Origin of the sequence: Trinickia dabaoshanensis (assembly GCF_002879885.1) — a bacterium.
GTDB classification, from domain to species: Bacteria; Pseudomonadota; Gammaproteobacteria; order Burkholderiales; family Burkholderiaceae; genus Trinickia; species Trinickia dabaoshanensis.
Map to the genome: position 1 here is coordinate 114725 of NZ_PNYA01000011.1, position 92579 is coordinate 207303.

Consider the following 92579-nt stretch of genomic DNA (forward strand, 5'->3'; position numbering starts at 1 on the left):
CGATTCGCTGCGCGCCGACGAGGCGAACGGTTCGGGCGGACGGCGGCTCAATGGCGGCAGCGTCCAGGTAACGGTCGGCACACCGTTGTCCGATGTCGAAGACTTGCTGATCCGGGCGACGCTCGACGCCGTCGGCGGCACGCGGCATCGCGCCGCCACGCTGCTCGGCATCAGCCCGAAAACGCTCTACAACAAGCTGCAGCGCATGAAGATGGCGTAGCGCCCCGCGTTAAGCGAAAGCGCTGGCCAGCAGCGCTTTCGCGTCGCGATACGCCGGGCGTTCCGCGAGCTTGCGCCAGTTCGGCGCTTTGCCGCGCGGGCGCAACTGCTTCAGACGCTGCACGCTTGCCTTCGAGGGCGTGTACGCCAATTCGTTGAGCACACACTCGGCAGCCTCGGGCTGGTTGCATACGAGCACCATGTCGCAGCCCGCCTCCAGCGCCGCCTGCGCGGCTTGCGTCAGCGTGCCGCCCGCGCGCGCCGCCTCCATGGATAGATCGTCGCTGAAAATCGCGCCGTTGAACCCCAGCCGCTCACGCAAGATGTCTTGCAGCCAGATCCGCGAGAAGCCCGCGGGCTTCTCGTCCACTTTCGAATAGATCACGTGCGCCGGAATGACGGAGGCGAGCGCCATGCCGAGCCATTCGTAGGGCGCGGCGTCGTCCGCCAAGATCTGCTCGAGCGGACGGTCGTCCACGGGCAGCGCGACATGCGAGTCGGCGCTCGCGTATCCGTGACCCGGAAAATGCTTGCCGCAGTTGGCCATGCCGGCCAGCGCGAGCCCATGGTTCAAGCTCTTCGCAAGCAGCGTCACCACGCGCGGGTCGCGATGAAACGCGCGATCGCCGATGACGGCCGATAACCCGTAATCGAGATCGAGCACCGGCGTGAAGCTCATGTCGATCCCGCATGCGCGCAGCTCGGCGGCTAGGACATAACCGGTGGCCGTTGCGACCTTGGTGGCGTAGAGCACGTCGCGGTCCCACAGCTCGCCGAGGCGCCGCATCGCGGGCAGGACGGTAAAGCCGTCGGTGCGAAAGCGTTGCACGCGCCCGCCCTCGTGATCGACGGCGATCAAAAGATCGTCGCGCACGTCGCGAATGGCGTCGGTCAGCGCGATCAGTTGACCGCGGTTTTCGTAATGGCGGCCGAACAAAATGACGCCACCCGTCATCGGGTGCGACAGGCGCCGCACGTCGTCGTCGGTGAGCACGGGCCCCTTGACGTCGAGCATCACCGGGCCGGGAGGGTTTTTCATCGATTCGAGGAGCATGTCGGAAAATAAAGACGAGAGAGATCTGGCGAACGATGCCCTCGTTCAAGCCGAAGGCGACGGTGAATTCGATTCGGCGATCACGAACGACACCGCGTAATCGCGCTCGTCGCTGATCGTCACCTGCGCCGTGATGCCGCGCGCGGCCAGCCAATCGGCAAGCTCGCCCGACGCCTTGACGAACGGTTTGCCGCTTGCTTCGTTCAGCGTTTGCAGCGCGCGCCAGGTCATCGGCCAATGCATGCCGAGCCCGATCGCTTTCGAAAACGCTTCTTTCGCGGAAAAGCGGGTGGCGAGGAATGCGAGTCCCCTCGCCTCCGAGCGTGCTTTGCGCGCGTGATAGACGCGCAACTCGTCGGGGCCGAGCACCTTCTCGGCGAAACGCCCCTTCGTGCGCGCCATCACGGCCGCGATGCGGCTCACTTGGATGAGGTCGGTACCGACGCCGTAGATCGCCATCTGCGCGCCCGCGCGACGTTCAGCGCTTGGCGGCAAGACGCGCGGCCACCATGATGGCCTTCATCTCGCGCACCGCGTTGTCCCAGCCCGCGAAAATCGCGTGCGCCACGATCGCATGGCCGATGTTCAATTCGACGATGCCCTCGATCGCGGCGATCTGCTGCACGTTCGTATAGTGCAAGCCGTGCCCCGCGTTGACTTTCAACCCCAGCGAGACGCCCAGTTCGACGCCGCGTACGATGCGCTCGTATTCGCGCTGTTGTTCGGTTTCGTCGTGGGCATCGGCATAGCGGCCGGTGTGCAATTCGACGACGGGCGCCCCTGCCTCGTGCGCCGCGCGAATTTGCGCGTCGTCGGCATCGATGAACAGCGAGACGCGCGAGCCCGCATCGGCCAATTGCAGGCAGGCGGCGCGCACCGCCTCGAAATGGCCCGCCACGTCGAGACCGCCTTCGGTCGTCAGTTCCTCGCGCTTCTCGGGCACCAGGCAGACATCGTGCGGACGCACGTCGCACGCGATGTCGAGCATCTCTTGCGTCACCGCGCATTCGAGGTTCATCCGCGTGGCGAGTTGCGGACGCAACGCGCGCACGTCGGCATCGACGATATGGCGGCGATCCTCGCGCAAGTGCAGCGTGATCGCGTCGGCCCCGGCGGCTTCGGCTTGCAGCGCGGCGCGGATCGGATCGGGATAGCGCGTACCGCGCACGTTGCGCAGCGTGGCGACGTGATCGATGTTGACGCCGAGGTCGATAACGTTCGGCGACGTCAGAAAAAAGCTCATAGGTTCTGCAGATCGAGAAGAATCTGGCGAGTCGCGAGCGGCGTGCCGCCAAGATAGGTGTTGAGCAAAAAGCGCATCAGCGTCTTGCTTTGCGCGACGGTCTGGGCACGATGGTAATCGTCGCGCTCCATATCGAGCAACGTTTGGCCCGATACGACCGGCCAGTGGGCGGGCAACTCGCTCACCGCCTCGCGCACGCCACGCTCGGGATCGAAGACATAGCGCCCCTCGGCGACGACGGCCCTGCGCGCCACCGTGCGATCGAGCGCCATCGCGTAGCCCGTCTCGCGCAACAGCACCCGTTCGAACGAACGCAGCACCTGCACGGCAGGCTCGTCGTGCGCGAGCCGGGTCAGCGTCACGACGTAGTGATGGAACAGTTGGGGATGCGGGTCTTCGCGAGCGCAAAACTTGACGAGCAGCTCGTTCACGTAAAAGCCGCACAGCAACGCGTCGCCGCGTAAAGGCAACATGCCGCCCACCCACTCGGCACCCGTCAGCGTGCGCATCTCGGACTTGCCGGACCAGGACATCGAAAGCGGCTGGAACGTCTGCAGCACGCCGCGCAACGCCGAATGCGGACGCTTGGCGCCTTTCGCCACGAGGGCGAGACGGCCATGGTCGCGCGAGAAGACGTCGATGATGAGGCTAGTTTCGCGGTACGGATAGCTGTGCAAAACGAACGCCGGCTGCTCTGCGATGCGGTGCGACGATTCGCGCGGCGCACGGCGCGCGGGTGCGCTCCGGCCTTCGCCGCCGGTGTGCGCCTCGTCCTCGCCGTCGGCTTCGGCGCGCCGCGTCTGACGCGGCTCCTTGGCGCCGGAGGGCGTCACCGCGCGCGCGCGCTTCTCGACGATGCGCGCCGGAATCGCCTCGCCTTGCTCGGCGTCGCCGGACGCGGGAAGCGTTACGGGCGCGTCGTGGATCCCGTCATTCGTACCCATAGGCACGCAGCCCGGCTTCGTTGTCGGCCCAACCGCTCTTCACCTTGATGAACGTCTCGAGATAAACGGGCCCATCGAACAGCTTTTCCATGTCGAGCCGCGCTTCGGTGCTGATCTGTTTGAGCTTGGCGCCCTTGTGGCCGATGATCATCGCCTTATGGGCGTCGCGTTCGACGAGAATCGTCGCGAACACGCGGCGCAGGCGGCCTTCGGTCTCGAACTTGTCGATGAGGACCGTGCTCGTGTACGGCAACTCGTCGCCGGTCCACCGGAACACCTTCTCGCGCAAGATCTCCGCCGCGAGAAATCGCTCGCTGCGATCGGTCAGGTCGTCTTCGCCATAGATCGGCGTGCCTTCGGGCAGATAAGGTTTGACCGTATCGAGCAGATGCTTGACGTCGTCCACGTGCTTAGCCGACAGCGGCACGATTTCCTTGAATTCGCGCAGCGCGCTTATTTTTTGGAAGAACGGATAGAGCGTCTTTTTGTCGCTCACGCGATCGAGCTTATTGGCGACGAGTAGCGTGGGCGCCGACGGCGGAATCAGATCGAGCACCTTCTGATCGTCGGGCCCGAAGCGTCCCGCCTCGATCACGAACAGCACCGCGTCGACGGAACTCAGCGTCGAGGTCACGGCGCGATTGAGCGAACGGTTCAGCGCGGTGCTGTGCTGCGTCTGGAAACCCGGCGTATCGACGAAGATGAATTGCGCGTCCTCGAACGTGTTGATACCCGTGATGCGATGACGCGTGGTCTGCGCCTTGCGCGAGGTAATGCTGATCTTCTGTCCGACGAGCGCGTTCATCAACGTCGATTTGCCGACGTTCGGCCGGCCGACGATGGCGACCATGCCGCAGCGAAAGCCGGAGGGGTTGGGGGTATCGATCATGCGAGGCAGGTGATTCGGAAAGTAACGGCGCGGCGTGCGATGCACGCCGCGAACGCGAATGAGGTCATGAATGGCCGGGTTCGGGCGCGCGCGGACGCGTCGCGCCCGCAATGTCCGATACGAGTTCGGCTTCGCCGCCGGACGCGGCGGCGGCAGCGGCAGCGCTCGGCGGGCCGGGCTCCGGCTTGGCCGGCGCGGAAGCCGCATCTTGCTTGGCCGCGATGGCCGCCTCGGGCTTGCCCGGGGCTTCGCCCTTCGAGCCTGGCTCCTGGCCACGTCCGGGCGCCTTGTGCTCGACATGCGCGGCGCGGATCATGGCCGGCGGCACGCTCGCCGCGCGTTCGCCGCCTTCGGCCGCGGCAGATGCCTTCGCGGCTTCGCCGCGTGCGCCCTTCTCCGCGCGCCGTTCGGGCGCCCTCAGATCGAGCGCCGCTTGGATGCCTTTGACGCCGGGCACCACTTCGGGCTCGCCGTGCTTGCTCGCTCTCGCACCGCGCGAGCGCTTCGGCTTGACTTCGAGCGCAGGCTGCACCGCCATGACTTCGTCGAGCGCCTTTTTGGCCGCGGCCTGCTCGGCCGCGCGCCGGCTCGCGCCCGAACCCGATACCTTCACATCGAGCTTGGGCACCGAGCATTCCACTTCGAACTGCTGGTTATGCGCCGCACCGTGCGTCGCGACGACCGTGTAGGTGGGTAACGCGATCTTGTGACCCTGCAGATATTCTTGCAGCAGCGTCTTCGCATCCTTGCCGAGCGTGCGCGGATCGATGTGATCGAGGATCGGGATATAAAGCCGCTTGATGACGGTCTGCGCCGCATCGAAGCCGCCGTCCAGGAAGATCGCGCCGAGGATGGCCTCGAAGGCGTCGGCCAGAATCGAAGGACGTCGGAAGCCACCGCTGCGCAGCTCGCCCTCGCCGAGCCGCAAGCCGTCGGAGATATTAAGGGCCTGAGCAATTTCGTAGAGCGACTGCTGTTTGACGAGGTTGGCGCGCACGCGCGACAGATCGCCTTCGTCCAATTTGCCGAATCGCTGATACAAAAGCGCGGCCACCGCGCAATTTAGAACGGAATCGCCCAAAAATTCGAGCCGTTCATTGTGCGAGGCACTGTGACTGCGGTGGGTTAACGCCTGGCGCAACAATTCCGCATTGCGAAATTCGTAGCGCAACCGGCTTTCGAGCGGAGATAGCGGCATGTGCAGAGTATAACGCGCGCGCCCCGCCCTACGGTCCGACGGGGCGAGGCGCTAAAAACGTGGCAATCCGAGTGGACCAGGAACACGCGGCCCGCCGGCAGCGCGATCGCGACACCGGCGCGGCGAGTGACGCGTTCAGTTGAACGTGCCGATGCGCTTCAGGTTACTGAAGTTCATCCAAACGAAGAACGCGCGACCCACGATGTTGCGATCGGGCACGAAGCCCCAGTAGCGGCTGTCCGCACTGTTGTCGCGATTGTCGCCCATCATGAAGTAGTGTCCCGCCGGCACCTTGCACACCACGCCTTCGCTGTTATACGAACAGTTGTCGCGATACGGATAGTCTTCGGCACCGATCACGAACGGCGGCACGGCGGGGTTGTTCAAGATCGCATGCTTACGCCCGGGCAGATCTTCCTCGAACTGCTTCGCATAGCCGATCCGCTCTTCGTCGAAATAATCGGCCAACGGAGTTTCGGCTACCGGCTTGCCGTTGATCGTCAGATGCTTGTTCTCATAGGCGATCGTATCGCCGGGCAGGCCGATCACGCGCTTGATGTAATCGACCGATTCGTCCTTCGGATAACGGAACACGACGACATCGCCGCGCTGCAGCGGCGAGCCATGCGTGATCTTCGTGTTGACGATCGGCAGACGCAAGCCGTACTCGAACTTGTTCACGAGGATGAAATCGCCGACGAGCAGCGTGGGCACCATCGAGCCCGACGGGATCTTGAACGGTTCGACCACGAACGAGCGCACGAGGAACACGACGAGAATGACGGGAAAAAAGCTGGCCGTGTACTCGAGCCACCAAGGTTGACGCAGCTTTTCGTCGCGCAGACGCGCGCGCGTTTGCGGTGCGTTTTCATCGGCGAAGCGCTCGCCGATACGCGCCTGCTGGCGATCGAATTCGGCAATGGCGGCTTCCGCGGCACGGCGGCGACGCGGCAAAAACACCAACTTATCGGCAATCCACGCGATGCCCGTCAAAATGACGAGCACAAAAAGAATCAGCGCAAAGTCCATGTAAGAGAGGTCCTGTTATTTGTCTTCGACGCGCAAGATCGCGAGGAAAGCTTCTTGCGGAATCTCGACGGACCCGACTTGCTTCATTCGCTTCTTGCCTTCTTTTTGCTTTTCCAACAGCTTCTTTTTACGCGTGATGTCGCCCCCGTAGCACTTCGCCAACACGTTCTTGCGCAGCGCCTTGATGTTTTCGCGCGCGATGATGTGCGCGCCGATCGCCGCTTGAATCGCGACGTCGTACATTTGACGCGGAATGATTTCGCGCATCTTGGCCGCGACTTCGCGTCCACGGTATTGGGACTGCGAGCGGTGCACGATGACCGAGAGCGCATCCACCTTGTCGCCGTTGATGAGCATGTCGACCTTGACGACGTCGGACGCGCGGTATTCCTTGAACTCGTAATCCATCGACGCATAACCGCGCGAAACGGACTTCAGTCGGTCGAAGAAGTCGAGGACGATTTCCGCCATCGGGATCTCGTACGTGAGCTGCACCTGGCGGCCGTGGTACTGCATGTTGATCTGGTTGCCGCGCTTTTGCGTGCACAGCGTGATGACCGAGCCCACGTAATCCTGCGGCATATACAGATTCACGGTGACGATCGGCTCGCGAATCTCTTCGATTTTCGAAGGATCGGGCATCTTGGCCGGATTCTCGACCAAGATCGTCGTGCCGTCGCCCTGCACCACCTCGTATACCACGGTGGGGGCCGTGGTAATGAGGTCCATGTCGAATTCGCGCTCGAGCCGCTCCTGCACGATCTCCATATGCAGCAGACCGAGGAAGCCGCAACGGAAACCGAAGCCGAGCGCCTGCGACACTTCCGGCTCGTATTGCAGCGAAGCGTCGTTCAGCTTGAGCTTTTCGAGCGACTCGCGCAGCGCGTCGTACTGGTTCGCCTCGACCGGATACAAGCCGGCGAACACCTGCGGCTTCACTTCCTTGAAGCCCGGCAGCGGCTCTTGCGCGGGCCGCGTGGCCAGCGTGACCGTGTCGCCCACCTTCGCCGCCGTCAGCTCCTTGATGCCCGCGATGATGAAGCCCACCTGCCCGGCCGACAGCGTTTCGAGATTCTTCGACTTCGGCGTGAACACGCCGATGTGCTCGACGGGATACTGGGCGCCCGTGGCCATCAGCTTGATCTTGTCCTTCGGGCGCAGGGTACCGTTCACGATGCGCACGAGCATGACGACGCCGACGTAATTGTCGAACCACGAATCGATGATCAGCGCCTGCAGCGGCGCTTCCGGATCGCCCTTGGGCGGCGGCACCTTCGCGATCAGCGATTCGAGCACGTCCTCGACGCCGAGCCCCGTCTTCGCGCTGCAGCGCACGGCGTCGGTGGCGTCGATCCCGATCACGTCTTCGATTTCTTCGATCGCGTTTTCGGGATTGGCTGCAGGCAGATCGATCTTGTTGAGCACGGGCACCACTTCGACGCCGAGTTCGATCGCCGTGTAGCAGTTCGCGACCGTCTGCGCTTCGACGCCCTGGCTCGCATCGACGACGAGCAACGCGCCTTCGCAAGCCGACAGCGAACGGCTCACCTCGTAGGAGAAGTCGACGTGGCCCGGAGTGTCGATCAGGTTCAGGTTATAGACCTGGCCGTCACGCGCCCGGTAGTGCAGCGCGGCCGTTTGCGCCTTGATCGTGATGCCGCGCTCGCGCTCGAGATCCATCGAGTCGAGCACCTGCGATTCCATTTCGCGGTCGGACAGGCCACCGCACAGTTGGATGATGCGATCGGCAAGCGTCGACTTGCCATGGTCGATGTGAGCAATGATCGAAAAGTTGCGTATGTGATCCATTCAGGGCCGATCAAGCGAAAAAGGCGCGCTCGGACGACTGCGGAGCACGCCTTGTAAGTATGTGAAAAAACGACCTATTTTAGCCGAAATGGCCTGCTCACGGCGGATTTCGCGGCGGCGGCCGCTCGCCTGCGCGCTCGAGCTCATGCCGGCGTCATGCGCAGATCACGCGCGAGGCCGTACCAGCGCCGCCCGCACGCGCTCCGCGTCGAGCCGATAGTGGCAGAGCTCCACGCCCTCGCAGACCAGCACCGGTACGAGTTCGTCGTAGAGGGCGACAAGGGCGGGATCGGCATCGACGTCGATCACCTCGAGCGTGGCCCCGAATTCGCGCATGAGCGGCTCGAGCGCGTCGCGCATCTGCTCGCACAAGTGACACCATGCGCGCGAGTACAGCGTCAAATGCCGGCCGGGCAACGCCGTCATTTCCCTTGGGCGCGCGGCTTGATCGGCACGAACTGCGTGTTCTCGCCGCGGCGCACGAGCACCGCCACCATCTTGTGCGGGTCGAGATGGGCCGTGAGCTGCTCGAACTGCTTCGCGCTCGAGATGTCCGTATCGCCGACACGCAAGATGATGTCGCCCTTTTGCAGCCCGACGCGAGCAGCCGGGCCATCGACCGCCTCGACCTGGACGCCGCCCGTGCGCAGCTTCAGCGACTTCAATTGGCTGGCGGGCAAATCCGACACCGTGACGCCAAGCGAATTCGACGGCCGCGGTTTCGGCGCGGGGCTTTGCTGGGCATCGGCCTTGGCGGTTTTTTCGGGCTGCGTCTGGACGACCGTGATGGGCACGTCGTGCGACTGCCCCTTGCGCCAGTACGTGACCGTCGCACGCGAGCCCGGCTTCGTGTCGCCGACCATGCGCGGCAAATCCGTATCCGTCTCGACCGCGGCACCGTTGAATTTCAAGATGATGTCGCCGGGCTGCAGTCCGGCCTTGTCGGCCGGGCCGCCTGCTTCGACGCTGCTCACGAGAGCGCCTTGGGCGCGCGGCAAACCGAGCGACTCGGCCACGTCCTTCGTGACTTCGCCGATCGACACCGCAATGCGCCCGCGCACGACCTTGCCAGTCGTCTCGAGCTGATCCGCCACGCGCATCGCTTCATCGATCGGAATCGCAAACGCGATGCCCATGAACCCGCCCGTGCGGCTATAGATCTGCGAGTTGATGCCGATCACCTCGCCTTGCATGTTGATGAGCGGGCCGCCCGAATTGCCCGGATTCACAGCCGCGTCCGTTTGGATGAACGGCAGATAGTCGCCCGTCTCGCGGCCCTTCGCGCTGACGATGCCGGCCGTCACCGTATTGTCGAGACCGAACGGCGAGCCGATCGCCACGACCCATTCGCCCACGCGCACCTTGTTCGAATCGCCGATGGTCACCGTCGGCAGATTCGTCGCGTCGATTTTCACCACGGCGATGTCGGTGCGGTCGTCCACCCCGATCAGCTTGGCCTTGAATTCGCGCTTGTCGGTCAACGTCACGTAGATGTTGTCGGCATCGTCCACCACGTGGGCGTTGGTCATCACGTAGCCGTCGGCGGAGACGATGAAGCCCGAGCCGACGCCCGCGCTCTTCTCCTCGTCATTGTTGTCCGATTGGTCCGGACTGCCGCCGCGGTCACCGCGGTCGCCGCGGTCGCCTTGATCGCCGCCGCGCGGGGTCTGCGGCAACGGAATGCCGAAAAAGCGCCGGAAGAACTCCGACATGTCCCCGTCGCCCATACCGGGAGGCGCGGAGCGCTGGCCGCTCGAACTCGGCGCAAGCGTCGTCGTGGTGCGGATATTGACCACGGCCGGCCCAACCTTGTCGACGAGGTCGGTGAAATCGGGCAGGTTCGCGGCCGGCACAGCCGAGTGCGCATACGGCGCAAACGAGAGGCAAGCCATAGCCGCCGCGGCCGCGAGGAAGTTGCGCACCGAAAGATTCGTCATAACAAAGGGAAGCCGAAGCGTTACTTGGTAGCTTTGTATTCTATGGCAGACGCGAACCGCTGCAGTGTTGCTTGCGGCACTTCGCCGAGCACGGTTATCCAATAATCGCGATAACGTGTGACGAGCACATGCGTTGCGCCCGTGCTGCCCGCGCCCTCTTTGCGGGAATTACCCTCGGCCGGCTCGACGAAGACGGAGATCGTCGAAAGTCCGTCGGAGAACACCGCTTGATCGACCGGGATTGGCGCTGCGTTGGGATCGCGGGCGGCCATCAGCCGCCGCAACTCACGGATTTGGTGGAAACCCGGGACATCGGGAGCCATCCGCCAGCCTTGCGCTTGCATATCGACCGGCGAAACGGGCGGGCGCACGAGCGTCCAACCGCTCGAGGCGCGCATCCCCGCGGCGATGCCGGCTTTTTGCGCCGGTACGCCCACGCGCACTTGCGTGAACGCGACTTGCGCCAGCACCTGCCCCGAAGTGTCTAGCGTCTGCACACGGAGCAGCAATCCCGACTTCGCATCGGCCCAAAGCTTGTACGCGAAGCGGAAGGCATCCTTCGGATCGAGTTCGATCACCTGAGCGTCGAGCCCCGCGACACGATCGGCGCCGAGCAGTTTCGGGTCGTAGACGGAAAGGACCTGCGCCCCGCTTTCGCTGATCAACGCGGGGAACGAATCCTTGTTCAGGCGCTTTTCAACGACGCAGATATGCCGGTCGGGCACGAAAGTGTAGAGATCGTCGTCGTGACGCAAAAGCTTGCGCGGCTGACCGTCGAGGCTTTCGACCGACTCGAACTCACCGTCGGTGTGCGTCGAATAATGGGCGATCCGCGAGGATTGAACGAAGTTGCCGTGCTGAAAGACGAACACGCCTTCGTAGTTTTCATGCCGCGCAGCGGCCTGGATGCGGTCGAGCAAAAGCCCCGCCTGCTGGCGCTCCGACGCTTCGGTCTCGGCGCGAACGGGTTGCGGTGACAGTGAAAACATGGCCGCCGCGAAAAGCAGCCACGCCGCCCACTGCCGCGGGGCAGCGGCGCGCATCGAGCGCAATGTCGGCATCGGCTTAATGGCCTTGCGACGTCTGAACTGCCGCGCGAATGAGCGGCATCGAGCCCACCGCCATCGGCTGCTGAGCGAATTGTTGATGCGCTTCCAAATATTGATCCAACTGCGCGTCGCGGATGATGTTGCCCTCCGGAGCGCCCGGCACGTTCGTCATCGCGACCGATTGCATGCCGTCGCCGTTCGCGTTCGTCGCGGCCGTTTGCACCGTGGCTTGCGTGCCGAAGCCGTGCCACTGGGGAATGACGGCCCAGCTCAGCATCGCCGCCGCCGCGGCCACGGCCAGCACCGGCGCGACCCGCCGCCGGAGTACGGCGGACGCGCCGCGGCGCGAGGCGCCCGCATGGGGAACGAGGATGTGCGGCTCGGCTTCGAGCCGCGCGGCAAAACCGGCGAGAAACGTATCGCTCTTGGCCGGATGAACGGCCAGATCGTCGGAGCGCAAGGCGTCGCCGATCAAATGATAAGCGGACCAAGTAGTGCGATCGACGTGATCGAACTCGGCCAACAATTCATCGAATGACGGGGCATCGAGCCCTTCCCCGTCGACGAATGCCGACAAATGCTCGCCTCGCGAGCTTCCTTGCGACTGCATCGAGACCGACCCCATGACGCTCCCCATCTTACACACACCCCGTAGTAATCCGACCGTACCCAGTTATAGCTGCTATCCGCCGCCCGCGAGGCACTACCAGCGTTTGCCTTCCGGCGTGCCCAGTAGCGGACGCAATTTTGCCGCAATCGCCTCGCGAGCGCGAAAAATACGCGATCGAACCGTGCCGATGGGACAGTCCATCATCTCGGCGATCTCTTCGTAGCTCAAGCCCTCGATTTCACGAAGGGTGATGGCCACCCGGAGTTCTTCCGGCAACAGCGCCATCGCGGCATTGACCGTCTGCGCGATCTGCTTGCTCATCAACAACGACTCAGGCGTGTTGATATCCCTTAGTTGATCTGCGTCCGAGAAAGTTTCCGCCTCTTCGGCGTTTGCTTCCGTCGAAGTGGGCGCGCGCCGGCTCTGCGTGGCGAGATAGTTCTTGGCCGTGTTCACGGCGATGCGATACAGCCAGGTGTAGAACGCCGACTCGCCGCGGAACTGGGGCAATGCCCGGTAAGCCTTGATGAATGCGTCTTGCGCGACGTCCTCCACCTCGGCGGGGTCGCGCACGAGCCGCGAGATCAGCCGGATGATCTTGCGATGGTATTTCGAGACCAGGAGTTCGAACGCGGCCTTATCGCCCTGCTGCACGCGCTCGACCAGAACCTGGTCGATTTCTTTTTCGCTCACCTGTTGGGGTCCGTTTACTTGGAGGGATGCGTCGCGGACGGCTATTGTAGCGTCCCTATCTCCGCTCCATGCTCAGTGTGTAACGGCTGTTACCGGCGTTACAGATCGGGACCGGCCGCCGAGTGAACTTCGCGCCGGCGCCTCGCCTCAATAGGCGGCATGGCGCCCGCGTACGGCCAACGCCCGGAACGCCGCCGCATCGACGGCATCGGCCGCTACGACGAACGCGTCGCTACGACGCGCTTCGGGGCCCGCTACAGCGAAGACGAGCAGCCGCTCGGCCCATTGCGAAAAACCGACGATACGCCCTTGAAAGAGGCGCTGCCCGCCGCGGCCGAATCCGGCGATGCCCTCGGGCGTCAACTCAAGCAGTACCGGCTGACGGCGTTCGTAACGCGCGAACGAGGCGCACAGCGCGGCCACGACGGCGCCGGCGAGCCAAAGCGCATCGATCGCGCCCAGATGCGCGGACGCGGTGCCATGGACGGCAGCCGCGCACACGCACCCGAACCCGAGCGCCGCGAGGCGCACCGTGCGCGAGCGCCGCAGCCTAAGCCGCCGCGGCGCTCCCGAGTCGACTTCCGGATCGAAGTCAGTCAACGCAGCGCTGCGCTCAAACCCGCTTGAACACGAGCGTGCCGTTCGTGCCGCCGAAGCCGAACGAATTCTTCAGCGCCACGTCGATCTTCATCTCCCGCGCTTCGTTCGCGCAGTAGTCGAGATCGCATTGCGGGTCTTGGTTGAAGATGTTGATCGTCGGAGGCGACACTTGGTGATGGATCGCCAACACCGTGAACACCGATTCCAACCCGCCCGAGCCGCCCAGCAAGTGGCCGGTCATCGACTTCGTGGAATTGACGACGACCTTCTTCGCGTGGTCGCCGAGCGCGCGCTTGATACCCGTCGTTTCGGCCAGGTCGCCCAGCGGCGTCGACGTGCCGTGCGCGTTGACGTAGTGGACCTCGTCCGCATTGACGCCCGCATTGCGCAACGCCGCGCTCATGCAACGGCGGGCACCGTCGCCGTCTTCGAGCGGCGCGGTCATGTGGTAAGCATCGGCGCTCATCCCATAACCGCCGACTTCGGCGTAAATCTTCGCGCCGCGCGCCTTCGCATGCTCGTACTCTTCGAGCACCATGACGCCCGCGCCCTCGCCGAGCACGAAGCCGTCACGATCGGCGTCCCACGGACGGCTGGCCGTAGCCGGATCGTCATTGCGCTGCGACAACGCACGCGCAGCGGCAAAACCGCCGATCCCGAGGGGCGACACCGTCGCCTCCGCACCGCCGGCGAGCATCACGTCCGCGTCGCCGTACTCGATCAGACGCGCCGCTTCGCCGATGCAGTGCAAGCCCGTGGTACAGGCCGTCACGATCGCGAGGTTCGGGCCCTTCATGCCGAATTGCATCGACAGGTGACCCGAAATCATGTTGATGATCGATGCGGGCACGAAGAACGGCGAAATCCGGCGCGGACCGCGATTGAGCAGTTCCGTCTGCGTCACTTCGATCATCGGCAGACCGCCGATACCCGAGCCCACGACGACACCGGCGCGCTCGGCATTGGCCTCGGTGATTTCGAGTCCGCTGTCTTTCATCGCCTGCATGCCGGCCGCCATGCCGTAATGGATAAAGGTATCCATATGGCGGGCTTCCTTGGCGGACATGTAGTCTTCGACGTTGAAGTTCTTCACTTCACCGGCGAAGCGCGTCGAGAAGTTCGTTGCATCGAACTTCGTGATGGTCGCGATGCCGGACTTGCCGGCGACCAGATTGGCCCAGCCGTCGGCAACACTATTGCCGACAGGCGATACCAGACCCAGGCCTGTTACAACAACACGGCGACGGCTCACGGTAACCCCTTTTCCATAAATGACAAAAGCAAAAGCCACAGCGGCCACAGGAAACCGCCCCTGTGAGCCCTGTGGCTATAAATTCGGCACTAGCATCGGAATCCGACGTCAGAACGCGTCAACCCGCAGCCAGCGTACAGCGCGAGGCGTGTCCGACCTTAGGCCTTGACGTTTGCGCGCGCGTAGTCGATCGCTTGTTGGACCGTCGTGATCTTCTCGGCTTCCTCGTCCGGAATTTCCATGCCGAACTCGTCTTCCAGCGCCATCACGAGTTCGACCGTGTCGAGCGAGTCGGCACCGAGGTCGTTCACGAACGAAGCTTCGTTCTTGATTTCAGCTTCGGCGACGCCCAGTTGTTCCGCGACGATCTTCTTGACGCGCTGTTCGATGTTGTCCATTACCCCTCCGAGGGAAAAAGTTCAAAAATCCAAGTGCGCGCATTTTATCAGGTTTGCCAGGTCAAAAAAGCGCGCGCTAGGCATAGCCCCACGCCCCGTAGAAAGCGATACGCTTTCAGCGTCGGCGCGGATGTTAAACGAAATTCGTTACGACATGAACATGCCGCCGTTCACATGCAGCGTCGTGCCGGTGATATAACCGGCTTGCGGCGAAGCAAGGAAGGCGACGGCATGGCCGATATCCTCCGGACTGCCCAGCCGGCCGAGCGGAATCTGCGTCTTGAGCGCGGCCTGCTGCTCTTCTGGCAGCACCTTCGTCATATCGGTATCGATAAAACCCGGTGCGACACAGTTCACCGTAATGCCGCGGCTGCCGATTTCGCGCGCGAGCGCACGCGTCATGCCGGCCACACCGGCCTTCGCCGCCGCGTAGTTCATCTGCCCCGGATTGCCAGTAGAACCGACCACCGAGGTGATATTGATGATGCGGCCGCCGCGCGCCTTCATCATCGGGCGCAACACGGCACGCGACAAACGGAACACAGCCTTCAAGTTCGTATCGATGACGGCGTCCCACTCGTCGTCCTTCATGCGCATCGCGAGTTGGTCGCGCGTAATGCCCGCATTGTTGACGAGCACGTTCAGCGCGCCGAATTCCTTCACGAGGGAATCGATCGTTGCGTCGACCGCGGCGGCGTCGTTGACTTCGAGGACGATACCGCGTCCCGCCAGGCCCTCGGCCGCGAGCGATTCGGTGATGCCGGCCGCGCCTGCCTCGCTCGTCGCGGTGCCGATGACGGTCGCGCCTTGCCGTGCCAGCACGAGCGCGATCGCGCGGCCGATGCCGCGGGACGCGCCAGTCACGAGTGCCACTTGTTTATCGAGAGCTTTTTCCATGATTCGCGTGATCCGTTAAACGGGCAATGCATTCCATACGCGTACCGCTGCCAGATTTCCAGCGGCCCGCTTGCGCTTCATGCGCCGAGTAGCTTCAGCGCTTCGTCGAGCGAAGCCGGATCGGTGATCGCCGCGCCCGCGAGATTACCGTCGATTCGTTTGGTCAAGCCGGCGAGCACTTTACCCGGCCCGCATTCGACCACGTGGGTCACGCCGTCCTTGGCCATGGCTTGCACGCATTCGACCCAACGCACCGCGCCGGCCGCTTGCCGCACGAGCGCATCCTTGATCGCGGCGGGCTCGGACACGATGGCGACATCGACATTGTTGACGACCGGAATGTGCGGCACCTTGATTTCGACGCTCGCAAGATACTCGCGCAGTTGATCCGAGGCGCTCTTGAGCAGCGACGAATGAAACGGCGCGGACACCGGCAACGGCAGCGCGCGCTTGGCGCCCTTGGCCTTGGCGATCTCGCATGCCTTCTCGACGGCCGCCTTGTGGCCCGCGATCACCACTTGGGCGGGCGCGTTGAAGTTGACCGCTTCGACGACCGCGCCGCTTTCGCGCGCTGCTTCGCCGCACACCGCGCGCACGGTATCGTCGTCCAAACCGAGGATCGCAGCCATGCCGCCGACGCCGACGGGCACGGCCGTTTGCATCGCTTGCGCGCGAAAGCGCACGAGCGGCACCGCGTCGCGAAAGGCCAACGCGCCGGCGGCGACGAGCGCCGTGTATTCGCCCAGGCTGTGGCCCGCGACGATCGCGGGCTCGGCACCGCCCGCTTCGCGAAACGCGCGGTAGATCGCGTAAGCGGCCGTCAGCATGACGGGCTGCGTGTTCGTCGTGAGATTCAATTCTTCGGCGGGACCTTCGGCAATCAGCTTGCCCAGGTCCTGGCCCAGCGCGTCGGACGCTTCCTGGAGCGTTTCGCGCACGACCGCGCGATCGGCGAACGCGTTAAGCATGCCGACCGATTGCGAGCCCTGCCCAGGAAAAACGAACGCAAATTTCATATCGCCCCCAAATGTGAAGCTTGATGCGTACTGCACGCGCGCGCGATGACCGGCCGGCACTCGGCCGGCCGAACGGTTATGCGCTGCCGATCAATAACGGATGACGGATGCACCCCAGGTGAAACCGCCGCCGACGCCTTCGATGAGCACGTTCTGGCCGCGCTTGATGCGACCGTCGCGAACCGCGAAATCGAGCGCGAGCGGAATCGATGCCGCCGACGTATTGCCGTGCTCGCCGACCGTCACGATCATGCGCTCTTGCGGCAAGCCGAGCTTGCGGCACGTGTGCGACATGATACGGATATTGGCTTGGTGCGGAATTAGCCAATCGACCTGGTCGGGCGACATATTGGCCTTCTCGAGCGCTTCGAGTGCGACTTTCTCGAGCACGTTGACGGCCAGTTTGAAAACAGCCTGTCCATCCATATGAAGGAAGGCGCTGCCGGCAACGATGCCGCCGTTGACGTGCCCCGGCGTGCAGAGAATGTTCGTGTAGCTGCCGTCGGCGTGAAGCGCGCTCGCCACGACGCCCGGTTCATCCGACGCTTGCAGAATCACCGCGCCGGCGCCGTCGCCGAACAGCACGCAAGTCGTGCGATCGTTGAAATCGAGGATACGCGAGAAGGTTTCCGCGCCGACGATGAGCGCCGTGCGATGCTGCCCGCTGCGGATCAACGCATCGACCGTCGCGACCGCATAGGCGAAGCCCGAGCAGACCGCCTGAATATCGAAAGCGGCGCCGCCGTTCTTGATCTGCAATTTGTCTTGCAGCAGGCAGGCCACGCTCGGAAACACGAAGTCGGGCGTGGACGTGGCAACGACGATGAGGTCGATCGTCTGCGGGTCGATATCGGCCGATTCGATCGCTCGCTGAGCGGCGATGAGCGCGAGATCGCTCGTCGTCACGTCGGGATCGGCGAAGTGACGCGCGTGGATGCCCGTGCGAGCGACGATCCATTCGTCACTCGTCTCGATCCCCTGCTTGGCAAGGCGATCCGCGAGGTCTTGATTCGTGACGCGGTTGGGCGGCAGATAACTGCCCGTGCCCAGCACGCGGGAGTAGAGATTCGATTGAGCCATTTATGCTTTCGAAGATACCGCGGCGTCAGGCTCGGCCGGACGGCCGGCGAGATTTGCGTGACCGGCGCCTGCGCCGTCGCGCGCTGCTTGCGCGAGCGGATATGCGTTTTCTTCCATCGCTCGCGCCAGGCGTTCGAGGACGCCATTTTTGACCGCATCATACCCGCGTTTGATAGCCCACTCAAACGCATAGGCATCGGCGGACCCATGGCTCTTGATCACGAGCCCGCGCAGACCGAGCAGCGCGGCACCGTTGTATTGCCGATGATCGACGCGCTTCTTGAACCGCATCAGCACCGGCAACGCCAAGAACGCCATCAGCTTCGTCAGCAGCGAACGCCCGAACTCCTCGCGGATGATCTCGGAGAGCATCTGCGCCAATCCTTCCGACGTTTTGAGCGCGACGTTGCCGACGAAACCGTCGCAGACGATGACATCGGCCGTGCCCTTATAGATGTCGTTGCCTTCGACGTTGCCGCGAAAGTTCAGGGTGCTCGCGCGCAGCAATTCGCCCGCGCGCTTGATCGTGTCGTTGCCCTTGATGACCTCTTCGCCGATGTTCAGCAAGCCGATCGTGGGACGCTCCTTACCTTCGAGCGCCGACACGAGTGCGTGCCCCATCTCCGCGAACTGCAGCAAGTGCTGCGGCTCGCAATCGACGTTCGCGCCGAGGTCGAGCATCATCGTGTAGCCGTGCGAATTCGGCAGCGCCGAGGCGATGGCGGGACGCTCGATACCGGCGAGCGTCTTGAGCACGTAGCGCGAAACCGCCATCAATGCGCCCGTATTGCCTGCGGAAATGCAAGCCTGCGCCACCTCGTCCTTGACGAGATTGAGCGCCACGCGCATCGACGAATCTTTTTTCTTGCGCAACGCGACTTCGACGGGATCGTCCATGGCGACGACTTCCGACGCCGGCACGACCGTTAGCGCCGGATTATCGAGCGCCTTGCATTTCTTCAGTTGAGCACGAATCGGCGCTTCGAGGCCGACGAGCATCAACTGCGCATCGGCGTGTGCGCGAACGAAGCTGACGGCAGCGGGAACGGTCACGGACGGGCCGTGGTCGCCGCCCATGCAATCTATCGTGAGCTTTATAGTCATGGACTGCGACGAATTTCAGGCGCTATGCATGGGACCGCGGCGCGCGCAGACACCTTGGCCGCGGCCGGCCGCGAAGCATGAGACCAGAGTAAGTGCTCCGCTTGAAGAGGAAGCGAGTGCCGAAGCACGGGCGCTATCCGTTCGCTGAAGCGCTAACGCTGATCGACTGCGAAGCATGGGGCCGCAGCGACGGCTCTCATTGGAGTCCAAGTAGGCGCAATAGCGCCGCCTCGGCCCAACAGCCGAATCGTCAACTCCGGCTGACCGCAAAGGACGAGACCGCAACGAGCGCTGAAGCGCCGGCTGCGATCGACACAAAAAAACGGCAGTTGAATGCCGCCTTTTGTTCGAACCGGAGCGTTTCACGCGAGTCACTCGCCGCGCAAAAGGGCCGCCAATTAGGCGAACGCCGCGCGCCGACGCGATTAGTCGTTCTTCGTCTTAACGACTTTCTTGCCGCGATAGTAGCCGTTCGGGCTGATGTGGTGACGCATATGCACTTCACCCGTGCTCGGCTCGACGGCGAGGGGGGTCGTCGTCAGGAAATCGTGCGAGCGGTGCATGCCGCGCTTCGACGGCGACTTCTTGTTTTGCTGGACTGCCATGGTAACTCCTAAAAATTTTTGGGATTCTAACACAGCCCGATCGGCGTAACGCCACTGGCCGAACGGCCGGCGCGCCCCATCGTGCTACTCGTGCAACGGTTCAATGCTTCTTGCCGCCCTCATCCTCGCCACCGCCGCGCTTGAGCGCTTCGAGTGCGGCAAAAGGATTGGGCTTGCCCGCGTCGCCTTCGCCCGCAACCTCGGACGTCGGATCCTCGCTATCGCTTTCGCTTTCGTCTTCGCTCAGATCGCTCGCGTGCTCACCGGCCGCACCCGAGACGAGGCTCTCGTGCACCTGCGGGCAAACGTCGTGTTTCGGCACGAGCGGCAGCGACAGCAACAGCTCTTCCTCGATCAGCGCGACGAGATCGAATTGGCGGGAACCCACGATCACTTCGAGCTCGTCTTCGTCGAGCGGAAACTCCTCGGCCTCTTCCTCGCTGGCCACGAGCCGATACGCCGCCTCGATGTCGAACGACTGCTCGTACGGCGCGAGGCACCGCTGGCATTCGAGCCACGCCGCGCCATGCAGCGCGAGGCGCAAATACGGCTGCGCCGCCTCGGTGCCGTCGTCTTGCAACTCGGGCTGGGTCGCGCCCTCGGCCTGCCACGTGAACAGCGTGTCGCGATCTGGCGCGTCCGCCGGGACTTCGTTTAACATGCGCGGCAACTGCGAGACACGCACGGCGCCGGCAGCCTGACGACCGCTGCGCGCAAATTCGAAGACGTCGAACGCGTGCGGATCGATGAGCCCGCCAGCCTTACCGGAATGTTGGGACATGGTTCGCTCCTCGCTCCGCGCGGCACCGACCCATCGGTACTCGCTTGCAAACTGCTATCTGCTTGACTTCGTGCCCCACGGCGCCCGCTGGATATCCGATAGACACCGATCGGACACCGTGAAAAGCCGAAGAGTATATTTGATTTACCTTTTGCAGTCAATCACTTAAAGACCAACCCAAGCTGCCGCCGCGTCGCGCCGGCGGCTTGCCCCGAACGCGTTCCGCTCAACGAACCATGCACGATTCCAGCGTCCGGCCGCCCCGGCTGATTCTCGCTTCCAGTTCGCCTTACCGACGCGCCCTGCTCGAGCGCCTGCGCATTGCCTTCGACGTATGCGTCCCGGCACTCGACGAAACGCCGCTTGCCGGAGAGACGCCCTCGCAAACCGCGCTGCGGCTCGCGCAAGCCAAGGCACGCGCCGTGGCGGCGCGCGAGACGGATTCCGGGCCCGTGCTCGTCATCGGCTCCGATCAAGTCGCCACGTTCGACGGCCTGCAAATCGGCAAGCCGGGCACGCATGAAAAAGCGCTCGAACAACTGCGCATGATGCGCAATCGCGTCGTGCAATTTCATAGCGCACTGTGCCTGTTCGACAGCGCTCGCGATACGGCCCGCACCGAAGACGTCGTGACTCGGGTGCGCTTTCGCGACTTGCCCGATGCCGAGCTCGAGGCCTACCTGCATGCCGAAACGCCCTACGACGTGGCCGGCAGCGCCAAATCCGAGGGTCTCGGCATCGCGCTGCTCGATTCGATCGAATCGAGCGATCCCACCGCGCTCGTCGGCCTGCCGTTGATCGCCCTCACCCAGATGCTGCGCGAGGCCGGCTACCCCTTGTTCGCAGGTGCGCGATGAGCGGCGTACTCTATTTGATCCCCAATGCGCTCGGCGAAGGCGACGCGGCGGCGCTGGCCACCGTGTTGCCCGCCAGCGTGCTAGCCCGCGCGGCCTCGCTCGGCTACTTCGTCGGCGAGAACGCCAAAAGCACGCGTGCGTTTCTGAAGCGCGTCGGCGTCGATCGCCCGATCCAAGAAATCGAGATTCGCGAATTGAACGTGAACACGCCGGCCGCGGAAGTCGAGCGGCTGCTCGCGCCGATTCTGGCGGGCGCCGACGGCGGGCTCGTCTCGGAAGCGGGTTGCCCCGCCGTGGCCGATCCCGGCGCCTTGCTGGTACGGCGCGCGCACGAGCGCGGCGTCAAGGTCGTGCCGCTCGTGGGCCCGAGCTCGATTCTGCTTGCCCTCATGGCATCGGGGCTCGACGGTCAACGCTTCGCGTTTCACGGCTATTTGCCCGTCGATCCCGGCGAACGGGCGAAAACGCTGCGCGAACTCGAGCAACGCTCGCGCAAGGGGCGCGAAACGCAGATTTTCATCGAAACGCCCTATCGCAATCGCGCTCTACTCGATGCACTCGTCGCGAGTTGCGCGCCTTCGACGTGGATCACCGTGGCCGTCGACCTGACGCTCGAATCCGAACGAATTGCGACGAGGACCGCGAGCGATTGGAAAAAGCAGGCCGGCGCGTTCGATATGCACAAACGGCCGGCCATCTTTCTCATGCTTGCGAATTAAAGGCGAGGCGGCGGCGCGCCGAGCCGGGCGCCGCCCCGTGAGTCAGTGCAGCTTCCAGCCGCCGAGCACCAACGCATGCACCGCGCCCTCGCCGACGGCAGCGCCGAACTTGCGGGCGATGCGGTCGGAGATGCTTTCTTTTTCGGTGTAATCGACGATTTCCGGCGCCTTGATGACGTCGCGCGCCACGTGACCGGTATCGCCGAAGCCGTCGGCAAGACCGAGCTCGACGCTCTTTTGACCGGTCCAGAACAAGCCCGAGAAAATGTCCGGCGTTTCATGCAAGCGCTTGCCGCGCCCCTGCCGGACGGCGTCGATGAATTGCTGATGAATCTGATCGAGCATAGCCTGCGCGTGCTCGTCCATCGCGGGCGTATCGGGCGAGAACGGATCGAAGAAGCCCTTGTTGGCGCCCGACGTATGCAGCCGGCGCTGCACACCGAGCTTATCCATGAGCCCCGTGAAGCCGAAGCCGTCCATCAGCACGCCGATCGAGCCGACGATGCTCGCATGATCCACGTAGATCTTGTCGGCGGCGGCCGCAACGTAGTAGCCGCCGGACGCGCACATATCGCCGACGACCACGTACAGCGGCTTGGCCGGATACTTCGCGCGCAGCCGGCGGATTTCCGAGTTGATGATGCCCGCTTGGACCGGCGAACCACCTGGACTATTGATATAGAGAATGACGCCGGCCGTATCGGCATCGGCGAAGGCCCGGCGCAGCGAACGATTGATGTCCTTCGCATTGGCGTTCTTATCGGCGGCGATCTCGCCCTCGAGCGAGACGAGCGCCGTGTGGCGGCCCGTCGCGACGGGCTTTTCGTGCGATGCGCTAAATATGCCCGCGACGATCAGCAAGAAGACGGCAAGAAACGCGAAACGAAAAAAAATCTTCCAGCGCCGCGCCGACCGTTGCTCATTGATCGCGGCCAGCGCGATCCGCTCGAGCGCGGCGCGCTCCCAGTTCGGCTCGCGCGCGGCGTCGCTCGGCCGGCGCTCCGGCTCCAGGGGGTGCTGCGATTCGGGCGTGTGTTGGTCGGCCATGGTTCTCGGTTCTTCGTTCTATTGGAAAAAATCGCGTGACGTCACGATCGGGCGTCATCCGGGGCGGGCCTCAAGTCGCCGTCGGGCAGCCAGAAGACGGCGCGCCCCTCGGGCGTATCACGCTCCTCGACCTGCACCGGCCTCAGGCGGGCGCCGCGGCACGGACCGCCGACGCAGCGTCCGGAGTCCGGAGCATAAATCGCGCCATGCGTGGCGCACATCAAGTATAAGCCCGACGATTCGAAGAACTGCCCCTCGACCCAATCGAGTTCCATCGGCACGTGCGCGCAGCGGTTCAGATAGCCGTAGACACCACCGTCGTAGCGGATGAAAAAGACGACGGCATCGCCATCGAGATAGCGAGCCGCGCGGCGCACGCCCGCGCCGCCGTCGACCAGATCGGCCGCAGCGCACACGCGCACGGGCGCCGCATCGCCCGCGCTCATGCGTGCTCCCGCAGCCAATCGCCGAGCGCGCCGACGCTCTCGGCGACGAAACGCGGCTCGAGTTTGACGAGCGCGTCGACCGGATGCGCGCCGTAGGTGACCGCCACGCCCGCCGCGCCGGCGTTGGTCGCCATCTGCAGATCGTGCGTGGTATCGCCGATCATGACGGTGCGCGCGAGATCCTGGCCGAGTTCGCGCGTGAGTTCGTGCAGCATCGCCGGATGCGGCTTCGAAAACGTCTCATCGGCGCAGCGCGTGCCGTCGAAAACGCTCGTGAGCCGCACTTCGTCCAGCGCCCGGTTCAGTCCGACCCGGCTCTTGCCGGTCGCGACGGCCAGCAGATAGCCTTGCGCCCGCAATTCGTCGAGCAATTCCCGGACACCCGCGAACAATTCCGTGTGCGCGTCTTTGATCAGGTAATGGAAGCGGTAGCGCTCGGCCAGCCGCGGATAGTCGGCCGGATCGAGCGTCGGCGCCGCGATTTGCAGCGCGTCGCGCAAACCGAGGCCGATCACATAGCGCGCGGCGTCGTCGGCGGGCACCGGCAGTCCAAGGTCGCGGCAGGCGGCCTGAATACTGCGCGCGATGTGCGCCGTCGAATCCATCAGCGTGCCGTCCCAGTCGAAGACGATGAGGTCAAATTGCTGTCGGGGCATCGGGTTGCGTCTCGTTGCGCAGGTCGGTGAGTTGATCGAGGAAACGCCGGAGTTCGTCCGGCAACGGAGCGGCAAGCTCCATGGGCTCGCCCGTGATCGGATGCGTCAGACGCAATCGATACGCGTGCAGGAACATCCGCTTCAGCGAGGGACGCGCGTTCGCCCGCGCCAGCGCCTTGTTCAACGCGAAGTCGCCGTATTTCGCGTCGCCGACGATCGGCAGCCCGAGATGCGCCAAATGGACGCGGATCTGGTGAGTCCGCCCCGTCTTCAATTCGGCCTCGAGCAGGGCGTACTCGGGCCAACGCTCGATAAGGTTGAACACCGTGTGCGACGGGGCGCCGTCCGGCTGCACGCGCACGCGCCGCTCGCCTTCAGGCGTAAGGTACTTGAAAAGCGGTTCCTTGACCGCGCGCCGCCGTCCCCAATCGCTGGCCCACTGCCCGTGCACGCAGGCGTAATAGCGCTTGTCCATACGGTTTTCGCGAATCTGCTCGTGCAATCCGACGAGCGCCGCGCGCTTTTTCGCCAGTAACAGGACGCCGGACGTCTCGCGATCGAGGCGGTGCACGAGTTCCAGGAACTTGCCGAGCGGACGCGCCCCGCGCATTTGCTCGATGACCCCGAAGGCGATCCCGCTGCCGCCGTGGACGGCCACGCCCGCGGGCTTGTTGATCGCCAGCATGTATTCGTCTTCGAACAGGATCTCGAAATTCGCCGGCGGCGGCGCCATCAGCGCTTCATCGAACGTGTCGGTTTGCGCGACGCGCACGGGCGGCACGCGGACGACGTCGCCGGGCTCCAGCCGGTACTTGGCATCGACGCGGCGCTTGTTGACCCGCACTTCCCCGCTGCGCAAGATCCGGTAGATGTGACTTTTCGGCACACCCTTACAGACGCGCAACAAAAAATTGTCGATGCGCTGCCCGGCGACCGCGTCGTCCACCTGTATCATCGAGACCTGGTCGGGTGCGACCGATTTCTGGGATATTTTGCCTAACTCATTCATTCTGAATATAATTTGCCCAGCAATCCGTTGCGTGCCGCGCATTTTTTCGCGGCTCCTCGCCCGGATTGTGCAGGGAGAAGCAAGAACCTGCTATTTTACTTGCTTGGCTGCACCCAAGGGCCGGTTGCTCGCCCTGAATCGAGAAGCAACGAGTTGCACGCACGGCATCCATCGCGGCAGGGACGTCGCCCATAGGCGCGTTCGGTCCGGTCGGCGCCGACGGTAACGGAATTTTGGTAAAAAAGAATTCATCTGGTGAGCCTTGGTTGTCGCGCGCGTGTTTGTCGAGCGAAATCAGGCTCCCGATTGCGAAACCTACGGCGAGCGCCATTATGCGTTCCGCGTGAAGCGGGACGCACGGCGACGTCAAACATTGGCAAGACACGCCCGCGTGGCGGTCGAGTATGCATCGGGCTTCGCGCCGCCACACGCGGCGCAGCTTTCCCCGGTCCGGCACGGGCATCGAACGGTGCGCCGGATTGTTGCGAGGATCGCCCGGGCATTCGGCACACGCCCTCGTGTCGCGCCGTTATTTGAAGCCGTGTTCGCATGCGCCCATGCGGCTCGCAGCCCTCGTCGGCCGAAAGCGAGTCCTCTCAGGCAATTCTCCCCGCCATCGTTCCCGCTCCCGCGTGCTTGTGAAAACACAATAAGGACGCGGCGCGCCTTACCGTGCGTCGCCGGGCCGGCTTTACGCCGGGCCGGCGCGCATGGCGACGCCGCTCTGGAGCCGTTCAATGAAACGCATGTTGTTCAACGCGACGCAGCAGGAAGAGCTGCGCGTCGCCATCGTCGATGGGCAAAAACTCATCGACATCGACATCGAAACCGCCGGCCGCGAACAGCGCAAAGGCAACATCTACAAGGGGATCGTGACGCGCATCGAGCCGTCGCTCGAGGCGTGTTTCGTCAACTACGGCGAAGACCGCCACGGCTTCTTGCCGTTCAAAGAAGTCGCCCGCCAGTACTTCAAGGAAGGCGTCGACATGCGCTCCGCGCGCATTCAAGACGCCTTGCGCGAAGGGCAGGAACTCATCGTTCAGGTTGAAAAGGAAGAGCGCGGCAACAAAGGCGCGGCCCTGACGACGTTCATCTCGCTTGCCGGCCGCTACCTCGTTTTGATGCCGAACAACCCGCGCGGCGGCGGCGTGTCGCGCCGGATCGAAGGCGACGATCGCCAAGAGCTGCGCGAAACGATGTCGCAGCTGCAACTGCCCGACGGCATGAGCATCATCGCGCGCACGGCCGGCATCGGCCGCAGCGCCGAAGAGTTGCAGTGGGATTTGAACTACCTGATGCAACTGTGGCGCGCGATCGAGGCCGCCTCGCAAAGCGGCCAAAGCGGCCAGCCGATGCTGATCTATCTGGAATCGAGCCTCGTGATCCGTGCGATCCGCGACTACTTCCAGCCCGATATCGGTGAAATTCTCATCGACACCACGGAAATCTATGACCAGGCGCGCGCCTTCATGGATATCGTGATGCCCGACAACGTCGGCAAGGTGAAGCGCTACCACGACGACGTGCCCCTCTTTTCGCGCTTCCAGATCGAGCACCAGATCGAGACGGCGTATTCGCGCACGGTGCCGCTGCCTTCGGGCGGCGCGATCGTGATCGATCACACGGAAGCGCTCGTCGCCATCGACGTGAACTCGGCACGCGCCACGAAGGGCGCCGACATCGAGGAAACGGCCACGCGCACGAACCTCGAAGCGGCCGACGAAGTGGCCCGCCAACTGCGCTTGCGCGACCTCGGCGGCCTGATCGTGATCGATTTCATCGACATGGAGTCGGCCAAGAGCCAGCGCGAAGTCGAACAGCGCCTGAAAGACGCGCTCAAGCATGACCGCGCCCGCGTGCAGATGGGCAAGATCTCGCGCTTCGGCCTGATGGAGCTCTCGCGACAGCGCCTGCGCCCCGCCCTGTCCGAAGGCAGCCACGTCACCTGCCCGCGCTGCAACGGCACCGGCCACATTCGCGATACGGAATCGTCCGCTCTGCAAGTGCTGCGGATCATTCAAGAAGAAGCGATGAAGGAAAACACCGCGGCGATCCATTGCCAGGTGCCCGTCGAAGTCACGGCCTTCTTGCTCAACGAAAAGCGCCAGGAAATCAACAAGATCGAGTCGCGCTTCAAAGTGGGCGTCGTCCTCATTCCGAACAAGCATCTCGATACGCCGCACTACAAGCTCGAGCGTCTGCGCCACGACGATGTGCGCCTCGACGAGCCGCGCGCCTCCTGGAAGATGGCCGAGGAAGCAGCTCGCGAACTCGAATCGGAAACGGCCTACAGCAAGCGCAGCGAAGAAGTGAAACCGAAGCAGGAAGCGGCGGTGAAAGGCATCACGCCCGAGCGGCCGGCGCCTAGCGCACCAGTCCGCGTGCAACCGGCGGCCGCGCCGGCCGCGGTCGAAGCGCGCACCGGCGGGTTCTTCGGCTGGATCAAGAGCCTGTTCGGCGGTCAACCGCAAACCCCGGCGCCCGCGCCCGAACCCGCTCAACCGGTACGCCCGGCACGCGGCGAACGCACGGAACGCGGCGGCGATCGCAACAACCGCAACCGCCGCGGTGCAGGTGGCCGCGACGGCGCGGCCCGTACCGAATCGGCCGTCGGCGGCCGTACCGGCCAGCAACCGTCGCAACGTCCGGCGCGCGAACAGCGTGAGCCGCGTGAAGGCCGCGAAGGACGCGGCGAGGCGCGCGAGCGTGGTCAAGAGCGCAACGAGGCGGCCGAAAACGCCCCCCGCGGCGAACGGCGTGAACGCGGCGAGCGCGCGGAGCGTGGCGAACGCGTCGAGCGCGTGGAGCGTGGTGAGCGTCAAGAACGTGCGGAACGCGGCGAGCGCCAAGAGCGCGGCGAGCGTCAGGAACGTGCGGAACGCGGTGAACGCGCCGAGCGTGGTGAGCGCCAAGAGCGCGGCGAACGCCGCAAGCCGCAACCCGAGGTGACCGCGGCGGAAGCCAACGCGCGCGCGGAAGCACAAGCGGCGGAAGGCGCCGTGGCAGTCGGCGTCCCCACGCCGGAACTCGAAGGCGCGGCGCGAGACGGTGAAGAACGCCGCCGTCGCCGCCGTGGCCGTCGCGGCGGCCGTCGCGAGCGCGAGGAAGAAGGCGTGAACGCGACGCTGGCAGCCGATGTGGCCGAAGCCGAGGGCGCCGCGGCCGCCGTGCCGCCGCAAGCGGCGACGAGCGAAGCGCAGCCGCATAGCGCCCAAACCGCCGAAACCGCCGCAGCTGTGCCTACCGAGACTCACTTCGAAGCACGAGTATCGTCGCCGGCCGAGCAAGCGGTGGCGACGCCCGTGCCGACCCGCGAGCCGATCGCCGCACCGCTGCCCGAAACCCCGGTCGTCGAGGCGCCGGTTGTCGAAGCGCCCGTCGTCGCGGCCGCGCCGGCACCGAGCGAGTCCATCGGCGCACCGGCAGAACTGCCGAAGGCTGTCGAAGCGGCGCCCGCTGCACCCGCGCCGGTTGCAGCGGAGCCCGAATCGGCCATCGCCCGGATCGTGGAAGCCGCGCCGGCGCCGGAACCCGTCGTTCAAGCTTCGCCGGACGTCGCAGCCGAGCCGGTGGCGAGTGCGGCGTTCGCGCCCGTCGAGGCCGCCAGCGCCGTAACGGAACTCGTGCAGCGCCCCGCGGCAGTCGAAGCCGTGGCAACGCCGAGCCCGCGCACCAACGGTCTGGCCGCCGCCGACCTGCGTCCGATGCTCGAATCGGCCGGTTTGGTGTGGGTCAATACCGACGCGGCGAAACTGCGCGCGGCACAGGAAGCGGCTGCGCAAGCACCGGCGCCGCAGCGTGTGACTCGCGAACGCAAGGCGCTGCCGCCTGCCGATTCGACCCCGATGCAGCAGGTCGAAACGCGTAAGGACGCCTAAGTCCATACTCGCAGCCAAGGGCGCGCCCGCGCCCGGCCGCGTGACGAGCCCGCCTGACACGGCGGGCTTTTTTTTCGTCAGACCGTTGACGCACATCACATGGTGGGCCGTTATCCGTATCGTCGCGGGGGCCATGACCGCCCCGGGCGCGGCGTTCGGCTAGAATGGGCATCTGCTCGCTTTTCGTCTCATCATGTCCCGTCGCATTATTCCCGTCGCCGACGTCAGCGCGATCCCGAGTGTCGCCGGCGAGCCGCTCGCCGCGCGCGGGATGCTAGCCGACACGCTCTCGCGGCCGCTGCGCGACCTGCGTATTTCCGTCACCGATCGCTGCAACTTCCGGTGCGTCTACTGCATGCCGCGGGCCGTATTCGGCAACGACTATCCGTTCCTACCGCATAGTGCGCTGCTGACGTTCGAGGAAATCGAGCGGCTGGCGCGCGTGTTCGTCGCGCACGGTGTCGATAAGATCCGGCTGACGGGCGGCGAACCGTTGCTTCGCAAGAACATCGAATGGCTCATCGAAAGGCTTGCCGCCTTGACCACGCCCGACGGACGGCCCCTCGATCTCACACTGACCACGAACGGTTCGCTGCTCGCGCGTAAGGCGCGCGCGTTGAAAGAGGCGGGATTGACGCGCGTCACCGTCAGCCTCGACGCGCTCGACGATGCCCTGTTCAAACGCATGAACGACGCCGATTTCGCGCCGAGCGCCGTGCTCGACGGCATCGCGGCCGCGCAAGCCGCCGGGCTCGCGCCGATCAAGGTCAACATGGTCGTCAAGCGCGGGACGAACGACGGCGAGATCTTGCCGATGGCTCGGCACTTCAAGGGCTCCGGCGCGGTGCTGCGCTTCATCGAATACATGGACGTCGGCACCTCGAACGGGTGGAACATGACGGAGGTGCTGCCCTCCGCCGACGTCGTCGCCCGTATCGCGGAACATTTCCCGCTCGTGCCGCTGGAAGCGCATACGCCCTCCGAAACGGCGCAGCGCTGGGGCTACGCGGACGGCAGCGGTGAAATCGGTGTCATCTCCAGCGTCACGCGCGCATTTTGCGGCACGTGCACCCGCGCGCGGCTATCGACGGAAGGCAAGCTCTATCTGTGTCTGTTTGCCTCCGGGGGCCACGACCTGCGCGCGCTCGTGCGAGGCGGCGCAAGCGACGAGGAGATCGGCACCGCGATCGGCCGAATCTGGCAGGCGCGCGACGATCGCTATTCGCAGTTGCGCGGCAACGCCGCCCCGGCGCCCGCTAACCAAGCGCGCGTCGAAATGTCGTATATCGGCGGCTGATACCGAACCGTCAAGATGGATCCCCTCGCTCGCAAGCGCATCACCGGCCTCGTCCTCGCCGGCGGCCGCGGCACCCGAATGGGCGGGCTCGACAAGGGCCTGCAATTGCTCGCGGGCGTTCCGCTGGCGGCGCACGTCGTCGAACGTATCGCTCCACAAGCCGATGCGCTGCTGATCAGCGCGAATCGCCATCTCGACGACTACGCTCGTTTAGGGGCGCCGCACGGTGCCCGCGTCATTACGGACGCATCGGCCGACTTTCCCGGGCCGCTGGCCGGTCTGCTTGCGGGGCTCAGAGCCTGCTCGACCGAGCTGCTGCTTTGCGCGCCCTGCGATACGCCTTGCTTGCCGTCGGATCTCGCCGCGCGGCTACTGGCCGCACTGGACGCCGAGCAGGCCGACGTCGCCGTGGCCGGAACCGCCGACGGCGCGGGGCACATCGAACTGCATCCCGTCATCGCCCTCGTACGCAGAGCGCTTGCCGACGATCTCGCCGCCTACCTGAACGCCGGCGAGCGCAAGGTGCGTACGTGGTACGGACGCCACAAGCAGGTCGAAGTGCCCTTTCGCGACGAGGGCGCGTTTTACAATGCCAACTCTTTGCATGAGCTCGCCGATCTCGCACGAACGATCGAGGCTCGCCCCGGGCACGATAGGCACGACGGGCACCCCGGGCAATAGGCCCACGCGCCGTGCGCGGCCATCGCCCCGCGCCCCCTCTTCGATGACGACTCCCAACGACAAATCCGGCTCATCTTCCTCGGCGACGGCGAACCCGCTGCCGGTCGATACGGCACGCGCCCTCATCCGCGCCGCGGTAACGCCCATCGAAGCGACCGAGCGAGTCGCGCTGCGCGCGGCACTGAACCGGGTGTTGGCTCGAGACATCGTGTCGCCCATCGATGTGCCGGCGCACGATAACGCCGCGATGGACGGCTACGCGTTCGACGGCGCCGCGCTCTCGGCCGGCGCGCCTTTGACGCTCGTCGTCGCCGGCGAAGCGCGTGCCGGCCATCCGTTCGACCGAAGCTGCGGTTCGCGCGAATGCGTCCGGATCATGACGGGGGCGCCGATGCCCCCCGGCTGCGATACGGTCGTACCTCAAGAATTCGTGACCCGAACCGGCTCGAACGTCGTGTTCGACCCGCAAACCCTCGCCCCGGGCGCGAATCGCCGCCGCGCCGGCGAAGATCTCGCACGCGGACGGGCCGCGCTCAAAGCCGGCCGCATCGTGCGCCCCGCCGACCTGGGTCTGCTCGCTTCGCTCGGCGTGGCCGAGGTGGCCGTGCGCCGGCGCGTGCGCGTCGCGTTTTTCTCGACCGGCGACGAACTGCGTTCGGTCGGCGAGCCGCTCGAGACAGGCTGCGTCTACGACAGCAATCGCTATACGCTGCATGCGATGCTTGCGCGCCTGAATATCGATGCGCTCGATCTCGGTGTCGTACGCGACGAGCCCGATGCGATCGAGGCCGCGTTGCACGCCGCGGCCAAGAGCGCCGACGTCGTGTTGACCTCCGGCGGCGTCTCGGTGGGCGATGCCGACTTCACCGCGCGCATGACGGCCACGCTCGGCGACGTCGCATTTTGGCAACTCGCCATGCGGCCCGGCCGGCCGTTCGCCTTCGGCCGGCTGTGGCCCGACGGGCGCGGCGCGGGCGGCAGCAGCGCGCTGTTCTTCGGATTGCCCGGCAACCCGGTGGCCGTGATGGTCTCGTTCTACCAACTCGTGCGCGACGCGCTCGTCGCAATGTCGGGCGCGATCGCCCCAGGCCCGCTACAATTTGCCGCCGCGAGCGGCGTACCGATCAAAAAGCGGCCCGGACGCACGGAATTTTTGCGAGGCATCGCCACGCGCGACGCGGCCGGATGCTGGAGCGTGACGCCCACGCACTCACAGGGCTCGGGCGTGCTCAGCTCGATGAGCGAGGCGAACTGCTTCATCGTACTGACTCACGCGCAAGGCGACGTGTCGGCAGGCGAAAGCGTCGACATCATGCCCTTCGAAGGGCTCATTTGAGCCGCGCGCAACACCGCGGCCGATTTACCGGATAGCACACCGTCTCTCAACGAGGCTTGGACCCATGAAAAAACAAATCCTTTCGATCGCGCCGGGACAGACCGCGAAGGCGCTCATCCTCGTCTACGTGATTTTCAGTACGCCGATCGTCTTGCTCGGTACGCTGGTCGCTTATTTCCGCCAAGGATCGGCCGAGACGGGAACGATCTTTTTCAGCGCCGTGCTGCTCAATGCGATTCTCGGCTTCGTGCTGCTCTGGATCGCTTGCCATGTCTACAACTGGGTGGCGCAGCGCTTCGGCGGCATCGAGATCGTCTTGTCCGACGTTCCCGAAGAGGCCTAAGAAATGGCCGACCTCATTCGCGAAGCCACGCCGCTCGACGTGACCGGCATGCTCGGTTTGATGCGCGAACTCGCCGAATTCGAAAAGCTCACGCATCTGTTCGTGGCGACCGAGGAGACGCTCGGCGAGGCACTGTTCGGGCCGCATCCGGCCGCCGAAGCGCTCGTGGCCGAGCGCGAAGGCAAGATCGTCGGCTATGCGCTGTTCTTCCAAAACTTCTCGACGTTCTTGGGCCGGCGCGGCCTGTATTTGGAAGACCTCTACGTGCAGCCCACGCTGCGCGGCGGTGGACTCGGCACCGCGCTGTTGCGGCGCGTCGCCGCGATCGCCGTCGAACGCCAATGCGGGCGTTTCGAGTGGTCGGTCCTCGACTGGAATCAGAGCGCCATCGATTTCTACACGAAGATGGGCGCCACCGTCATGCCCGACTGGCGCATCGTGCGCGTGACCGACGACGCGTTGAACCGGCTCGCCTCCGCAGCCTGAACGCGCCGCCCGAGCGGCGCAAGCGCGCGGGCGGGTGCGAGCCCCGCCACGGACGCGTTCCGGCAAGCGCCGTTTAGACTTCGGGCTCGTTCACGCCCGCATAGGCATCGCCGAGCAACCCTTCCGTTTGGTCGCCCGGCAGCGCCTCCACTTCCCTCAGCTTCGTGTTCATGACGCGCGTACGCCGTTCGGCGGCCTCGATCGAACGCGTCACCGTTTCGAGCTGCGACTTCGTCTTGGCCAGCACGTCGCCGAATTTGCCGAATTCGGTCTTCACGGCGCCGAGTACCTGCCATACCTCGCTCGAGCGCTTTTCGATCGCCAGCGTACGAAAGCCCATCTGCAAACTGTTCAACAATGCCGTCAGCGTCGTAGGGCCCGCGATCGTGACGCGATAGTCGCGCTGCAACTGGTCGGTGAGCCCGGGGCGGCGCAATACCTCGGCATAGAGCCCCTCGGTCGGCAAGAACAACAGCGCGAAATCCGTCGTGTGCGGCGGCGCGACGTACTTTTCGGCGATGGTACGCGCCTCGCCGCGCACACGCGCCTCCAGGGATCGCGAAGCTTCCTCGACAGCGACCGGATCGCCGCGCTCCTGCGCATCGATCAGGCGCTCGTAGTCCTCACGCGGAAATTTCGCATCGATCGGCAGCCATACGGGCGTCGCCACGCCCTGCCCGCCGTTTCCTTCGATCCTGCCCGGCAACTTGATGGCAAATTCGACCCGTTCGTTGCTCTTCGGTACCGTCGCCACGTTCTTCGCGTACTGCTCAGGCGTCAGGATCTGCTCGAGCAAGGCCTCGAGTTGCACTTCGCCCCACGTCCCGCGCGTCTTCACATTCGTGAGCACCTTCTTCAGATCGCCCACCCCCGCCGCCAACGATTGCATTTCGCCGAGGCCGCGATGCACCTGCTCGAGCCGATCCGAGACGAGCTTGAACGATTCGCCGAGGCGTTGCTCGAGCGTCGCATGCAGCTTTTCGTCGACCGTGCGGCGCATCTCCTCGAGCTTCGTCGCGTTGTTCGCTTCGATATCCTTGAGCCTCGCTTCGAGCGTCGCGCGCACCTCGGCAAAGCGCCGGTCGTTCGCCTCGACGAGCTGCGCGAGTTGCTGCGCGAGCGTGTCGCCGAACCGCTTGAGCGCCGACGCTTGTTCGTCGCGCGATTCGTGCGCGTGCCGCTGCAAGCTGTCGCGCATGGCGTCCAACTGCGTCGCGTTCGTTTCGGTCAGTTGCGCGAGGCGCTTGGCGAAACCGTCGATCTGCTGATTTTGGACGGTCGCGACACTCGTCAGTTGCGCGGCAAGCGTCTGCTGGAATTGCGCGAAACCGCCGCCTAGCTCGGCACGAGACAGGCGCGACGTTTCGGCGAGCTCACCTCGCAATTCCCGTTCGAGCCGCTCGTACGCGCGGGCCTGCGTCTCGCCGGCCGTTTCGATGCATTGACCGAGTTCGGCGAACGCCGCCCGATCGTTCGCGCGGCTCGCGCTCTTGATCGCCCACGCGAGGGCGATGGCCAAGAGCACGACGGCGCAGGCCAGCGCCACCAAAAGAATCGTCGTCATGAACGCGTGCGTCCTAATACTTCGGGGTTGATCGGATTGGGCGGCCGACCCGCGCGCGGCCCCATCCCCAGCGCGGCGATGAGATTGTCCGCCGCGAGATTGGCCATTGCCCGGCGCGTGGCTTCGGTGGCGCTGGCGATATGCGGCGTGAGCACCACGCTGGGCGCGCTCAGTAGCCGCGGATTCACGTTCGGCTCCCCTTCGAACACGTCCAGCCCCGCGCTCGCGATGCGCCGCTCGTGCAGCGCGTCCGCCAGCGCGGCATCGTCGACGATACCGCCGCGCGCGATATTCGTGAGTGTGGCGCTCGGCTTCATCAACGCGAGTTCGGGGGCGCCGATCGTGTGATGGCTCTGTGCGCTGTACGGCACCACGAGCACGACGTGATCGGCTTGGCGCAGCAAGTCGTGTTTCGATAGATATTCGGCCGCGAGCTCAGTCTCGATCTGCGGCGCGACGCGCGAACGGTTGTGGTACACGACGCGCATGGAAAAACCGCGCGCGCGGCGCGCAAGCGCCTGGCCGATCCGCCCCATGCCGATAATGCCGAGCGTCGAGCCGTAAATGTCCGTGCCGAGAAAACCGTCGTAGCGCCAAGCGCCCCACTTGCCCGCGCGCAGCCAATGCTCGCTCTCGGTCACGCGCCGCGCCGCCGCCATCATCAACGCCCAACCGAAATCGGCTGTGGCCTCGTTCAGTACGTCCGGCGTGTTCGTCGCGATCACGTTTGCGGCATTGAACGCGTCGATGTCGAAATTGTTGTATCCCACCGCCATGTTCGCGACCGCGCGCAGACGCGGGGCCGCCGCGAAGATCGCGGCGCCGATCGGATCGCCCGCGGTCAATGCGCCGTCCTTATCGGCGAGCCGGCGCGCCAGCTCGTCCGGCGCAAGCGCGGGCCCGTCGTTCCAATCGACGTCGAAATGCTGCCTCAAGCGCTCGACGACGTCGGGAAAGATGGGGCGCGCGACCAGAATCTTTTGCATCTATCTCTCCATCCGAAATCAGAAAAACAGCCACGTCGTCAGCAGGAACACCGGAATGAGCACGGCGGCCGACCACCCGAGGTAGCCGAAAAAGCTCGGCATACGCACGCCGCGCGATTCGGCGATCGCCTTGACCATGAAGTTCGGCGCATTGCCGATATAGCTGTTCGCCCCCATGAAAACGGCCCCCGCCGAGATGGCCGCGAGCGTCGTGGCCCCCGCCGTCATCAGCACTTGCGCATCGCCGCCCACGAGGTTGAAGAACACGAGATAGGTCGGCGCGTTGTCGAGAAACGATGACAGGATACCCGTCGCCCAGAAATACATGGCGTCGATCGGACGGCCGTCCGCACCCGTCACCAGGTGCAGCACCTGAGCGAATGCGCCATGCTCGCCCGCTCGCAGCATCATCACCACCGGCGCGATCGTGACGAAGATCGCGCCGAAAATCTTCGCGACCTCTTGCATCGGAGCCCAACTGAACGCGTTTCCGGTGCGCGCCGTGCGCGGCGTGATCGCAAGCGAAACGAGCGTGACGACGACGAGCGCGGCGTCGCGCACCGCGTCTTGCAGCGCGAGCGGCGTCCCGGCCACGTCGAACACGATACCCGGCTTCCACAACCCGCTCATCAAGACGAGGCCGATGACGAACGCCAGCAACACAAAATTGCGCTTGCCCTCGATCGCAATGCCGATCGAATCGGGCGACGGATCGAGACTCGCCTCGCGTTCCTCGCCCGGCCGGCGGTAGTAGTAACGGTCGAGCGCGTAGAAGACGGCCAGCAACACGGCGCAAATGAAAAGCATCGGCAAGGCGAGGTGGCGCGTCGTCCAGAAAAAGCTCACGCCGTTCAGAAAACCGAGAAACAACGGCGGATCGCCGAGCGGCGAGAGCGAACCGCCCGCGTTCGCCACGAGAAAAATAAAAAAGACGAAAACGTGCGCGACGTGTTGGCGATTGTCGTTCGCGCGAAGCAACGGCCTGATCAGCAACATGGCCGCGCCCGTCGTGCCCATGATGCTCGCGAGCGCGGTGCCGAGCGCCAGCAGCGCCACGTTCACGCGTGGCGACCCATGCAGCGCGCCCCGCACGCAGATGCCGCCCGCGACTGTATAAAGCGCAGTCAGCAAGACGATGAAGGGAACGTATTCGGCGATGACCGCGTGGGCGAGCGAATGCGCGGCGGCCCCGGCGCCGAATGCATAAGCAAACGGTACGAGAAAGGCGATGGCCCACGCCGCCGCGATTTTTCCGAAATGCCGATGCCAAAGCACCGGCGCGATCAACGGAAACAGTGCGATCGAGAGCAAGATGCCCGCGAACGGAACGGCCCAGCCCGGCCCGAGCAGCGCCCCGTCGGGCATGGTCCCGGTGGACGCGGCCCACGCGCACGAAGACCAACCCGCAACGATTACGGCAAATGCACCCGCCGCCGCGTTGCGCGCGCAAGCGGCTTTTCTTTCAAACATGTCCTTCCTTTCGATGGGTGGAACGGCCGGCTGCAATCGTCCGGCCGCCCCGGCATCGGGCTCAACCGCCGCGCACGACGATCGTGTGCACGCGATAGGGGCCGTGTGCCCCGAGCACGATGGTTTGCTCGATGTCGCCGGTGCGCGAGGGCCCCGACACGAAATTGACGGCGCGCGGCAACTCGCCGCGCTCGAGACGCATGAGCGCGAACGCCTCTTCCTGACCCGCCACGATGCGCGACGCGGGCACCACGGCGATGTGCGTTTCAGGAAGCAACGCCATCGACGCCTCGGTTTCGGGCCCCGACAGCAGCACGAGCGAGCCGGTTTCGGCCGTCGCGCAAAAACACCCCGTGACGCCCACGAGGTCGCCGTTCGTGGGCCGGCGAAACTCGACCGCCAGCCCCGCTTCGCCCCACGGCAAGGCTTTCAGCGTTGCCCAGGCGACGGCCTGGGGCGCCGCGCCCAGCTCGGACAAATAGCGTGCGGCCGCGGCGGGCACCTCATCGAGCGTCTCGACGAGCTCGACCGTGCTCGCCATGAGCCGCGCTTCGTCGACGAAGCGCGAGATCAACCCTTCGCGATCGGACGGCAACTCGGGACGCGGCCCTCGAGGATGGCGCGCGAGGTAATCGGCGACGGCCTCGCGTTCGGATGCCTCGGGTTCGGCCGGACGGCCGGACGCCGCGCGAATCCGCGCGAGTATGTTGCGCCGCGCCGCCGATGTATCCATTGCGTTCCTCGTCGTCAAGCCGAATGAATGGACGATTATACGGGCCTTCTTTTTTGGGATACATCGGCCTGCCGGCCAGGCGATGCTTCAATCGGGACAGTCGTCGTCGACGTTCGTTTCGATTCCGAACACCTGCCGCAAATAAGCCAGGTAGGCTTTGTCGTCGCACATGTTCTTGCCGGGCGAATCGGACAGCTTGGCGACCGGTTGCCCGTTGCAGCGGACCATTTTGATGACGATCTGCAGCGGACGGTAGCCGAGGTCGTTCGTGAGATTGGTGCCCACGCCGAACGCGAGGCGGCAGCGGCCTCGAAAGCGCTCGTAGAGTTGCAGCACTTTCGGGATATCGAGGGCATCCGAGAACACGAGGACTTTCGTGCGCGGATCGCACCGGTTCTCTTCGTAGTGCCGCAGCAACTGCTCGCCCCACTCGAACGGATCGCCCGAATCGTGGCGCGCGCCATCGAACAGCTTGCAGAAGTACATATCGAAGTCGTTCAGGAACGCTTTCATCCCGTAGACGTCGGACAGCGCGATGCCGAGGTCCCCGCGGTATTCCTTCGCCCACACTTCGAAGCCGTACGTCTGCGAGTCGCGCAAGCGCGGCCCCAGCGCCTGACACGCCTGCAGATACTCGTGCGCCATGGTGCCGAGCGGCGTGAGGCCGTGCTTCTTGGCATAAAACACGTTGCTCGTGCCCGCGAACTGTTCGCCGATACCGTCCATCAGCGTACGGATCACCTCTTCGTGCCAGTGTTTCGAAAAACGCCGGCGCGTGCCGTAGTCGGCGATCTTGCAGTCGGCGAATTCGGGCCGTGCGCCGAGCAGCGCGATCTTTTCGCCGAGGCGTTCGCGCCCGATCGCATAGTCGGGTTCGCGCTGCGTATTGCGGAAGTAGACTTCGTTGACGATGGCCAGGACCGGAATCTCGAACAGGATCGTGTGCAGCCACGGGCCCTTGATCGAGATCTCGATTTCCCCCGCGCGCTTGCCCGACGCCTCGATCGAGATGTACTTCTCGTTCAAGTGGAACAAGCCGAGAAAATCGACGAAGTCGCTCTTGATGAAGCGCATCTGCCGCAAATAATCGAGTTCGTCCTCGGTGAAGCGCAACTCGCAAAGCTGGCGTATTTCGTCGCGGATTTCCTCCACGTAGGGCGCCAAGTTCACATTCGGCGTGCGGCAGCGGAAGCGATACTCCACATTTGCCGCGGGAAACTGATGCAAGACGACCTGCATCATCGTGAACTTGTACAGATCCGTGTCGAGCAGCGAGGTGATGATCATGATATCGGCTAGGGCGCGCGAATCGGCGGCACGCCCATGCGCCGCCTGTCTCCGAGCAATCGCCGCATGTTACCCCAACCGCGGCGCATGACGTGCGCCCGGGGCACGAGCGCAGTCCGGACATCGCTCGGGTCCCATAAACTAATCACGAATCGATCTAAACGGCACGAAGACCCTCGGCGCATCGCGGCCAAGGCGTTAAGTTACAATACGCTGCTTGCTTATTCGCATTTTCCTCAAGATACCTGCAGGAGTTTGAATGACTCACGTTGTGACCGAAAGCTGCATCAAATGCCGCTATACCGACTGCGTCGACGTCTGCCCGGTGGACTGCTTTCGCGAAGGTCCCAACTTCCTCGCGATCGACCCCGATGAGTGCATCGACTGTGCCGTGTGCGTCGCCGAATGCCCGGTGAACGCGATTTACGCCGAGGAAGACGTGCCCGGCGATCAGCAGCAGTTCACGCCGCTGAACGCCGAATTGGCCAAGATTTGGCCGAGCATCACGAAGACCAAGGCCCCTCTGCCCGAGGCGGACCAGTTCAAGGACATCCAGGAAAAACTGCAATACCTCGAACGTTAAAGGCCGCTGACGGCCGCATACGCGCGTAGCGCCCCCGCTTCGTGGCCCGGGCGCGGCGTGTCGGCAGTCGCGAAGAATGCGCGAGGGTATTGACAGAGCGAGAGCCGGTACATAAAATCTCGCTTCTCTGCTGTTGTTGTTCCCCGATAGCTCAGTCGGTAGAGCGCCGGACTGTTAATCCGTAGGTCCCTGGTTCGAGCCCAGGTCGGGGAGCCAAAGAATGAATGGAAGAGCCCGTTCGTCATAACGGGCTTTTTTACGCAGTATCGATTTTCGTAGCACGTTGTTCCCCGATAGCTCAGTCGGTAGAGCGCCGGACTGTTAATCCGTAGGTCCCTGGTTCGAGCCCAGGTCGGGGAGCCAAAAGCTTCAGCGAAAGGGCCCGTCGTACATGCGACGGGCCCTTTTTGCATGGGTCGTCGGTTCATGGACCGGCTGCTCGGGCAAGGCGCTCGCGTCCACCCGTTGTGATACCGTTCGCTTTGGGCCGCGCAGCGCCTCGCAGCGCGGCAAAACGCCGCAAATTCGCCATGATCCGCTTCGCCCACTCCCCCTTTCGCGTCCTCGTCGCGGCCTGCGTCGCACTGCTGAGCGCCGCGCCGCTCGCGCACGGCGAGGAAATCGGCAGCGTCAATACGAACTTCCACATCACGGGCTCCGATCGCGTCGTCGTCGAAGCCTACGACGATCCCGACGTCGCAGGCATCACCTGCTTCGTCTCTCGCGCGCGCACCGGCGGAATCAAGGGCACGCTCGGTATCGCGGAAGACCCCACCGAGGCGTCGATCGCTTGCCGGCAAGTCGGACCCATCAAGTTTTCCGGGCCCGTGAAACGGCAAGCCGACGTCTTCACCGAACGGATGTCGCTGATCTTCAAGGCGTTGCACGTGGTGCGCATCGTCGATACCAAGCGCAACGCGCTCGTGTATCTGACCTATAGCGACCGCATCGTCTCGGGCAGCGCGAAAAACAGCGTCAGCGCCGTGCCGTTGCCGGCCGGCTCGACCGTGCCGTTGCGCTGAGGCACGCGCCGGCGGCAGACCGCAAACCGCAAACCGACAATGCCGATCATGGACGAGCCCCGCTTCCGCGACTGCGCCCGCTATTGGCGCTCGCCGCTCCTGCCCGGCGCGGAGATGGTCACGGCCGAATATCGCGAGCACGAGTTCTCGCCCCATTGGCACGAGGCCTACGCGATACCCGCCATCGAAGCCGGCGCCGAAGCGTTCGCCTACCAGGGCGCGCACCATGTCGCCGAGGCGGGCACGGTCCCGGTGATCAATCCGGGCGAGGTCCACACCGGATCGCGCGCCATGGAAGTGGGTTGGCGCTATCGCGTGTTCTACATCCCCGTCGATTTCATGGTGGGGCTCGCCGGCGATATCGGCTCCGCGCCGAACCCGATGCCGTGGTTCCCCACCGATGTCATCCGCGACCCCGATCTGGCGGCGAGAGTCGCGTACGCCCATCGTTTGCTCGAAGCACTGGGCGCCACGCCCGATCTCGGCACGCCGCACGGCGACCCGCTCGCGGCGGAGACGGCGTTGATCGACGCGATGTCCACGTTGATCGCGCGCTATGCGCAGCACCCCGGCGACGCCCGCCGGGCGAGCGCCGATCCGCCGCGCGTCGCACTGATGAAAGAGCGGCTCGCGGCCGATCTGACCGCGCCGCTCAGCCTGACGGAGCTCGCCGAGCAAGTCGGCCTATCCGCCTTTCACGCGGCGCGGCTATTCACGCAAGCCACCCGGATGCCGCCCCACGCTTGGCGGAATCAATTGCGGCTGCAGCGCGCGCTCGCGTTGTTGCGCGAGGGCATGGCCGTGGCCGATGTCGCCGCAGCCTGCGGCTTCACCGATCAAAGTCACTTCACGCGACATTTCCGGCGCATGTTCGGCGTGCCGCCGGGCCGCTGGCAAGCCGGAAACGCCGGCACGCGATAAGAGGCGCGAGCCCGAGCGCCGCGCCCTTGCCAAAGCAAGAACGTACAAGCCCGCCGCGCGCGCGGGACGCTATCCTGCGCGCAGTAGGAGGACTTTCCCTTGAAACCACGCACCCCGCTCAACGAATTGCTAGACGGCGCCCGCGCCATGATCCCGATGGTTGTCGGCGGCGCCCCATTCGGCGTGATCTTCGGCACGCTGGTCACGACCGGCCCGCTTCATCCGTGGCACGGCCAATTGATGTCGCTCGCCGTGTTCGCCGGATCGGCTCAATTCATCGCGCTCGGGCTCGTTGCGGCCCATGCGAGCTTCGCCGTGCTTTGGGCGACGACGTTCATCGTCAACCTGCGCCATGTGCTCTACAGCGCCACGTTGGCACCGTACGTCGCGCGCTTGCCCGTGCGCTGGAGGCTCGCGCTGGGCGGCCTGCTGACCGACGAGGTCTTCGCCGTCGCTTATGCGCACTATCGCCACGCGCCGCCCGGAAAAATCGGGCCACATTATTTCCTCGGCTCGGGCCTCGCCATGTATTTCAGCTGGCAACTCGCGACGTTGGCCGGGCTGCTGTTCGGCGCCGCGTTTCCCCGGCTGCAATCGCTCGGCCTCGATTTCGCCATGGCCGCCACGTTCATCGCCATTGTCGTGCCGCAACTCGTGTCGCTGCGCTACATCGCCTCGGCCGCGACGGCCGGCGTCGTCGCCCTAGCCTGCGCGGGCCTGCCGTATAAGCTCGGCCTCCTGGCCGCCGTCGCAGCCGGCGTGGCGGTGGGCGTCGTACTCTCGCGGCCTTGGGCGGCCAGCGGCGGCCCGGGCCAGCAGCCGGCCGACCCGGTCAAACGCCGCCGGGAACACGCGGACAGCGCCCGGCGCAGCGCCGATGCCCCTGCCGATCGCACCGTGGAGACGGCATCATGAATTACGTCGTCGTGATCCTCGGCATGGCCGTCATCACGTTCGCGATCCGATCGACCGTCTTTTTACTGGGCGAGCGCATCGTGTTCCCGCCGCTCGTGCGCACGGCGCTCGGCTTCGTGCCGGTCACGGTGCTGACCGCCATCATCGTCCCGATGGCCGTGACGCCCCACGGTGGTGCACCGGAGCTGACCTGGCGCAACGCGCAGCTCGTCGGGGCGCTCGCGGCCTGCGTCGTCTCGGCCATCACCCGCCGGCCGCTTTTGACCATCGCGGTGGGGCTCGGCGTCTTCTTCCTCTGGCAGGGCCTCGTGTTGCGGTAGTGCCGGGCCCCTCGCGGCACGCGATCCGGTCGCGAGAGGCATTCCTCGGCAGATATCGCGCGCTCGCCCCTCAAGTTCCGCGCTCGATCGCCGTTAATCAGACGAAGCGCGTTTCTTGGCCGCGCGGCGCGGGGCCGCGCCGCATCGTTGCTGCCTTGACGCGCGCATGCGAAAACCGTTAAGTGCGCCGGCCGGGAGAGCAGGCCCGCCAGTTTGGGGGACGCGTGCCGGCTCGACCGTAGGGCGCCCGCGCGAGAACGCCGCGATGGCGCCGGGGACGCGCGACCAGGACAAGCCATGGGCCAAATTACCCTTTCTCTTCGCGAAGAGACCATCTCTTCGCTCCAAAAGGACTTCGAAGCCTTCATGCGGGTATCGCTCAAGCTCGACCCGCAGTTCGCGACGCCGTCGTTCGAAGACTTCTTGCGGGCCAAGCTGCTCGACAACATGGTGCCGCTCACCGAGCACGCGGTGCAGCGCATGTTGCAAGGCGGCCAGTACGCCTGGGCCAAACGCACGCTCGAGAAAGAGTTCCCGGACGTCGTCGCGATCCTCATGCGTCAGGCCGAGGAGTTCGGCTTCAGCTTCGCGGTGCGCTCGGAGTGGACGTCCGAGGAAGTCGCGAAAGCCGCGCGCGACTGGGCGGCGGCAATCGTGAAAGAAGCCGGCGGCGACGAGTCGCTCGTCGATCCGCTGTCGGCCCAGATCAAATCGACTGCCCGCGATATTCAATCGCTCGAGGAAAAGATGCAGACCCCGGCCTGGCGGCTCGCGGAATCGCTGCGTCAACGCGTGTATGAAGCGAAGATCGCCTGCGAAACGAGCGTCGGCAGTACCGCGCGCGAAAAGCTCGGCGAGTTGCGCGGCTTGCTCAAGCTCGGGCTCGCGCATGGCTCGTTCCAGAAGCAGGAAGCCCAGCAAATCATGGAGTATCTGCGGCTGCTGAAGCCGGAAATCTTCGTGGAAGAGCCTTACGACATCTTCTCGCGCATGGCCGCGTGGATGCGCAACTTCTTCATGCAGCCGGCCCGCCCCGCTCAGCCGCGCGTCGAGCCGCGCCGGCCCCGGTAACCCGCCATCCCACGGCCCGGCGTTCGGTTTGCCGCGTTGGGCCGACGGCGCACGCCTACCGTGCGCCGGCCCCGCTCAATCCCACATCGCCTTCAGTTGCGCCGCGATATCGATCCGCGCTTTGGCGGCCGCGGCTAGGCCGGCTTCTGTCGGCGGCGATACGCTTGCCACCGGGGGCCACGCTTGCACGTCGAACAGCGTCGATAAAGCCTCGGGAATGAAACGCGTGCGTGAAGCCCAGACGTGGCGATCGCCCAGCGCGTTTTGGTTGTGCACGTAAAAGCGCTGCGGGACGACGATGTGCAAATCTTCCTTGGCGCGCGTCATCGCGACGTACAGTAGGCGCCGCTCCTCTTCGATCTCCTCTTGGCTGCCCGTGCCGAGATCGGACGGAATACAGCCATCGACGCCGTTCAGCACGAACACGTTGCGCCACTCTTGGCCCTTGGCCGAATGGATCGTCGAGAGAATCAGGTAATCCTCGTCGAGCAGCGGCACGCCCGATTCGTGGCTCGTCGCATCGGGCGGATCGAGCGTCAACTCCGTCAGAAAACGCTCGCGCGTCGGAAACGTCGCGGCCAGGCTCTCCATCTGCAAGATATCGGCATGGCGCGTGAGCGCATCTTCGTGGTTGCGCTCCAGATGCGGCTCGTACCAACGCCGCACCTGTTCGAACTCGGCAGGCCAAGGCGTCAGCGAGGCGCCTACCTTTTCCATCAGCGCGGCGAACGCGGGCCAATCGTCGGCCGCGCGGGCCGGCGGCGCGTAAGCACCGACCGAGGCGGCAAGCGTGCCCGATGCGGCCACAGCGTCGAGCACGCGGCCAGCCGTTGAGGGCCCGACGCCGGGCATCAGTTGCAGAACCCGGAATCCCGCCACGCGATCGCGCGGGTTTTGCGCCCAGCGCAGTACCGCGAGGACGTCCTTCACGTGGATCGAATCGAGAAACCGCAGCCCGCCGAATTTGACGAACGGGATATTGCGCCGCGCCAGCTCGAGTTCGAGCGCGGCGCTGTGATGGGCCGCGCGAAAGAGCACGGCCTGAGACTTGAGCTTCATGCCCGCCTCGCGCGCCTGCAGCACCGCTTCCACCACGTAACGCGCCTGCTCCACCTCGCCCGCGACGGAGACGAGGCGGGGACGCTGCGCCGAGGTCTTATCGGTCCATAGATATTTCGTGAAGCGCTCGCTCGCCAAACCGATCACGGCATTGGACGCCGCGAGAATCGCGTCGGTCGAGCGGTAATTGCGCTCGAGCGTCACCCGTGCGGCGGCGGGCGCGAAATGCGCCGGAAAATCCAGGATGTTGCGCACCGTCGCACCGCGAAACGAATAGATCGACTGCGCGTCGTCGCCCACGACGGTCAAGCCGCGCCCGTCGGGCTTCATCGAAAGCAAGATGGCCGACTGCAAGCGGTTCGTGTCTTGGTACTCGTCCACGAGCACATGGTCGAACCGTTGAGACAGATCGGCAGCGATGGAAGGCTCCGCGGCCATGCGCGCCCAGTAAAGCAGCAAGTCGTCATAGTCGAGAACATTCTGGGCTTGCTTGGCGGCGACGTAAGCCGCGAAGAGCGCGCGCAGGTCCTGCTCCCATTCGCGGCACCAGGGAAAGGCCTGGTCGAGCACGTCCGGTAATTTCGCTCCCGTATTGACGACGCGCGAGTAGATCGCCAAGCACGTGCCTTTGACGGGGAAGCGCCGCTCCTTGGCCGAGAGCCCCAATTCGTGGCGCACCACGTTCATCAGATCGGCGCAATCCTCGCGGTCGTTGATCGTGAAAGCGGGAGACAAACCGATCGTTTCCGCGTACTCACGCAGCAATCGCGCGCCGACGCCATGGAACGTGCCCGTCCACGTCAGCGCCTGAGCCAAGTCGGCCCGAGTGCCGAGCGCTTGCGCGGCGATACGGGTAGCGCGCCGCGTCATGTCCTCGGCCGCGCGTCGCGAAAACGTGAGCAACAACACTCGCCGCGGATCGGCGCCCTTGACCAACAAATGCGCGACGCGATGGGCGAGCGTATTGGTCTTGCCCGAGCCCGCGCCCGCGATGACGAGCAACGGCCCGCCCGGGCTCGCGCCCTCGCCGACGCCATGCTCGACGGCGGCACGCTGCGCCTCGTTCAGCTTTTCAAGATAGGGGGCGGCCGGCGCGCTGGCACCCGGCTCGGCGGCGGCGGAAATTGGGGACACGGTAAGGCTGTCGATCGTTCGAATCGGCGTGCGCCGGCGCTGCAACGCTGTATGGCCGGCGAGAACGCGCATGCTATGGGCTGGCCCTTGCCCGATGGGCTCCGGCCACAGAATGAAGTCGCTAGCCTATCAGTTTTTCCAGGGCGTACACCGTGCGATTCGAGTAGCCTCGATAGACGATTTCTTGGGGCCGAATATGGCAGCGATCGTCTCGCTTCAGTTCACCGGCGCTTATCGCGATCCCGTCGCCGCCGGCTATCCCTTGGGTAGCGGCTATCGCTGGTATCTGCCGCCGTTGATGCGGTTCAACGCACCCGACGCACTGAGCCCGTTCGATGCGGGAGGCGTCAATCCCTATGCGTATTGCGGCGACGATCCGATCAACCGTGTCGATCCAAGCGGTCATGCATGGGGACTGGGATGGGCGCGCCGGTTCGACGACGACATCGTGGAGCCCGATCCGCCGAAACGGGTACCCGTCGCATTGCGCGGCTCGATTCTAAAAGCGCAGGATGCGCCATTGGCCACGGTCGCCAACCGACCGTTCGCCGGCCGCGCGGTTCGATTCGCGCGTACCGCACGCCCCGCCGACACTGCAACGGGCCAATGGAAAGTACCGGGGGAGAAGAGTCTGAATAACCCTTCCTCGGCGGCAAGCACGATGACGGCCAAAAACTACTTGGAAAACGCCGAGGGCGACATCTCCAGCGTCGAGCTCGCGCTCGACATTCTCCAACGCGACGTAGCCGCTGCCGCAAACCGATTCGAGGGCGACCAGAATAGCGCGAGCAATTTAAAAAATTGGAACTCGACCGTCTCGAGGGCCAAGCAAGGGCGTGATAGCGCAGAGGGCACCCTTTCCGTGGCGAAGGACTTCATCGACGATCTACCGCCAACGGACTCGCGCACGCGCGCGTTATGGCGTCAATATCGTGCGCTTGACGACCGCGTCAGCGCCGCGAGCGAACGCCTGCAAGGCTTCGGCCCCATATACGAGCAACCGATGTTCACGCTCAAGCTGCCGGTGAAACAAAAACGCCTCCTGATCGGCAAGAAGCCACCGCCGCTCTAGCGTTCCGGCGGCATCCGGCCGCGTGCAGAGACCCAAGCGCTTCCCGTGCCCGCCCGAGTGGCTTATGATGCCAGCCCAAATCGCTTTCGCGCCGCACGCCGGTTATCGCCATGGCCAATCTCAATTTCACGCTCACGGGCGATCACGTCGAACTGCACAACTTGCTCAAACTGATGGGCCTGGCCGACAGCGGCGGCTCCGCCAAAGGGCTGGTAGCGTCGGGCGAAGTCAAGGTCGATGGAAAAGTCGAGTTGCGCAAAACGTGCAAGATTCGCGCAGGCCAAGTCGTCATGCTGGGCGACACGCGCATTGCCGTACACGAGCCGCGCTGAGCCTTACCGAGCCGCAGCAAGTCACGCGCAAGCACTGGCGCAGTCACGATTTCGCCGACTACGCCATCGCACCATCGACAGACGAGCGCGGAAGCAATAAGCTCTTCGTTTCCGAAGATAACAACATGGGCCGTGCTTCAGATGCGCTGACGGCCCCGTCGCGCCTCCTCGATTCGCCATGTCAGAGTCCACTTTTGCCCGGGCCGCCGCCGAGCCGGCCCCGCCGCCGCTTTCCCGCCACGCCGCCGATACCGCCCGCCTGGCCGCTCCGCTCGCCATCGCCCAACTGTCGCAGATGGCGATGGGCGTCACCGATACGATCCTGCTCGGCTCGCTGAGCGCCGACGCGCTCGCCGCGGGCGGACTCGGCGCCGGGATCTTTTTCGTGATCGTCACGCTGCTGCAAGGGGTGCTCAGTTCGGTCAGCGTCACGGTCGCCAATGCGCGCGGCGCGCAAGCCGACCATCGCGTGCCGCACATCTACTGGACCGGACTCGCGCTGTCCGTGCTGCTGTCGCTGCCGGCCTTCGTGCTGCTCTCGTTCGCGCATCCGATCTTGCTCGCATTCGGCGAGCCGCCCACCCTCGCCCGCGACGTGGGCGCCTATACGGGCGTGCTGCGCTTCGCTTCGCTCGGCAGCTTGATCGGCGTCGGCATGATGCGCTCGTTCTTACCGGCCATCGGCGCGGCCAAGCGCCTGCTATGGGTCGCGCTGATCGGCGTCGTGTTCAACGGCGTGCTGAACTACGGGCTCATTCACGGCGCCTGGGGCCTGCCGCGCCTCGGCATGCTCGGCTCCGCCACGGCGACGACGATCACCGTGTGGCTCAGTGCGATCGCGCTCGTCGCCATGCTGCATGGACGCCCTCGCTACAAGCATTTCGTGATCGCCAAACGGCCGACCATGCCGCTCATGAGCGAACTATTCGCGATCGGCTGGCCGGTGGCGATCACCTATGGCGTCGAGTCCATGCTGTTTCTATGCACGGGCCTGTTCATCGGGCTCATGGGCGAGACACCGCTTGCCGCGCACCAAGTGGCGATGAGCGTCAGCTCGGTCACGTTCATGGTGCCGCTCGCGATCGGCCAGGCGGCGAACGTGCGCGTGGGTTACTGGATGGGCGCGGGCAACCCCGTCGCCGCGCGCCACGCGGGTTTCGTCGCACTCGGACTCGGCGTGGCCTATATGTCGATGACCGGGCTTTTGTTCATCGTCGCGCCCAAAGCCATCATCGGCTTGTATTTGAATCTGAACGATGCGGCCAACGCGCAGACCGTCACGATCGCCGCTTCCCTGCTCGGCGTGGCCGCGGTGTTTCAGATCGTGGACGGCATGCAGACGATCGGCTCGGGCTGTCTGCGCGGACTCAAGGACACGCGTGTTCCGATGATCGCCGCCGCGTTCGGCTATTGGGGCGTGGGCTTTCCCACCGGCTACTGGCTCGCGTTTCATGCGGGGCTCGGCCCGCGCGGCCTGTGGTGGGGACTGGCCGCCGGTCTCGCCAGCGTCGCCGTGCTGATGACCTTGCGCTTCGATCGGCGCACGCGCCGGCTGCCGGGCGCGTAGGCAGACAAAACCAACTTGGATAGCCGCCGAACGCCGGGCACGCGAAGTGCTTGTCCGCCGACCGGGCATGTGCATGCATAACGGGTAACGAATGGGGTGACGAACGTCGCCTTCACATTAAAATGCCGTTATTCGTGCCGGGACGATTCCTCTTCGTCCTGCCGGTCCGTCAGCGAAGGAAAAGTCCGACGTGTTCGATGAGCATTGGCCGCGGCCGCGAGCCGCATCGGATGAATTGGCGCGCCGCCGCGCCGCCCGCGTCCTGCTTGAAGCGCAGGCGTGGCGCGCGCGCGTCGATGCACTGGTCATCATGCGCCGGCTCGTCTTGCTGTTCGCCGCCTTTCTCGCCGCCTGCACCACCCTGCCACCGGCCACCTCGCTCGAGCGCCCGGCCACCCATACGCTGTCGAATCCCGAGGCGACACCGCTCGGCCATGCACTCGCACCGCTGGTCGCCAAGCACGCCGGGCAATCGGGCTTTCGGCTGCTGACGGACGGCACCGACGCCCTGCAAATGCGTATCGCGGTTGCCCGCGCGGCTACGCAGACACTCGATCTGCAGTACTACATCGCCGCCGAGGATACGACGGGCCGGCTGCTGCTGGCCGCCGCGCTCTACGCGGCCGATCGTGGCGTGCGCGTGCGCCTGCTCGTGGACGATTTGAATTTCGACGATGCCAGGCGCTTGATGGCGGCGCTATCCACGCATCCGAACATCGAAGTGCGCGTCTTCAACCCTTTCGGCAGCACACGCCCAAGCGTGTTTGCCCGCACGGAGACGTTCTTGACCCGCATCGATCGCTTCACGCGCCGGATGCACAACAAAGCGATGATCGCCGACGGTGAGGTAGCGATCGTAGGCGGCCGCAATCTCGGCGACGAGTATTTCAGCGCCAGCCCGAAACTGCAGTTCCGCGACTTGGACGTGCTTGCCGCGGGGCCAATCGTTCACGACGTTTCGCAGAGCTTCGATGCGTTTTGGAACAGCGAGGGCGCCTATCCGCTGAAGGTCGTCGATACCCATAGCTACGCCGAAAGCGATTTGAGCGCGGCGCGCGCGGAGTTGCGCGAGCACTGGCGTACCCAAGCACAGGCCGTGGGCGCCAAGCCCTTGAGCGCGGCGCCGCTGCGCGAGCAAATCGCCCAAGAGCAGATGGGCCTCGTATGGGCACCGGCGACGTTCAGCGTCGACTCGCCGCGCAAGATCACCGAGCCCGACGACGACTACCGCAGCCCGCCGATGCACGCGCTCGCCGAGCTGCTGCGCGGCGCGCAGCACGAGGTGTTGCTGCTATCGCCGTATTTCGTCCCGCACGAGGCCGGCGTGAAGTTGCTCGCCGGCCTCACGCAGCGCGGCGTACGTGTGGCGGTGGTCACGAACTCGATGGCCTCGACCGACGCCGTCGCCGTCCAAGCCGGCTACAGCCCTTACCGCATCCCACTGCTGAAAAACGGCGTCGAGCTCTACGAGTTCCAACCGCTGCAACGCACGCATTCGCGCCTGTTCGCCGGCTCGCAATCGCGCGCGAGCCTTCATGCGAAGGCTTATGTCATCGACCGGCGCACGCTCGTGATCGGTTCGCTGAATTTCGATCCTCGATCCGCTCACCTGAACAGCGAACTCGCGCTCGTCATCGACAGTCCGACGATCGCGGGCCAAGCAGCCAAGCTCATCGAACAGGCCATGTCGCCGACGGTCAGCTACCGCGTCACTCTCGCCACGGCGAACGACGAGGCCACGCTGCACGCGCTCGGCGCGCCCGATTCGGGGCTCGTATGGACCGGCGCCGAGCAAGATGCGACGGGCGTGCACTTGCGCACCTGGTCACTCGATCCCGAGGCGGGGTTCGTACGCAATTTACTCACGGGTCTATTCTTGTTGTTGCCGGTCGACTCGCAACTGTAACGTTAGGCGCTACGCGCGGCCGCTAGCCGCGGCGGGCCGAACCCATTCAAACGCAGTTTTTCGTATCGGAGCCGAAGCATCATGACCGAAGACCATCGCATGGAGCGCGACACGTTCGGCGAGATCGCCGTGCCGGCCGCGCGCTTGTGGGGCGCCCAGACACAACGATCGCTGCAGAACTTCAAGATCTCGACCGAAAAGCAATCGCCCGAACTCATCACCGCGCTCGCGCTCATCAAGCGCGCCGCCGCGGAGGTGAACCTCGAATTGGGCGTCCTCCCCGAGGACAAGGCTCGCGCGATCATGCAGGCAGCCGATGAAGTGATCGAGGGCCGTCACGCCGGCGAATTCCCGCTGGCTGTCTGGCAAACCGGTTCGGGTACGCAGACCAACATGAACCTGAACGAAGTGATCGCGAACCGCGCGAGCGAATTGCTCGGCGGCGAGCGGGGGGAAGCGCGCAAAGTGCACCCGAACGACGACGTCAATCGCGGCCAATCGTCGAACGATGTATTCCCGACCGCGATGCATGTTGCCGCCGCAAGCGCCATCGTCACGCATCTATTGCCGGCGCTCGGTGCGTTGCGTCATACGTTGGAGGCGAAATCTCAGGCATTCGCCGACATCGTCAAGATCGGTCGAACTCACTTGCAAGATGCGACGCCGCTTACGTTGGGTCAAGAGTTCTCCGGCTATGCGGCGCAACTTGCGCACGGCATCGCGCATCTGCAATCGGCACTGCCGCATTTGTACGAGTTGGCACAGGGTGGTACCGCGGTGGGTACCGGGCTCAACGCCCATCCGCAATTCGCCGAGCGCGTGGCCGCCGCGATCGGTCGTTTGACGGGACTGCCGTTCGTCAGCGCGCCCAATAAGTTCGAGGTGATGGCAGCGGCTGATGCGCTCGTCTTTGCGCACGGCGCGCTGAAGACGGTGGCGGCGAGTCTCATGAAGATCGCCAACGACGTGCGCTGGCTTGCGAGCGGCCCTCGCTGCGGCTTGGGTGAGATCGCGATTCCCGAAAACGAACCGGGTAGTTCGATCATGCCGGGCAAGGTCAACCCGACGCAATCGGAGGCCGTGACGATGCTGTGCTGCCAGGTGTTCGGCAACGATGTGGCCATCAATATCGGCGGAGGAAGCGGCAACTTCGAGTTGAATGTGTTCCGTCCGATGATCGCGCACAACGTGCTGCAATCGATCCGGCTGCTGGCGGACGGCGCGCAAAGCTTCAACGATCATTGCGCCGTCGGAATCGAACCGAATCGCGCGCGCATCGATACGCTGCTGAACGAATCGTTGATGCTCGTGACGGCGCTCAATCCGCACATCGGTTATGACAAGGCCGCGCAGATCGCGAAGAAGGCGCACAAGGAAGGCACCACCCTGAAGGCGGCCGCGCTGACGCTCGGGTATGTCACCGAAGCGCAGTTCGATGAGTGGGTGCGGCCTGAAGAGATGACGGGGCGGCGGGGTTGATCGAAGGGGCCGCCTATGATCCGCTCGCCAAACTCGATATGAGCGTGCATCCGCATGTGGCTTTATCGCCGTGGCGAGCGATGGGAATGCCCGCGTCGGTCATTGATGTGTCGCCGTCGAGAATCACATTGGGCTTGACGTCGGGGTGCCTAGGGCACGATACCTCGTCGCCCTTACGCGCGACGAAACGGCCGTCGAAACGCATCGTGGTCGAGGCGGTGATGACCTTGCCACCGTGGTCGGTATCGTCGTCGAGGCGGATTAAATTCATCATGGTCGGGGATGGCTCCGCGTGTCATTCCGCCGCTTTGATACGCTCAACATCTTTAGTGCGTCCGAGCGCCGCCGCGATTGCGAGCGGTTTCAAGCGACGTACCACGTCCGGACTACCTGCAGCAGCCGGCTTCAATCCGCGCGCGACCGGCGGTGTGCCATCTAGGTTGAAATCCGTGTAGTCGGACATGTGATCGGGATCGGCCGCCAGTAGTGCTTCGACTTTCCGCATGATATCGGGGGGGATCTGAGCGTCCTCAAGCACCAACTGATCCCAAGCTCCCTCGCGCTCCCGTGATTGTGCTAGCCGCGTGAAGAAAAGATCTACATTTCCATTCAGCAACGCCGATTCTTTCGTGTAACCGGCCTTGAGCATCGCCGCCCCTTCGGCCTCGCAACGCGACAGAGCAAATTTGAGGACGTCGGGGAGCGGCGCGTCTGCGTTACCGTTGAGGTCTCTCATCGTGTTCGTTATGACGCCCGGCCAATCGTCAACCCGGTCAATGCCCAAGAGCGGGTAACGCCGAACGCTACTGCTGGGGCAAAACACTTGCGAAGGCACATAACGGAAGTCGTCCTTCCCCTGCGCCCAGGTCAATTCGTCCTCGCTATAGAAGGGCTGCTTGAACGACTCTAAAAGCGATCGCTTCGTCCAGTTGGTCCGGCTTTCATGCATTAGGTCGAACCTCGCAATCGCGACCGAAAACGTCGGACTTACGACGAGCGCGCATAGAAAAAGCCCGATACAAGTTAGCCACTTTTTCCCGGCGGAAAGCCGGGGCTGACCACGCAACAGCCGCGCCGTGTCGTTATACGCGACAGGAAAAGTCGCGAAAGTCAAACACCCGAAAATGCAGGCGGCAGCAAACAGGTCCAGTTCCAGCCAGCCGATATCCAGCGTACGGTTGCCGCCAAGCGCCAGGTTGGCCAGGGTGACGACCGTTCCGCACACACCGATTAACGCGGGCCAACGAGGTGACGACCGCTTCGACGCAGCGCGCCAGGTCAGAAAGTCGGCTACGACGGGGTGCTCTGATGACATTTGGGCCCTCTATTATTTTTTGGACAATGCGGCGTAAAAACACCGCAACAGCAAGTGCGAAATGACTCTCTATAAGCGAGGGTCGTTTCGCACTGGGCGGCATGCGGCGCGAAAAGGTTCTCAGGAGCGCGATGCAATGCTTAGGTCAGGATGTGCGCAGCAAAGTTGCCCGGCAGATCATCGCGCCGCTTTCAATAGCGAAAGAATAAGATGCCAAGCCCGCCTGGATCACCTGGCTTCTTATTTTTCTTCGTCAATGCTGGCAAATCAATATTCTTAACGTCCGGCCAACCGAACACTTCGAATATTTTCTCTGCGAGACTAACGAAACCGGCATACTTCCTCGAGATTCGATAGGCGATGATGCCCAGTATCAAGGCGAGCCCTGCCCCACCCAATGCGCAACCTTGCAAAAGCACCGTCCAGTTGTGCAGTGATTTGAGGAGGGATACGACTATGATCAGTAGGTAGGTGGCGACGAGTAGACCAGTGGTCAGCTTGAACCACCAGCGCGCAGAGGCCCGGTAATGCGCGAACCTGCCGCGGCTGCAATGCGGATGCAATGCGACGATTCGATCTGTGACACGGCGAATACCATATCCAACCCAGGTATCGTCGGTGCGTTCCGCAACGACCTCGACGTCGTCGCCATCCGCGAACATGGACACCCATACCCACGCTTTCACCGGTACGCCGTCGATTTCGAACTCAAGTAAATCCGCTTCCTCGGACGTATCTACCGCCATAGCTCCCAACCCGGCGGCCACGCCTCCGAGTCCGGCCAAACCGGCCGCGATAGCCGTGGCCCCCATCTTCGTGCGATCCGCCTCTGTAAACACGAAATCGCGACGACACCGCGTCTTTCGCAAGTTACGAATATGGCCTCGCAGCAACACCGGCACACCTACTGTCTCTTCCGCGATCATTCCGCTTGCCCCTCGGTTTGAAGTCCAAGGGACTTCAATGCTTTCTCGAATCCCTCATGCTGCTTGCCAGCAGACCACGGTGGATTATTCGCAGATTTACCAAACGTGCACTTCTCCATCCACGATTGCAGGTCGTCGTCTTCGAAATAGGCGATCAACAACTGAATCACCGTAATAGCGATCGCGATCTCCCATCCAGACATGAACAGCACGATCCGACCAATCATCAGCAAAGCAGTACGATCAGCGATTACCGTCGCGGCTTCCACTCCGGCTTCCTCAGCCGCCCTAGTCATCGCGACTTTTACTGCATCGTCGACTGCGTTCCCGGCAGCCAGCGCCTCGGCACGCGCCACCGCTCCTTCGATTCCCGCCCCAGCTTTCCCAAGCCAGGCAACCTTTCCTCCGCAAACGCGTTCGATCAATGGCGCGGACGACGTGAGCGCCGTTAGCAAATTCGCGCCGGCTGTTGCTAAGCCCAGACCGGTCTTAACCGTGTAGGCCGCAACCAGGGACATCTTCCCGTCCTCCGCGTTTGATTCAATCTTCCCTGCGTCTACGATGGCACCGATAAGCGCTGCGGCCCCCCCTAAATACCCCGTCATCGCCTTGAAGTTCGCCAGCGACATTGCTGCCTCTTTGCCCATCGCCGTCATAGCCTTGGTCGACGCGGTCAAACAAGCTGACGTAGCAGAAAACCCACTCGCTACGAGAAGCGCATAATCTTGCCCACTTTTATCGATCTTCGTGAGCGCAGCCGCAAAACAAAAGACTTCGATGATCGCAAGCACTCCGGCGATTCGGATCCCTACTGCAGCCTCCTTTCCTTCGTGCGAGATCTTCACGGCGTTCCAGTGCGCCCGCATGACCTTCCCGCGTTCATCGGAGGCGAGATCTCGCATCGACCGCACGAAGGCATCCTTCGCAGGGACACCAGTCTTGCGCAACGCATAGTATCCCTGCTCGAATTTCGCTCGAAGGGCCGGCTCTGCGCGCACCGATTCCTTTGCGATTTTAACCGTGTCCTCTTTGCTGATGCCCACACGCAGCATCAGTGCGCCGCGGATCAAATACTCCCCGGCACAGTCGCCAATCTTGCTAATGCCGGTCCACTTGAACAACGCATTGCCTATCGTACCGACAAGCCGGTCGGTGTGGTACGCCTTAAGCGCCCGCTCGGTTGCGGAAATTGCATTCTGATGCTCGGCAGCCTCGCCAATCTTCTCCCGCAATTCGGTGAACGTCTTGAGCTTCTCCAACGCTTTGGCAACCTTCTCCGACCACTCCGCGACCTGCTCGCCAAGCGGCACTCGATACGCTGTGGCCAGCGCAAGCAGTTCTTTGAGTTCCGCCTTAGGTTCTTTCTGGTTGTAAGCAAACCCGCGCCAAACAATACTCTCCGGCTGCGTCGGGTCTGTCTGCTCGACCAGTTTCGATACCAATTCCGCGCCCTTCGCTTCGGAGGGCAATCCGGTGATGGCCTCAGCGATCACGCCGTTGAAAGCCACGCCGTCCGCGATGGCCTTCTCGCTGTAGTCGTGCAAAGTCGCGAGCAGCACAGGTGCCTTCAGCCATGCCTCAACGTCTGGGGTACGCTTTGCTTGTATCTGAGCAATGTCCGTTTGCAACTGGACGAAAAATTGCCGAAACTTCTTCAGAGTACCGCCTGCGTCCTTTAGCTTATCGCGATACTTCGGCCAGGCCTGCTCTCCAATCTTCTTCGCCTCGGCCGGACTAATCTCCCCTGCCTCTTCGATACGCTTCTGGGACGCAGCCTCTTCCTCAGCCGTAGGCAACGGCGCCATCACGCCCTCGCCTCCATACGGATTCTGCAAAAAACCTTCCCATCCCGCTTGCATCCCCCTGCGCCACCAGCTTTTTCTCGCCACTGCGCCATTGGATACCGCCACTTCGGCTTCATCGATACATTGCATCGCATCGACCTGCACGGCGCGCTCACGTACATAAATCGACAGCATGCTGCCCGCGTCGTTGCGGAAGCCATTGAGTTCATGCGCTGCGCCGATTCCGTCCCACAGCGCCAGCAACATCGGCGGATGTGATTTCCCATGCCCGGTTTCGCCGACGGTATGCATCAGCTTCACGAGCTGCGCACTAGCCGAGTCAGGTGTCGCTTGCCGAATCGCCAGCGGATAGATCGTCGCCACGCGCTCGAGCAACGCCTTGTTGTAAGCGCCGGTGTCCTGAGTCTGCAATCCAGCGGGCGGGTTCAGCAATTTCGGATCGAACCCGGGCATGTACTCGACCACATCGTCGATCGAAGCTTGCGTCGCTTCCACCGCATGCCCATGCGGATCTTTCGCCGATCCCACCCATTGCGCCGGATCGATCATCTGCATCCGCTGCGCTCGCAAAGCGGCATTCGTCGCGTACTGATCGAACGTCTCCTGCTGCCAAGCATGCTCGGAAAAAGCCAGCCACACTTTGCCGCATTTATCGGGTTGCTCGATGGTGATCATGTCCATCTCCACCACGATGCTCTTCTTCGCGCAGGTTGGATGGGTCTTGGGCTCGAACGGCAACGGCAATTGCTGCATCCAAAGCCGACCATCCGACGTCACTCGATAAGCTTGCCAATGGTTTTTTCCGCGAGCCGCTCTCTCGTGAAACACGAATAGCCAGCCCTCACGCAACGTGCGCAGGCCGTATTGATGCTCGTGCAGTTGGACATCCGTCATGCCCTTGCCCGTGATACCCGCGGGCAGCTTGGCCCCCACGGTCTTTGGCAACACGGCGTAGCGTACCGGCAGGATCGGCAATCCCGTCTTCTCGCAGTTAGCGCACTTCGTCTGTTCAGTCATGCCCTGAGTCCATCTTTGTTGTTCTTTCCGACATACCAAGCACCGCCGCGAATGGCCTCGATTTCATCGATCGATAGCTCGCTCATACCCGCGACATAAAACTCGTCGGGCGACACGTTCCGGAGCACCTCTTGCACGCGCGGATGCGCGTCGAAATGCGGATGCCATGACAGTGCATGGCCGATGAAAGCGAGCTTGTCGTCGCGTTCGACCAGGCCGTACTGCTCGGCGCGCGCCGCCGCCGAGACTGCGACTTCAACGGTTTCAGGCTCCGGCTGATGGCCTATGGCAGCGATATGCAAAGCGAGCGCGCGATTGACCAATCCATGACGGCGAATGGCGCTCCACTGCTGAGGCTTGAACGAAAGATCGTCGAGCATCTTCGGATACAAGCCGGCGTAGGCCGCGAGCCGCGCCCCAGCGTCGAACGCGTGCCACGTCTTCACAGGCCCGAGCAGCGTCTCCTTTTGCATGAGCGTCAGCACCGGCCAAAGCAGCGCGAGCGCCCGCGAATCTTGAAAGCGTAGCGCACAGGTCTTGCCCCGATCGTCGATTTGCAGCACTTGCCGAGAAAGGTGCGTGGCCACCTCATCGGCCGATACCGGCGCCGGCGTCGCCAGCCAGCCGCCGATACGCTGCCCCGGCACGCGTGCAATCACGTCGGGACGACGATCCGCTAGTGCGACGCGCACGCTCTCGGCCAACCATGCGCCGAACTGCGGCAGCCGGGGATTCAACGTCAATAGATAGGGGCGCTCGGATTCGGGAAACGCCTCATGCGCGGTCGGTACAACGGTTCGAGGCAAGTCGTCGAGGTTGTGCTTGCCCTTTGGCTCCGGCAAATCGCTCGGTTGCGGATCGACGATCAACAAGCATTGCATCTCGCGATTGCGTTGGAAATAGTTCTGCAGCGCAATCACGGCTGCCTCGATCGCGCCCGGCCCGGTGCGATCCGTAGCCGCATGGGCGTTTGAATTCGGTTCAGCCATGTCAGTCGAGCTCCACCATCGAGGCACTATCGGCCGCAGCGCCGGCCCTGCGCCACGAGCACCCGTTCGCGACGCTCGAAACCGTTGCCGGCACACGCATCGACGACGCGCCAGGCTTGTCCCAACTCGCGCATTTTTCGAGAATCTGGCCGTTCGTTCCGTTTTCGATCATGTCGCTGGCAATTCGAATGTACGAGCCTCCAGCGCCTATCCATATTTCCTTGTCGGCAGACAGCACGATCCGGCCGTTAGCGCTCTTGATCGTCAGGTCCTTCAGCGCCGAGAGCGCCATTTCATCGCTCTGCGCCTGGATCTCCACCTTGCCCTTCGCGGCGAACAGCTTCATCCCCGCGTTCTGCACGAACAGGCTGATTTTTTCCATCGCACTAACGAGAAGCGACTTGCCCGTCGCAATGTGCGTGTTCTGGCCGCTCACGACGTTGACGTGCTGATTCGCCGTTGCTTGCAGCGAGTCCTGTGTGGACAGCCCCATGCCCGCGGGACTGGCGAGCAGCATCACAGGCATGCTGAAGCCGTTGGCCGTGCCCGTTCCTCCGCCAGCCGTTCGGCCGCTAGCCGCGCTGCCCGAGCTGTTGTGCCGCGTTGCCTGCGCGAAGCGATCCAACGATTTCAATCCATCGTCGAGCCCTTCCGCCTGATTGGACGCGCTTGCCTTCGATGCAATGTCGGCTACTTGCTTGGCGCCGGCAAGCTGTTCGGCCGCCGCGGTGACGTCGAGAGGCTGAGCAGTCGTCGTCGGATGTGTCGAGACGAGCAGGCCCTGACCCGCGCGTAACGCCCCGTAGGCATCGGATTTCAAGTCGAAGCCGCTGCCCAAAAATACGCCCCGGGTATTGTTTTCATGCTGAATGAGATACCCGAGATGCAGATGCGACTGGTAGCTGCTCGAGTACAGATGGACGCGGTTCTGCCCCGTCGAGTCGTCGAGAACGAGTTGGTTGAACCCGGTCCCTCCGTACTCTTTGGAGCGCAGCCCGGACAGCAGCCCGTTCGTATGCCAAACAGGCTCCGTCGCCCCGCCGAACACACGCGAAACGATCACTGGGCGATCGCAGTCGCCACCGACGAAATCGATCAGAACTTCATCCCCGCCCCGCAAGGGGTGAACCGCGCCGCGCTGGCTGCCGGCGTCCGCACATGCCGTGCGCACCCAACACGAGGCCGTTGCATCCCGATACCACGGATAGCGAATCTTTACGCGGTTGAGGCGGTCGGTTTGGACTTCTTCGCCTCCCGGCGCCACAACGATCGCGTTCATTAGCGACATTTGCGGCTTGTGGTGTTCGCGGGGCAACCGAAAAGGAACGTTGAGCCGCTGGGACTCCACACGCACTTGAAAGAAGCCCTCGCTCCCGTCGCCATACTTGACGAGCCCACCGGCGCTGCTCGCGACGTGCGCAGCGATCTCGCCGCGCAGGCTGTCCTCGATGGGCGGATAGGCGTCGAGGCCCGGCACATTATTGCGAATGGCCCAATTCACACCGAGTATCACGAACTGATCGTTCCCGGACGACGAGCCCCCGCGGTCGAGCGTAAAGCCGAATCCGGGCATTGCCGCGCGCAACCCGCCCACCGCATCGAAACGCTGGATTTGCGACTCCCACGCCTCGACACGCGTACGAGCCTGGCGCTCGCCGTCGTCGCGCTCCCCCCAGGTGTAAGCGCCCGTGTAGTCGTAGACTTCGCCATCGACCGGCATCGAGTCCGGTGCAGTTGTCACAGCCTGCGTGCGCTTCTCTAGGTCCGGCCGCTTGTAGTCGAACGTACTCGTGGTCAACAGCGCACTTTGCAGTTGCAACCGCTCACGCCAAGACGTGAAACCATCGAACTCGGCGCTCGCGCCCGCACGACCCAGCTTTACGGTCTTTTGCGCGAGTATCGGCGCCAGAGAGATGTCGTCCGTGATGACGAACGTGTGCGAGCGACCGTTCTTCGCAAATTCGAAACGCCCAAACACGCCTGCTTCTTCCATGCTGCGATAGACGAAGTTCAGATCGAACTCGCTCTGCATGCGATAGGAATACTCCGGCATCGGCTGATGCAAGTCGAACCGGAAGGCATTCCCCATTAGCTGACTATGCTCGCCGAATACATCGCGGAGAATCTGTTCGCCCGATGTCTCCAGCCAGTCGCGCTGGTCACGACGCAATCGCAAGAAGTAGAGCCAAGAGGAAAATCGGAGCTGGTAGAAGATGCACGATCCGTCGGCGCCAAGCTCGGCAAAGTCGTGCACGTACCCGTGAATCGGAATATACGAGCCGTCGGTCTGCCGGATCCGGAGGGTGATTGAATTGCCGAGCAGCTTACGCGCATCGATCGGTTCCGCAGCGCTCGACGCGACCGCTTCGACAACGAATTCATAGTCGCGGCCCAGTTGCGCGGAACCCTTCACCCACAGCGGTACGAGTCGATCCTCCCCGGCTGGCGTCTCGAGCGTGACGAGACGCTGAAATTGGGCATAGCCACTCTGAAAAATCCGGCCGAGGTTTTCTGGCATCGTGCGACTCTTCTCAGGTTCGTTCTTAAAATCGTGAATTCCAACGACTGCTTGTGAAACCGGACCGATGCGACATTGCGGTTAACGGTGCGCAGCCTATGGGCAGCGGAGGATAAGCCGATGACAAAAGTTTTCAATTTGCTCGACGTTGGCGCAAGTTCGCAGGCCATACGCGACCGACAACGATTCCCCCGCCGATTACTCGGCACGGCACGCAGCACCAGGCCGACCAGCCCAGACGCGTTGATTCAAGCCATGAAAAGCTCACCAAAACGGTTGCCGCACGTTATCAGCCGAACTTAACAATGTCAATTCGACCGAGACGGCATTAATTACCGTAGGCAATTTGAAGGAATGGGAATAAATTCCGGCCACATATTCGACGCGAAAAGAAAAGCCGGCTTTGCTTTCAGTTCGTGAACATGGATTGGAACCAATGCGTTTCGAACTAGGCGGGGGGGGGGGCCCGGACGGCCCCGATCAATAAGGATGGCGAAGCCGAAGCACGCCATCGCATCGGTATCAGATACTGCCGTTCGCCATCTCTTCCGGCTTCAATTCGACGATTGCATCCAGCGCGGTTTTAACGTCCATCGCGTACTTCGCGACACGCTTTTGTTCGTCCGTGCGCGGCTCGAACGGGGGCACGGGAATCGGCGTCCCATTCTCGTCGACGGCGACGAACACGACGAGGCAATCGGTCGTCAAACGCAATTGCCCACTCTTGGGGTCGCCGGCATGCACAGTCACGTGGATATGCATGCTCGTGCGCCCCGTCGCGACGACGCGTGCCCGCAGTTCCACCAGATTGCCGACGAGAATCGGCCGGCGGAAGCGAATGTTGCCGACGCTGACCGTCACGCAATAGCGTCCCGACCAGACGGCCGCGCAAGCGTACGCCGTTTCGTCGATCCATTTCATCAGTGCACCGCCGTGGACCTTGCCGCCGAAGTTGACGGAAGTCGGCTCGGCAAGGAAACGAAACGTCGTTTCCGAACGGTCCAAGGGGGTGGAGGGCGTGCTCATCGTGGCTCCGGTGATGCGCGTTCGCGCAGCTAGAAAGGAGCCGATTATAAAGGCGCAATATTCACCCCGCGCGCGCCGATGGCGCATTCGCGGCGCTGAGCGGCACTGAAAGCACCGAGGCCGGTAAGCGGCACTAAGCGGCGGAAAGCGGCGCGAAGCGCTCCCGATAGCTGAGCGGCGGTACGCCGAACCGTCTAACGAATGCCCGCCGCAAATTTTGCTCGGTGCCGAAACCGCAGTCGAGCGCGATTCGTTTCATCGGCCGGCGCGATTGCGCGAGCGAACTGGCGGCCGCTTCGAGCCGTAGTGCCTCCACGGTCTTGGCGGGCGTGCGCCCCACCGCAAGCGCATAGCGCCGCGCGAACGTACGCGGGGACATGCGAACATGTTCGGCCAGCCGTTCGACGGATAAGTCGTCGCGCAGATTCGCCGCCATCCACGCATGGAGTGCGTCGAATTCCCCCGTCGGACACTGCTGCGCGTCGAGTGTCGCGCTGAATTGCGACTGTCCGCCCGGGCGCTTCATGAATACGACGAGCCGCCGCGCCGCCTGTATCGCAAGCGCATGGCCGAAGTCTTCCTCGATCAGCGCGAGCGCGAGATCGATGCCGGCGGTCACGCCCGCGGAGGTCCATATGGCGCGTCCGTCGCGCACGTCGCGAATGAAAATCGGATCGGCATCCACACGCACGGAGGGAAAGCGGCGCGCGAGTTCGTCGGCGCTACGCCAATGGGTCGTCGCCCGGCGGCCCGCCAGCAAGCCCGCGGCGGCCAAATAAAACGCGCCGACGCAAACCGAACAGACGCGACGAATGCGCGGCGCCATCCGCTCGAGCCATTCGATCAGTTGCGCATCCAGCACCATTTGATCGGCGACGAACGTCCCCGCGACGATCACCGTATCGATCGGTTCGTTTTCCAACGCATCGAGCCGCTCGACGACGACAGGCAAGCCCACGTGCGTCTCCAAAACACCGCCTTCAATCGACGCGACGCGCGTTCGGTAGGCCACACGTTCGTCGCCCACGCTTTTACGCGCTTGACGCATTTCGAGCTCGGCACGCCAAAACGCTTCCAACGGCCCGCAGGCGTCGAGCAATACCAAATGTGGCGCCACCGCGAACACGATTTGACGGACGGGAGACGTTGCCGGCGAATTCATTAGGATTCCTTACTTGATACTCGATACTCGGGACTCGATCCCGACACATAGCGCGCTTCACGATACGCTCGCTGCAGTACCCGAACGTGCACGCGAGCGCGACCATCCATAAGCCAACGTCGCACACGCGGCGATCGCCAGCGCCGGAAACACGCTGGCGCAGACCGTGGACCATCCGAAGCGTGCCAGTAACTGCCCAGCGGTCAGCGACGCGAGCGCGGTGCATCCGAAGGTGGTGAACTCGCTCGTCGCCTGCGTTTTCGCGCGTTCGCTCGGGCGATACGACTGCGCAAGCAATGTCGTGCCGCCGACGAACATGAAATTCCAACCAACGCCGAGCGCCGCTAGCGCCGCGTAAAAGTGCGGCAAGTCGGAGGACGATAGCGCGATCGCGCCGCAAGCCGCCGACAAGCCGATACCGGCGCCGATGATACGCAGCACGCCGAAGCGGGCAATCAAGCGCGCGGCGAACAGCGAAGGCGCGTACATGCCGACGAGATGCCACTCGATGATACGGGCGCCGTCGCCGATCGTATGGCCGCACGCCACCGCCGCGATCGGCGTGGCCGTCATCACGAACATCATGACCATGTAGCCGAGCGCGTTGTTGGCGAGCGCGGCCATGAAGATCGGCTGCGTGACGATGCGCCAAAGGGGGCGCGCGAGCGCCTCGTCGGCCTGCTTGGAGATTCCAGAGGACGGTGCGGCCGCGGCCGGCCCCACGTTGCGATAGCCAATTGATACGAGCGCCATGGACGCGAGCCCGAGCACGGTCACGAGCGCGTAGGAACCCGCGAACGTGACCGGCGCGAGCCAATCGCGGCTCCACGCGGCGAGCGCCGGTCCGAGCACGGCCGCCACGACGCCGCCCGTCAACACAGTGGAAATCGCCCGGCTCTTCGCCTGCGCGTCCACGGCGTCAGCGGCGGCGAGGCGATAGTACTGCGCGAAGGCCTGAAATACGCCGACCGTAGCCGTCCCGCAGCAAAACAGCCAAAAGCTGTGGATGAAAATCGCGTGAACGGAAATCGCGCCGCCTGCCGCCCCGACGGTCGCACCCAATGCGAAGCCGGCACGGCGACCGATACGGGCCATCAAAAACGACGCGAAGATCGTCGTTAGCGCCGCCGCGACCGTAATCAACGAGAACGGCAAGGTGGCGAGCGCTTTATCGTCGGCGAGCTGATAGCCGACCAGCCCCGTCAACGTCAGATCGATCGAAACGGACGACGTGTACAAGGCCTGGCAAAGCGCCAGCACACGGGCATTGCGGCGGCCCGCCCGCTCGTCGCGGCCGGGGTCGAGGGATAGAGCAGCGTGCATCGATGAGCCTTGGCGTGAAGAGGAGAATGCCTATCCTCGCCTGGACCGCATTGGCAGAAATGCCAATGATGCATCAATTTCTGCCAATCGCACCGTTGGCGTACGCTTTACTTGCGGAACGTCACGCCCTGATCGATCGTGCCGTACATCGTGATGCTGCCGCCCGAATTCGCACCGGGCGAGCCGTTTTGCGCGCACCCGATGCATAACCACGCCGCCAAAGCGGCCGCCCACCACGCCTTCATCGCGTCCTCGCCCGAAAACAGCGTAAAACGGCATTCTAGCGTGGGCTTGAAGCGCGCCCGGCGCCCGCGCGGAGCAATCGACATTTCATGTAACGCGGAAGCATCGAATGCATCTGGAGATTACAGTAGAGCCATTCCGATCCTCCTATTTCCACGAGGCAACCCCATGGCCATCTCCGCGCCCACCGCCGAACGCGATACCGCTCATTTCCCGGGTCTGTCGCGCATCGGCGCACTACTCGCCGACGCCGGCCGCGCCGCCATGCTCTGGTCCCTGATGGACGGCAGCGCGAGGCCCGCCGGTGAATTGACGATCATCGCCGGGCTGTCGCCGTCGGCCGCGAGCGGTCATCTGGCCAAGCTCGCCGAGAGCGGCTTGGTGGCTCTCGAGGTACGCGGCCGGCATCGCTACTATCGCATCGCCACTCCGGAGGTGGCGGCCGCGATCGAAGCGCTCGCGCATCTGGCTCAGGCCAGCGCGCCCGCGCGTCCAACGCCGGTCGCGGCACGCACGGTGCCTGTCGAGATGCGCTACGCGCGCACGTGCTACGACCACATGGCCGGCGAGTTGGCCGTGCGTGTCTTCGACCATCTGATCGGACGCGGCTGGCTCGTGGACGAGGGCAGCACCGTCGAAGCCACGAAGGAAGGTGCCGCAGTTTTGGCGGGCTGGGGCATCGACGTCGGCGCGCAGCGCAAGCGCAAACGGCGATTCGCTTGCACCTGCTTGGACTGGAGCGAGCGTCGCGCCCACCTTGGCGGCGCGCTCGGCGCGGCGCTGCTCGATCATTGGACTCGAGAAGGCTGGGTGGAGCACGCGCACCAACCGCGCGTGCTGCGCATCACCCCCGCCGGCAAGCAGCAATTCGACGCGCTGCTCGGCGCGTGACCTCGCACGGGCCCGATATTTTTCGTTACAGGCCGGAACGCGCGGCTACAAAACGGAGCGCATTGATACAGGCGGTGGCGCTACAGTGCTGTCACGGACGTATTACGATCCGGCACCAAAACGAGACCATCATGACTACGCACGCCCGTTCACCCTTCGTGACGTTTCGACGTATCGCCGGCTTCACGCTGCTCGCCCTTGCCCCGTTGACCCTCGCCGCGCGCGCCGCCTTCGCGCAAGTGCCGCCGGCGCCCAACGGCGCACCCGCAAGCCAAAGCGCCGACCCGCCCGGACGCGTCGCGCGCTTGAACTACATGGCGGGCACCGTCACGACCCAACCGGCCGGCGCCGGCGACTGGTCTTACGCGTCCGTCAACCGCCCGCTGACCACGGGCGACCAACTCTGGAACGACGCGAACGCGCGTTCCGAGCTGCATATCGGTTCGACGGCCGTGCGGCTGGGTTCGTCGACGAGCCTCGACGTGATGAACCTCGACGACACGAACGCGCAACTGAAAGTGGCGCAAGGCACGCTGTCGACGAACGTCCGGTCGATACCGAGCGGTTCGACCTACGAAATCGACACCCCCAATGTCGCACTGGGCGTGACGCGGCCCGGCGATTACCGCGTCGATGTGGCGCCCGACGGCAGCACGACCACGGTGACGGTCCACAGAGGTGCCGTCACCGCCTACGGGCAGAACGGCCAGGTGCCCGTCGAGGCCGGGCAACAGATCACGTTCACGGGCACCAACTTGGAGGAGGCTTCGGTCGCGCAAGCGCCCTCGCCCGATGCATTCGACCAGTGGGCCGCGAGCCGCGATGCCGCCGAGGAGCGGTCGGTATCGGCGCGCTATGTGTCGCGTGACGTGCCCGGCTACGAGGATCTCGATGCGAACGGCACTTGGAGCGACGACCCGCAATACGGCGCTGTCTGGGTGCCGAACCAAGAGCCCGCGGGCTGGGCGCCCTATCACGATGGCCACTGGGCCTGGATCGCGCCGTGGGGCTGGACCTGGATCGACGACGCGCCATGGGGCTTCGCACCGTACCACTACGGACGCTGGGCGTATCTGCATTCGTCCTGGTGCTGGGTGCCGGGGCCGCGCATCGTGAGCGAGCCGCCTATGTACGCGCCGGCGCTCGTGGCGTTCGTCGGCGGAGGGGGCGGCGGCGGGCTCAGTTGGAGCGTGAGCCTCTCGATCGGCGGCGCCGCGACACCCGGGCTCGCGTGGTTCCCGCTCGGCCCAGGAGAGGTGTGGCACCCGGGCTGGGGCGGATGGAGCCCGAGGTACTACCAGCGAGTCAATCAGACGGTCATCGTCAACAACAACATCAACAAGACCGTCAACATCACCAACATTCACAATACGTACATCAACTACAACGCGCCGGGCGCCGTCACGGCAGTGCCGGCAAAGGCGTTCGTGAACGGCAAGCCCGTTGCGCATTTTGCGCAACGTGTCGATCCGCACCAGTGGCATAACGTGCGGATCAACCCGGGCGCCGCGGGCGTCGCCCCGGTGAAACAGAGCTTCGCGCCGGGCCTGCGGCCGGCGACCTACCGGCCGCCGCAGGCCATCGCCTCGCGCACGGTCGTTGCGACCCACACGCCGCCGACGCCGGCAGCCTTCCACGATCCTTTGGCCGCGCATCTCGCGCATGCCGGCGGCCAAGTCCCCGGGGCAGGCGCGCCCGTCGCGCGGCCGGCGATGCCGGGGCCGATGGTGGGCCATGCGCAGACGATGCCCGCACGGGCCGTGCATGTCGTCGATACCCACTCGCCCGTGATCACGCCGACTCACGGTCCGGCCCATGCCGAGCAACATGCACCGCAGCCCGGCGCGCAACCGCGCGTCGAAGCGGGGCCGGGCCAACAACCCCATGCCCCCGCGCCGGTTGAGCACGCACAGCCCAACAACGGCGTGCCGCGTCCGCCCGTCGTGAACACTCAGGCCGAACACGGCATCCAGCCGGGCGCCCGGCCAGCACCGGCTTGGACGCAGCCGCACGCGCCCATCACGGGGCAACATATGCCGATGAACGAGGCGCATCCGCAAGCTCAACCTCACGCGGAGCAGGCACGTCCGCAACCGCAAGCGCAACCTCACGTCGAACAGCCGCGCCCGCAACCGCAAGCGCAGCCTCACGTCGAACAGCCGCGCCCGCAACCGCAACCGCAACCGCAAGCGCAGCCTCACTTCGAGCAGCCGCGTCCGCAGCCGCAGCCTCACTTCGAGCAGCCGCGCCCGCAACCGCAGCCGCAGCCTCACTTCGAGCAGCCGCGCCCGCAACCGCAGCCGCAGCCTCATTTCGAACAGCCGCGCCCGCAGCCGCAACCGCAGCCTCATTTCGAACAGCCGCGTCCGCAGCCGCAACCGCAGCCTCATTTCGAACAGCCGCGCCCGCAGCCGCAACCGCAGCCTCATTTCGAACAGCCGCGCCCGCAGCCGCAGCCGCAACCGCAGCCGCAGCCCCGCCCCGCCCCGGCGCAGCACGAACAGCAACATGCGGCTGCGCCATCGCACGGCGGCCACGAACGCCATCAAGGCTAACGCCCGGAGGCGGTAAACGTCGAAGCCCGCGGTAGCCGCGCGGAGCGCCGAGCCGGAAAACGTATCCGGCTCGAGCCGCCGCGCGGTACCGCGGGCTTTTTTAGGCTTCGAGCAAAGCGCTCAACGCGCTTAAACGGCCATGGGCGCCGTCAGCGGCTCGTGATGGCGATAGCCCACCAACGAGAAATCGCCGGGCTCGACCTGCTCGAGCCACTCGGGCGCATACACGCCCGTCTCGGCGTAATCGGGCACGCGATCGGCGATAACCAAACGCGGACTCTCATACGGCTCTCGTTCCAATTGACGTTGCAGCATCTCGAGCTGGTTCTCGTAGATGTGCGCATCGCCGATGAAGTACGTAAACCAACGCGGCGCGTACCCCGTCAAGCGCCCGACGAGCGAAAGCAACGCTGCCCCCTCGACGAGATTGAACGGCGTACCGAGACCGACATCGTTGCTGCGGATATACAGACACAGCGATATCTCTCGGCGCGCGGCATTCGGCAGGAACTGATAAAGCAAATGGCACGCTGGCAGCGCGATCTGATCGAGCAGCGCGGGATTCCAGCCATGGAAGAGAATTCGGCGATCCGACGGATTGCTCATGATCGTATCGAGGCACTGCCGCAACTGATCGATGGCCTTGTACAGCAGCACCTTTTGGACGCCGTCTTCCTCGAACTGGGTGACGATACGGTATCCGCGCTGCGTCGCATCGGCCACGCGCGCTTGCTGCGACGCCTCCACGACCTTATAGCCCGGCCACTTGCGCCACTGCACGCCATACACGTCGCCGAGGTCATCCGTCCCTTCGCGATACGGATTGGCGAGCCACTGCGCGTTTTCGTTGGCGTTCGCATCCCAGACCTTGCAGCCGAGCGCACGGAAATCGGCCGCGCTGCGCGAAGCGCGCAGAAAACCGACCATCTCGCCGATCGCCGACTTGAACGCCAGCTTTTTCGTGGTAACGGCCGGAAAGCCTTCTTGCAGGTCGAAGCGCATCATGGCGCCCGGCATCGAGATCGTGCGAATGCCGGTACGGTTTTCCTGCCAACTGCCCGTCTCGAGAATCGTGCGGACGAGATCGAGGTACTGTTTCATGCGCGAAAATCCTTCGGCTCGTGGCGCGCGGCCGCTCTCGCACCGCGCAAACCGCGATTTTACCAAGCCGCGAGATTTCCGACCGGAGCCCGGCCCGCCGCATGCGCTTGCCCGGGCTCGCTAGCTCGACATGCGATGATCGCCCGGCTCGATGTGGACGTCGCGCATGCCATGCGCGCTGAGCAGCCGATAAAGCGTGACGCGTGAAATGCCGAGCTCTTGCGCCGCATCGCCGAGTCGACCTCGATGGCGCAGCAGCGCCAATTCGATCGCCTGCCGCTCGGCGGCTTCGCGCGCCTGCGCGAGCGAGACGGGCGCGACGTCGACGTACTCGGCCAACTCGAGATCGTGCGCGCAGATCAAGCGCCCTTCCGACATGACGATCGCCCGGCGCACGCGATTGATCAATTCGCGCACGTTGCCCGGCCAAGCGTAGTTATGAAGCGCGGCGATCGCATCGGCCGAGAAGCCGCGAAGCCGGCGCGTACCGTCCTTGCGGAATCGTTCGAGCATGTGATGCGCGAGCAACTCGATGTCTTTGCCGCGCGCGCGCAACGGTGGCTCCTCGATCTGCAGCACGCAAAGCCGGTGATACAGATCGGCGCGAAAACGGCCCGCGTCCATCGCACGATGCATATCGATGTGCGTGGCGGAAATCACGCGCACATCCACGTCGATCGACTCCTGTCCGCCCAGTCTTTCGATGCGCCCCTCTTGCAAAAAGCGCAGCAAGCTGGCCTGGCTCTCGAGCGGCAAGTCGCCGATCTCATCGAGAAACAAGGTGCCGCCATGCGCCGCCTCGATGCGGCCGATCTTGCGCTGGTTCGCCCCCGTGAACGCGCCGCGCTCATAGCCGAACAACTCCGATTGCAGCAAATGCGGGGGAATCGCGCCGCAGTTGATCGCGACGAACGGAGCCGCGCGACGCAGCGAACGCTCGTGGATAGCGACGGCCGTCAATTCCTTGCCGGTGCCCGATTCGCCCGACACGAACACGGGCGCGTCGGTCATCGCGACTTTGCGGATCGCGCGAAACAGCGTCCGCATCGCGTCGCACGCGCCGACCATTTCGCCTTCCCCGGTACTCGTGGACGCCGCATCCTCACCGGGGGCGCCGAGCACGACCATGCCATAGGCATGCCCGACCGAATCGACGATACGCGGCGCCTCGTAAGGCATCGTGACGTAGTCATAGCAGTAATCGCGCACGAGCCGGCGCAGCGCGCTTTCTTGCATCTGGCCCGGTGCCGCGGCCGCGACCCAGGCGACGTTGGGCATCGTCAAAAAAGGTTCGAGCGCGACGATTTCCTGCGAGTCGAAGCGGCTCGACAAATCGAGCAACCCGCCGGCCGCCGCGTCGCCGCGCAATGCCCGGCGCGCATCGCGCGCGCTCGCCGCGACTTCGACCTGCCAGCCGCGCGCATTGAATTGGGCGCTCAATTGCGGGTTGGCCTCGCGAGTGACATACACCAAGTGCCGATTTGCGGGTTCCATTGTTCAGACCTCTTGTTGGTGAACGCGAAGCAAGACACCTCGTCCGGGCAATGCGCCGGCGAATGCTTACCGTGGCTCCCCAACGATGCAAAAGCCCCGCTCTCAGTTCTTTGGCCCAACGACCGCGCCCGCAATGGAATTATTAATAGCAATTGCTGCTAGATCGGCGCTTTTATCAACGTGAAACCGTTCCAACAGCTTACTATACGCCCCGCCCCGGAGGGACCCGCGCGCGCCGTAAGAATTGAAACAACGGGCGGCGGCGTACGCCCCTAGCGGCTTTTCATCGATTTCACCTCACTATCTTAAGCAGGGATTCGTGGCGGTTTTACGACATCGAAACGCGATCGACGAACCGGCTTCGAACCCATTTTCCGCTGCCCCGTTTCAGCGCTGAAACGGATTTCCGCGTTTCCCTTCGCCGTTTAGTAGGCAATCGATACACAAGCCAATTGCCGCAATGGTTTCCCGCCGATGGCACAGCTCTCGCGTAATGGAGCGCACCACGGAGAGACGCCACCATGCCACTCACACAGCCCCTTTCGCCTCGTTCCCGCGCCTTGATCGCAGCGCTCGGCATCGCGCTCGCATCGCTTGCGGCGCCGGCTCGCGCACAAGCCGACACGCTCGGCGACGTTCGCGCCGGAGATGAGCTGCTCGTGGCGGGAGCCGCGGCCATCGACGACGGCGCGCTTGCGCTTGCGCGCGGCACCGGCCCCGGCCTGATGGCCGTGGGTGCGCCGATGCTCGCGTTGCACGGCGCGCCGTCGGTCACGCTCTGGGACGAAATCGCGCCGCCGGCCCCTGTGCCCGTACCGGCCGATTCCGCCCACGTCGCGCAAAGCAACACCGTCAGTTATTTCCGCCAGTAGCCCAACCTCTCATGGCCTTCGCCGGAGAACCGACATGACGCTCATCCGCCTCGCTTCGAACCGATGCCTCGCGCGAGCGGCGCTGCTGCCACGCGGCGCCTGCGCCCTCGCCTTCGCACTAGCGGCCGCGACAACGCCGGCGCATGCGCAAGCGAGCGGTAACGCCGGCGACATCATCGTCGAACGCCAGGTCATGCCGCGCGATGCATTCAGAGCGCTCCCTCACGACGAAAACCCCGTCGCCGTGCGCGCCACCACGTTTCCGGCACCGGCGTTCGATTCGACGGTCGCCGCGCTCGTCTCGGATGCGGAATTGACGGGCGCCCATGGTTCGCAAGGCATCGCGGGCACGGCAACGGGTGGGGCCGCGGCGAGCCTGCAAACGTTGACGAAGCTGCTGGGCGGATCGGCCACCGGCAGCAACGTGGCGATGGGCCCCGGTGGCCTTGCGCCGACGACGACCGGCGTGGGCGGGACGATCTCGATGTCGGTCACGGGCGCGCTTGCCCCGTTGACGTCGGCGCTGACCGGAGTGGGGGGAATGAAATGAACGCGTCCTTCTCTTCCCGCCGCGCGGCAGCCGCCGCCTGCGCCGCGTGCTTGGCAACGCTCGTCGCACCGGCGGCCGCCTGGGCACAGCAGGCGAGCACCGTGAGCGGCAACGCGACGATTTCGAGCGGCGCGTTCACCGGTTCGGCCGGCGTCATGAGCGTCAACGAAGCCGCCGGGCTGAACAACGCGCAAAGCAACCAAGCCGCGATCGTCGCGGCACCGGTCGGCGCGGCCGATATCGGTGTTGCCCAGAGCACGGCGGCCAATGCTCGCGTGCCTAGCGCGAACGCCGGCATCGAAGCCGGCGCATTTTCCAACGTGTCCGGCGTGGTGATGGTGAACCAGACGGCGGGCGCGGCCAATCTCCAACGCAACAGCGTCGTGATCGGCGCTGGCGCGACAGGAGTGGAGAGCGTTTCGGACAGCGTACTGTCCGCGGCCTCTCCCAAGCAGGGACGTGTGGATGCAACGGCGATGGCTCAAGGCGAGCGCGCGGTGCACATCGGCAACGATGTGCTCAAGAACGCGAGCGGCATCGCGCAAATCAACCAGACGGCCGGCGCCGGTAATACCACGGCGAACAGTTTTGTGCTCCGTCCCCCGGCGGGCACTTTTTTCTAACGCAGCACCTCTTCGTATCGGAGCCTCATCATGAAGCGCACACTTATCGCAGCGGCAGTGCTGGCAGCAGCGTCGGGCACCGCGTTCGCCCATCACGTCAAAGACCCGTACATCTTCAACGCCACGAGCGTGAGCGAAAACGTCGGTATCGAAGGCTTCGTGCGGCTGTTCGGCTGCGTCACGGTCTCGAGCACCGTCGGGGCCGTCGTCAACAACAATCAGGGCGTCGTGGCGAACGTCACGCTCGACCCGACCGCGCAAAGCTACACGATGGGCGCGATCACGACGACGTTCGACAATCGCTCCACTTCGGTGAAGGGCAGCGGCTACTCCGTCGGCGTCAGCTCGAGCAGCGAATCGGGCTCGAAGTCGTTCGCGCAGGCCTTCCAAGAATCGTCGGCCTATGCGTACAAGAACCAAAGCAGCTCGATCTCGGGCGGCGGCTACGCGTACAGCAACCAAAAGTCGAGCAGCTCGAGCAGCGAGTCGCATCAGTCGCAAGACGCCAGCGCCACGCTGACGGCCAGCGGCTCGGCTAGCCTGAACTACAAGTACAGCTTCGATAACGACCATCACGGCGACGATCGTCACGGCCACGGCAGCGTCAGCGCGAACGGCAATCTCAACCTGAACGGCTTCGAAAGCAGCGCGAGCGACAACTACGCCTCGTCGAACAGCAAGAGCGCCAACAGCGGCTCGGGCCAGGGCGCGGCGTGGAAATACCATGCCGATCAGGGCTCGGGCGGCCAAGCGTTCGCCGAACAATCGTCGGGCGGCGCCGCGTGGAGCGAGACGAACAGCAAGAGCCACTCGGCCGCATGGGCCTATGCCAACTCGAAAGACACGACGGACGTGACGGTCACGGGCTCGGTGACGAACTACATCGACACGCAAAAACCGGGCGACCTCACGGCGACGACGGGCACGGGTGCGGGTAGCGGCGCCTCGGGCAACATCGGCATGAACGTCGCCGAGGGCGTGGACAACGCACAAAGCAACGATGCGTCGCTCGCCTCCGTCGATCAAGGCAATGTGTTCGGCAACGCACAGATCTTCAGCACGCAATCGTCCGCCGGACAAGCGACGATCAACAACTTCATGCTCAACGCTTCCCTCGGCGACGGCTCCCTCAGCGGCGTCTCGGGCAACGTGGGCGTGAACATCGCCGCCGGCGTCGCCAACGTGCAGAACAACAGCCTGGCCGCATCGACGACGAACCTGAAGGACGGCGCAATCCCGCTCGCCGTCGCGATGGTCGCCACCGACGACAACAGCCAATCCGCGAACCTCGGGTTCCAAGGCTCGATCAGCGGCACCGCGATGATCGGCTCGAACGCGTTGCAAAACGCCACCGGCAACATCGGCGTGAATATCGCCGGCGGCGCAGGGAACCTGCAACACAACGGTCTCGCGATCGCGGCGACGAACATCACCGGCCATTGAGCGCCCCCATCGACGCACCGGCGGCGACGCGCACCGCTGGTGTGTCGACGGTAGGAAGCGCTCGCGCATACCGGCCGCCAACCGGCGGTCGGTATGCGCCTTTACGAGGGGAAGCAGCATGCAAGCCCGTGCCCGATACGCGGCATTGCGCACTTTCGCCGCGCTCGCGAGCGCCGCGATATGTGCGCCAAGCAACGCTCAGTCGACCATCGATACGTCTAACCTTGCCGGCGTACCCATCGTTAAGACGGTTCGCTCCATGCGCGATATTCGATACGGCCACATCGTCAGCCAGCGTTACGACTATAGCTGCGGCTCGGCCGCGCTCGCCACGCTGCTCAAGTATGGCTACGGCATCGATATTCCCGAGCCCGAGTTGATTCGCCGCATGATGGCGTTCTCGACACCGGAGGTCGTCGTCAAGAACGGCTTTTCGATGCTCGACATGAAGCACTTCGTCGAAACGATCGGCCTGCGCGGCCGCGGCTTTCGCGTGAATCTCGACGCGCTCTATCACCTGCAAATTCCCGTGATCGTGCTGATGAACATCGGCGGCTACGAGCACTTCGTCATCGTCAAGCATGCCGAGAACGGTCGCGTATTCATCGCCGACCCTGCGCTCGGCAATCGCATCGTGCTCGACAAGGATTTCGTCGCGAGCTGGAACGGGCTCGTGTTCGCGGTCCTCGGCAAGCCGTTCAAGGAGAACTCCGAGTTGTTGCAGGACAACGTGTCGCTGGCTTTGAAGCTGCGCGAGCGAGCGCTCGACGCGAGCACGGCCGCGACGCCCTTCGTGGAATACGGATTGTCTAAGGCAGACTGGTTCTGACTCGCCATGAAGCACTTCTTGGTCTCACCGCTCAAGCTTGCGCTCGCCCTTGCCGCGTGCGGAGTCGTGAGCGCCACCCACGCCGCCGAGCGGCTCGCCGCGCCGCCCGAGTTTCTTTCGATGCAGGCCGGCGCCGAGGCGGCCGGCGTCCGTTGGCAAGCCGTCGGCGACGACGTGCTGTCGCATCAAACCGGCAAGGCCGCGGGCGGACAAATGGTCTCCGGCTTGGTATTGGATCTCATGTCTCAATGGCAGATGCCGAACGGCGCGTCGGCTACCGCACACGGCAAGCTCACGATTACGACCAACGCCGACAACTCGCTGTCGGCGCAAGTGTCCAGTTCCGCGCAGGCAAGCGACGGCATTTCTCACGGCAACCACTACGGCAACGGCAATCCGAACGCCGGCGTCAATGCAAGCAGCAACGCCAATGTAAATGGCAATGGCCCGGGCAATGCCAACGGCCCCGCGAACGCGCCATCGTCGCCATCCGCGGTGGCGACGACCGGTACCGGAGCGAACCCGCAAGCGAGCGCCACCGGCGGACAAAACGTTTCGGTCAACGGCGTTTCGCAAGTGACGCAAGTCGCGGGCAACGGCAACGCGAGCCTGAATTCGGCCGTCATCGACTTCAACGGTTCGAGTTCATCGACGGCCGGGACGACCGGCACGTCAGGCACGACCGGCACGTCAGGCACGACCGTCGCGACCGGCACATCGAGCGGAAACGGCACGAGTGCATCGGCAACGAGTGCGTCGGGCCAAGTGAAGGCCGACGTGAGCTTCGCGGGCGGCGGCGTGGCGCTCACGTTACGAACGCCGGCCGGTGTTGCGACGCAAACGATCGCCCCTGCGCCGATCCAAGGCGGCGGCTCTATCGCTCAATTGGTTCAGGTGGCGGGCAATGCGCAAGCCGTGGTGAATCAGTTGCAACTGAGCGTCCAGACGCAGGCGATGTCGGGCGCGCTGTTACGGCAGTTGGGCCTGTTGGACGCGCTGAGAAACTCGGCGATGCCCAGGCATTGAAGTGAGCAGTAAGACAGTACGCGTTTGACAAAGGGATCGGAAGACAAGCGACAGTCAATCGATATAAGCCGGCGAGACAAGCGATCTGCAATCCATCGCCTGCAACGCCGAAGCAAGACCGGGGGCACCAACATGTTGAAAACACCAACGAGGGATGCGGCGCAGCGTTGCGGCCGCATGAGACTCGCGGCGATACCGGCGGCGATACTTGCACTCGGCGTGCCGCACTTCGCCGCGGCCCAAGCGCTCGCCGAGCAATCGCTCGAGCAGCGGCTCACGACGCTCATGCGCGTGGTGGACGAGCAGCAACGTCAAATCCAATCGCTCGAAGCGCAAGTCACGAAACTGGAAATGTCGGAGCGCGGCCGAGGCCTCGCAGGCGGCGCCGACGGCGACGCTGCCCCGGTGGTGCCGCCGCCGGGCGGCGATGGCCTGCCCGTCGCGCTGCCGCCGCTCGCGCAGATGGCCCCGGGTTCGGCCGGCCCGACGAGCGGTGCATCAACCGCCACGGGCGTGCCCACGGCGCCCGCGCTCCCGGCCCAGGCGGGCGGCGAGCAAGGCAGCGCGATCGGCACGACGCAAAAGGCCGCGCAGCCCGTGCGCACGGAAGCCGAAAATGCCGTCGTGCAACGCGAGCACGCGCCGCTTTTCGATCGCAAGCTCACGCTCGATTGGGGCATCAGCGATACCTACTACGACCGTCGCCAGTTGCAGCTATCGGGCTTCCTCGCACTCGACGCGATCTTCCTGGGCAACATCAATTTGGGCGAGACCAAATCGCACCAAGTGATGGCCGATCTCGACGCCCGCTACGGCCTGACCGATCGCATCAGCTTCGACCTCGACGTGCCCTATGTCTATCGCCACAGCGATTTCATCGTCGGTGGCGCGGGCGGCGCGGCGAGCGCGCTCTCGGACGCCTCGGGCAACTCGAGCGCCATCGGGGACGTGAACTTCGGCATCTACTACCAGTTGCTCAAGGAGAGCGGAAGCTGGCCCGACGTGGTCGGCAGCTTGCGGGTCAAGGCACCGACGGGCACCTCGCCGTTCGGCATCAAGCTCGTCCAGGTCGATCCGAACAACACGAGCCTCGTCGCGCCGACCAAGCTGCCCACCGGCACCGGATTTTGGAACGTGACGGCAGGGCTATCGGTGCTGAAGACTTACGACCCGGTCGTGCTGTTCGGCAGTGTGTCCTACACCTACAACCTCGCCCGCTCGTTCGCGGACATCTCGTCCGTCCAAGGCCAATCTCAGCCGGCGAAGGTCAAGCTAGGCGACGTGATCCAGTGGGGAGCGGGGGTTGCGCTCGCGTTCTCGGAGAAGGATTCGGCCAGCGTCTCTTACACGATGGCGATCGAACCCCAGAGCGAAACGCAAGCGCCCGGCCAGGGATGGCAAAAGGTGCCCGGCAGCGAAACCGTCGCCGCCGCCGTGAATTTCGGTCTGAACCATGTGGTGAACAAGCACTTGACGATCAACGGATCGGTATCGATCGGACTCACGCCCGATGCGCCGAACTTCGTCGTCGGCGTGCGGTTCCCGTACACCTTTTGATTCTTGATGCTTGACCATACGGGGGCATCGTGCGCGAAACATCTCATCTCTCATCAGTCGGCCCGGTCGGCGCCAGCGGACCGGCTTTGACGCTCGCACGCGGCAAGCGTGCCGGCGAATGCGAACGAGAGCTCGACGAACGCATGCTCGTTTATTTCTCGCGTACGCCGGATTCGAGCCTCGTCGATCAACTCAAAGAGCGCGGCTGGAACATGACGATCGTGCGCAGCCCGGCCGATTGCGCGCGCCAAATCCGGCTCGACGTTCCTTACGCGGGCATCGTGGATCTCTCGCGTTTCAGTGCGCGCGAGCTCGCCGCGCTCGAGTCCAGCTTGCGCCAGCCGCTCGTCGGTTGGGTTGCGCTCGCGAGCCCGGACCGGCTGGACGAACCCGATGCGCGGCGTCTGATCCGAAGCTATTGCTTCGGCTACCTGAAGCTACCGGCTACGGCATCGACGATCGATTATCTGCTCGGACACGCGTTCGGCATGGTGACACTCGGCGATCTCGATCTCGTGGCGGGCGCGGCAAGCGTGGGCGACGACGAAATGGTCGGCACATGCGAATCGATGCAGCAGCTTTTCCGGACGATCCGCAAAGTCGCGAACACCGACGCCGCCGTCTTCATCGCCGGCGAATCGGGCACCGGCAAGGAATTGACGGCCGTCGCGATTCACGAACGCTCGCCGCGGCGCAAAGAGCCGTTCGTTGCGATCAACTGCGGCGCGATTCCGCACCACTTGCTCCAATCGGAGTTGTTCGGCTACGAACGCGGCGCATTCACGGGCGCCAATCAACGCAAGATCGGACGCGTCGAAGCCGCCAACGGCGGCACGCTGTTCCTCGATGAAATCGGCGATTTGCCATTGGAGAGCCAAGCGAGCCTGCTGCGCTTTCTACAGGAAGGCAAGATAGAGCGGCTCGGCGGACGCGAATCGATCTCGGTGGACGTGCGTGTGATTTCGGCAACGCATGTCGATCTGGAGGGCGCAATGCGCGACGGCCGGTTCCGGGCGGATCTGTTTCATCGCCTGTGCGTGTTGCGTATCGACGAGCCGCCGCTGCGCGCGCGCGGCAAGGACATCGAGATTTTGGCGCATCATGTCCTGCACAAGTTCAAGACCGACAGCGCGCGCCGCATCCGCGGCTTCGCCCCGTCGGCGATCGAGGCCATGCACAAATACAACTGGCCCGGCAACGTGCGCGAACTGATCAACCGCGTCCGGCGCGCGATCGTCATGGCGGAAGGCAAGCTGATCGGCGCGGAGGATCTCGATCTCGCGCAATTCACGCAGCAGCAATCGATGACGCTTGCGCAAGCGCGCGAAGCCGCGGAAAAACGCGCGATCGAGGCGGCCCTGCTGCGGCACCGGCACCGTCTCAACGAAGCGGCGATCGATTTGGGCATCTCTCGCGTCACGCTTTATCGGCTAATGGGCTCCCATGGGTTGAGAGACCCTTCCGCATCGGAGGAAAAACCCAGCGAAGCGGACGACTCGGCTACGTCCGGGGAAGGCAAGAGCGCTGCGGACTAAAGTGCGCGCACCGCGGTCAATCGGCGCAGATGCGGTAGTCGCGTAAAATCGGCGGATCATTTCACCGCATTCTTGCCATGACGACACTGACGATCATCGTCGCCCGCGCCCGCAACGGCGTGATCGGCCGCAACAACCAACTGCCGTGGCATCTGCCCGAGGATCTCGGCTTCTTCAAGCGCACGACGATGGGCGCGCCAATCATCATGGGACGCAAAACGCACGAGTCGATCGGCCGGCCGCTGCCGGGGCGGCGCAATATCGTGGTCACGCGCGATGCGACGCGGACGTTCGAAGGTTGCGAGACGGCCACGAGCATCGAAGACGCCTTCAACCTGGCGGCTAGAGACAATGCGCCCGAAGCATTCCTGATCGGCGGTACGCAGCTTTACGCCGAAGGCATCGGCTTGGCCGACAAGCTCGTCATCACGGAGATCGACGCCGACGTCGAAGGCGATGCGACCTTTCCGGCACCCGAACCGGCGCAATGGGAAGCGGTGTCGCGCGAAGCGCATCGCGCGGAGGCATTCGATTATGCGCGCGTGGTGTATCGCCGTACCGCACGCGCGCAACGCTAGCCCGTTTGAACGCCTTGATGGCGGCCGCGGCTACTGCCCCGCGATCGTCATCCGCTCGATGAGCACCGAGCCGGTTTGCTTCGTGCCCCTCACGAGCGAATCGGCGCCGATCGCGACGATATGGCGGAACATCTCCTGCAACGTACCCGCCACGGTGATTTCCTCGACCGGATACTGAATCTCGCCGTTTTCGACCCAAAATCCCGACGCCCCGCGCGAATAATCGCCCGTCACGTAGTTGACGCCCTGCCCCATCAGCTCCGTCAACAACAACCCCGTTCCAAGCTTCTTGAGCATCGCCTTGAAATCGTCCTCGGGCCGCGTCTGGCTGCTCGTGAGCGTGAGATTGTGCGAGCCGCCCGCGTTGCCGGTCGTTTGCATGCCGAGCTTGCGAGCCGAATACGTCGATAGAAAATACCCCTCGACGACGCCGTCCTTCACGACCGAACGCTGCTTCGTGCGCACGCCCTCTTCGTCGAACGGGGCGCTGCCCATTGCGCGCGGTACGTGCGGGTCTTCGACGATCTGCACGTGCGGCGCAAAGACGCTCTTGCCGAGGCAATCGACGAGGAACGTCGTCTTGCGATACAACGCGCCGCCGCTCGTCGCTTGCACGAACGCGCCGAGCAGACCGGCCGCGAGCGGCGCTTCGAAGAGCACCGGCACCTTGCGCGTATCGAGCCGGCGCGCACCGAGCCGCGCGAGCGCGCGCTCGGCGGCGTAGCGGCCGATGGCCTCGGGGTTCGCGAGTGCCTGTGCGTCGCGCTTGGACGAATACCAATCGTCGCGCTGCATATGGCGGCCGCTGCCCGCGATCGGCGCGCATGCCACATAGTGGCGCGAGTACGGATAGCCGGACAAGAACCCGCGCGTCGTCGCGAGCACGAACTGCGAGTGCTGGGCCGATACGCTGGCGCCTTCCGAATTACGGATCTGCGGATCGGTGGCGAAAGCCGCATCCTCGGCCCGGCGGGCGATTTCGACGGCTTCGTCGGCCGACAAATGCCACGGGTGATACAGATCGAGGTCGCGCGGTGCCGTCTCCAAGAGTTCGGCTTCCGCAAGGCCTGCGCAATCGTCCTCGGCCGTGAACCGAGCAATGTTGTAGGCGGCGGCAACGGTGTCGCGCAGCGCCTCTTTCGAGAAGTCCGACGTGCTGGCATTGCCGCGCTTGGCGCCGATGAACACGGTCACGCCCACCATCTTGTCGCGATTGTGTTCGATCGTTTCGACCTCGCCTCGGCGCACGGAGACCGACAGCCCATCGCCTTCGGAGATTTCCGTGGCGGCGTCGGTGGCGCCGAGCGACTTCGCGTGTTTGAGGATGTCGGAGGCGATCTCCTTCAATTCATCTTGGGTGTGCGGGAAAAAGCGTTGTGAGGTTTCCGTGTCCGCTGCCATCGTGGGTGCCATCCGGTGAAAAGCTGTCTGTTGAGCATCGCTCGGGCCGCCGCCGTCAAATCCGCCCCGCGCCGGCATACCCGATCGTTCGCATCCCGCGATCATAGCAAGGCTTGGGCGGATGGTCGCGGACACGCGTCGAACATGGCGCGAAAGCGCTGCCCGCGCGAGGCGCCCGGCAGCCCGCGGCGTGCGCCGGACACCGCCCGGCGCACGCTACAATATCGCCCATGACACGCAAAACCCGTATCCAACCGATCGAGCACGACGATTCGGCCGATCAAGACTTCGCCGACGAGCGTCCCAGTAAATCGCAATTGAAGCGCGAAATGCATGCGCTGCAGGTGCTGGGCGTCGACCTCGTGGAGTTGCCGAAAGACGCGCTCAAACGCATGCCGATGCCTGAAAACCTCGGCGATGCCGTGCGCGAGGCCCGCCGCATCACCGACCACGAAGGCAAGCGGCGCCAAATCCAATACATCGGGCGCGTCATGCGCACGCTGACGGAAGACGAAATCGCCGCGCTGCGCACCGCGCTGGACACGTATCGCGGCGTGAATAAAGCCGAAACGGCGCGGCTGCACTGGATCGAGCACACGCGCGAACAACTGCTCGCCCACGACGACGCGTTCACCGCGTTTTTGCGCGAGCACCCGAACGTCGACGCCCAGGAAGGCCGCACGCTGATTCGCAACGCACGCAAGGAAGCGCAGCAAGGCAAGCCGCCGCGCTACTTCCGCGAGCTGTTCCAGTGGATCAAGAACGCGAGCGGTGCGGGCAAAGGCGCCGACGACGCCGACGATTCGATCGACGACGAAGACGACGATGAGTAAGCCCACGCGCAGCCACCCGGACGAAATCGTCATCGGCCTCGTTTCGATCAGCGACCGCGCGTCGAGCGGCGTCTACGAAGACAAGGGACTGCCCGCGCTCGAGGCATGGCTCGGCCAGGCGCTAGCCTCGCCATGGCGGGTGGAAAAGCGGCTCATTGCCGACGAGCCCGCGCAGATCTCGGCCACGCTGATCGAACTCGTGGATACGCACGGCTGCGATCTGGTCTTGACGACGGGCGGCACAGGGCCGGCGCGCCGCGACGTGACGCCCGAGGCGACGCAAGCGGTCGCGACGAAGGAGATGCCGGGTTTCGGCGAGCAAATGCGCCAGATCAGCCTGAACTTCGTACCGACGGCGATTCTTTCGCGCCAGGTGGCCGTCATCCGGGAAACCGCCGACCACGCGGCGTTGATCGTCAATCTGCCGGGACAGCCGAAGTCGATTCAGGAAACGTTGGAAGGATTGCGCGACGCGACGGGCGCCGTGAAAGTGCCGGGCATTTTCGCGGCGGTGCCGTATTGCATCGACCTGATCGGCGGACCGTACATCACCACGAACGATGCGGTCGTGGCGGCTTTTCGCCCAAAGAACGCCCGGCGCGCGCCGCCCGCGTGAAAGGCGCTCGCGCGGGCACGCGGCGGCGCGCCGAAGGGGCCGCCGGTCGTCAGTTGCCGGTGACGCTTTCCGCGCTCGGCGCAACGAGGAAATGCTGGCGATAGTACTTCAGCTCGTCGATCGATTCGTGGATGTCGGCCAGCGCCGTGTGCATCGCCCGCTTTTGGAAACCTTTGTAAATCGCCGGCTGCCAACGGCGGCACAGCTCCTTGAGCGTGCTGACGTCGAGATTGCGGTAATGGAAGAACCGCTCGAGCTCGGGCATCCAGCGCGCCATGAAGCGGCGGTCCTGACAAATCGAATTGCCGCACATCGGCGATTTGCCGGGCGGCACGTAATTGCCCAAGAAAGCGCGAATTTGTTCGGTGGCGTCCGCTTCGGTGACCGTCGATGCGCGCACGCGCTCGATCAGACCCGACCGGCCGTGGGTGTTCTTATTCCACTCGTCCATTTTGTCGAGCGTTTCATCGGTCTGATGAATCGCGAGCACCGGACCCTCGACCACCTTCTCGAGCGTCGAATTCGTCACGACCACCGCGATTTCGATGATGCGATCGGTGTCGGGCTCGAGCCCCGTCATCTCCATATCGAGCCAAACGAGGTTCATCTCGCTGCGTGCGAGCGTCGGCTCGCCGGCGGGTTCCAGTAAGTCAGTCATGAAAGCAATCCGGTGATAGGTACTAAACGAAGCGAAGCGAAATAAACGGCGGACGCGAAGCAGCGAAATGCGCAATGCGCGCCTCACGCGGGATCGGCCACGCTCGCCGGCCCCCGCGAAACTCTATAATTCTCGCATAGATAACTTGGACTTCCCGATGCCCGCTCTCGACTTCACCGTTCTATTCGCCGTCATGGTGGTCGCGATGGTCGCCACGAAATTGTGGCTCGCCTCGCGGCAAATCCGCTTCGTGGCGGCGCGCAGAGATGCGGTGCCTAGGCAATTCGCCGATACGATTCCGATCGACGCGCATCGGCGCGCGGCCGATTACACCGTGGTTCGTACCCGCTTGTCGATGCTCGAAATCATTCTCAGCGCCGCCGTATTGATTGCGCTCACGTTGCTCGGCGGCGTACAAGCGCTCGATCGCGCGATCACCGGATGGCTCGGCGGGGGTTATGCGGGTCAGATCGCACTCGTAGCCGCGGTGGTCATCGTGACGAGCTTGATCGACCTGCCATTCGATTATTACCGGCAGTTCGTCGTCGAGGAGCGCTTCGGCTTCAACCGGATGACGCGCAAGATCTTCTTTAAGGATCTCGCTATCGGCGCGGGGCTCGGCGTCGCGTTCGGGCTCCCGCTTCTGTTCGTCATTCTGTGGCTCATGGATCGGGCCGGCAGCCTTTGGTGGCTGTGGGCGTGGGCCGTGACCGTCCTGTTCCAATTGCTCGTGCGCGTGCTTTTCCCGACCGTGATCGCGCCGCTGTTCAATAAATTCGAGCCGCTCACCGACGAAGCGCTCGTGAATCGCATCCAAGCGCTGATGAAGCGCTGCGGGTTCGCGGCCAAGGGCTTGTTCGTCATGGACGGTAGCCGCCGGTCCGCGCACGGCAACGCCTATTTCACCGGCTTCGGACCCGCCAAGCGCATCGTCTTTTTCGATACGCTGCTCGCGCGGTTGACGGGAGCCGAAATCGAAGCGGTGCTCGCGCACGAACTCGGCCATTTCAAGCGCCGCCACGTCACCAAGCTGATGTTGGTGACGTTCGCGGTCAGCTTGGGGCTGTTCGCACTGCTCGGCTGGCTGAGCGGGCGCACGTGGTTCTACGAAGGACTCGGCGTGCGCCCTTCGATGACGGGCAGCAACGACGCGCTCGCCCTGGTGCTGTTCTTCCTCGCGCTGCCGGTGTTCATGTTCTTCGTCACCCCGCTCGGCAGCTTGACCTCGCGCAAACACGAATTCGAAGCCGACGCTTTCGCGGCCAGCCAAACCGACGCGCACGAACTCGTGAACGCGCTCGTCAAGCTCTACGAGGACAACGCATCCACCTTGACCCCCGATCCCCTCTATACGGCCTTCTACTACTCGCACCCGCCCGCATCGCAGCGGATCGAACGGCTGCTGCGCCACGCATGAGCTCGCGTCCCGCTAAACCCGCCAAGCGTGCCGGTGCGGCGCGCTCGCACGGGCTCGTCATCGCCGCGCACGGACGCCATTACCTCGTGGCGCCCGAGCACGAGCCGCATGCGCTGTTGCAATGCTTCCCGCGCGGCAAGAAAAGCGAAGTAGCCGTGGGCGATCGCGTCGTCTACGAGCCGACGTCGGCGGACCAAGGGGTCATCGTCGAAATCGGCGAGCGGCGCAATCTGCTCTACCGGTCGGATCAGTACAAATCGAAGCTGTTCGCGGCGAACCTCGATCAGTTGCTGATCGTGCTGGCCACGGAGCCGCACTTCAGTGAAGATCTGCTCGGACGGGCGCTCGTTGCCGCCGAGGCGAACGAACTCTCGCCCGTGATCGTTCTGAACAAAACCGATGTGACCGGCGCATTGCCGGCCGCACGCGAGCGGCTGGCGCCTTATCGCGCGCTCGGCTACGACGTGCTCGAGCTGTCGATCAAGGCGCGCCCCGACGAAGCGCGGGCGATCTTGCACGAACGATTGCATGGCCATGCGACGCTGCTGCTCGGCCAATCGGGGATGGGCAAATCGACGCTCGTGAACTTGATCGTGCCTGACGCCGACGTCGCCACGCGCGAAATCTCGACAGCGCTGAACAGCGGCCGCCACACGACCACCTTCACGCGGCTCTATCCGTTGCCCGAGGGCGGCGCACTGATCGATTCGCCGGGTTTCCAAGAATTCGGCCTGCACCATTTGACCGAAGGCCGGCTCGAACGGGCATTCCCGGAGTTCCGCCCGCTACTCCCGCATTGCCGCTTCTACAATTGCCATCATCTGCACGAACCCGGCTGCGCGATCCTCGAAGCGCTGTCGGAAGGGCGGATCGCCCGCGAGCGGCATGGGCTGTATGCGCAACTCGTGCACGAGGCGAGTCAGGTGGTGAGATAGCCGATCTTATCGGACGAGTTGATCGACGCGCGCGCTTATGCTGAAACTGACCCAGGCACCCAATCCGGTCATCGGCCAACATTGGGTGAACGTTCTCGAGGCAGCGGGGATCGGCTGCGAGTTGCATAACCGGTATTTGAACGGCGCGCTCGGAGAAATTCCCGCCGACCAATGCGCGCCGGAACTATGGCTCGTCGACGAACGGGACGAGACGCTCGCGCGGCGCATCTTGGCAGCCGCGCAAAGCGGCCCGGCGCCGGGCACCCCGCCTTGGCGATGTCATGCCTGCGGCGAAATGCTGGAGCCTCAATTCACCGCATGCTGGCGCTGCGGTACAGCGCGCAAAGTTGACTGAGTGACCGGTAAAAAAACGACGCGCCCTTAGCCGACCCAAACCGCGATCGTCAGCATCAGCAGCAGGATCATCCACAAGATGACGGCACGCCAGACCAGGCCTACCGCCGATTGCAGCGTACGTGGCGTGCAGTCGTCGCCGACGGGCAGCGGACCGCCGTCGGGCGAACCGAGCGTTTCGATACTGGAAGGCTCGGCCAGCGGGCCGGCCAGCCGCGCCCCCAGCGCCCCGCTACCTGCCGAAAGCAAGACGCCATCGTTGGCGTCCGGCCATTGCCGCGCGTGGTTGCGCCAAGCGTAGATCGCGTCCTCGAAATTGCCGACGATGGCAAACCCCAGCGCCGTCAAGCGTGCGGGTAGCCAATCGATGACGAAGAACGCGTTGCGTGCGAAGCCGCCAAAAGCGGCCGTGCGTTCGCCGACGGCCACGCTCCAACTGCGCGCGAGATATTCCGAAATGCGGTAGAGCACGGCACCCGCGGGCCCGATCGGTACGAGGAACCAAAAGAAGACGCCGAACACGTGCCGATGCGATGCGACGACAGCATGAATCAACGTATGGCGCACGATTTCGCCGACGGGCATATCGACCGTTTCCATACCGGTCCACTCGGCCAGGATTTCACGTGCGCGCGGGACGTCGTCGTTATTGAGCGCGAGATGGATATCGGTGAAGTAGTGACTAAATTGCCGAAAACCGAGCGTGAAATACACGATGACGACGTTCCAGAGGAACGCCAGCGCGAAACTGATTCGATAAAGGACGTAATAGACCGCGCCGACGGCTACCGTCCATGGCAGCACCACGACGAGCCATGCGAGCAGGCCGTGTTTTCTCTTGCCCGCATCGAAACCCTGCGCGGCCGATTCCGCGTGGTACTGCAGCAGCGCGAAGATCGGGTTGCTCTGCGAGAGCGCGCGCAGCTGTTCGATGACAAGGGCCAACAATACGGAGAAAAAGGTCATGCGAGGGGCCGTGGCAATTCGAGTTTGTTCGTATGTCGCATAACGATAGCACAGCACGCCGCACCCGAATGAGGTGCTCAGCGTGCAGCCGAGCGCCGCGCCACATAGCCGAGGTGCGGTTACGCGGCCAAAAAGCGATAGAAATTGCGCAACATGCCGGCAGTTGCGCCCCAGATGAAATATTGTCCACCGGTTCGGGGGCGCGGATAAGGCATGGCGAAAAAGCGACGCTCGCCCCCTTCCCAACGCAGCAGACGGACCTCGTGATTGGCGGGGTTCATCAGAAAAGGCAGCGGCACCTCGAAGATTTCGGCGACTTCGAGTGTGTCGGCGCTTAGCGTAAAGGGCGGGTGCACGAGCCCGACGACCGGCGTGACGCGAAAACCCGTGCCGGTCAGATAATCGGGGAGTGCGCCGAGCACCTCGACGCGCTCGGGCGACAATGCCACCTCTTCTTGCGCCTCCCGGAGCGCCGTCGCGGTCGCGTCTTCATCGAACGGTTCGCGGCGCCCGCCGGGAAAACTGATTTGGCCGGCATGATCGCTCAGATGATCGGCACGCTGGGTAAGCAAAACCGACAGTCCCGTCTCTCGGACGACGAGCGGCACGAGCACGGCTGCCGCGCGCGGGTCGCCGCGCTCGGCGAGCGGCTCGAACGGCTCCGGCGCCCACGCCAGACGTTGGGCGAAGCGCTCACGCAGGCCCGCCGGCGTGAGCCGATACGCAGCCACGCCGGGCAGATCGGCGCCGGTCGTTTCGATCGGTAAGACTTCGGGTTCGAAGACGGGGCGAATCAACGTAGCGCTCGTGAAGTCATGGACGGATAACCGTCATTGTGACGCCGCAAACAAAAAAGAAAAAAGCACCCGAAGCGGGTGCTTTTTTCTTACAGCTATCACGCTCAGGAAGCAGTGCGGTCCTTGAAGACCAGCTTTTCCTTGATACGTGCCGACTTGCCCGAACGCTCGCGCAGGTAGTACAGCTTCGCACGACGCACATCGCCGCGACGCTTCACGACGATGCTGGCCAGCAGCGGCGAGTACGTTTGGAACGTACGCTCGACGCCTTCGCCCGACGAAATCTTACGGACGATGAACGACGAGTTCAGGCCACGGTTACGCTTTGCGATGACCACGCCTTCGTAGGCCTGGACGCGCTTGCGGTTACCTTCGACCACGTTCACGTTGACGATCACCGTATCGCCGGGGGCGAATTCGGGGATCGACTTGCCGGCGAGCACGCGCTCGATTTCTTCCTGCTCGAGTTTTGCAATCAGATCCATCACTGACTCCTAATGCCATCTTGTCGGCGTTATGCCCGCCGTTAGCCCAATAGGCTTTGTGGCGCGGCCCCGATAGAGGATGGGTTCACATCTTGACGCCACTTTCGCGGCGCCGCCTTCGCCTTGCTCGCGACCCGAAGCCCGTCAGGACTCCGATGCCGCCTTAGCAAGGCTTGCGAGCCATGCCTCGTCGGCACGACTCAACATCTTGTTGCGCCTCGCGCGCACGATCAAATCGGGCCGCTTGGCGAACGTATTTCTCAGTGCTTCCCTGCGGCGCCACTGCTCGATTTCGGCATGGTGGCCGCCGAGCAGCACGTCGGGAACCCGCACGCCCTCGTATTCTTCGGGACGCGTGTAATGCGGACAATCGAGCAGACCATCCACGAAACTGTCCTGCACGGCCGACTGCGCATCGCCCAGCACGCCCGGCAACTGCCTCACCACCGCGTCCATCAAGGCCATGGCGGGCAACTCTCCGCCCGAAAGAACGAAATCGCCAAGGCTGACTTCTTCGTCCACGCAGCGGTCGATGAGACGCTGATCGATCGCTTCATAGCGGCCGCACAGCAACACGAGCCCAGGCTCGCTTGCGAAGCGCATCACACGATCATGATCGAGCGGCGCACCTTGCGGCGACATCATGACGACGCGCGTACCGCTCACGCCCAGGGCTTCTTGGGCCGCTTTCGCCGCACCGATCGCCGCCTCGAGCGGTTTGGCCAACATCACCATGCCGGGGCCGCCGCCGTAAGGCCGGTCATCGACCGTACGGTAGTTGTCCGTCGTGAAATCGCGCGGATTCCACGTTCTCAAGCCGAACCGGCCTTGCTTCGCCGCTCGGCTCGTGATGCCCCACTCGGTGATCGCGCGGAACATCTCCGGAAAGAGCGTGACGACATCGAACTGCATCGCGCGCTCCCTGATGTGGACCATGCTTAGTAATCGGCTTCCCAATCGACGACGATGCGCTTCGCCGCCTGATCCACCGCTTTCACGTACACGCCGACGAACGGAATCAACCGTTCCCCGGTGACAGACTGCCCGTCCTTTCCTTGCGACGGGTATTCGACGCGCAGTACCGCATGCGCACCGTTATCGATGAGGTCGGCCACGGAGCCGAGCGCAACGCCCGCCTCGTTCACGACCTCGAGGCCGATTAGATCGACCCAATAGAATTCGTCGGCGTCCAGCGCGGGAAAATCGCTGCGGCGCACATAGACACGCCAGCCGCGCAGCGCGAGCGCCTGATCGCGATCGCCGGCGCCGCTGAGTTGCGCGACGATGGTGTCGCTGTGCGTCTTCGCCGCGACGACGGGCGCCGACTTCATCTCGCGCCCTTTGACGAGCCACCAGCATTTGGCGCTCGTCAAAGCATCCCCGCCCTGAGTCGCGCCGGCATGCGCCGCGACTTTTACCCAGCCTTTGAGGCCGTACGCATCGACGATGGCCCCTACTTCGACGGCATCATCGGGCAGCGCCTCGACTGCCTCGATGCCCGGCGCTGGGCCAGCGGCAGCATGCACTGCATTGCGCTCGACCGGCTTGCGCGCGAACGCGCCAAACGACACAGGCGCCCGGGAAACCGCTTTCGCTCGGCCCGAGCCGCCCGAATCACGAACGGACATCGATAAACCTCATAGTTGCTCGACCACGCGCGGCCGCTGACCGACTTGCACCTGCACGCCGCGACTGGCACGAACATGCTGGCGACAAGCGGCTCACCATGCCGCAAACGCGATTAAGCAGCCGGTTGCGCCTTTTGCGCTTGCTTCACGAGACGCTCGACCGTCGGCGACAATTGTGCGCCAACGCCTTGCCAGTACGTCAGACGATCTTGCGCGATACGCAGCGATTCGCCCTTCGTGGCAACCGGGTTGTAGAAACCGACGCGCTCGATGAAACGGCCGTCGCGACGGTTGCGCGAATCGGTGGCGACGATGTTGTAGAACGGGCGCTTCTTCGAGCCGCCACGTGCCAAGCGGATGATGACCATACTGTAATCCTTGAAAACCGGGGGTTCGGAACCACTGAAACGCTCGATTATAGCGGGAAACTGAAACCATAACAAACACTTACCCGTTCGGTCGTGAGATATGGGCAACCGAAGAGCGACCGAAAGCCGTCCCGGCGCGATGATCGGGGACGTACAATGCGCGCTCGGGTGGCCGCCTGGCGCCCTTTTTCCCCGACGAACCACCGCCTTACCTCTTCAAGGTCATGTCCACTCGCGCTCCTTCCGCTGCCGCTCGCTTTCGCTCCAAAACGCTGACCGCCCTGCTCGCTTTCTTGCTCGGGAGCGTGGGCGCCCATCGCTTTTATCTCTACGGCCGGCGGGACGCGTGGGGATGGGCTCACGTAATCGGAACGGCGCTGGGCATCCCTGGCTTACTGATGCTGATCGCCTCGCATCGGACGTCGGCGCTCGGCTGGGTGCTCGCCGTCGCCGGCGCGGCCTCCCTCCTGGCCGCGTTCCTCGCGGCGATCGTCTACGGGCTGCGCCCCGACGAAAAGTGGGACGGACAATTCAACGCAGGCCTCGCTCGCCGTAGCCGCTCCGGCTGGGGCGTGGTCTTCGTCGTGATCTTTTCGCTGTTTATCGGGGCGCTGGGGCTGATGGCGGGACTCGCCGTCACCTTCCAGACCTACTTCGAATCCCAAGGCGGCATTAGCACGTCGCTATCCGACTAACGCGGGCGGGCCAAGCGTCCCTCAGAAAAGATCCAATTGAGGGTTTGGCGGAACAGGCGCCGCCGGCCTCTTGAATTCGGACATGTCGAGAATCCCGTGTCGCCGCGCGTTGAGGCCGAGGCGCTTAACCGCTTTCTCGAACCGCTGCTTGAGCAGCTCGGCCCACGCGCCCTCTCCCTTCATTCGTTGCGCGAACGAGGAATCGTAGTCCTTGCCGCCGCGCATATCGCGCACTCGGGCCATGACACGTTCCGCGCGCTGCGGAAAATGAGCGGCCAGCCAGTCCTTGAAGAGCGGCGCGACTTCCCAAGGCAGACGCAGGACGATGTAGCTGGCGCTCGTGGCACCCGCTTGAGCGCATGCCTCGAGCACGCGCTCGAGATCCGGCTCGGTGACGAAGGGGATGACCGGCGCGATGCTGACACCCACCGGTATACCCGCTTGAGCGAGCGTGCGTATCGTGCGTAGCCGGCGCAGGGGCGTTGCGGCCCGAGGCTCCAATGTCCGCGCGATATCAGCATCGAGCGTGGTGATCGTCACCGCGGCCATCACCTGCCCGCGCTCGGCCATGGGCGCGAGCAAATCGATATCTCGTTCGATCAGCGACGACTTGGTGATGGCGGCAAACGGATGCCCATGCTCGCGCAGGATTTCGATGACTCTTCGGGTCAACCGCAGTTCACGCTCAACGGGCTGATATGCGTCGGTATTCACGCCCAGCGCGATGGGCTCGGGGACGTAGCTCTTTTTCATCAACTCACGCCGCAGCAACTCGGGCGCGTTGACCTTCGCATAGATTCGGCTTTCAAAATCGAGCCCCGGCGATAGCCCGAGATAGCTGTGCGTTGGGCGAGCAAAGCAGTAGATGCAACCGTGTTCGCAACCACGATAAGGATTGAGCGAAACGCTGAAGGGGATGTCGGGCGACGCATTGTGGGTCAAGATGCTGCGGGCCCGCTCCTCGAAGACGTGCGTCTTCAAAGACGGGGGTAGGTCGTCTTCGCCGGCGGGCAACCAGCCGTCATCGAACACGGCGCGTTCGTCGCGCTCGTATCGTCCTTGCAGATTCGTGACGGCGCCCCGCCCTTTTCGCGGTGCGGGCGGAGCGATCGGGTATTCGTCGGGTTCGTCCATCGTCGATGGCAGGCCAAGTGCGTCACGTGGCCTCTGTTCCAGTGCGGGAGTCTGTATATGCCTTTTTACTGTATGCATATACAGCAGTCAAGCGAGCTACGCCGATCGACGATGCTGCCGAGAGTGATGGTTTGGCAAGCGCGCTCGGAAGGGCGCGAGGAATGGCTCACCGGGCGGAAAAAGCAAAAACCCCCGAGAGCGCTAGGCTTTCGGGGGTTTCTTAGCATTGGGTGCCTGACGATTACCTACTTTCACACGGGCAATCCGCACTATCATCGGCGTGGAGTCGTTTCACGGTCCTGTTCGGGATGGGAAGGGGTGGTACCAACTC

91 protein-coding genes, 2 tRNA genes and 1 rRNA gene (1 of these 94 cut by a window edge) are annotated in these 92579 nt (G+C 64.1%); 39 read left to right on the forward strand and 55 right to left on the reverse strand.

The genetic code is table 11. The features are described 5' to 3' along the window. A protein-coding gene (locus C0Z18_RS13910; protein WP_102646000.1) for a sigma-54-dependent transcriptional regulator crosses the window boundary here: on the forward strand, nt 1-220 show its end. It extends 1160 nt beyond the left edge of the window; the window shows 220 of its 1380 coding nt (coding positions 1161-1380); the start codon falls outside the window, past its left edge; the stop codon is at nt 218-220. Nucleotides 221-229: 9 nt separating this feature from the next. On the opposite strand, the gene nagZ is transcribed toward C0Z18_RS13910, so the two are convergent. The 22 genes from nagZ to C0Z18_RS14020 form a co-directional block, all read right to left on the reverse strand. Beyond that, entirely contained in the window at nt 230-1258 is a 1029-nt protein-coding gene (nagZ, locus tag C0Z18_RS13915) for a beta-N-acetylhexosaminidase (RefSeq protein WP_102646088.1), read from the reverse strand. 60 nt (nt 1259-1318) lie between these two features. Next, nucleotides 1319-1732 carry a holo-ACP synthase gene (gene acpS / locus C0Z18_RS13920; RefSeq protein ID WP_102646001.1) on the reverse strand — a complete coding sequence of 138 codons (414 nt, stop codon included), beginning with the start codon at nt 1730-1732 and terminating at the stop codon, nt 1319-1321. A 19-nt stretch (nt 1733-1751) separates the two neighbouring features. Further along, entirely contained in the window at nt 1752-2516 is a 765-nt protein-coding gene (gene pdxJ, locus C0Z18_RS13925) for a pyridoxine 5'-phosphate synthase (RefSeq protein WP_102646002.1), read from the reverse strand. Beyond that, complete coding sequence (gene recO, locus C0Z18_RS13930) at nt 2513-3460, reverse strand: DNA repair protein RecO (protein WP_102646003.1); 948 nt, start codon at nt 3458-3460, stop codon at nt 2513-2515. The genes pdxJ and recO overlap by 4 nt, the downstream gene beginning before the upstream one ends. Then, entirely contained in the window at nt 3447-4310 is an 864-nt protein-coding gene (era, locus tag C0Z18_RS13935; RefSeq protein ID WP_199189453.1) for a GTPase Era, read from the reverse strand. The genes recO and era overlap by 14 nt, the downstream gene beginning before the upstream one ends. A 103-nt stretch (nt 4311-4413) precedes the next feature. Further along, a complete protein-coding gene (gene rnc, locus C0Z18_RS13940) occupies nt 4414-5547 on the reverse strand; it encodes a ribonuclease III (protein WP_102646004.1) in 1134 nt (377 codons plus the stop codon). Between the two features lie 135 nt (nt 5548-5682). Continuing rightward, a complete protein-coding gene (gene lepB / locus C0Z18_RS13945; protein WP_102646005.1) occupies nt 5683-6576 on the reverse strand; it encodes a signal peptidase I in 894 nt (297 codons plus the stop codon). A 15-nt stretch (nt 6577-6591) separates the two neighbouring features. Continuing rightward, nucleotides 6592-8385, reverse strand: coding sequence for a translation elongation factor 4 (gene lepA, locus C0Z18_RS13950; protein WP_102646006.1), 1794 nt, complete (start codon nt 8383-8385; stop codon nt 6592-6594). 165 nt (nt 8386-8550) lie between these two features. Further along, nucleotides 8551-8811, reverse strand: coding sequence for a glutaredoxin family protein (locus C0Z18_RS13955; RefSeq protein WP_102646007.1), 261 nt, complete (start codon nt 8809-8811; stop codon nt 8551-8553). Next, nucleotides 8808-10322: a DegQ family serine endoprotease gene (locus C0Z18_RS13960; RefSeq protein WP_102646008.1), complete on the reverse strand. Its 1515-nt coding sequence runs from the start codon at nt 10320-10322 to the stop codon at nt 8808-8810. The genes C0Z18_RS13955 and C0Z18_RS13960 overlap by 4 nt, the downstream gene beginning before the upstream one ends. 20 nt (nt 10323-10342) lie before the next feature. Continuing rightward, entirely contained in the window at nt 10343-11383 is a 1041-nt protein-coding gene (locus tag C0Z18_RS13965) for a MucB/RseB C-terminal domain-containing protein (protein ID WP_102646009.1), read from the reverse strand. A 4-nt stretch (nt 11384-11387) separates the two neighbouring features. After that, a complete protein-coding gene (locus C0Z18_RS13970; protein ID WP_102646010.1) occupies nt 11388-11996 on the reverse strand; it encodes a sigma-E factor negative regulatory protein in 609 nt (202 codons plus the stop codon). Between the two features lie 78 nt (nt 11997-12074). Continuing rightward, the gene (rpoE, locus tag C0Z18_RS13975) at nt 12075-12674 is read right to left on the reverse strand and encodes an RNA polymerase sigma factor RpoE (RefSeq protein ID WP_102646011.1); all 600 of its coding nucleotides are present in this window, start codon (nt 12672-12674) and stop codon (nt 12075-12077) included. A 147-nt stretch (nt 12675-12821) separates the two neighbouring features. Next, complete coding sequence (locus tag C0Z18_RS13980; protein ID WP_102646012.1) at nt 12822-13274, reverse strand: hypothetical protein; 453 nt, start codon at nt 13272-13274, stop codon at nt 12822-12824. A 13-nt stretch (nt 13275-13287) separates the two neighbouring features. Further along, nucleotides 13288-14526 carry a beta-ketoacyl-ACP synthase II gene (fabF, locus tag C0Z18_RS13985; RefSeq protein ID WP_102646013.1) on the reverse strand — a complete coding sequence of 413 codons (1239 nt, stop codon included), beginning with the start codon at nt 14524-14526 and terminating at the stop codon, nt 13288-13290. A 158-nt stretch (nt 14527-14684) separates the two neighbouring features. After that, nucleotides 14685-14924: an acyl carrier protein gene (acpP, locus tag C0Z18_RS13990; RefSeq protein WP_004197638.1), complete on the reverse strand. Its 240-nt coding sequence runs from the start codon at nt 14922-14924 to the stop codon at nt 14685-14687. Nucleotides 14925-15071: 147 nt separating this feature from the next. Next, nucleotides 15072-15821 carry a 3-oxoacyl-ACP reductase FabG gene (gene fabG / locus C0Z18_RS13995; RefSeq protein ID WP_102646014.1) on the reverse strand — a complete coding sequence of 250 codons (750 nt, stop codon included), beginning with the start codon at nt 15819-15821 and terminating at the stop codon, nt 15072-15074. 77 nt (nt 15822-15898) lie between these two features. Beyond that, the gene (gene fabD, locus C0Z18_RS14000) at nt 15899-16837 is read right to left on the reverse strand and encodes an ACP S-malonyltransferase (RefSeq protein WP_102646090.1); all 939 of its coding nucleotides are present in this window, start codon (nt 16835-16837) and stop codon (nt 15899-15901) included. Between the two features lie 90 nt (nt 16838-16927). Further along, nucleotides 16928-17917 carry a beta-ketoacyl-ACP synthase III gene (locus tag C0Z18_RS14005; protein WP_102646015.1) on the reverse strand — a complete coding sequence of 330 codons (990 nt, stop codon included), beginning with the start codon at nt 17915-17917 and terminating at the stop codon, nt 16928-16930. Further along, on the reverse strand, nt 17918-19021 hold the full coding sequence (gene plsX / locus C0Z18_RS14010) for a phosphate acyltransferase PlsX (RefSeq protein ID WP_102646016.1): 1104 nt from the start codon (nt 19019-19021) through the stop codon (nt 17918-17920). It abuts the gene before it with no gap. A gap of 425 nt (nt 19022-19446) precedes the next feature. Next, a complete protein-coding gene (gene rpmF / locus C0Z18_RS14015; RefSeq protein WP_010105341.1) occupies nt 19447-19626 on the reverse strand; it encodes a 50S ribosomal protein L32 in 180 nt (59 codons plus the stop codon). A 100-nt stretch (nt 19627-19726) separates the two neighbouring features. After that, complete coding sequence (locus C0Z18_RS14020) at nt 19727-20407, reverse strand: DUF177 domain-containing protein (RefSeq protein WP_102646017.1); 681 nt, start codon at nt 20405-20407, stop codon at nt 19727-19729. Between the two features lie 236 nt (nt 20408-20643). Here C0Z18_RS14020 and C0Z18_RS14025 point away from each other — a divergent pair, with 236 nt between their 5' ends. After that, nucleotides 20644-21264 (forward strand): Maf-like protein, encoded by a 621-nt coding sequence (locus tag C0Z18_RS14025; RefSeq protein ID WP_102646018.1) that lies wholly within the window; start codon nt 20644-20646, stop codon nt 21262-21264. Next, a complete protein-coding gene (locus C0Z18_RS14030) occupies nt 21261-21983 on the forward strand; it encodes an SAM-dependent methyltransferase (protein ID WP_102646019.1) in 723 nt (240 codons plus the stop codon). Before C0Z18_RS14025 ends, C0Z18_RS14030 begins: the two co-directional genes overlap by 4 nt. Before the next feature lie 42 nt (nt 21984-22025). Here C0Z18_RS14030 and C0Z18_RS14035 read toward each other — a convergent pair whose 3' ends face one another. From C0Z18_RS14035 to C0Z18_RS32715, 5 genes are read right to left on the reverse strand one after another with little or no spacing between them, the layout of a single operon-like run. Beyond that, entirely contained in the window at nt 22026-23030 is a 1005-nt protein-coding gene (locus C0Z18_RS14035) for a S49 family peptidase (RefSeq protein ID WP_102646020.1), read from the reverse strand. Nucleotides 23031-23071: 41 nt separating this feature from the next. Beyond that, nucleotides 23072-23476: a Rieske (2Fe-2S) protein gene (locus C0Z18_RS14040; RefSeq protein WP_102646021.1), complete on the reverse strand. Its 405-nt coding sequence runs from the start codon at nt 23474-23476 to the stop codon at nt 23072-23074. Continuing rightward, nucleotides 23473-24132: an HAD-IIIA family hydrolase gene (locus tag C0Z18_RS14045; protein WP_102646022.1), complete on the reverse strand. Its 660-nt coding sequence runs from the start codon at nt 24130-24132 to the stop codon at nt 23473-23475. The genes C0Z18_RS14040 and C0Z18_RS14045 overlap by 4 nt, the downstream gene beginning before the upstream one ends. Further along, nucleotides 24113-25141 (reverse strand): RluA family pseudouridine synthase, encoded by a 1029-nt coding sequence (locus C0Z18_RS14050; RefSeq protein ID WP_102646023.1) that lies wholly within the window; start codon nt 25139-25141, stop codon nt 24113-24115. Before C0Z18_RS14050 ends, C0Z18_RS14045 begins: the two co-directional genes overlap by 20 nt. Beyond that, a complete protein-coding gene (locus C0Z18_RS32715) occupies nt 25134-25472 on the reverse strand; it encodes a hypothetical protein (protein ID WP_146014010.1) in 339 nt (112 codons plus the stop codon). The genes C0Z18_RS14050 and C0Z18_RS32715 overlap by 8 nt, the downstream gene beginning before the upstream one ends. Nucleotides 25473-25878: 406 nt before the next feature. Between C0Z18_RS32715 and C0Z18_RS14055 the strand changes: the two genes are divergently transcribed. The 6 genes from C0Z18_RS14055 (at nt 25879) to C0Z18_RS14080 (ending at nt 33162) form a co-directional block, all read left to right on the forward strand. Then, a complete protein-coding gene (locus tag C0Z18_RS14055) occupies nt 25879-29019 on the forward strand; it encodes an Rne/Rng family ribonuclease (protein ID WP_102646091.1) in 3141 nt (1046 codons plus the stop codon). 193 nt (nt 29020-29212) lie between these two features. After that, nucleotides 29213-30316 carry a GTP 3',8-cyclase MoaA gene (gene moaA / locus C0Z18_RS14060; RefSeq protein WP_102646024.1) on the forward strand — a complete coding sequence of 368 codons (1104 nt, stop codon included), beginning with the start codon at nt 29213-29215 and terminating at the stop codon, nt 30314-30316. Nucleotides 30317-30331: 15 nt separating this feature from the next. Beyond that, a complete protein-coding gene (gene mobA, locus C0Z18_RS14065) occupies nt 30332-30997 on the forward strand; it encodes a molybdenum cofactor guanylyltransferase MobA (protein WP_102646025.1) in 666 nt (221 codons plus the stop codon). Nucleotides 30998-31040: 43 nt separating this feature from the next. Further along, nucleotides 31041-32333 (forward strand): molybdopterin molybdotransferase MoeA, encoded by a 1293-nt coding sequence (gene moeA, locus C0Z18_RS14070; RefSeq protein ID WP_102646026.1) that lies wholly within the window; start codon nt 31041-31043, stop codon nt 32331-32333. 64 nt (nt 32334-32397) lie between these two features. Next, a complete protein-coding gene (locus C0Z18_RS14075; protein ID WP_102646027.1) occupies nt 32398-32676 on the forward strand; it encodes a hypothetical protein in 279 nt (92 codons plus the stop codon). A gap of 3 nt (nt 32677-32679) precedes the next feature. Beyond that, complete coding sequence (locus tag C0Z18_RS14080; protein ID WP_102646028.1) at nt 32680-33162, forward strand: GNAT family N-acetyltransferase; 483 nt, start codon at nt 32680-32682, stop codon at nt 33160-33162. A gap of 73 nt (nt 33163-33235) precedes the next feature. On the opposite strand, the gene rmuC is transcribed toward C0Z18_RS14080, so the two are convergent. From rmuC to pncB, 5 genes are all read right to left on the reverse strand, one after another. Next, the gene (rmuC, locus tag C0Z18_RS14085) at nt 33236-34726 is read right to left on the reverse strand and encodes a DNA recombination protein RmuC (protein ID WP_102646029.1); all 1491 of its coding nucleotides are present in this window, start codon (nt 34724-34726) and stop codon (nt 33236-33238) included. After that, entirely contained in the window at nt 34723-35712 is a 990-nt protein-coding gene (locus tag C0Z18_RS14090) for a 2-hydroxyacid dehydrogenase (protein ID WP_102646030.1), read from the reverse strand. The genes rmuC and C0Z18_RS14090 overlap by 4 nt, the downstream gene beginning before the upstream one ends. An 18-nt stretch (nt 35713-35730) precedes the next feature. Further along, nucleotides 35731-37077 (reverse strand): sodium:proton antiporter, encoded by a 1347-nt coding sequence (locus C0Z18_RS14095; RefSeq protein WP_233217314.1) that lies wholly within the window; start codon nt 37075-37077, stop codon nt 35731-35733. A gap of 166 nt (nt 37078-37243) precedes the next feature. Next, complete coding sequence (locus tag C0Z18_RS14100) at nt 37244-37915, reverse strand: LutC/YkgG family protein (protein WP_102646032.1); 672 nt, start codon at nt 37913-37915, stop codon at nt 37244-37246. Nucleotides 37916-38002: 87 nt separating this feature from the next. Next, the gene (gene pncB / locus C0Z18_RS14105) at nt 38003-39202 is read right to left on the reverse strand and encodes a nicotinate phosphoribosyltransferase (RefSeq protein WP_102646033.1); all 1200 of its coding nucleotides are present in this window, start codon (nt 39200-39202) and stop codon (nt 38003-38005) included. 259 nt (nt 39203-39461) lie between these two features. On the opposite strand from pncB, the gene fdxA reads away from it, so the two are divergent. The 8 genes from fdxA (at nt 39462) to C0Z18_RS14150 (ending at nt 44034) form a co-directional block, all read left to right on the forward strand. Then, nucleotides 39462-39785, forward strand: a complete 324-nt coding sequence (gene fdxA / locus C0Z18_RS14110) for a ferredoxin FdxA (RefSeq protein WP_102646034.1) — start codon at nt 39462-39464, stop codon at nt 39783-39785. A 140-nt stretch (nt 39786-39925) separates the two neighbouring features. Beyond that, a tRNA-Asn gene (locus C0Z18_RS14115) sits at nt 39926-40001 on the forward strand. A gap of 71 nt (nt 40002-40072) precedes the next feature. Then, a tRNA-Asn gene (locus C0Z18_RS14120) sits at nt 40073-40148 on the forward strand. 167 nt (nt 40149-40315) lie between these two features. Then, on the forward strand, nt 40316-40807 hold the full coding sequence (locus tag C0Z18_RS14125) for a CreA family protein (protein ID WP_102646092.1): 492 nt from the start codon (nt 40316-40318) through the stop codon (nt 40805-40807). Nucleotides 40808-40855: 48 nt separating this feature from the next. Next, nucleotides 40856-41728 (forward strand): helix-turn-helix domain-containing protein, encoded by an 873-nt coding sequence (locus C0Z18_RS14130; protein ID WP_102646093.1) that lies wholly within the window; start codon nt 40856-40858, stop codon nt 41726-41728. 147 nt (nt 41729-41875) lie between these two features. Then, the gene (locus C0Z18_RS14135; RefSeq protein ID WP_102646035.1) at nt 41876-42643 is read left to right on the forward strand and encodes an AzlC family ABC transporter permease; all 768 of its coding nucleotides are present in this window, start codon (nt 41876-41878) and stop codon (nt 42641-42643) included. After that, nucleotides 42640-42963, forward strand: coding sequence for an AzlD domain-containing protein (locus tag C0Z18_RS14140; protein ID WP_102646036.1), 324 nt, complete (start codon nt 42640-42642; stop codon nt 42961-42963). The genes C0Z18_RS14135 and C0Z18_RS14140 overlap by 4 nt, the downstream gene beginning before the upstream one ends. A 297-nt stretch (nt 42964-43260) precedes the next feature. Further along, entirely contained in the window at nt 43261-44034 is a 774-nt protein-coding gene (locus C0Z18_RS14150) for a DUF4088 family protein (RefSeq protein WP_102646038.1), read from the forward strand. A gap of 75 nt (nt 44035-44109) precedes the next feature. On the opposite strand, the gene C0Z18_RS14155 is transcribed toward C0Z18_RS14150, so the two are convergent. After that, a complete protein-coding gene (locus tag C0Z18_RS14155; RefSeq protein WP_102646039.1) occupies nt 44110-46299 on the reverse strand; it encodes an ATP-dependent helicase in 2190 nt (729 codons plus the stop codon). Between the two features lie 124 nt (nt 46300-46423). Here C0Z18_RS14155 and C0Z18_RS14160 point away from each other — a divergent pair, with 124 nt between their 5' ends. The 5 genes from C0Z18_RS14160 (at nt 46424) to fumC (ending at nt 52583) form a co-directional block, all read left to right on the forward strand. Continuing rightward, the gene (locus C0Z18_RS14160) at nt 46424-47299 is read left to right on the forward strand and encodes an RHS repeat-associated core domain-containing protein (protein WP_199189450.1); all 876 of its coding nucleotides are present in this window, start codon (nt 46424-46426) and stop codon (nt 47297-47299) included. 110 nt (nt 47300-47409) lie between these two features. After that, nucleotides 47410-47631, forward strand: coding sequence for an RNA-binding S4 domain-containing protein (locus C0Z18_RS14165; protein WP_102646041.1), 222 nt, complete (start codon nt 47410-47412; stop codon nt 47629-47631). A gap of 178 nt (nt 47632-47809) precedes the next feature. After that, entirely contained in the window at nt 47810-49198 is a 1389-nt protein-coding gene (locus C0Z18_RS14170; protein ID WP_102646042.1) for an MATE family efflux transporter, read from the forward strand. 310 nt (nt 49199-49508) lie between these two features. Next, on the forward strand, nt 49509-51104 hold the full coding sequence (locus C0Z18_RS14175) for a phospholipase D-like domain-containing protein (RefSeq protein WP_102646094.1): 1596 nt from the start codon (nt 49509-49511) through the stop codon (nt 51102-51104). Between the two features lie 81 nt (nt 51105-51185). Next, nucleotides 51186-52583, forward strand: coding sequence for a class II fumarate hydratase (gene fumC, locus C0Z18_RS14180; RefSeq protein ID WP_102646043.1), 1398 nt, complete (start codon nt 51186-51188; stop codon nt 52581-52583). A gap of 13 nt (nt 52584-52596) precedes the next feature. Here the strand turns inward: fumC and C0Z18_RS14185 are convergent, their stop codons facing one another. The 10 genes from C0Z18_RS14185 to C0Z18_RS14230 form a co-directional block, all read right to left on the reverse strand. Further along, nucleotides 52597-52857 (reverse strand): PAAR domain-containing protein, encoded by a 261-nt coding sequence (locus tag C0Z18_RS14185; RefSeq protein ID WP_102646044.1) that lies wholly within the window; start codon nt 52855-52857, stop codon nt 52597-52599. Nucleotides 52858-52878: 21 nt separating this feature from the next. Beyond that, nucleotides 52879-53898, reverse strand: a complete 1020-nt coding sequence (locus tag C0Z18_RS14190) for a hypothetical protein (RefSeq protein ID WP_102646045.1) — start codon at nt 53896-53898, stop codon at nt 52879-52881. Nucleotides 53899-54089: 191 nt separating this feature from the next. Then, the gene (locus C0Z18_RS14195) at nt 54090-54824 is read right to left on the reverse strand and encodes a putative type VI secretion system effector (RefSeq protein ID WP_102646046.1); all 735 of its coding nucleotides are present in this window, start codon (nt 54822-54824) and stop codon (nt 54090-54092) included. Next, nucleotides 54821-57646, reverse strand: coding sequence for a T6SS effector BTH_I2691 family protein (locus C0Z18_RS14200; RefSeq protein WP_102646047.1), 2826 nt, complete (start codon nt 57644-57646; stop codon nt 54821-54823). The genes C0Z18_RS14195 and C0Z18_RS14200 overlap by 4 nt, the downstream gene beginning before the upstream one ends. Beyond that, nucleotides 57643-58635: a DUF4123 domain-containing protein gene (locus C0Z18_RS14205; protein ID WP_102646048.1), complete on the reverse strand. Its 993-nt coding sequence runs from the start codon at nt 58633-58635 to the stop codon at nt 57643-57645. Before C0Z18_RS14205 ends, C0Z18_RS14200 begins: the two co-directional genes overlap by 4 nt. A 1-nt stretch (nt 58636) precedes the next feature. Continuing rightward, nucleotides 58637-61153, reverse strand: coding sequence for a type VI secretion system Vgr family protein (locus tag C0Z18_RS14210; RefSeq protein ID WP_102646049.1), 2517 nt, complete (start codon nt 61151-61153; stop codon nt 58637-58639). 522 nt (nt 61154-61675) lie between these two features. After that, nucleotides 61676-62179, reverse strand: a complete 504-nt coding sequence (locus C0Z18_RS14215) for an acyl-CoA thioesterase (RefSeq protein ID WP_102646050.1) — start codon at nt 62177-62179, stop codon at nt 61676-61678. Nucleotides 62180-62312: 133 nt separating this feature from the next. Further along, complete coding sequence (locus C0Z18_RS14220) at nt 62313-63341, reverse strand: GlxA family transcriptional regulator (protein WP_102646051.1); 1029 nt, start codon at nt 63339-63341, stop codon at nt 62313-62315. A 57-nt stretch (nt 63342-63398) separates the two neighbouring features. Next, the gene (locus C0Z18_RS14225; RefSeq protein WP_102646052.1) at nt 63399-64664 is read right to left on the reverse strand and encodes an MFS transporter; all 1266 of its coding nucleotides are present in this window, start codon (nt 64662-64664) and stop codon (nt 63399-63401) included. Between the two features lie 107 nt (nt 64665-64771). Further along, nucleotides 64772-64993, reverse strand: a complete 222-nt coding sequence (locus C0Z18_RS14230; RefSeq protein ID WP_102646053.1) for a hypothetical protein — start codon at nt 64991-64993, stop codon at nt 64772-64774. Between the two features lie 82 nt (nt 64994-65075). Here C0Z18_RS14230 and C0Z18_RS14235 point away from each other — a divergent pair, with 82 nt between their 5' ends. Both C0Z18_RS14235 and C0Z18_RS14240 read left to right on the forward strand, forming a co-directional pair. Continuing rightward, entirely contained in the window at nt 65076-65798 is a 723-nt protein-coding gene (locus tag C0Z18_RS14235; protein WP_102646054.1) for an ArsR/SmtB family transcription factor, read from the forward strand. A 131-nt stretch (nt 65799-65929) separates the two neighbouring features. Then, on the forward strand, nt 65930-68353 hold the full coding sequence (locus C0Z18_RS14240) for a DUF6600 domain-containing protein (RefSeq protein ID WP_102646055.1): 2424 nt from the start codon (nt 65930-65932) through the stop codon (nt 68351-68353). A 129-nt stretch (nt 68354-68482) separates the two neighbouring features. Here the strand turns inward: C0Z18_RS14240 and C0Z18_RS14245 are convergent, their stop codons facing one another. Continuing rightward, nucleotides 68483-69454, reverse strand: coding sequence for a thymidylate synthase (locus tag C0Z18_RS14245; protein ID WP_102646056.1), 972 nt, complete (start codon nt 69452-69454; stop codon nt 68483-68485). Nucleotides 69455-69574: 120 nt separating this feature from the next. After that, nucleotides 69575-70948, reverse strand: coding sequence for a sigma-54 dependent transcriptional regulator (locus C0Z18_RS14250; RefSeq protein ID WP_102646057.1), 1374 nt, complete (start codon nt 70946-70948; stop codon nt 69575-69577). Between the two features lie 521 nt (nt 70949-71469). On the opposite strand from C0Z18_RS14250, the gene C0Z18_RS14255 reads away from it, so the two are divergent. The 9 genes from C0Z18_RS14255 (at nt 71470) to C0Z18_RS14295 (ending at nt 79961) form a co-directional block, all read left to right on the forward strand. Then, complete coding sequence (locus tag C0Z18_RS14255) at nt 71470-71820, forward strand: hypothetical protein (protein WP_146014011.1); 351 nt, start codon at nt 71470-71472, stop codon at nt 71818-71820. A gap of 34 nt (nt 71821-71854) precedes the next feature. Continuing rightward, nucleotides 71855-72370, forward strand: a complete 516-nt coding sequence (locus tag C0Z18_RS14260; RefSeq protein ID WP_233217312.1) for a hypothetical protein — start codon at nt 71855-71857, stop codon at nt 72368-72370. Then, complete coding sequence (locus tag C0Z18_RS14265) at nt 72367-72993, forward strand: hypothetical protein (protein ID WP_233217313.1); 627 nt, start codon at nt 72367-72369, stop codon at nt 72991-72993. Before C0Z18_RS14260 ends, C0Z18_RS14265 begins: the two co-directional genes overlap by 4 nt. 30 nt (nt 72994-73023) lie before the next feature. After that, on the forward strand, nt 73024-74436 hold the full coding sequence (locus C0Z18_RS14270) for a hypothetical protein (RefSeq protein ID WP_102646059.1): 1413 nt from the start codon (nt 73024-73026) through the stop codon (nt 74434-74436). Between the two features lie 118 nt (nt 74437-74554). After that, on the forward strand, nt 74555-75265 hold the full coding sequence (locus C0Z18_RS14275) for a C39 family peptidase (protein ID WP_102646060.1): 711 nt from the start codon (nt 74555-74557) through the stop codon (nt 75263-75265). 6 nt (nt 75266-75271) lie between these two features. Further along, on the forward strand, nt 75272-76291 hold the full coding sequence (locus C0Z18_RS14280; protein ID WP_102646061.1) for a peptidase C39: 1020 nt from the start codon (nt 75272-75274) through the stop codon (nt 76289-76291). 132 nt (nt 76292-76423) lie between these two features. Further along, nucleotides 76424-77848 carry a hypothetical protein gene (locus C0Z18_RS14285; RefSeq protein ID WP_408646998.1) on the forward strand — a complete coding sequence of 475 codons (1425 nt, stop codon included), beginning with the start codon at nt 76424-76426 and terminating at the stop codon, nt 77846-77848. Between the two features lie 29 nt (nt 77849-77877). Then, nucleotides 77878-79383: a sigma-54 dependent transcriptional regulator gene (locus C0Z18_RS14290; protein ID WP_408646999.1), complete on the forward strand. Its 1506-nt coding sequence runs from the start codon at nt 77878-77880 to the stop codon at nt 79381-79383. Between the two features lie 77 nt (nt 79384-79460). Beyond that, the gene (locus C0Z18_RS14295; RefSeq protein ID WP_102646063.1) at nt 79461-79961 is read left to right on the forward strand and encodes a dihydrofolate reductase; all 501 of its coding nucleotides are present in this window, start codon (nt 79461-79463) and stop codon (nt 79959-79961) included. A gap of 30 nt (nt 79962-79991) precedes the next feature. Here C0Z18_RS14295 and pmbA read toward each other — a convergent pair whose 3' ends face one another. Then, entirely contained in the window at nt 79992-81362 is a 1371-nt protein-coding gene (pmbA, locus tag C0Z18_RS14300; RefSeq protein ID WP_102646098.1) for a metalloprotease PmbA, read from the reverse strand. 230 nt (nt 81363-81592) lie between these two features. On the opposite strand from pmbA, the gene yjgA reads away from it, so the two are divergent. Next, complete coding sequence (yjgA, locus tag C0Z18_RS14305; protein ID WP_102646064.1) at nt 81593-82195, forward strand: ribosome biogenesis factor YjgA; 603 nt, start codon at nt 81593-81595, stop codon at nt 82193-82195. Next, on the forward strand, nt 82188-82811 hold the full coding sequence (mog, locus tag C0Z18_RS14310) for a molybdopterin adenylyltransferase (RefSeq protein ID WP_102646065.1): 624 nt from the start codon (nt 82188-82190) through the stop codon (nt 82809-82811). The genes yjgA and mog overlap by 8 nt, the downstream gene beginning before the upstream one ends. A 49-nt stretch (nt 82812-82860) precedes the next feature. On the opposite strand, the gene orn is transcribed toward mog, so the two are convergent. Further along, the gene (gene orn / locus C0Z18_RS14315) at nt 82861-83469 is read right to left on the reverse strand and encodes an oligoribonuclease (RefSeq protein WP_102646066.1); all 609 of its coding nucleotides are present in this window, start codon (nt 83467-83469) and stop codon (nt 82861-82863) included. A gap of 157 nt (nt 83470-83626) precedes the next feature. Between orn and C0Z18_RS14320 the strand changes: the two genes are divergently transcribed. From C0Z18_RS14320 to C0Z18_RS14330, 3 genes are read left to right on the forward strand one after another with little or no spacing between them, the layout of a single operon-like run. Beyond that, nucleotides 83627-84886 carry a M48 family metallopeptidase gene (locus tag C0Z18_RS14320; RefSeq protein ID WP_102646067.1) on the forward strand — a complete coding sequence of 420 codons (1260 nt, stop codon included), beginning with the start codon at nt 83627-83629 and terminating at the stop codon, nt 84884-84886. Next, nucleotides 84883-85821: a ribosome small subunit-dependent GTPase A gene (gene rsgA / locus C0Z18_RS14325; protein WP_102646068.1), complete on the forward strand. Its 939-nt coding sequence runs from the start codon at nt 84883-84885 to the stop codon at nt 85819-85821. Before C0Z18_RS14320 ends, rsgA begins: the two co-directional genes overlap by 4 nt. 40 nt (nt 85822-85861) lie before the next feature. Further along, the gene (locus C0Z18_RS14330) at nt 85862-86176 is read left to right on the forward strand and encodes a putative signal transducing protein (RefSeq protein ID WP_102646099.1); all 315 of its coding nucleotides are present in this window, start codon (nt 85862-85864) and stop codon (nt 86174-86176) included. Between the two features lie 26 nt (nt 86177-86202). On the opposite strand, the gene C0Z18_RS14335 is transcribed toward C0Z18_RS14330, so the two are convergent. The 6 genes from C0Z18_RS14335 to rpsP all read right to left on the reverse strand — a co-directional run bounded on the left by C0Z18_RS14335 (nt 86203) and on the right by rpsP (nt 90419). Then, on the reverse strand, nt 86203-87141 hold the full coding sequence (locus C0Z18_RS14335; RefSeq protein ID WP_102646069.1) for a CobD/CbiB family protein: 939 nt from the start codon (nt 87139-87141) through the stop codon (nt 86203-86205). A gap of 119 nt (nt 87142-87260) precedes the next feature. After that, nucleotides 87261-87938, reverse strand: coding sequence for a CoA pyrophosphatase (locus C0Z18_RS14340; RefSeq protein WP_102646070.1), 678 nt, complete (start codon nt 87936-87938; stop codon nt 87261-87263). Nucleotides 87939-88042: 104 nt separating this feature from the next. Further along, nucleotides 88043-88423, reverse strand: coding sequence for a 50S ribosomal protein L19 (rplS, locus tag C0Z18_RS14345; RefSeq protein ID WP_102646071.1), 381 nt, complete (start codon nt 88421-88423; stop codon nt 88043-88045). Between the two features lie 144 nt (nt 88424-88567). Then, nucleotides 88568-89359: a tRNA (guanosine(37)-N1)-methyltransferase TrmD gene (gene trmD / locus C0Z18_RS14350; RefSeq protein ID WP_102646072.1), complete on the reverse strand. Its 792-nt coding sequence runs from the start codon at nt 89357-89359 to the stop codon at nt 88568-88570. A gap of 2 nt (nt 89360-89361) precedes the next feature. Further along, nucleotides 89362-90051: a ribosome maturation factor RimM gene (gene rimM, locus C0Z18_RS14355; protein WP_102646073.1), complete on the reverse strand. Its 690-nt coding sequence runs from the start codon at nt 90049-90051 to the stop codon at nt 89362-89364. A 113-nt stretch (nt 90052-90164) separates the two neighbouring features. Next, complete coding sequence (rpsP, locus tag C0Z18_RS14360; RefSeq protein ID WP_010091769.1) at nt 90165-90419, reverse strand: 30S ribosomal protein S16; 255 nt, start codon at nt 90417-90419, stop codon at nt 90165-90167. A gap of 224 nt (nt 90420-90643) precedes the next feature. On the opposite strand from rpsP, the gene C0Z18_RS14365 reads away from it, so the two are divergent. Beyond that, a complete protein-coding gene (locus C0Z18_RS14365; protein WP_102646074.1) occupies nt 90644-91114 on the forward strand; it encodes an NINE protein in 471 nt (156 codons plus the stop codon). A gap of 21 nt (nt 91115-91135) precedes the next feature. Here the strand turns inward: C0Z18_RS14365 and C0Z18_RS14370 are convergent, their stop codons facing one another. Both C0Z18_RS14370 and rrf read right to left on the reverse strand, forming a co-directional pair. Then, a complete protein-coding gene (locus C0Z18_RS14370) occupies nt 91136-92248 on the reverse strand; it encodes a PA0069 family radical SAM protein (RefSeq protein WP_102646075.1) in 1113 nt (370 codons plus the stop codon). A 232-nt stretch (nt 92249-92480) separates the two neighbouring features. Further along, a 5S ribosomal RNA gene (gene rrf / locus C0Z18_RS33975) occupies nt 92481-92579 on the reverse strand; the annotation flags it as partial.

Bases quoted from the DNA above. Each gene is read 5' to 3' on its own strand.
- nagZ (WP_102646088.1), bottom strand. From the start codon at position 1,258: ATGAAAAACCCTCCCGGCCCGGTGATGCTCGACGTCAAGGGGCCCGTG.
- acpS (WP_102646001.1), bottom strand. From the start codon at position 1,732: ATGGCGATCTACGGCGTCGGTACCGACCTCATCCAAGTGAGCCGCATC.
- pdxJ (WP_102646002.1), bottom strand. From the start codon at position 2,516: ATGAGCTTTTTTCTGACGTCGCCGAACGTTATCGACCTCGGCGTCAAC.
- recO (WP_102646003.1), bottom strand. From the start codon at position 3,460: ATGGGTACGAATGACGGGATCCACGACGCGCCCGTAACGCTTCCCGCG.
- era (WP_199189453.1), bottom strand. From the start codon at position 4,310: ATGGTCGCCATCGTCGGCCGGCCGAACGTCGGCAAATCGACGTTGATG.
- rnc (WP_102646004.1), bottom strand. From the start codon at position 5,547: ATGCCGCTATCTCCGCTCGAAAGCCGGTTGCGCTACGAATTTCGCAAT.
- lepB (WP_102646005.1), bottom strand. From the start codon at position 6,576: ATGGACTTTGCGCTGATTCTTTTTGTGCTCGTCATTTTGACGGGCATC.
- lepA (WP_102646006.1), bottom strand. From the start codon at position 8,385: ATGGATCACATACGCAACTTTTCGATCATTGCTCACATCGACCATGGC.
- C0Z18_RS13955 (WP_102646007.1), bottom strand. From the start codon at position 8,811: ATGACGGCGTTGCCCGGCCGGCATTTGACGCTGTACTCGCGCGCATGG.
- C0Z18_RS13960 (WP_102646008.1), bottom strand. From the start codon at position 10,322: ATGACGAATCTTTCGGTGCGCAACTTCCTCGCGGCCGCGGCGGCTATG.
- C0Z18_RS13965 (WP_102646009.1), bottom strand. From the start codon at position 11,383: ATGCCGACATTGCGCTCGATGCGCGCCGCTGCCCCGCGGCAGTGGGCG.
- C0Z18_RS13970 (WP_102646010.1), bottom strand. From the start codon at position 11,996: ATGGGGTCGGTCTCGATGCAGTCGCAAGGAAGCTCGCGAGGCGAGCAT.
- acpP (WP_004197638.1), bottom strand. From the start codon at position 14,924: ATGGACAACATCGAACAGCGCGTCAAGAAGATCGTCGCGGAACAACTG.
- fabG (WP_102646014.1), bottom strand. From the start codon at position 15,821: ATGGAAAAAGCTCTCGATAAACAAGTGGCACTCGTGACTGGCGCGTCC.
- fabD (WP_102646090.1), bottom strand. From the start codon at position 16,837: ATGAAATTTGCGTTCGTTTTTCCTGGGCAGGGCTCGCAATCGGTCGGC.
- C0Z18_RS14005 (WP_102646015.1), bottom strand. From the start codon at position 17,917: ATGGCTCAATCGAATCTCTACTCCCGCGTGCTGGGCACGGGCAGTTAT.
- plsX (WP_102646016.1), bottom strand. From the start codon at position 19,021: ATGACTATAAAGCTCACGATAGATTGCATGGGCGGCGACCACGGCCCG.
- rpmF (WP_010105341.1), bottom strand. From the start codon at position 19,626: ATGGCAGTCCAGCAAAACAAGAAGTCGCCGTCGAAGCGCGGCATGCAC.
- C0Z18_RS14020 (WP_102646017.1), bottom strand. From the start codon at position 20,407: ATGTCCCAACATTCCGGTAAGGCTGGCGGGCTCATCGATCCGCACGCG.
- C0Z18_RS14025 (WP_102646018.1), top strand. From the start codon at position 20,644: ATGCACGATTCCAGCGTCCGGCCGCCCCGGCTGATTCTCGCTTCCAGT.
- C0Z18_RS14030 (WP_102646019.1), top strand. From the start codon at position 21,261: ATGAGCGGCGTACTCTATTTGATCCCCAATGCGCTCGGCGAAGGCGAC.
- C0Z18_RS14035 (WP_102646020.1), bottom strand. From the start codon at position 23,030: ATGGCCGACCAACACACGCCCGAATCGCAGCACCCCCTGGAGCCGGAG.
- C0Z18_RS14040 (WP_102646021.1), bottom strand. From the start codon at position 23,476: ATGAGCGCGGGCGATGCGGCGCCCGTGCGCGTGTGCGCTGCGGCCGAT.
- C0Z18_RS14045 (WP_102646022.1), bottom strand. From the start codon at position 24,132: ATGCCCCGACAGCAATTTGACCTCATCGTCTTCGACTGGGACGGCACG.
- C0Z18_RS14050 (WP_102646023.1), bottom strand. From the start codon at position 25,141: ATGAATGAGTTAGGCAAAATATCCCAGAAATCGGTCGCACCCGACCAG.
- C0Z18_RS32715 (WP_146014010.1), bottom strand. From the start codon at position 25,472: ATGGCGCTCGCCGTAGGTTTCGCAATCGGGAGCCTGATTTCGCTCGAC.
- C0Z18_RS14055 (WP_102646091.1), top strand. From the start codon at position 25,879: ATGAAACGCATGTTGTTCAACGCGACGCAGCAGGAAGAGCTGCGCGTC.
- moaA (WP_102646024.1), top strand. From the start codon at position 29,213: ATGTCCCGTCGCATTATTCCCGTCGCCGACGTCAGCGCGATCCCGAGT.
- mobA (WP_102646025.1), top strand. From the start codon at position 30,332: ATGGATCCCCTCGCTCGCAAGCGCATCACCGGCCTCGTCCTCGCCGGC.
- moeA (WP_102646026.1), top strand. From the start codon at position 31,041: ATGACGACTCCCAACGACAAATCCGGCTCATCTTCCTCGGCGACGGCG.
- C0Z18_RS14075 (WP_102646027.1), top strand. From the start codon at position 32,398: ATGAAAAAACAAATCCTTTCGATCGCGCCGGGACAGACCGCGAAGGCG.
- C0Z18_RS14080 (WP_102646028.1), top strand. From the start codon at position 32,680: ATGGCCGACCTCATTCGCGAAGCCACGCCGCTCGACGTGACCGGCATG.
- rmuC (WP_102646029.1), bottom strand. From the start codon at position 34,726: ATGACGACGATTCTTTTGGTGGCGCTGGCCTGCGCCGTCGTGCTCTTG.
- C0Z18_RS14090 (WP_102646030.1), bottom strand. From the start codon at position 35,712: ATGCAAAAGATTCTGGTCGCGCGCCCCATCTTTCCCGACGTCGTCGAG.
- C0Z18_RS14095 (WP_233217314.1), bottom strand. From the start codon at position 37,077: ATGCCCGACGGGGCGCTGCTCGGGCCGGGCTGGGCCGTTCCGTTCGCG.
- C0Z18_RS14100 (WP_102646032.1), bottom strand. From the start codon at position 37,915: ATGGATACATCGGCGGCGCGGCGCAACATACTCGCGCGGATTCGCGCG.
- pncB (WP_102646033.1), bottom strand. From the start codon at position 39,202: ATGATCATCACCTCGCTGCTCGACACGGATCTGTACAAGTTCACGATG.
- fdxA (WP_102646034.1), top strand. From the start codon at position 39,462: ATGACTCACGTTGTGACCGAAAGCTGCATCAAATGCCGCTATACCGAC.
- C0Z18_RS14125 (WP_102646092.1), top strand. From the start codon at position 40,316: ATGATCCGCTTCGCCCACTCCCCCTTTCGCGTCCTCGTCGCGGCCTGC.
- C0Z18_RS14130 (WP_102646093.1), top strand. From the start codon at position 40,856: ATGGACGAGCCCCGCTTCCGCGACTGCGCCCGCTATTGGCGCTCGCCG.
- C0Z18_RS14135 (WP_102646035.1), top strand. From the start codon at position 41,876: ATGATCCCGATGGTTGTCGGCGGCGCCCCATTCGGCGTGATCTTCGGC.
- C0Z18_RS14140 (WP_102646036.1), top strand. From the start codon at position 42,640: ATGAATTACGTCGTCGTGATCCTCGGCATGGCCGTCATCACGTTCGCG.
- C0Z18_RS14150 (WP_102646038.1), top strand. From the start codon at position 43,261: ATGGGCCAAATTACCCTTTCTCTTCGCGAAGAGACCATCTCTTCGCTC.
- C0Z18_RS14155 (WP_102646039.1), bottom strand. From the start codon at position 46,299: ATGCGCGTTCTCGCCGGCCATACAGCGTTGCAGCGCCGGCGCACGCCG.
- C0Z18_RS14160 (WP_199189450.1), top strand. From the start codon at position 46,424: ATGGCAGCGATCGTCTCGCTTCAGTTCACCGGCGCTTATCGCGATCCC.
- C0Z18_RS14165 (WP_102646041.1), top strand. From the start codon at position 47,410: ATGGCCAATCTCAATTTCACGCTCACGGGCGATCACGTCGAACTGCAC.
- C0Z18_RS14170 (WP_102646042.1), top strand. From the start codon at position 47,810: ATGTCAGAGTCCACTTTTGCCCGGGCCGCCGCCGAGCCGGCCCCGCCG.
- C0Z18_RS14175 (WP_102646094.1), top strand. From the start codon at position 49,509: ATGCGCCGGCTCGTCTTGCTGTTCGCCGCCTTTCTCGCCGCCTGCACC.
- fumC (WP_102646043.1), top strand. From the start codon at position 51,186: ATGACCGAAGACCATCGCATGGAGCGCGACACGTTCGGCGAGATCGCC.
- C0Z18_RS14185 (WP_102646044.1), bottom strand. From the start codon at position 52,857: ATGATGAATTTAATCCGCCTCGACGACGATACCGACCACGGTGGCAAG.
- C0Z18_RS14190 (WP_102646045.1), bottom strand. From the start codon at position 53,898: ATGTCATCAGAGCACCCCGTCGTAGCCGACTTTCTGACCTGGCGCGCT.
- C0Z18_RS14195 (WP_102646046.1), bottom strand. From the start codon at position 54,824: ATGATCGCGGAAGAGACAGTAGGTGTGCCGGTGTTGCTGCGAGGCCAT.
- C0Z18_RS14200 (WP_102646047.1), bottom strand. From the start codon at position 57,646: ATGACTGAACAGACGAAGTGCGCTAACTGCGAGAAGACGGGATTGCCG.
- C0Z18_RS14205 (WP_102646048.1), bottom strand. From the start codon at position 58,635: ATGGCTGAACCGAATTCAAACGCCCATGCGGCTACGGATCGCACCGGG.
- C0Z18_RS14210 (WP_102646049.1), bottom strand. From the start codon at position 61,153: ATGCCAGAAAACCTCGGCCGGATTTTTCAGAGTGGCTATGCCCAATTT.
- C0Z18_RS14215 (WP_102646050.1), bottom strand. From the start codon at position 62,179: ATGAGCACGCCCTCCACCCCCTTGGACCGTTCGGAAACGACGTTTCGT.
- C0Z18_RS14220 (WP_102646051.1), bottom strand. From the start codon at position 63,341: ATGAATTCGCCGGCAACGTCTCCCGTCCGTCAAATCGTGTTCGCGGTG.
- C0Z18_RS14225 (WP_102646052.1), bottom strand. From the start codon at position 64,664: ATGCACGCTGCTCTATCCCTCGACCCCGGCCGCGACGAGCGGGCGGGC.
- C0Z18_RS14230 (WP_102646053.1), bottom strand. From the start codon at position 64,993: ATGTCGATTGCTCCGCGCGGGCGCCGGGCGCGCTTCAAGCCCACGCTA.
- C0Z18_RS14235 (WP_102646054.1), top strand. From the start codon at position 65,076: ATGGCCATCTCCGCGCCCACCGCCGAACGCGATACCGCTCATTTCCCG.
- C0Z18_RS14240 (WP_102646055.1), top strand. From the start codon at position 65,930: ATGACTACGCACGCCCGTTCACCCTTCGTGACGTTTCGACGTATCGCC.
- C0Z18_RS14245 (WP_102646056.1), bottom strand. From the start codon at position 69,454: ATGAAACAGTACCTCGATCTCGTCCGCACGATTCTCGAGACGGGCAGT.
- C0Z18_RS14250 (WP_102646057.1), bottom strand. From the start codon at position 70,948: ATGGAACCCGCAAATCGGCACTTGGTGTATGTCACTCGCGAGGCCAAC.
- C0Z18_RS14255 (WP_146014011.1), top strand. From the start codon at position 71,470: ATGCCACTCACACAGCCCCTTTCGCCTCGTTCCCGCGCCTTGATCGCA.
- C0Z18_RS14260 (WP_233217312.1), top strand. From the start codon at position 71,855: ATGACGCTCATCCGCCTCGCTTCGAACCGATGCCTCGCGCGAGCGGCG.
- C0Z18_RS14265 (WP_233217313.1), top strand. From the start codon at position 72,367: ATGAACGCGTCCTTCTCTTCCCGCCGCGCGGCAGCCGCCGCCTGCGCC.
- C0Z18_RS14270 (WP_102646059.1), top strand. From the start codon at position 73,024: ATGAAGCGCACACTTATCGCAGCGGCAGTGCTGGCAGCAGCGTCGGGC.
- C0Z18_RS14275 (WP_102646060.1), top strand. From the start codon at position 74,555: ATGCAAGCCCGTGCCCGATACGCGGCATTGCGCACTTTCGCCGCGCTC.
- C0Z18_RS14280 (WP_102646061.1), top strand. From the start codon at position 75,272: ATGAAGCACTTCTTGGTCTCACCGCTCAAGCTTGCGCTCGCCCTTGCC.
- C0Z18_RS14285 (WP_408646998.1), top strand. From the start codon at position 76,424: ATGTTGAAAACACCAACGAGGGATGCGGCGCAGCGTTGCGGCCGCATG.
- C0Z18_RS14295 (WP_102646063.1), top strand. From the start codon at position 79,461: ATGACGACACTGACGATCATCGTCGCCCGCGCCCGCAACGGCGTGATC.
- pmbA (WP_102646098.1), bottom strand. From the start codon at position 81,362: ATGGCAGCGGACACGGAAACCTCACAACGCTTTTTCCCGCACACCCAA.
- yjgA (WP_102646064.1), top strand. From the start codon at position 81,593: ATGACACGCAAAACCCGTATCCAACCGATCGAGCACGACGATTCGGCC.
- mog (WP_102646065.1), top strand. From the start codon at position 82,188: ATGAGTAAGCCCACGCGCAGCCACCCGGACGAAATCGTCATCGGCCTC.
- orn (WP_102646066.1), bottom strand. From the start codon at position 83,469: ATGACTGACTTACTGGAACCCGCCGGCGAGCCGACGCTCGCACGCAGC.
- C0Z18_RS14320 (WP_102646067.1), top strand. From the start codon at position 83,627: ATGCCCGCTCTCGACTTCACCGTTCTATTCGCCGTCATGGTGGTCGCG.
- rsgA (WP_102646068.1), top strand. From the start codon at position 84,883: ATGAGCTCGCGTCCCGCTAAACCCGCCAAGCGTGCCGGTGCGGCGCGC.
- C0Z18_RS14335 (WP_102646069.1), bottom strand. From the start codon at position 87,141: ATGACCTTTTTCTCCGTATTGTTGGCCCTTGTCATCGAACAGCTGCGC.
- rplS (WP_102646071.1), bottom strand. From the start codon at position 88,423: ATGGATCTGATTGCAAAACTCGAGCAGGAAGAAATCGAGCGCGTGCTC.
- trmD (WP_102646072.1), bottom strand. From the start codon at position 89,359: ATGGTCCACATCAGGGAGCGCGCGATGCAGTTCGATGTCGTCACGCTC.
- rimM (WP_102646073.1), bottom strand. From the start codon at position 90,051: ATGTCCGTTCGTGATTCGGGCGGCTCGGGCCGAGCGAAAGCGGTTTCC.
- rpsP (WP_010091769.1), bottom strand. From the start codon at position 90,419: ATGGTCATCATCCGCTTGGCACGTGGCGGCTCGAAGAAGCGCCCGTTC.
- C0Z18_RS14365 (WP_102646074.1), top strand. From the start codon at position 90,644: ATGTCCACTCGCGCTCCTTCCGCTGCCGCTCGCTTTCGCTCCAAAACG.
- C0Z18_RS14370 (WP_102646075.1), bottom strand. From the start codon at position 92,248: ATGGACGAACCCGACGAATACCCGATCGCTCCGCCCGCACCGCGAAAA.